The following is a 113,570-nucleotide window of genomic DNA, read 5'->3' as shown; positions in this document are numbered from 1 at the left end:
GGCGGTGTCGGCGAACCGGGCCACCGCGGCGCCCATCGGGACGCGCTTGGTGCGGTCCCGGTCGCCGCCGCAGCCGAGGACGACGTGCAGCCGGCCCTTGGTGACCTTGCGCAGCGCCTTCAGGACCGACTCGACGGCGTCCGTCTTGTGGGCGTAGTCGACGACCGCGAGGTAGGGCTGCCCGGCGTCCACGCGCTCCAGCCGGCCCGGCACGCCCGGTACCGCGGCGACACCGTCGGCGGCGGTCCGCGGGTCGATGCCGGCGACGGCGAGGGCGACGATCGCGGCGAGGGTGTTCGCCACGTTGAAGGAACCCGGCAGCGGCGCCCTGGCGGCGACCCGCACCCCGTCCGGGCCGACGACGGTGAACGTCGAGTCCAGCGGACCGATCTCGACGTCGACCGCGCGCCAGTCGGCGTCCGGGTCGCCCTCGGCGGAGAAGCTGACGACCGGGACCTCCGCCTCCCGGATCAGCCGACGGCCGTACTCGTCGTCGAAGTTGACCACGCCGAGTTTGCTGCGTTTCCGGGTGAACAGCTGCGCCTTGGCCTGGAAGTAGTCCTCCATGCCGGAGTGGAACTCCATGTGCTCCGGGCTGAGGTTGTTGAAGACGGCGACGTCGAAGACACAGCCGTCGACCCGGCCGAGGACCAGGGCGTGGCTGGAAACCTCCATGGCGACCGCCTCGACACCGCGCTCGCGCATGACCGCGAACAGCGCCTGCAGGTCGGTGGCTTCGGGGGTGGTGCGCTCGGACTTGATCCGCTCGTCGCCGATGCGCATCTCGACGGTACCGATCAGTCCGGTCGACCTGACCGGCCTCAGGCCGCCCTCCATGAGGTACGCGGTGGTGGTCTTGCCGGAGGTGCCGGTGATGCCGATCTGAAGCAGGTCGCGGCCCGGGGCTCCGTAGATCGTGGCCGCCAGTGCGCCCATCCGTCCGCGCGGGTCGTCGACCACCAGGACCGGCAGGCCGGTCGCGGCGGCGCGTTCCGCGCCGGTGGGGTCGGTCAGGACGGCGACCGCGCCCAGGCCCGCGGCCTGGGTGACGAAGTCGGCGCCGTGCAGGCGGGCGCCCGGCAGAGCGGCGTACAGGTCGCCGGGGCGGACGGCGCGCGAGTCGTGGGTGATGCCCGTGACGTCGACGGCGGCGCTTCCCGGCTGCTCGGCACCCAGCTGATCGGCCAGCTCCGCGAGGGGTGTCGCGGAGACCTGGGCCGGTCGCGGCGGTCCCGGATATGTCACGGAAGCGCCCTTCTGGGGGGTTTGGGACTGATCAGCGTGTGGCACGGCGGTGAGCGTACCGGGCGTACCCGCCTGCGGGCGAAGCGAGGGCGGGGCCGCGGACGACGATGCGGGCGGCGCGGGGGTCCCGGGGTCGGGAGTGATCATGGTCACGGGCTGGTTCCTGGCTTGTTCGGCGCTGAACAGTGACGGGCGAGGGTCGGAGCGGGCGGTGCGGGACGGTCAGGGAGTGAAGGAGACCGGCAGGCTCGCGGCCTTGGCGCCGGTCGGTGGGATCTGGAGGGTCTTCAGGGCGAACTCCATGACCTTCTTGAAGACGGGACCGCAGATCTGGCCGCCGAAGTAGCTGCCCTTGGTGGCGTTCTGGATGGCGCAGTACACGGTGACCCGGGGGTTGTCGGCGGGCGCGAACCCGGCGAAGGAGGAGGTGTAGCCCTTGTAGGTGCCGGTGGCCGGATCGACCCGGTTGGCGGTACCGGTCTTGCCCGCGACGCGGTAGCCGGGGATCCGCGCCTTGGCGCCCGTGCCCTCCTCGTCGTCCACGACCGACTCCAGCATCTGGGCGAGGGTCTTCGCCGTCTTCTGGCTGACGACCCTGGTCTTCGCGGGCGCCTCGGCGGGGGTGAAGCGTCCGTCCGGACCCTTGGTGCCGCGCACCAGGGTGGGCTCCACACGGACCCCGCCGTTGGCGATCGTCGAGTACACGGAGGCCGCTTGGAGCGCGTTGAGCGACATGCCCTGGCCGAAGGGGATCGTGTACTGCTGCGAGGTCGACCACTTGCCGGGCTGGGCCAGGATGCCCTTCGTCTCGCCGGGGAAGCCGAGTCCGGTCTGGCTGCCGATGCCGAACTTGCGCAGATACGAGTAGAGCACCTGGTTGGCCTGGGCCTGCGTCTTGCCGAGCTGGCCGGTGGCCAGGATGGTGCCGATGTTGCTGGACTTGGCGAGCACGCCGTTGAGCGTGAGGTACCAGGTGGCGTGGTCGATGTCGTCCTGGAAGAGCCGGTCGCCGCGATGCAGCCGGTTGGGCACGGTGACGTGCGTCAGCGGTGTGGCGGCGTTCTCCTCCAGCACGGCGGCCATCGACATGACCTTGGCCGTGGAGCCGGGTTCGTAGGCGTCCTGGACGGAGGCGTTGCCCAGGTCCGCGGACTTGGCCTGCGAGAGGTCGCCCGGATCGAAGCCGGGCGAGTTGGCCATGGCGAGGATCTCGCCGGTGCGGTTGTCCTGGACGATGACGTAACCGCGGTCCGCCCGGGACTCCTCCACCTGCTCCGTGATGGCGTTCTGCGCGGCCCACTGGATGTCGCGGTCGATCGTCAGCTCGACGTCGGAGCCGGGCACCGCGGGGGTCTCGGTGGAGCCCACGGTGGGCACCTGGCGGCCGCCGGACTGGGCGTAGCGGATCTTCCCGTCCTTGCCGGTCAGGGTCGCGTTCAGCTGCTGCTCGACACCGCCGCCACCCTTGCCGTCGGCGTTGACCCAGCCCAGTATCCCGGCGGCGAGGTTCCCGTTGGGGTACACGCGCTTGCTGCTGGGAACGGAGAAGACGCCGGCGAGGACGTTGACGGTGGACTTGTCCGTCTCCGCCTTGGTGGACAGGGCGGACCTCAGGTCCTTGATCTGCTTCCAGACCTGCGGGGTCTGCCGGCCGGCCAGCTTGACGTAGCGCAGGCTCGCGTCCTTCGGCCGCAGCTTCCTGACGAGCGCGGACTGGTCCTGGCCGAGGATCGGCGCGAGGAGGGCGGCCGCCTGCTCGGGGGCGTCGTCGACCTTCAGCTGCGCGCGCGTGAACATCGTGGGGTCGGCCGTGATGTCGTAGGCGTCCACGCTGGTCGCGAAGGCCACGCCGGCGCGGTCGGTGATCTCGCCCCGCTCGGCGGCCAGTACCTGGCCGACGTACCGGTTCTGCTCGGCCTTGGCGGCATAGGCGCTCGCGTCGACGGCCTGCACCTGGAGCAGACGGACGACGAAGGCGATCAGCACCAGGGCCAGCGCGAGGCCGACCATCCGCAGACGCGGGCGGGGGCTGCCGAGCCGGATGGCACGCTGCGCCGCGGGGCGTGGAGCGGGTGCGGTCGGGCGGCGGGCGGGACGGGCGCCGGGGCCCGGCCGCCGCTGGGCGGACGCGGGGCGGGAGGGCCGTGCGGGGCCGGGCACGCGCCGGCGCGGCGGTTCCCTGTCGGACACTTCCGTCACCTGCCGGGGGTCTCGGGGATGGCTTCGGTCGGGGCGGCGCTCGGGGCCGGGGGCTCGGTCGGCTCGGAAAGGGTGCTCGGCGGGGGTGTCGCCGGGGACGGCGGCGCCTCGATCGTCTGGGAGAGCAGGAGGGCCTCCGGCGGCCGTACGGCGGCGGGAGCCTCCTCCGAGGACTGCTGGGCGGCGGGCGAGGGGACGCCCTTCACGGTGCCGTCGGGGTTCAGGAAGGCCGGGTCTCCGCCGGGGACCATGCCGAGTTCGCGCGCGCGGCGCTGGAGGGCGTCGGGGGCGGAGTAGGAGTCGATGTCCCGCTGGAGCGCCTGCTCCTCGTCGGTGAGGCTCTTGGTGTCCTTCTGGAGGTCGTCCATCTTGAACGAGCCCTCGCTGAGCGCGGAGTTCAGCACGAGCAGTCCGATGAGACCGCCGCCCAGGAGAAGGACGACGAGGAGGACGAACGGGGTGCGGGCCGCCTGCCGCGGGCCGGCCGGGAAAAGCCGCGCGAGCCGGGCGGCCCTCCCTTTCAGTTCGGGTTTCCTACTCACTCGGCCTCCCCCGGGTCGGAATTCCGAACCCTCGGCTCACGCCCGTCATTCGATGGACTCCCTGATTCGCTCGGCCCCGCGCAGGCGCGCCGGGGTGGCACGCCGGTTCTCGGCGATCTCTTCCTCGGTGGGAAGTTCGGCACCGCGGGTGAGCAGCTTGAGCCGGGGCTGGTAGCGCTCGGGGACGACCGGCAGCCCGGGGGGCGCGGTGTTGGCGGCACCGGCCGCGAACACCTGCTTCACGAGCCGGTCTTCGAGCGACTGGTACGACAGGACGGCGATCCGCCCGCCCACGTCGATCGCCTCCACCGCCGCCGGGATGGCCCGCTCCAGGACGGAGAGTTCCCCGTTGACCTCGATGCGCAGCGCCTGGAAGGTGCGCTTGGCGGGGTTGCCGCCGGTGCGCTTGGCGGCCTGGGGAAGGGCGTTGCGGATCAGCTCCACGAGCCGCGCGCTGTTGGTGAACGGCTCCTTGTCGCGCTCGCGCACCACCGCGGAGACGATCCGCTTGGCCTGCTTCTCCTCGCCGTACGCCCGCAGGATCCGCACCAGTTCACCGGGCGGGTACGTGTTGAGGACCTCGGCCGCGCTGACGCCGGTCGTCTGGTCCATCCGCATGTCGAGCGGGGCGTCCTGGGCGTAGGCGAAGCCGCGGTCGGCCTCGTCGAGTTGCATGGAGGAGACGCCGAGGTCGAACAGGACGCCCTGCACGCGCGCGATGCCGAGCCGGTCCAGTACGTCGGGCAGTTCGTCGTAGACGGCGTGCACGAGGGTGGCGCGGTCGCCGAACGGGGCGAGGCGCTCACCGGACAGGCGCAGCGCCTCCTTGTCGCGGTCCAGGGCGACGAGCCGGACCTCGGGGAACTGCGTCAGCAGGGCCTCGCTGTGGCCGCCGAGGCCGAGCGTGCAGTCGACCACCACCGATCCCGGCCGCCGGAGGGCGGGGGCCAACAGGTCCAGGCACCGCTGGAGCATCACCGGGACGTGTCGACTGTGACTCAAGGGGCCCTCTCAGATCCGGCGGGTGTACGCATCGCCGGGTCCCCGCCCCCTGAGGAAGGGAAGGCCTGCCGGCGCCGCGGGGAGATCTCCGGCGGCCGGGCCGGGGTCTCACGGGGTTCAGTCCAGCAGGGAGATCGTCGCCTCCCGCTTCGCGTCACTTTAGTCCACGGTGTCTCGCGGTCAATCAACCGGCCTGCGCGGCGCGGCCCGACGGGATCCCCCTCCCCGCCTCCTCTGTGGCTTACCTCACAAAGAGCACGTGATGACACTCTTTTTCCGTTCTCACAGCAGGCCCGGAACGCGCGTGACCAGTACCGTCATCGGTATGACGACTTCTGCATCGGTTCCCGCACGGCCCGAAGACGCCATAACGGACGACACCGTCACCGACCGCCTCGTCGAGGCGAACGAGCGGTACGCGGGCGCCTTCTCCGACCCCGGCATGGACGCCCGCCCCGTTCTGCACGTCGCGGTCGTGGCCTGCATGGACGCCCGCCTCGACCTGCACGCGGCGCTCGGCCTCGAACTCGGCGACTGCCACACGATCCGCAACGCCGGCGGTGTGGTCACCGACGACGTGATCCGCTCGCTCACCATCAGCCAACGCAAGCTGGGCACGCGCAGCGTCGTCCTCATCCACCACACCGGCTGCGGCCTCGAGGCGATCACCGAGGACTTCCGCACCGAGCTGGAGATGGAGGTCGGCCAGCGTCCGGCCTGGGCGGTGGAGGCCTTCCGGGACGTCGACCAGGACGTACGGCAGTCGATGCAGCGGGTGCGCACCTCCCCGTTCCTGCTGCACACCGACGACGTGCGCGGCTTCGTGTTCGACGTGAAGACGGGCCTGCTGCGCGAGATCGACCCCGCCTGATCGCTACCGCCGGCCTGTGCGACCGTTCACGGACGCCGTCGTTCGCTGTCGTTTCGCTGTTGATTTCGGCACCTCGGACGCCCAAATAGTCATAACACCGACATAACGCGGACAGTTGTCCACAGGCGAGTGACACGAATCGGTAACGGCAGCAAGAATGCGGGTGTGACGTCACGCTGAGCAGTTCGTGCACGGCGTCCGTGATTCGGGGTGGGCCGGTTTGCCGCACAGAGCGTCGGCCCGGAGAAAGTTTGGGCCGAGGAGGGCCGGGTGACGACCTATGACGAGCGAGCGAGCCTCACAGATCTGACCGCCACTGTGGAGCGTGTCCGCAGTTCGGTGGAAGGAGTGATCGAGGGCAAGCCCGAGGTCGTACGGCTTTCGCTGACCGTGCTCCTCGCCGAGGGGCATCTGCTGATCGAGGACGTGCCGGGCGTCGGCAAGACGATGCTGGCCAAGGCGCTGGCGAAGTCCATCGACTGCTCGGTCCGCCGTATCCAGTTCACGCCCGACCTGCTGCCCTCGGACATCACCGGGGTGTCCATCTGGGACCAGCAGCGCCGGGAATTCGAGTTCAAGCCGGGAGCGATCTTCTCGCAGATCGTGATCGGCGACGAGATCAACCGCGCCTCGCCCAAGACGCAGTCGGCGCTCCTGGAGTCGCTGGAGGAGCGCCAGGTCACCATCGACGGGACGACGTACGAGCTGCCCAGTCCCTTCATGGTGGTGGCGACCCAGAACCCGGTCGAGATGGAGGGCACCTACCCGCTGCCCGAGGCCCAGCGCGACCGTTTCATGGCCCGTGTCTCCATCGGCTACCCGAGCCCGGAGGCCGAGCTCCAGATGCTCGACGTCCACGGCGGGGTCAGCCCGCTGGACGACCTGCAGCCGGTCGCGCACGCCCACGAGATCGTGAAGCTGATCGACGCCGTCCGCGGTGTCCACGTCGCCGACTCGGTCCGCCGCTACGCGGTCGACCTGGTCTCCGCCACGCGCACCCACCCGGACCTCAGACTCGGCGCCTCGCCGCGCGCGACGCTGCACCTGGTGCGCGCGGCCAAGGCGACCGCCGCCCTCAGCGGCCGGGACTACGCGCTCCCGGACGACGTGCAGAACCTCGCCGTGGCCGTCCTGGCCCACCGTCTGCTGCCCACCGCGCAGGCGCAGCTGAACCGCCGCACGGCGGAGCAGGTCGTCGAGGAGATCATCCAGCGCACCTCGGTGCCCGCGGGCCCCCAGCAGCACGGGTACGGACTCGGCCACGGCACACAGGCGTACGGCCAGCAGTCGCGGAGGCTGTGATGACCGCCGGGGGCACCGGGCAGCCGTCCACGGGCCACGGGGAGAAGGGCGGCGCACGCACGGCCCTGGCCGGTCTGACCACCCGCGGCCGCTCCTTCCTCGCCGCCGGTATCGCGGCCGCCATCTGCGCCTATGTGCTCGGACAGCCCGACCTGCTGCGGGTCGGGCTGCTGCTGGCCGCGCTGCCGCTGATCTGCGCGGCCGTCGTCTACCGCACCCGCTACCGGGTCGCCGGCAGCCGTCGGCTCTCTCCCGCGCGGGTGCCCGCCGGCAGCGAGGCACGGGTCCACCTGCGGATGGACAACGTCTCGCGGCTGCCCACCGGCCTGCTGATGCTCCAGGATCGGGTGCCGTACGTGCTCGGTCCGCGTCCACGGTTCGTCCTGGACCGGGTCGAGGCGGGCGGCCGCCGCGAGGTGTCCTACCGGGTCCGCTCCGACCTGCGCGGCCGCTACCCGCTGGGCCCGCTGCAGCTGCGCCTGAGTGATCCCTTCGGCATGTGCGAACTGACCAGGGCCTTCTCCACCTACGACACGCTGACCGTGATCCCGCGCGTGGAGCCACTGTCCCCGGTCCGCCTGAGCGGCGAGGCCAAGGGGTACGGCGACGGACGGCTGCGCGCGCTGGCGCTGGCCGGCGAGGACGACGTGATCCCGCGCGGCTACCGCTACGGCGACGACCTGCGCCGGGTGCACTGGCGTCTGACCGCCCGCTACGGCGAGCTGATGGTGCGCCGCGAGGAGCAGCCGCAACGCTCCCGCTGCACGGTGCTGCTGGACACTCGGGGCCTCTCCTACCAGGGCGCGGGCCCGGACTCCGCCTTCGAATGGGCGGTCTCGGGCGCCGCGTCCGTGCTGGTTCACATGCTGGAGCGGGGCTTCTCGGTGCGGCTGCTGACGGACACGGGCAACTCGGTGCCCGGTGAGGGCTCCGACGGGTTCGCCGGAGCGAGCCAGGAGTCGGCGGACGCTGCCGGGCTGATGATGGACACCCTGGCGGTGGTCGACCACTCCGACGGCACGGGCCTGTCCCGGGCCTACGACGTGCTGCGCGGCGGCAACGAGGGACTGCTGGTGGCCTTCCTCGGCGATCTCGACGAGGAGCAGGCGGCGGTGGCCGCGAAGATGCGCCAGCGCAGCGGAGGCGCGGTCGCCTTCCTGCTGGACGGCGACAGCTGGGCGCGTGAACCGAACGGCGCCTCCGATCCCATGAACAGGCAGGAGGAGCGGCTGCGGATGCTGCGCGAGGCGGGCTGGACGGCCCTCGGCGTGCCGCGGGGCGCTCCGCTGAACGAGCTGTGGCGCCAGGCGGACCGCGAGCGGGCGGGCGTGATGACGACGAGCGGCGGGGAGGGATGGTCATGAGCGGGCGGGCCCGACTGACGCTGTGCTCGGCGGCGGCGACGCTGATGGCCTCGTGCGCCCTGCTGCCCCTTGTCACCCCGGCGACCTGGCTCCTCCAGGCGGCGTTCCTGCTGGCCGTCCAGTCCGGGGTGGGCGCGGCGACCCGACGGGTGCCGCTGGCCCGGCCGCTGACCGTGGCCGCCCAGACCCTGGTCACGCTGGTACTGCTGACCCTGCTCTTCGCCCGGGAGCACGCCCTCGCCGGCCTGATCCCCGGCCCGGAGGCCTTCCGCCATTTCGGTGACCTGCTCCAGACGGGCACCGACGACGTGGGGCGGTACGCGATCCCGGCCCCGCTGTCCGACGGCATCCGGCTGATGGTGATCGGCGGGGTGCTGGTGATCGGCCTGGCGGTGGACACCCTCGCGGTGACCTACCGCAACGCCGCCCCGGCCGGCCTGCCGCTGCTGGCGCTGTACTCGGTCGCCGCGGGCCTGTCCGACGGGGTGACCGACTGGCTGTGGTTCCTGGTCGCCGCGGCCGGCTATCTGATGCTGCTGCTCGCCGAGGGCCGGGAACGGCTCTCGCAGTGGGGCCGGGTCTTCGGCGGGGCACCGCGCGGTCCGGGCGCACCGTCCGGCCCGGTGGCCCCGGTGCGCACCGGCCGCCGCATCGGCATGGCCGCGCTGGGTGTCGCCCTCGTGGTGCCGCTCCTGCCGCTGCCGGCGATACAGGGCGGCCTGCTGGACGGGGCGGGCACCGGCGTCGGCGCGGGCAACGGCAGCGGGGGCACGATCTCCGCGGTCAACCCGCTGGTGTCGCTGCGCGACAGCCTGAACGTGGACGAGGACCGCACGGTCCTGACCCTGCGCACCACCACCAGCAACATCTCGGACATGTACCTGCGGATCGTGTCGCTGGACGACTTCGACGGCACGACGTGGAAGCCGGCGAAGCGTCACATCATCGCCGTGCCGGACGAGTTCCCCTCTCCCACCGGTCTGGGTCAGGACGTCAAGCGCACGGAGGTCACGACCCGGATCGCGGCCGCCGCCGGTTACGGCCAGGACTGGCTGCCGATGCCGTACCCGCCGAGCAGCGTGCAGATCAAGGGCAACTGGCGGTACGAGCCGGTCGGCATGACCCTGGTCGGCGACCACGGCCAGAAGACCAGCGGCAAGACGTACCAGGTCACGAGCCTCGATGTGCAGCCGACGGCGGAGCAGCTGGCCTCGGCGCCCGAGGCGCCCGGCTCCGTGAAGAGCACCTACACCAAGGTCCCGGACTCCCTGCCCGCGGTGGTGGCGCGGCAGGCCCGGGAGATCACCAAGGGCGCCACCAGCGACTACGAGAAGGCGGTCGCGCTCCAGGACTACTTCGCTGTGACGGGGGGCTTCGAGTACGACACCGAGGTCGAGGTCGGCAGCGGCCCCAACGCGATCGCCCGCTTCCTGAAGGACAAGCAGGGCTTCTGCGTCCACTTCTCGTTCGCGATGGCCGCGATGGCCCGCACGCTGGGCATACCGGCGCGGGTCGCGGTGGGCTTCGCGCCGGGGTCCCCGCAGGCGGACGGCTCGTTGGCGGTGGGCCTGAAGGACGCGCACGCCTGGCCGGAGCTGTACTTCGAGGGCGTCGGCTGGACCCGTTTCGAGCCCACCCCGACCCGGGGCACGACGCCCACGTACACGCTGCCGGACAGTTCGGGCGAGGCCGTCCCCGACCTGCCGCAGGCCTCCCGTTCGGCGGACGCGGCGCCTTCGACCGAGCCGTCGGCGAGCACCACCTGCTCGGCCCAGGACAAGAAGATCGAGGGCTGCGCCGCCGCGCTGCCGCTGGACCCGACGGAGCAGGACGGCGGCGGTACCCCCTGGTACGAGGTCGCCGGCTGGACGCTGCTGGGAGCGGCGGCGCTCGCCCTGCCGCTGCTGCCGATGCTGTGGCGGCTGAGACGACGTGCGGTGCGGCTGGCGTCCGCCCAGCACTCCGCCCCCTCGCCCGCCGGGGCACCTCCGGGCGGGCGCAAGGACGGCGGTGCGGGCGGGGACGGCCGGCAGCCGGGCGACCCCGGTCCGGCGGTGCTGCTGGACGTGCCGCCGCAGGAGGCCGGTGAGGCGGCCGTCGGGCATGTGCTGGCGGTGTGGCGCGAGCTCACCGACTCGGCCTGGGACTACGGCATCGAGCCGGACGACGCGCTGACCCCGCGGCGAGCGGCCGCGCGGATCGTCCGGATCGGGGAGCTGGACGAGTCGGTGGGCCGTTCGGTGCACCGGGTCGCCGGCGCCGTGGAGCAGGTGCTGTTCGCTCCGGAGCCCAGGGCCGAGGGCGGCCTGGCCGACGAGGTGCGCAAGGTGCGGGGGGCCCTGCGCGAGCGGGTCGGCTGGACCACGCGGGTGCGTGCCGTCGTGGCACCGCGTTCGGCCATCCGTGCGGTCTGGGACCTCAACGACCGCTGGACGGCCCTCAAGGCGTCCTGGGCGGCCCGTCTGACGACTCTCGTGCGCCGCTCGTCCGGGCCGCAGAGCCAGGAGCAGAGCGGCTGAGAAAGGGCCGAGCCGGCGTCCGGATGGGCCCGTGCTCGGCCCGAGCTCCGCGTAAGCCAGGCCCGAGCCCGACCTGAACACCGTTCGGCCCGTGCCGAGCACCGCCACCTGTGCCGAGCACCGGCCGAGCAGGGCCCGCACGGCTTGCACGGGCTCTGCAAGAGCCGCGGACGCGGCGGCCGGGACGGCGGAACCGAAACGTTGAGGGGGCGACCACCCGGCCGGGTGGTCGCCCCCTCAACGTTTCTTCGCATGGGGGTGGTGCTGCGGTCAGTGACCGCCCTGCTCGTCACGGCGGCGCTGCCAGCGCTGCTCGATCCGGTCCATCATGGAGCGCTTCTGCCGGCCCTGACCACGACTGTGCGGGGTACCCGGGGCTCCTGCGGCACCTGCCGCGGGTTGCTCGCCCGGCTTGGGCGCCTTGCGCCAGCCGGTCACGGCGAGAACCGCGCAGCCCAGCATGACGAGGAAGCCCACCACGCTCAGCCAGACCTGCTTGGCGACCATGCCGGCCATGAGGAGCGCGATACCCACGAGGAAGCCTGCGACCGCCTGGTAGACCCGCCGCCGGGTGTACGTACGCAGCCCGCTTCCCTCGAGCGCCGACGCGAACTTGGGATCTTCGGCGTACAGCGCTCGCTCCATCTGCTCGAGCATGCGCTGCTCGTGCTCCGAGAGCGGCACGGAGTCCTCCTCATCGTGCAGTCGCCGGGGCGACCCGGGGGGTCCCTTCAGGATAGGCAGGGAATCGCCCCCGTGAAACCCGCCCCTCTACGCCAATTGGCCAACCGGAGCCCGTCATGGACGTCCCGGCCCGCTGAGGATTCCATTCCCCAGGAGCCGACCCGTCATGCCGGGCGGTCTCCCTCGATCATACGGCGCACTGCGCCCGAACGGGGGGCCTGTGGCGTACTCCATGCGCTGCCAAGGCCCTGATCAGCGGTGCGCCCCAGGAGGCGCTCAGCTCCCGTCGGCCCCTTGCGTCTCCCCCAGCACATGAAGCTGGGTCGCCACGGAGTGGAAGGCGGCGAGTTCGGCGGCGGCCTCCTCGAGCTTCAGCAGGGCTTCCATGGCGCCGGGCTCGGTGTCCACGAGCACACCGGGGACGAGGTCGGCGAAGACCCGCACGCCGTGCACCGACCCGACCCGCAGGCCCGCGCCCTCGACCAGGGCGGTGAGCTGCTCGGCCGTGAAGCGGCGCGGCACCGGGTCGCCCTCGCCCCAGCGGCCGTCCGGGCCGGTGAGGGCCTGCCGGGCCTCCTTGAAGCGGCCGGCGAGGGCGCGCGCGAGCACGGCTCCGCCGAGGCCGGCGGCGAGCAGGCTGAGGACGCCGCCGGAACGCAGCGCGGCCACCACGTTGCGGACGCCCTCGGCCGGGTCGTCCACGTACTCCAGGACGCCGTGGCACAGGACCGCGTCGTAGCCGCCCCGCTCGACCACGTCGAAGAGCCCGTGGGCGTCGCCCTGGACGCCCTTCACGCGGTCGGCGACGCCGGCCTCGGCGGTGCGGCGCTCCAGGGCGAACAGCGCGTTGGGGCTGGGGTCGACGACGGTGACCCGGTGCCCGAGGAGGGCGACGGGCACCGCGAAGTTCCCACTGCCGCCGCCGGTGTCGAGGACGTCGAGCGACTCACGCCCGGTCGTCTTGACCCGGCGCTCGAGGGCGTCCTGAAGGACCTCCCAGACCACGGCCGTACGGAGGGCGGCGCGGGGCCGAGGGGGGTCGGAGCGTAGCGGCGTCGGGTGCGGGCTGGGGTGGGAGACGGGCGGGCGCATCGGGTCCGACACGGCAGTTGACTCCTCGGCGCGGCACCGCCTCTTGCGCGGCGGAGCGAACGGGCTGCCTTCCCGGCCCGATCCGACCCGGCCCGGTGAGCGGGCGGGGCGGGGTGGGCCGAGGGAAGGCTTCAGGCGTCTTCCACCCTATTGCCTCCGGCGCCATCGCCCGGTCACGGTGGTGCGCCCCGGCGGAGGGCATGTCAGCCCGCGTCCGGCAGGTCGCGCCCCGCACCGGAGCCGTTCGGGTCGTCCCCCTCCTGGCGCGGCTGCGGGAGGACCGGCTGGAGCACCAGCATGCGTTCGACGAGGCGGAGGAACATCGCCACGTCGCGTATCAGGTCGTCGGCGTCCCGGCGGGTGGCCGCGCCCTGGATGCCCGCCTCGGCCCGGGCACGGCGCCGGGCCCCGGAGGCGAAGAGCGCGCTCCACTCGGTGAGTTCGGGCGCTATCTCGGGGAGCACTTCCCAGGCGCTCCGGATGCGGGCCCGGCGGCGCGGGGCGGGATCCGGGCGGCCCCGGGCGGCGAGCACGGCCGCCGCGGTGCGCAGGGCCGCCAGATGCGCCGTGGCGTAACGCTCGTTGGGGGTTTCGAGGACGGCCGCCTCGTCCAGCCCGGCGCGGGCCTGGGCGAGCAGGTCGAGGGCGGCGGGCGGGGCCGTGGTGCGGCGCAGCACGGGGTGCACATCGCTCGCCGGGCCGTTCAGTGAGGGGGCAGGGCCGGCGGCGCGGCGCCGGTTTGCGGCGGCTGCGTGGTAGGTGGCCATGACGAACCTCCTGTCGTCTGTGTGACGGCACGCCCTGATACGGGTTGCCGTATGTGCCCATCGTGGGGTATGGCACTGACAATCCGTTCTGACCTGGGCTTTTGCTTCGATCGAAGGTTCGGGCTAGTTTTTGCACTGACCAGTCAGTTCAAATAGTCGTCAATCAGGGGGACCTGTGGACGGAGTCGGTGTCACCGCCGACGGCTTCGGGCTCCGAGGCCCTCGCGGATGGGCGTTCCGGGGCGTCGGCCTCGACGCGGAGCCGGGCTCGTTGATCGCCGTCGAGGGGCCGTCCGGCTCCGGGCGGACCAGTCTGCTGCTCGCCCTCACCGGGCGGATGAAGGCCAACGAGGGGACGGCGACCGTGGGCGGGGCACGGCTGCCGAAGCAACTGGCCGCCGTGCGGCGCGTCAGCGCGCTCGCACACGTCGCCGGGGTCACCGACCTCGACCCGGCCCTGACCGTCGGGGAGCACCTGCGCGAACGGGCGCTGCTGGAGCGGCGGTTCGGCGGCCCCGTACGGGAGTTGCTGCGACCGCGCGCGGAGCGGGCGGCCGAGGTGGGGTTGCGGATCGACACCGCGCTCGCCGCCGCCGGTCTCGACCGGGAGGCCCTGCCCAAGGGTTCACGGACCGCCGTCCGCGATCTGGAGCGCATCGAAGCTCTGCGGCTGTCCGTGGCGCTGGCGCTCATCGGACGCCCCGGGCTGCTCGGTGTCGACGACATCGACCTGAAGCTGACGGACGCCGAGCGGGGGGAGGTCTGGGCGCTGCTCGGATCCCTCACCGAGGCGGGGACGACCGTCCTCGCCGTGTGCGGCGAGGCCCCCGAGGGCACGGTCACGGTCTCCACCGACCCGCAGGCCGCCCCGCTCGACCGGGAGGACGCCGACGAGGCCCGTGCCCGGGAGGACGCCGACGAGGCCTCTGACCGGGAGGACGCCGACGAGGCCTCTGACCGGGAGGACGCCGACGAGGCCCGTGGCCAAGGGGCCGGCATCGAGTCCTGCGACGAACCCGCCGCCGAATCCGCCCGAACGACAGCCGAGTCCACCGAGTCCGGTGGGTCCACCAGGTCCACCGAGCCCACCGGGTCCGAGCAGGAAGAGGAGAAGACGGATGCGATCGCCGAGACTGGCCGCGCTTGAGCTGCGGCGCTTCGGCCGGGGCAAACTTCCCCGGGCCGCCCTCGTCGCGCTCCTGCTGCTGCCCCTGCTGTACGGCGCGCTCTACCTGTGGTCCTTCTGGGACCCGTACGGGCGCCTGGACCGCATTCCCGTGGCGCTCGTGAACGACGACAAGGGCGCCACCGCCGACGGCAAGAGGATCACCGCCGGGGACGACATCACCAAGGGCCTGCGCGACAGCGAGGTCTTCGACTGGCACGAGGTGAGTGCCGCCGAGGCGAGCGCGGGCGTGGAGGACGGCAGGTACTACCTGTCGCTGACCATGCCGGCCGACTTCAGCGGGCGGATCGCCTCCAGCGCGGGCGACTCGCCCGAGACGAGCGCCCTCCAGGTGCGCACCAACGACGCGAACAACTACATCGTCGGACAGATCTCGCGGACGGTCTTCAGCGAGGTGCGCACGGCCGCGTCCACGAAGACCTCGCGGTCCTTCCTGGACAAGATCTTCGTCTCCTTCTCCGACATCCACGGGGCGACGGCGAAGGCCGCCGACGGGGCCGACGACCTCACCGGCGGCATCGGGAAGGCCGAGAAGGGCTCCAAGGACCTCGCCGACGGGCTGAGCGACGCCAAGGACGGCAGCGGCAAGCTGGCGAAGGGCCTGAAGAAGCTCGACAAGGGCGCCGACGACCTGGAGGACGGTTCACAGAAGGTCGCGGACGGCACCCAGACGCTCGCCGACAAGGTGAACGGGGTCGCCGACACGCTGGGGCCCTTCGTCAAGGACAACGAGAAGACCATCGGGGACACCGCCCAACTGGTCGCCGACTCGGCCAAGGTGATCCGCGACAACCTCGCCACCCTGGTGAAGCTGGCGCCGACCGCCGCCGAGGGCGCCCACACGGCCTCGGACACCCTCGCCGCCGTCCACAAAGCGCGCTGCGAGACGCCGGTACTGCCCGACCCGGCGTGCGCCGACCTGAAGAAGGCCAAGGACGCGGCCGCCGACGTGGCGAAGGTCGCCGACGACCTCAACACGCTGATCGCCGACCAGGACGGCGACCTGAAGACGCTCCGGACGAACCTCGCCGCCCTCCAGAAGCAGGCGCAGTCGCTCGCCGACAGCGCCCCGCACCTCTCCGAGGACCTCGACGACGCCGTGACCAAGGTCAACGCACTCAACACGGGCGCCGCGAAGGTCGCCAAGGGTGCCAAGAAGCTGCACACCGGGCTCGGCACGGCCAAGACGGGGTCGGTCGACCTCGACGAGGGCGTCACCAAGCTCGAAACGGGCGCCCAGGACCTCAACGGCGGCATCTTCAAGCTCTCCGACGGCTCCGGAAAGCTCGCCGACGGCCTGCACGACGGCGCCGAACAGATTCCCGACTACGACACGCAGCAGCGCGACGCGCGCACCGCCGTCATGGCCGACCCGGTGCAGCTCGCCTCCAAGGACCTGCACAAAGCGCCCAACTACGGCACCGGCTTCGCCCCGTACTTCATCCCGCTGTCGCTGTGGGTGGGCGCGATGGTGGCGTACATGCTGATCGCGCCGATGAACCGGCGCGCGCTCGCCTCGGGCGCCCCGGCGTGGCGGATCGCGCTGGCGGGCTGGCTGCCGGTGGTCGCGATCGGGGTGCTCCAGACGACGGCCCTGATGGCCGTGCTGCACTGGGCGATCGGCCTGGAGATGGCGCGGGCGGCCGGCACGGTGGGCTTCCTGTTCCTGGTGACGGCGTGCTTCGCGGCCCTCGTGCAGTGGCTCAACGCGCGCTTCGGGGCGGCGGGCCGGATCCTCGTACTCGCCCTGCTCATGCTGCAGTTGACGTCGGCGGGCGGCACCTATCCGGTGCAGACCAGCCCCGGCTTCTTCAACGCGATCCACCCCTACCTGCCGATGAGTCACGTCGTCGACGCGCTCAGGAGGCTCATCACGGGCGGCGGCCTGACACCGGTGTGGCACGCGTGCGTGGTGCTCGTCGCCTTCACCGCGGGCGCCCTCGCGCTGACCGCCCTGTCGGCGCGCCGCCGCCAGGTGTGGACGCTGGACCGACTGCACCCGGAGCTGAGCCTGTGACGATCCGGCGTCCGGCGGGCCGGGTTCCTGTGACAATCAGGACCATGGAAAGCAGCACCACCCCGGGCGGCAGCACCCGTCGCGAGGCCACCCGGCAGAAGCTCTACGAGGCAGCCGTCACGCTCATCGCCGAGCAGGGCTTCTCCGCGACGACCGTGGACGAGATCGCCGAACGGGCCGGCGTCGCGAAGGGCACGGTCTACTACAACTTCGCGAGCAAGTCGGTCCTCTTCGAGGAACTGCTGAGGCACGGCGTGGGCCTCCTCACCGCCTCGCTTCGGGAGGCGGCCGAGCGCACCGCGCGGGACGGCGGCAGCAAGGTCGACGCCCTGGACGCGATGGTCCGCGCGGGCCTCGTCTTCATCGACCGCTACCCGTCCTTCACCCAGCTCTACGTGGCCGAGCTGTGGCGCACCAACCGTGCCTGGCAGTCCACCCTCATGGTGGTCCGGCAGGAGGCGGTGGCCGTCGTCGAGGGGGTGCTGCGCGAGGGCGTCGAGAACGGCGAGTTCAGCGACGAGATCGATGTCCCGCTGACGGCGGCCGCCCTGGTGGGCATGGTGCTGGTGGCCGCCCTGGACTGGCAGGCCTTCCAGCCGGAGCGCTCCCTGGACGACGTCCACTCGGCGCTGTCCCGGCTGCTCCAGGGACGGGTGAGCGGTCACCGGTAGCCCACGCGCGCGTGGTGCGGGTCCGAACCGCGCCACGCGCGCGTGGGCACACGAAAGCGCCGGTCCGCGGTGGCCCCGTCCCCCGTGGGCCGCCTCGAACCGGCGCTTCCTCGTGCTCCCCCGTTCCCCCGTTCCCCCGTTCCCCCGTTCCCTCCCCCGTCGTTCCCCCGTGCGGTCGTTCCCCCGGGGTGCCCCCCGCGCCTCACTCCCGCCGAACCGGCCGGCGGAAGGAGCGGATCGAGGGCCGCTCCGTTCCGGCGCCCCGTGTCGCCGGTGCCGGAGCCGCGCCTCTTTCCGTGCCACCACTCTCTCGTTCGCGCAGGTCCGCCCCCATCCGCGCGCGTACTCAACTCACTCACTAGGTACGCGTACTCAGCTCTGCGCACTCATCCCCAGGACGCCGCGCGGCCGACTGGTTACGATCGCGTCCGTGTCCGTACTCCCCCTTGTGTTCACCAGCGGCTGGGCCAGCGGCATCAACGCCTACGCGGTCGTGCTGCTGCTCGGCGTGTTCGGCGCGACCGGGCTGAGCGAGGACGTCCCCGAGACGCTCCAGCGGCCCGAGGTGCTCATAGCCGCCGGCCTCCTGTTCCTGTGCGAGGCGGTCGCCGACAAGATCCCCTACGTGGACTCCGCGTGGGACACCGTGCACACGGTCGTCCGGCCGGCGGCGGGAGCCTGGGTCGGGGCGGTGCTCGCCGGGCAGAGCGGTTCGCTCTCCGACGCGGCGGCCGGCCTGCTCGGCGGTTCGACGGCGCTGGCCAGCCACGCCGTCAAGGCCGGCACCCGGATGGCGGTGAACTCCTCGCCGGAGCCGTTCAGCAACGTGATCGTGAGCCTGGCCGAGGATCTCGGGGTCGCCGGGATCGTGACGTTCGCGATGTTCCACCCGGAAGCGGCCGCGATCATCGCGGGGGCGCTGCTGCTGGCAGGTCTGGCGGTGCTCTTCCTGCTGGTCTCGCGGATCCGCCGGTTCCTGCGGCGCCGGGCGCAGCGGCGGGAGGAACGTCGGCTCGCCCGGCTCCCGTGGCCGCCGCCACCGGGCTGACGGCGTGACTGTCGGTGGCGGCCGATAAAGTCGCGGGCATGGCAGGGATTGCGGTGATCGGCGCCGGGATGGGCGCGCTGACGGCGGCCGCCCGGCTGGCCGTCGCGGGCCACCGGGTGACGGTGTACGAGCGTACGCAGACGTACGGCGGAGCGGTGGGCCGCTTCGAGCGGGACGGGTTCGGTTTCGACACCGGTCCCGGTCTGCTGCCCCTTCCCGCCGTCTACCGCGACCTCTTCGTCAAGACCGGCAAGGAGCCGCTGGAGGACTGCGTCGAGCTGGTCCAGGTCGATCCGTCCGCACGGCACGTCTTCGCGGACGGCACGGAGGTGGCGCTGCCGAACGCCTCGCGCGCGGGGGTCGTCGCGGCGCTGGACGCGGCGCTCGGGGCACCGGCCGGGCAGCGCTGGGGTGACTTCCTGGTCCGGGCCCGCGAGGCCTGGGACCGCACCCGCCGTCCGCTCCTGGAGGAGCCCCTGTGGGACGACTGGTCGGTGCTGGCCGCCCGCGAGCCCTACCCGGCGGTCCCGCACAAGCGCCTGCTGCGCACCCGTCGGGCGGGCACCCTCGCCGAGGTCGGCGCCTGGGAGCTGCGTGACCCCCGGCTCACCGCGCTGCTGGAGGGCCACGCGCTCGCGTACGGCCTGGACCCGCGGGTCACCCCGGCGAGCGCGGCCGTGCTGCCGTACATGGAGCACGCCTTCGGCACCTGGTACGTGCGCGGGGGAATGCGCGAGCTGGCCCGCGCGGTCCACGAGCGGTGCCTGGCCCGCCGGGTGGAGTTCGTCTTCGGCGCCGAGGTCACCCGGATCCTGGAGAAGGACGGCCGGGCGGTGGGCGTGGAACTCGCCGACGGCGAGGTGCGGGAGGCGGACTTCGTGGTCGCCCCCGGCAGCGCCGGCGGTCTGCCCGCCCGCGCGGACGGCGAGGTCGCGCCCCAGCAGGGCCTGCCGAGCCGGCTGACCGTACTGCTCGCGCTGCGCGGCGCCCGGCCGGAGGGGACCGCGCACCGGACGGTGGTGCACTCGGTGGACCGTGACGGCGAGTTGGAGAGCCTCTTCGGTACGGCGCCGTCAGTGCCCGCGCGGCCGACGGTGACGGTTCTGCGGCCCGACGACCCTGCCCTGGTCCCGGACGGCGCCCACGAGGCGGTCACGCTCGGTGCGGTGGTGCCCGCGGGCGCGGAGATTCACGAGGCGCACGTGGACGCGCTGGTCGCGGCCGCCGAGCGAGCCGTCCCCGGTCTGCGCGACCGCGTCCTGTGGCGCGAGGTGCGCACCCCCGCCGACATCGCGCGGGAGACCGGCGCGGCGGGCGGGGCGGTCCCGGCGCCGGCACTGGCCGCGGCCGGGGGGAGGCTGCTGCATCCCGCCAACTCCACAGGCCTGCAAGGGCTGTTCACGGTCGGCGGCTGGTCGCACCCGGGCGGCGGACTGCCGCACGCGGGCATGTCGGGCGCGCTGGTGTCCGGACTGATCGTGGAGGGCCCGCAGTTCCGGGGCTCGCAGTGAGCCACCGGGCCTCCCGGCGGCCGCCCCGACAGCAGGCGCTCCCGAGAAGACGCGGCCGTCAGAACCGATACTGCTCGTCGTAGCCGTTGCCCTGGCCGTGCTGCTGCTGGCCGTCGCCCTGGTACGGGTACTGCTGCTCGGGCGGGAGTTCGCCGCCCAGCGGGTCGTCGGTGCTGCGCTGCTGCGGGACCCAGACGCCGCCGGCCGGGGTCTCCCCGTAGCCGCCGGTGCCGTACTGCTCCTGGCCGTAGGCCTGCTGCCCGTACTGCTGCTGGCCGTAGCCGGCGTCGTAGGAACCGCCGCCGTAGGTCTGGGTGCCGATGTACGGGTCGGAGTAGGCGGCGTACTGCTGCTCACCGGTGGCGTCGTAGCCGTACTGCTGCTGGTGGTACCCGGAGTACGTGTCGTACCCGTAGTTCTGGTCCGTGCCCTGGGCGGCCGTCGCGTACTGGTCCTGGGGCTGGCCCTGCGGCTGGCCCTGGCCGCCCGCGGCCGCGTACGCGGTGTCGCTGTATATGCCGTAGGAGCCGGTGTCGTCGGGCAGGGGCTGCGGCTCGTACACGGACGTGGTCTCGGCGGCCGAGGGGTCGGCGCCACGGGCCGCGGGCGTGAAGACGTCGTCCCGGTCGTAGTCGTCGTCGCCGAAGACGCTCTTGTCACCGAAGGCGTTCCTGTCCTGGCCGAACGCCACGTCGTCGGTGCCGTACTGCGCATCGGAGCCGCTACCGGGCTCGCCCGCCTCCAGACCGGAGACCTCGAGCGTCGGGTCCTTGCGCTCGGCCTTGCCGCGGCGCCGCTTGGTGACGGCCCCGCCCTCACCGTCCGCATCCGCGTCCCCGCGCCGGAAGGCCCAGCCCTCGGCGAAGCCGCGCCGGAACGACAGCGTGACGTAGGTCTGGCCGACCGCGAAGGCGGCGGCGCCCAGTGCGATGACGACGACCGACGGGATCAGGACACCGAGGACCACGCCGAGGAAGCCGACGAAAGCCAGCAACCGCCAGCGCAGCCGCGCCTTGTACTGCAGCAGGACCTCGCCGAGCAGCCACAGCGCGACAAAGCCAAACGCGATGTAGAGGACCGTCCAGCCCATGTACGCCCCTCTCCCAGTGGCCGCTACGCAGTGTGTCGTACGTGGATGCGACCGGTCTAGGCCTGCGGCGGATGGTGCAGGCCCAGGTTCTCGTAGATTTCCAGCGTCGCCGTGGAGTTGTTGAGCGTGATGAAGTGCAGTCCGGGCACTCCCTCGGCCAGCAGCCGTGCGCAGAACTCCGTGGCGAAGTCGATGCCAATGGAGCGTACAGCGGCCGGATCGTCTTTGGCTGTGAGGATCCGCTCTTTCAGGGCGGCCGGGAAGTGGGCGTTGCTGAGCTTGGGCAGGCTCTCCAGCATCTTCACACTCGTCACCGGCAGGACCTCGGGGATGACCGGAGTCACACAGCCGGCCGCCTCGACGCGGTCGCGCAGCCGCAGATAGGACTCGGGCTCGAAGAACATCTGGGTGATGGCGTAGTCGGCGCCGGCCCGGCACTTGTCGACGAAGTGCGTGACGTCCGTGTCCCAGTCGCCGGAGCGCGGGTGCATCTCGGGGAAGGCCGCGACACCCACGCAGAAGTCGCCCGACTCCTTGATGAGCCGGACGAGTTCGGCGGCGTACGTCAGGCCCTGGGGGTGCGGTACCCACGCGCCCATGGGGTCGCCGGGCGGGTCGCCGCGCACGGCGAGCATGTTGCGGATCCCGGCGTCGGCGTACTGGCCGATGATGTTGCGCAGCTCGGCGATGGAGTGGTCCACGGCGGTGAGGTGCGCGACCGGCGTGAGGGTGGTGTCGACGACGATCTGCTGGGTCTCCCTGACCGTGGTCGCCCGGGTGGAGCCGCCGGCACCGTACGTCACCGAGACGAAGTCGGGGGCGGCCGCCTCGACCCGGCGCAGCGCGTTCCACAGGCTCCGCTCACCCTTGGGCGTCTTCGGCGCGTAGAACTCGAACGAGTACGTCGTCTTGCCGGTCGCCAGGATGTCGCGCACGGTGCGCGCGCGGTCCGTCCTGGTGGATGCGGTTCCTAGGGCCATACCCGCAGGTTAGTCAGGGGTGGGCGGTCCCCCAACCCGATGCGGGAAATTTGCCCGGTTTGTCGACTTGTTTGTCCACCCCTTGGGACAGCCGTACCAGACGTGCCGGCCGGCCGGCCGGCCGGATCACGCCTCGCGCAGCCGCTTCGCGAACTCCGCCGCCGCGGCACCGGGGTCGTCCGCGTCCGTGATCGCCCGTACGACGACGACCCGGCGGGCGCCCGCCGCCAGTACCTCGTCCAGGTTGCCGAGGTCGATGCCGCCGATGGCGAACCAGGGGCGGTCGGTGCCGAGGGCGGCCGTGTGCCGGACCAGGTCGAGGCCCGGGGCGGGCCGGCCGGGCTTGGTGGGGGTGGGCCAGCACGGGCCGGTGCAGAAGTAGTCGACACCCTCCTGGACGGCGGCGGCCCCGGCCTCCGCCTCCGAGTGCGTGGAGCGGCCGACGAGGACCTCCTCGCCGAGGATCGCGCGGGCCGCGGGGACCGGCAGGTCGCCCTGGCCGAGGTGGAGCACGTCGGCGGCGGCCGCGTGCGCGACGTCCGCGCGGTCGTTGACCGCGAGCAGCTTGCCGTGCCGGGCGCAGGCGTCGGCGAACACCTCGAGGTGCTCCAGCTCCTCGGCCGCCTCGATGCCCTTGTCACGCAGCTGGACGATGTCGACACCGCCCGCGAGCACCGCGTCCAGGAACTCCGGGAGGTCCCCCTGGCGGGTGCGGGCGTCCGTGCAGAGGTACAGCAGGGCGTCGGCCAGGCCGGTGCGGGCGGTGTCGGGCATACGAAGGTCCCCCCAGTGCGATGGCGTACGGGAGCGAGCGCCCCCGTACGCCGCGTGTGTCGGTCCGGATACGCGGGTCAGACGGCGAGCGCCTGGGCGCGGCGCTTCACCTCCGTGCCGCGATTCTCACTCAGGGCCTGCGCGGGGGTGCCGGGCAGGCTCGGGTCGGGGGTGAAGAGCCACTCGATCATCTCTTCGTCCTTGAAGCCGTCGTCCCGCAGCAGGGTCAGGGTCCCGACCAGGCCCTTCACCACCTTGTCCCCGTCGATGAAGGCGGCGGGGACGTGCAGCGCGCGGTTCTCACCACGGCGCACGGCGATGAGCTGGCCGTCCTTGATCAGCTGCCGGACGCGGATCACGTCGACATCGAGCATCTCCGCGATGTCCGGCACGGTGAGCCAGGCGGGGACGAGAGCATCGGTCTTTGCGTCAATCTCGGTCACGGGAACAAGCCTGCCATCTGCCGCTGACAGTCGGAAACCGAGCCGGTCCGACCAGGCGCTCAGGCCGCCGCCGTCGCCGCCTTCAAAGGCCTCGCAGGGTCCGCGAGGAGCCGGGGGTTCATGGGCGTGCCCGCCTGGATCAGCCGCTTGCCCTGGGCGAGGTCGCGCGCCCGGCCCACCGCAAGCAGGGCGACCAGCCGGTCCCCGCGCAGCCAGCACACCGACCAGGCGGGTCCCGACGGGTCGCCGCGCCACAGCACGCGGTCGGCGCCGGCGTGGTGTCCGGCGTACTGGACGAAGCGGCCGAACTGCTCGGACCAGAAGTACGGGACGGGGTCGTAGACGGCCAGGGGTTCGTCGGTGGCGGCACCGACGATGTTCGTCGCGACCGTGCGCGGTCCCTGGAGGGCGTTGTCCCAGTGATGCACGAGGAGCCGCTCGCCGTACCGCCCCGAAGGGAAGGAGGCGCAGTCGCCGACCGCGTACACATCGGGCACGGAGGTCCGCAGATGGACGTCCGCCACGACCTCGCGGTCAGCGCCGAGCGCGACGCCGGAGCCCGCCAGCCATGCGGTGGCGGGGCGGGCGCCGATGCCCACCACGACGGCTCCTGCGGGCAGCCGGGAGCCGTCGTCCAGGACGACCGCACCGGGCTCGACGCGCTCCACGCGCGCGTGGGTGCGCAGCTCGATGCCGCTGTCGGCGTACCAGGCGGCCATCGGGGCGGCGACCTCGGCGGGCAGGGCCCCGGCCAGCGGCCGCCCGGCGGCCTCGACGACGGTGACCGCGCAGCCGGCCTCCCGCGCGGCCGTGGCGAACTCGGCGCCGATCCAGCCGGCGCCGACGACCACGATGTCGTGCTGCCGGGCGAGTACGGGCCGCAGCCGTTCGGCGTCGTCCAGGGTGCGCAGCAGGTGCACGCCGGGCACGCCCTCGGCGCCGGGCAGCCGGATCGGTTCGGCGCCGGTGGCGAGGACGAGGACGTCGTAGGGGACGGGCCCGGCCTCGGTGTCCAGTTCGTGGTCGGCGGGACGAAGGCCGCTGACCTCGCGGCCGAGCACCAGCTCGATGCCGAGGCCCTCGAAGTCCACGTCGAAGGCGGAGCCCTCGGCGTTGCCGAGCAGGACGGCCTTGGACAGCGGGGGCCGGTCGTAGGGCTGGTGGGGCTCCGCGCCGATCAGCGTCACCGTGCCGTCGAAGCCCTGTTCACGCAGGGCCACGGCGGTCTGCACCCCGGCCATGCCCGCGCCGACGACCACCACGCGCCGCCCGGACGGACCGCCTTCTTCCTGCCTCTGCTCGCTCACCTGATCACCTTAGACGGCTGACAAATCGTCAGTCAGCCGTCGTGCGCCGTGACCTGCTCCACAACGCTGGTGCCGCTGCCCTCCTGCGACTCCCACGCCCAGCTCTCCTCGAGCCGCACCCGTCCGTCGCCCAGCTCCACGACCGTCGAGACGCAGTGCCCCGAGGACGTCGTCCCGTCGTGCTTGAGCTGTACGTACCGGAAGTCGAGCCGGTCCCCTTCCCGGGTACCCACCAGATGCCCGCGTACGACATCACCGCCCGCGTACTCCGCCCAGATCTCGCCACCGCGCTCGTGGTACGTGAAGCGGGTGCGGGTGCCGACCTGGCCCGGGGCCTGGTCGGCGACGGGCGCGAGGACGAGGCCGTCCAACGAGCGGGGCATGACGAAAGGCTCCCTTACAGAGGCGCCGGACCACGGGCTAGGGTGGCCAACCTAGAGCACACGCGGGAGTCCGGACGCACCGGGCTGAGAGGGAGGCTGGCGGCCTCCGACCGTCGAACCTGATCCGGGTCATGCCGGCGAAGGGAGGGGCTGGACGCCCATGTCGTCTCCACGTACGTCAGACGTCCTCGTCATCGGGGGCGGGATCATCGGGCTGGTCACGGCCTGGCGGGCCGCGCAGCGCGGCTTCGCCACGGCGGTGGTCGACCCGGCACCGGGCGGCGGGGCCGCCCAGGTGGCGGCCGGGATGCTGGCCGCCGTCACGGAACTGCACCACGGCGAGCAGACCCTGCTCGCCCTCAACCTGGCCTCCGCCCGCCGTTATCCGGAGTTCGCGGCCGAGCTGACGGAGCTGACCGGGCACGACCTCGGCTACCGGCGCTGCGGCACGCTCGCGGTCGCGCTGGACTCCGACGACCGCGCCCATCTGCGCGAACTGCACGCACTCCAGCAGCAGTCGGGGCTGGAGTCGGAGTGGCTGTCCGGACGGGAGTGCCGGCGCCTGGAGCCGCTGCTGGCGCCCGGGGTGCGGGGCGGGCTGCGGGTCGACGGCGACCACCAGATCGACCCGCGGAGGCTGACCGCGGCGCTGGTGGCAGCGTGCGAGCGGGCCGGGGTGGCCTTCCACCGCGTACGGGCCGAGCGACTGTCCGTCGTGGGCGAGCGCGCCACGGGAGTCGTCACGCCGGACGGTACGGCCCTGGAGGCGGGGCAGGTGGTGCTCGCCGGCGGCAGCCTGAGCGGACGGCTCGCGGGGGTGCCGCAGGACGTGCTGCCCCCCGTACGGCCGGTGAAGGGCCAGGTGCTGCGGCTGACCGTGCCGCCGCGGTACGCGCCGTTCCTGAGCCGGACCGTGCGGGCCGTGGTGCGCGGCAGCCAGGTCTATCTGGTCCCCCGGGAGAACGGCGAGCTGGTCGTGGGCGCCACCAGCGAGGAGCTGGGCTGGGACACCACGGTGACGGCGGGGGGCGTGTACGAGTTGCTGCGCGACGCCCATGAACTGGTCCCCGGGATCACCGAGCTGCCGCTCACGGAGACGCGCGCGGGGCTGCGGCCCGGGTCCCCGGACAACGCGCCGCTGCTCGGACCGACGGAGCTGGCGGGGTTGCTGCTGGCCACCGGCCACTACCGCAACGGCGTGCTGCTGACGCCGGTGACGGGTGACGCGATGGCGCACGCCCTGGCCACCGGGGAGCTCCCGGACGAGGCCCGTCCCTTCACGCCCCGGCGCTTCGGCGCCGCCGCACTCTCGGAGCAGCCCGCATGAACGCCCAGGACAACGCCCGGGGGAACGCCCGGGAGAACGCACCCGTGCATGTCTCGGTGAACGGAGAGCGGCGCGAGTTCGCTGCCGGTACGGCCCTCGACAGCGTCGTACGGTCCCTGACCCCGGCGCCCTCCGGGGTGGCCGCCGCGCTCAACGAGACCGTCGTCCCGCGCGCGCAGTGGCCGTCCACGGCGCTGCGCGACGGTGACCGGGTGGAAGTCCTCACCGCGGTCCAGGGGGGCTGAGCCATGGCCGACGATCCCTTCGTCCTCGCAGGCAGGTCCTTCTCGTCCCGTCTGATCATGGGCACGGGGGGTGCGCCCAGCCTGGAGGTGCTGGAGCGGGCGCTGGTGGCGTCCGGGACCGAGCTGACGACGGTCGCGATGCGCCGGGTGGACCCCTCGGTGCACGGTTCCGTGCTGTCGGTGCTGGAGCGCCTCGGTATCCGGGTGCTGCCGAACACGGCGGGCTGTTTCACCGCCGGGGAGGCCGTGCTGACGGCCCGGCTCGCGCGGGAGGCGCTGGGCACCGATCTGATCAAGCTGGAGGTCGTCGCCGACGAGCGCACGCTGCTGCCGGACCCGATCGAGCTGCTGGAGGCCGCGGAGACGCTGGTGGACGACGGGTTCACGGTTCTGCCGTACACGAACGACGATCCGGTGCTGGCCAGGAAGCTGGAGGACGTCGGATGCGCGGCGGTGATGCCGCTGGGCTCGCCGATCGGCTCCGGGCTGGGCATTCGCAATCCGCACAACTTCCGGCTGATCGTCGAGCACGCGCGCGTGCCGGTGATCCTGGACGCGGGGGCGGGCACCGCGTCGGACGTGGCGCTGGCGATGGAGCTGGGGTGCGCCGGGGTGATGCTGGCGTCGGCGGTGACGCGGGCGCGCGACCCCGAGCGGATGGCGTCGGCCATGCGGGCCGGCGTCGAGGCGGGAAGGCTGGCCCGGCTCGCCGGACGGATCCCGCCCCGCTACTTCGCGGAGGCGTCCTCGCCCGTGGAGGGCCGGGCCGTGCTGGACCCGGAGCGCCCCGCGTTCTGACCTCCGCCGAGCTACCGTCCGGTCTCCGGATACGGGAGTCGCGGGACCCGTGGGTTGCGTCACAGGTCGGCTCCAGTCGCGCTGCGATCGCGGTGGAACCGGCGGAGGTGTCAGCGGCGGCTCGTACACTCACCTGCGTGGACACGACCCTTCAGGACCCTCTGGTCGGGCAACTGCTCGACGGCCGGTATCGCGTAGAGGCGCGGATCGCGGTCGGCGGGATGGCCACGGTCTACCGGGCCGTGGACACCCGCCTGGACCGCGTGCTCGCGCTCAAGGTGATGCACCCGGCGCTCGCCGCCGACGGGGCGTTCGTCGAGCGGTTCATCCGGGAGGCGAAGTCGGTCGCCCGGCTCGCCCACCCGAATGTCGTTCAGGTGTTCGATCAGGGTGCCGACGGGTCGTACGTCTACCTCGCCATGGAGTACATCGCCGGATGCACGCTGCGCGACGTGCTGCGGGAGCGCGGGGCGCTCCAGCCGCGGGCCGCGCTCGACATCCTGGAGCCCGTGCTGGCCGCGCTCGGCGCCGCGCACCGGGCCGGGTTCGTGCACCGGGACATGAAGCCCGAGAACGTCCTCATAGGGGACGACGGGCGGGTCAAGGTCGCGGACTTCGGGCTGGTGCGGTCCGTCGACACCGTGACCAGCACCACGGGAGCCGTGCTCGGCACCGTCGCCTATCTCGCCCCCGAGCAGATCGAGCAGCCCGGCGCCGCCGACCCCCGCGTCGACGTGTACGCGTGCGGGGTGGTGCTCTACGAGATGCTCACCGGTGAGAAACCTCACGACGGCGACTCTCCCGCGATCGTGCTCTACAAGCACCTCCACGAGGACGTTCCGCCGCCGTCGGCCCTCGTCCCCGGGATGGCCTTCGAGCTGGACGAGCTCGTGGCGTCGGCCACCGCCCGCACCCCCGACGTCCGGCCGTACGACGCCGTCGCGCTGCTCGGGCTGGTGCGGGAGGCGCGTGCTCCGCTGAGCGTGGACCAGCTGGACGCGATGCCGCCGCAGGCCGTCTCCGCGGGACACGACAACGCCGAGGACCGGACGAGCGTGATCCCGCGCTCGCTCACCGTGCCCCGCCCGCTGCCCGTCAACGACGACGACCCCGCCGACGGCGAGGACCCGCTCAACCACACCTCCCGCTTCCAGAGCGGGCCGCCCCTGCCGCCCCGGCGCCGGACCGCGCGGCCCCGGCGCGGGGTGCTCGCGCTCGTCGCCGCCGTCCTGCTGGTGTTCGGCGTGGGCGCCGGTGTCTGGTACATCAACTCCGGCCAGTTCACCAAGGTCCCCGCGGTGCTGACGCAGAAGGAGGCGGAGGCCAGGACACGGCTGGAGGCCGCCGGCCTCGAGGTCGGCAAGGTGCGGCACCAGCACAGCGACACCGTGAAGCGCGGCACCGTCATGGACACCGACCCCGATCCGGGCGCCCGGATCCGTAAGCACGACTCCGTGACGCTCACCGTCTCCGACGGCCCGGAGATCGTGAAGGTGCCGGATGTGACGGGCTCCCGCCAGGACAAGGCCGAGGAGCTGCTGAAGGCGGACGGCCTGGAGCCGGGTCTGGTCACCCAGGAGTTCAGCGAGGACGTCATCAAGGGCTTCGTGATCAGCACCGACCCGGAGGCGGGGACGAAGCGCCGCGCGGGCACGGCGGTGTCGATCGTGGTCAGCAAGGGTGCTCCGGTCGCCATCCCGGACGTCACCGGCGATGCCGTGGACGACGCCAGGGCCGAGCTGGAGGAGGCCGGTCTGAAGGTGAAGGTCGCCACCGAGCAGGTCAACTCCGAGTTCGACAAGGGCCGGGTCGCGACGCAGACCCCGGAGGAGGGCAGCGAGGCCGCCGAGGGCGACACGGTGACACTGACGCTGTCCAAGGGACCGGAGATGGTCGAGGTCCCGGACGTGGTCGGCGCGAGCGTCGACGACGCCAAGTCACTCCTGGAGCAGTCCGGGTTCGAGGTCGAGGAGGACCGGGGGCTGCTCGGGATCTTCGGCGACACCGTGAAGAGCCAGTCCGTGGACGGCGGCGACACGGCGCCCAAGGGATCGACGATCACGATCACCATCCGGTGACGGGGCGGTGCGCGGGGCATGACACCCTGAACGGGTGAGTTCTCCGGCACCCCTCCCCTCCCGCAACCCCATCGGCGGTCATGTCCCCGTGGCCGGCGGTCTGCACGACGTGGGCATGTCGTACGCGCACGACCTCGACGCCGAGACGGTCCAGGTCTTCGTCGCCAACCCGCGCGGCTGGGCCACTCCGGTCGGCAATCCGCGACAGGACGAGGCCTTCCGGGAGGCGTGCGCGGCGCAGTCGGTCCCGGCCTACGTACACGCGCCGTACCTGATCAACTTCGGCTCGCACACCGAGGCGACGGCCGAGAGGTCGGTGGAGTCGATGCGGCACTCGCTGCGCCGCGGTCGGGAGATCGGCGCCCTGGGCGTGGTCGTGCACACGGGGAGCGCGACGGGCGGGCGGGACCGGTCGGTGGCGCTGAAGCAGGTGCGGGAGTACCTGTTGCCGCTGCTGGACGAGCTGACCCACGACGACGACCCGTTCCTGCTGCTCGAGTCCACCGCCGGCCAGGGCGCCTCGCTCTGCTCCCGGACCTGGGACTTCGGGCCGTACTTCGAGGCGCTGGACGCCCATCCCAAACTGGGCGTCTGTCTCGACACCTGCCACATCTTCGCGGCCGGGCACGATCTGACCGGCCCGGCCGGTATGCACCGGACCCTCGACCTGCTGGTGGACACGGTCGGCGAGGGCCGGCTGAAGCTGATCCACGCCAATGACTCCAAGGACGTGGTCGGCGCCCACAAGGACCGGCACGAGAACATCGGCGCTGGTCACATCGGCGAGGACCCGTTCCGGGCACTGATGACCCACCCGGCCACCGCGGGCGTACCTCTGATCATCGAGACGCCCGGCGGCAAGGAGGGGCACGCGGCGGACGTGGCCCGGCTGAAGAAGCTCCGGGACGGCTGACGCCGCGCCGGGGAGATCGGAGTTCCGGAGGAAACAGAGTTCCGGGGAAGGTCAGAGCTCCGGGCCGTCGCCCGGCCCCTCCTGGTACGAGTAGCGCTGTTCCTTCCACGGGTCGCCGAGGTTGTGGTAGCCGCGCTCCTCCCAGAAGCCACGGCGGTCGGCGGTCATGTACTCGACTCCGCGGACCCACTTGGGGCCCTTCCAGGCGTAGAGGTGCGGAACGACCAGCCGCAGCGGGAAGCCGTGCTCGGCGGTGAGCAGCTCGCCGTCCTTGTGGGTGGCGAAGATCGTGCGCTCGGCGGCGAAGTCGGCCAGGCGCAGATTCGAGCTGAAGCCGTACTCGGCCCACACCATCACATGGGTGACGTTCGGGGCGGGCGGAGCGCTCTCCAGGATGGTGCGGGCCGGGATCCCGCCCCACTCGGCGCCGAGCATGCTGAACTTCGTCACGCAGTGCAGATCGGCCACGACGGACGCGTACGGAAGGGCCGTGAACTCCTCGTGGTTCCAGCAGCGCTTCTCACCGTCGGCGGTGGCGCCGAACACCCTGAACTCCCAGCGCTCGGGGCGGAACTTGGGCACCGGGCCGTAGTGCGTGACGGGCCATCCACGCTGAAGTCGCTGTCCCGGCGGAAGCTCGGACACTGCTTCTTCTCCAGATTCGCGCTCCACCGGCTGACCCATGACTCCATCCTGACAGACCCCGGACGGTGCACATGACCAGCCATGACCGGGCATATCCCGAATCGGGCAACTACTACTAAGCACGCACTAACTTACTAAGTACGCACTTACTGGACGATCTTCGGCACCGGTGCAATCATGCGGCGGCAGCCTCCCCGATTCCCACCACCCCGATTCCCCACGTGGAAGGAGCCTCTGCGATGCAGGGCGACCCCGAGGTCATCGAGTTCCTCAACGAGCAGCTCACCGGCGAGCTCACCGCGATCAACCAGTACTTCCTCCACGCCAAGATGCAGGAGAACTTCGGCTGGACGAAGCTCGCCAAGTACACCCGGCACGAGTCGTTCGACGAGATGAAGCACGCCGAGGTGCTCACCGACCGGATCCTGTTCCTGGACGGGCTGCCGAACTACCAGCGGCTCTTCCATGTGCGGGTCGGGCAGACGGTCAAGGAGATGTTCGAGGCCGACCGTCAGGTCGAGGTCGAGGCGATCGACCGGCTGAAGCGCGGAATCAAGGTGATGCGCGAAAAGGGTGACATCACGTCCGCGAACATCTTCGAGTCGATCCTCGAGGACGAGGAGCACCACATCGACTACCTCGACACGCAGCTCGACCTGGTGGAGAAGCTCGGTGAGGCGCTGTACCTCGCGCAGCTGATCGAGCAGCCGGAGAGCTGAGCCCCTGACTAGGCGGCTTCCTCGAGGTCTTCGTACTCCTCGGGTCCGGCGACGACCGGCCTGCCCTGGTCGGCGAGGTCGCGGCGCGGAAAGGCGCCCCGGCCGAGGATCGCCTGGATACGACGGACGCACGAGCCGCAGTCCGTGCCCGCCTTGCAGGCGGAGGCAATCTGGCGGGGGGTGCAGGCTCCGTTGTCCGCGTGCTGCTGGACCTGCGCCTCGGTCACACCGAAGCAGCTGCATACGAACACGCGGATTCACCTCCCGCCGAGATCAATAAGGCTAACCTAACCTTACCCGGCGGTCGACGGACGCAAAAGTGGAGTGGGGCGCGGATCGTATGTGATCCGCGCCCCACTCCCATGACCGAAGGTCACTGGTCCCGGTACATCTCCGCCACGAGGAAGGCCAGGTCCAGGGACTGGCTGCGGTTCAGGCGGGGGTCACAGGCCGTCTCGTAGCGCTGGTGCAGGTCGTCGACGAAGATCTCGTCGCCGCCGCCCACGCACTCGGTGACATCGTCTCCGGTCAGCTCCACGTGGATGCCGCCCGGGTGCGTGCCGAGCGCCTTGTGGACCTCGAAGAAGCCCTTGACCTCGTCGAGCACGTCGTCGAACCGGCGGGTCTTGTGACCCGAGGCCGCCTCGTAGGTGTTGCCGTGCATCGGGTCGGTGATCCAGGCGACGGTCGCACCCGAGGCGCTGACCTTCTCGACCAGCTCGGGCAGCTTGTCGCGGACCTTGTCGGCGCCCATGCGGACGATGAAGGTCAGCCGGCCCGGCTCGCGGTCGGGGTCGAGGCGCTCGATGTACTGCAGCGCCTCCTCGGCCGTGGTCGTCGGGCCGAGCTTGATGCCGATCGGGTTGCGGATCTTCGAGGCGAACTCGATGTGCGCGTGGTCCAGCTGCCGGGTGCGCTCACCGATCCACACCATGTGCGCCGAGACGTCGTACAGCCGCCCGGTGCGGGAGTCGACCCTGGTCAGGGCGGACTCGTAGTCGAGCAGCAGCGCCTCGTGCGAGGAGAAGAACTCGACGGTCTTGAACTCCTCCGGGTCGGCCCCGCAGGCGTGCATGAAGTTCAGCGCGTTGTCGATCTCGCGGGCGAGCTGCTCGTAGCGCTGACCGGACGGGGACTGCTTCACGAAGTCCTGGTTCCAGGCGTGCACCTGGCGCAGGTCGGCGTAGCCGCCGGTGGTGAAGGCACGCACCAGGTTGAGCGTGGAGGCGGAGGCGTTGTACATCCGCTTCAGGCGCTCGGGGTCCGGGACACGGGACGCCTCGTCGAAGGCGAAGCCGTTGACCGAGTCGCCGCGGTACGTCGGCAGGGTCACGCCGTCGCGGGTCTCGGTGCCCTTGGAGCGCGGCTTGGAGTACTGGCCGGCGATCCGGCCGACCTTGACGACCGGCACCGAGGCCGCGTACGTGAGCACGGCGCCCATCTGGAGCAGCGTCTTGAGCTTGTTGCGGATCTGATCGGCGGACACCCCGTCGAACGCCTCGGCGCAGTCGCCGCCCTGGAGAAGGAACGCCTCTCCCTTGGCGACGGCCGCCATCCGGGCGCGCAGCTGGTCGCACTCGCCCGCGAAGACGAGCGGCGGATACGACTCGAGTTCCGCGATCACTGCGCGCAGAGCCTCGGTGTCGGGGTACTCGGGCTGCTGCGCCGCGGGCAGGTCTCGCCAGGTGTTGCCAGCGCTGGCGCTGGTCTTAGCGTTCACGGTCACGCCCTCAACATTACGGGGTCGTGTCGAGTCGTTTTCGCCCGGCTCGACAGGTGAGACGCCCCTGTGCTCAGGTGCGCGTGGGGTAAGGTGCGTCGCATGTTCGCGCTTTCGACCCAGAACTGGTGGTGGACCGCTCATCCGGCGGCCCACTGAACTGCGCGTACGCAAGACTTCGCGAAGGCCGCCCGAGGGGCGGCCTTCGGCGTGTCCGGGGCTGTTCCTCACCCATACCGACATCGATCGAGATCGAGATCGACGGAAGAGGAACCCATGGACCTGGCACAGCTGCTCCACGACGACCGCCCGTTCGCCCTGCTCCGCCGCCGCACTCCCGGCCATGACGCGGACACGGTGGAGGTACTGCTCGGCCCGGTCGCCACGTACGACCGGCTCGCCGAGCTGCCCGAGGAGTGTCTGGCGCTCGTCCCCTTCCGGCAGATCCGCGAGCGCGGCTTCGACGTCCGCGACGACGGCACCCCGCTGGCGGTGCTGGTTCCCGAGGAGCGTCACGTCCTGCCTCTGGCGGAGGCCCTGGACCGGTTGCCGGCGCGGGACGTGCGGGTCGAGGACGGCGGCTTCGACGTGGCCGACGAGGAGTACGCGGAGATCGTCGGGCGGGTGCTGCGGGACGAGATCGGCCGGGGCGAGGGTGCCAACTTCGTGATCCGGCGGACCTACCGGGGGCGGATCCCGGGGTTCGGCCGGGCCGACGCGCTGGCCCTCTTCCGGCGGCTCCTCGAAGGCGAGCGGGGTGCCTACTGGACGTTCGTCGTGCACACCGGGGACCGGACGCTGGTGGGAGCCAGCCCCGAGGTACATGTGCGGATGTCGGGCGGCACGGTCGTGATGAACCCGATCAGCGGGACCTACCGGTATCCGGCGGAGGGTCCGACGCCCGAGCGGCTGCTGGACTTCCTCGCCGACGGCAAGGAGATCGAGGAGCTGTCGATGGTCGTCGACGAGGAGCTCAAGATGATGTGCACCGTCGGTGACATGGGCGGGGTGGTGATCGGACCCCGGCTGAAGGAGATGGCGCATCTCGCGCACACGGAGTACGAGCTGCGCGGCAGGTCCTCGCTGGATGTGCGGGAGGTGCTGAAGGAGACCATGTTCGCGGCGACCGTCACCGGCTCGCCCGTGCAGAACGCCTGCCGGGTCATCGAGCGGTACGAGCCCCTCGGGCCGGACGGTGTCGGGCGGGGTTACTACGCCGGCGCGCTGGCGCTGCTGGGCCGGGACCCGGGCGGGGCGCAGACCCTCGACTCCCCCATTCTCATCCGCACCGCCGACATCGACGCGGCCGGGCGGCTGCGGGTGCCGGTGGGCGCCACGCTCGTGCGTGGGTCGGATCCGGCGGGCGAGGTCGCGGAGACGCATGCGAAGGCGGCGGGCGTGCTGGCCGCGCTCGGTGTCCGGCCGGGCAGGCCGCGGACGGACGGCGCGCGGCCCCGGCCGGCCGACGACCCCCGGGTGCAGGCGGCGCTGGACGGGCGCCGGGCCTCGCTGGCGCCGTTCTGGCTGCGGATGCAGGAGCGGACGCAGGAGCTGACCGGCCACGCTCTCGTCGTCGACGGCGAGGACACCTTCACCGCGATGCTCGCGCACGTGCTGCGGTCGAGCGGTCTCGAGGTGAGCGTCCGGCGCTACGACGAACCCGGGCTGACGGAGTCGGTGCTCGCGCACCAGGGGCCGGTCGTGCTGGGCCCCGGCCCCGGCGACCCGTCCGACCTGACCGACCCGAAGATGCGGTTGCTGCGGGGACTGACCGCGCGGGTGCTCCGGGAGCACCGGCACGGCGTCCTCGGGGTCTGCCTCGGGCACGAGCTGATCGCGGCGGAGCTGGGGCTGGACATCGTACGGAAACAGGTGCCGTACCAGGGGGCGCAGACGACCGTGGACCTGTTCGGACGGGCGGAGACCGTCGGGTTCTACAACAGCTTCGTGGCGCTGTGCGACGACGAGACGCTGCAGGAGCTGGCCGCGCACGGGGTGGAGGTGAGCCGGGCCGCGAACGGCGAGGTGCACGCGCTGCGCGGGCCGGGGCGCGCCGAAGGCGCTCCCCTGAACGCGGTCGCCGGGGTCCAGTTCCATCCGGAGTCGGTGCTGACGCTGAACGGGGCTGCCGTGGTGCGGGAGTTGATGGCCGGGGTGTGCGCCGAACCGCGGCCGGCCCGGTAGCGGCCGGCCAGCGGCACCTCAGCCGAAGAACACGCCGACCTCCGTGTACAGCTCCGGGTCCACCGTCTTCAGTTTCGCGGTGGCCTCGGCGATCGGTACGCGGACGATGTCCGTGCCGCGCAGGGCGACCATCGTGCCGAAGTCGCCCTCGTGGACGGCGTCGATGGCGTGCAGGCCGAAGCGGGTGGCGAGCCAGCGGTCGAAGGCGCTCGGCGTGCCCCCGCGCTGGACGTGGCCGAGGACCGTGGTGCGGGCCTCCTTCCCCGTCCGCCGTTCGATCTCCTTGGCGAGCCACTCGCCGACGCCGGACAGCCGGACATGCCCGAAGGAGTCCAGCGACCCGTCCTTCAGCACCACGTCGCCGTCCCTGGGCATCGCGCCCTCGGCGACGACCACGATCGGGGCGTACGACGCCCGGAAGCGGGAGGTCACCCAGGCGCAGACCTGCTCGATGTCGAAGCGCTGCTCGGGGATGAGGATGACGTTGGCGCCGCCGGCCAGGCCGGAGTGCAGGGCGATCCAGCCTGCGTGACGGCCCATCACCTCGACGACGAGGACGCGCATATGGGACTCGGCGGTGGTGTGCAGCCGGTCGATGGCCTCGGTCGCGATGCCCACGGCGGTGTCGAAGCCGAAGGTGTAGTCGGTGGCGGACAGGTCGTTGTCTATGGTCTTCGGGACGCCCACGCAGGGCACCCCGTACTCGTCGGAGAGCCGGGCCGCCACCCCGAGGGTGTCCTCGCCGCCGATGGTGATGAGGGCCCCGACCCGCTGCCGGGCGAGGGTGTCCTTGATCCGGCGGATGCCGTCCTCCTCCTTGAGGGGGTTGGTCCGCGAGGAGCCGAGGATCGTGCCGCCGCGGGGCAGGATGCCGCGCACGGCGGGGATGTCGAGACGGATCGACCTCCCTTCCAGGGGGCCCCGCCAGCCGTCGCGGAATCCGACGAACTCATGGCCGTACTCCTGGACGCCCTTGCGGACGACCGCCCGGATGACGGCGTTGAGGCCGGGGCAGTCCCCGCCCCCGGTCAGTATTCCGACGCGCATGGAAGTGTCCCTTCGCCGCGGTTGGCCGACGAAGGTCACGGTAATGGTGATCCAGGTCACACAGATATGGCTAGGCAGATTCAATTCCGTTGAATCGCCGGGGAATTGGCCGCCGCCGTGAGCGGCCGTCGTCACTCGTCGTCGAGGCCGCGCTCTATCGCGTACCGGACCAGTTCCACCCGGTTGTGGAGCTGGAGCTTGCCGAGGGTGTTCTGGACGTGGTTCTGGACCGTGCGGTGCGAGATGACGAGGCGTTCGGCGATCTGCTTGTAGCTCAGGCCCTTGGCCACCAGCCGCAGCACCTCGGTCTCCCGGTCGGTCAGCCGGGGCGCGTTCGGTTCTTCACCGCCGCCCGCGGCGGGGCCGGGGTCCGAGGCCAGCCTGCGGTACTCGCCGAGGACCAGCCCGGCCAGGCCCGGGGTGAACACCGGGTCGCCGACGGCCGTGCGGCGCACCGCGTCCAACAGCTCCTCCGTGGAAGCCGACTTCAGCAGGTAGCCGGTCGCACCGGACTTCACCGCCTCCAGCACGTCGGCGTGCTCACCGCTCGCCGACAGCACGAGGACCCGCAGGGCCGGGTTCGCGGCGACGACCTCCTTGCAGACCTGGACGCCGGGCTTGGCCGGCAGGTTCAGGTCCAGCACCAGCACATCGGGCGTGGTGGCCTTGGCCCGGCGCACGGCCTGCTCTCCGTCGCCCGCGGTGGCGACCACGTCGAGACCGGCCTCGGCGAGGTCCCGGGCGACGGCGTCGCGCCACATGGGGTGGTCGTCGACCACCATGACCCTGATCGGATCCTGCTGACCGCTCATCGCTGTTCCGCCTTCCCCCGCCGCACGTTCTTCTCCTTCGGCACCGTCAGTTCGACCTCCGTGCCCTGCCCCGGGGTGGAGATCAGCTCGGCGCTGCCGCCGAGGTCACGCAGCCGGCCCCGGATCGACTGGGCGACCCCGAGCCGTCCCTCGCCCTCGGCCTGCGCGAGCCGCCCCTCGGGGATGCCCGGCCCGTCGTCCCGCACGGTGATGATCACCTCGTCGGGCTCGTCCTCCACCAGGATCCAGGCCCGGGCGTCCTCCCCGGCGTGTCTGCGTACATTGTCCAGGGCGGCCCCGACCGCCGCGGCCAGCTCCTTCGCGGCGGGCGCGGGCAGCATCACCGGGGCGCCCGGCTCGGCGAGGTTGACGCGGGCGGCGGCGAAGGGGGCGAGCAGCGAGCGCAGGTCGACCGGACCGGTCTGCTCCGCCGGCTCCTCCACCACTTGCACGACGGCGCCCTCGGCCGCGTCCTGCGACACCCGCGAGACGGGCACCAGGCCGCCGGCGACCAGGGTGCGCAGCGCGACCTCCTGCTCCCCGGCCATCCGGCCCAGTTCGGCCGCCTCACCGCCGAGCACCGCGCCGCGCCGCTGCACCATGGCCAGTACCTGGAGCACGCCGTCGTGGATGTCCCGGGCGAGCCGCTCCCGCTCCCGGGTCGCGGCCTCGATCTCCAGCGCGCGGGCCAGGGTGCGTTCGGAGGCGCGGGCGACCTCGACGACGTAGCCGATGGCGATGGAGGCGACCCAGACGAGGATCACGTTGTGGATGGTGTCGCGGGCCGGGGTACCGCGCTCGACCAGGTTGGCGACCGCGACAGCCGTGGACGCGAACGCCGCCCAGCGCCAGCCGCCCTTGATGGCGAACGCCAGGACGGAGCCGGCGGTCCATATCGACGGCAGTGTCGGACCGCCCGACTGGATGCGCTCGTGGGTGTCGGCCACGGTGGTGAGCAGGATGCCGGTGAGCGCGATGGTGAGGTCGGCGGCGAGGAAGCGCTTGGTGCAGCTCGCCGCGCTCGCGACCTTGGGCAGGGTGGCCACGGTCCAGACGAACAGGACGCAGTAGTAGCCGACGGCGACCCAGGGCCGGGCGAACCCGTCGTAGGCGGTGGCGAAGAAACCCACCGCGTACAGCATGGTGAGCACCCGATAGCCGGCGAGCGCACGCCACAGCGGCAGCTCCACCGACATCCTGATGACTCTCTCGCGCCTGGCCATCCGTCCCCCGCCCCCGGGCCCCGACTACCGACTGCCGCCCACCGGCCGCCGGACTACTGCTCTTTGTCCTTCTTGGCCTGGTCCTTCTCGGCCTGCGCGAGCGCCGCCTTCGCGGCCCTCTCCGCCTCCTTCTCGGCCTTCGCCGCCTCCGTGATCTGCCGCTTGGCGGCGGTCGCGTAGATGTCGACGTACTCCTGGCCGGACAGCTTCATGATCTCGTACATGACCTCGTCGGTCACGGCGCGCAGCACGAAGCGGTCGTGATCCATGCCCTGATACCGGGCGAAGTCCAGCGGCTTGCCGATGCGTATGCCGGGCCGCATGACCTTCGGCAGCACCTTCCCGGGTGGCTGGATCTTCTCGGTGTCGATCATCGCGACCGGGATCACGGGCGCGCCGGTGGCGAGCGCCACGCGCGCGAGGCCGCCCGGCTTGCCGCGGTAGAGCCGGCCGTCGGGCGACCGCGTGCCCTCCGGGTAGATGCCGAACAGCTCGCCCCGCTCGAGCACCTCCACGCCGCTGCGGATCGCCGCCTCGCCGGCCCCGCGGCCGCCGGAGCGGTCCACCGGGAGCTGTCCGACGCCCTTGAAGAAGGCCGCCGTCAGCCGGCCCTTCACACCGGGCGTGGTGAAGTACTCGGCCTTCGCGATGAAGGTCACCTTGCGGTCGAGGACCGCGGGCAGGAAGAACGAGTCCGAGAAGGACAGGTGGTTGCTCGCCAGGATCGCGGGGCCCTCGGCGGGAATGTTCTCGCGGCCTTCCACCCAGGGCCTGAAGGTGACCTTCAGCGGTCCCCCGATAGCGACCTTCATCGCGCCGTACAACAAGCGAGTGCCTCCTGTTTGTGTCGCTCAGACCTTAACCCGGAGTGGCCGCAAAGGCTCCGACGACCCTGGTCGGTGTCAGTGCGGTCGCGTACGGTGAAGGACACGTCCCTCCCACGAAGAACAGACGAAGACAGGAGACCGAGGTGCCGGTCCTTCCTGGAGCCGAGCCGTACCGCCATGAGGGCGGAGAGGTCGGGGTGCTCCTCTGTCACGGCTTCACCGGTTCCCCGCAGTCGCTGCGCCCCTGGGCGCGCTACCTGGCCGGGCAGGGCCTGACCGTCTCGCTGCCGCTGCTGCCGGGACACGGCACGCGCTGGGAGGACATGGCGCCGACCGGCTGGCCGGACTGGTACGCGGAGGTGGACCGCGAGCTGCGCGCCCTGCGCGACCGCTGCTCCCAGGTGTTCGTGGCCGGCCTGTCGATGGGCGGCGCGCTGGCCCTGCGGCTCGCCGCGAAGCACGGGGAGGGGGTGGAGGGCGTCATCGTCGTCAACCCGGCGAACAGGGTGCACGGCCTGTCCGCGTACGCCCTTCCGGTGGCCCGCCATCTCGTCCGGACGACGAAGGGGATCACCAGCGACATCGCGAAGGAGGGCGTGCTGGAGAGCGGGTACGACCGGGTGCCGCTGCACTCGGCGCACTCGCTGCGCATCTTCCTGCGGATGATCGACGGCGAACTGCCGCAGGTCACCCAGCCGCTGCTGCTTCTGCACAGCGTCCAGGACCATGTCGTACCGGCCGCCGACTCGGCCCGGGTGCTCGGCCGGGTGTCGTCGACCGACGTGACCGAGATCCTGCTGGAACAGAGCTACCACGTGGCAACGTTGGACCACGATGCGGACCGGATCTTCGAGGAGAGCTACGCGTTCATCGCCCGGATCGCGCCCAGTGTCGGCAAGGAAGGGACGGCCGTAGGTGGCTGAGCACGACTCCGACCGTGAGGACCGGGAGAACCGGGACGAGCGGGACGGCCCGGAGGGCCGGGAGGGCCGCGCGTCGGAGGAGCAGAGCGTGCCCTTCGACGAGGCCGCCGCATGGGCGGCGATCGTCGCGGGATACGGCGAGGAGCCGGCGGACCCGCCGGGCTCCAAGCCGTTCAAGTCGGTCGAGGACCTGGCGCTGCTCGAGGTCGAGACGAACGACGAGGAGTCCGGGGCGGAATCCGACCAGGAACCCGCTGAGGAACCCGCGAACGGCTCCGCGAAGGACCCCGCGAAGGAGCCCGGCGAGGAGAAGGAACCGGCCAAGCCGCTGGGCGGATCGATCGCCTTCGCGCCCGGTGTCGGCCCGCGCGACTACACGGCGCCCGAGGCCGCGGAGGAGGACTTCGACGGGGACGACGAGGGTCACTTCGTCCCACCGGAACCGCCGCCGCTGCCCGCCGCCGACACCACGGCCAAGTTCGCCTGGCTCGGGGTGATCGGCGGGCCGTTGCTGCTCCTGCTCGCGGTGCTGCTGGGCTGGGAGATGACGTGGTGGCTGTCGACCGTCGGCATCGGCGGCTTCCTCGGCGGCTTCGCCACACTGGTGATGCGGATGCGCACGGACGACGAGGAGGACGGGGACCCGGGGCGGGGAGCGGTCGTCTAGGGCCTGTCCGCGGGGACCCGGAGGGCGGCGAGGACCGGAAGGTGGTCCGTGGCCGCCCTCAAGTCGCTCCCGGTGACTCCGGGAAGCCCGATGGGCACCCCGCAGCCCAGCACCTCCACGCCCTTGGTCACGAAGATCCCGTCGATGCGGCGGTTCGGCCCGGTGGACGGGAAGCTGTCCTCGGCGCCCCACGGGGCGGCGGCGCGGCAGTCCTGGAGCGCGGTGGCCAGGCGGCCGAAGGTGCGGCCGCCCGGGCTCTCGTTGATGTCGCCGCCCGCGACCGCGTGCTCCACGCCCATCCCGGCGAGACGGTCGAGCAGCATGCCCGCCTGCTCGTAGCGCTCGGCGGCCGTCAGACCGAGGTGGCAGCCGACCACGCCGAGCCGGGCACCGGCGAAGCGGACCACGGCGGTCGCGAGGCCCCGGCGGTGCTCGCCGGGGGTGAGCGGCAGCAGGACGTCCTCCGTGCGTTCGACGGTCGCCCGCAGCGAGCACAGGACGGCCGGGCCGGCCGCCGTGCCGCCGCCGGTGAGGATCACCTGGCCGGACGCGGCCGCGAGTCGGGCGAGCTTCTTGCGCCAGCGGAAGAAGCGGGGTGCCTCCTGGACCAGGGTCAGGTCGGGGGCGCAGGCCGTGATGACCCGGGCCAGGGCCCCGGTGTCGTCCCGCAGGGAGCGGATGTTGTAGCTGAGGACCCGGATGACGGCCGAACCGTCGGGCTCGGTGCGGGAGTTGGGTAGCGGCGAGGTCGTCGGCATAGCGATCAAGATACGCCGCCGCGTCCCCTACGTCCGGAAAAGCGAACGGGGGCCGCGAGCGGCCCCCGTGTTGACGCGATATGCAGCAATGCCCAGTACGACTACATGATCGGGTCGGGTTCTCTTGCCAGGTCCGCCGCCCCCACCAGGCCCGCCTTGTTGCCCAGCTGGGCCGCGATGACATCGGCCACCGGGCGCCAGTTGCCGCCGACCAGCCAGCGCTTGTACGACTTACGGATCGGGTCGAGGACCAGCTCACCCTCGTCGGAGAGGCCGCCGCCGACGATGAAGGCGGACGGGTCGAAGAGGGACGCGAGGTCGGCGAGACCGGCGCCGGCCCAGCGGGCGAGCTCGCGGTAGGAGTCGACCGCGACCGGGTCGCCCTGGCGCGCGGCCATCGAGATGTGCTTGCCCTCGATGCCGTCGGGGTTGCCGTCGCCCAGCGACAGCAGGATCTCGGCGTTCTCGGGGGTCGCGTTGGCGCGCTGCTTGGCGTAGCGCACGAGGGCGCGGCCGGAGGCGTACTGCTCCCAGCAGCCCTGCGAGCCGCAGCCGCACAGCAGGCCGTCCGGCACCATGCGGATGTGGCCGAACTCGGCCGCGACGCCGAAGTGACCGCGGCGCAGCTTGTTGCCGATGATGATGCCGCCGCCGAGGCCGGTGCCGAGGGTGATGCAGATGACGTTGCGGTGGCCCTTGCCCGCGCCGAACTTGTACTCGCCCCACGCCGCGGCGTTGGCGTCGTTCTCCACCACGACGGGGAGACCGACGCGGGCCTCGACCTCGTCCTTGAGCGGCTCCTGGCGCCAGTCGATGTTGGGCGCGAAGTAGACCGTCGAGCGCTGGCGGTTGACATAGCCGGCGGCGCCGATGCCGACACCGACGATGTCGTGCCCGGCACGCGCGCCCTCCACGGCGGAGGCGATGGCGTCCACGATGCCCTCGGGCGTGCCCGGGGTCGGCACCTTGTGGGTCGAGAGGATGTTGCCTTCCTCGTCGACCACGCCGGCCGCGATCTTCGTGCCGCCGATGTCGACGCCGATGGTGAGTCCCATGAATCCCTCAGTTTCGGTCGAGCCCCGCTACGGCCAACCGTACCCGAGGCCCTGCCCCCGGAGGGCTTCAGTCCAAGTCGATGCGCTGGCCGGGACCGGTGTCGTCGCCGTCGCGACCTTGATCGCGCGGGGTGTTCCGCGGGTCCTTCGACCCCGTCGTCCAGCGTTGTTCCTGGGTCTGGACGGCGGAGCGGTAGGCGGCGAGGAGTTCGGTGCCGGCGGCCGCGAGGTGGTCGAAGACGTCCGGGTTGCGCTCGATGACGGGCTCCACGGCGGCCTTGGCCTGCTCGACGACCTGGCGGACCACCTGCTGGGCGGCAGGTCCGGCGACCGCCCCGAGCAGCGGGGACTGGAGCGAGGACAGCTTGTCGCCGACGGCGTCGACGAGCTTGCGCAGTTCCTCGGCGGCCGAGCCCGGGGGCCGGTCGTCCTGGGCACGGCGGCGGGCCTTCTCCGCCGCCAGGTCCTCGGCGGCGGCGGTGGCCCAGGCGTCGGCGTCGGTCGCGCGGGGCTGCTCGTCGAACCCTGATGTCCCGGCGGGCTCCCCGGCGGCGTCGGGCGTGGGGCGCTCTTCGCTCATGGCGGACTCCTGATGACTCCTGGTCGACGACGCCTGATGACGGCTCGTCCCTACGACGTTACCCGAACGGCGGAACGCCGTTCAGTGGGTGCGCGGCCACAGCCCGGGATCCGGCGCGAACCGCACGCACAGCTCGCCGTCGCGCAGCGCGGCGCCGTCGACGGTGCAGCGGCGCAGCACGGAGGGCAGCGCGACGATACGACGGAACGGCCCGGCGGTGACGACGAGTTCGTCGCCGCGCCGGATGAGGTCGAGCTCGTCGCGTATGGCACCGGGCAGCGGGAGGTGCCAGACGAGCACGCCGTCCTCGGCGAGCCGGTCGGCCACGGGCCACTCGACCGGGGAGGTCGCCGGGTTGACGGCGGGCACGGCGAGCGCGGCGAGGTCGTCGGCGCCGCGGGGGTCGTACCCGAGGTGGGCGACGGGACGGGCCGCCTCGCCCCACTCCCCCAGGGTCTTGCGCTGCTGGGCGACGAGCCGGCCGAGCAGGCCGTCGTCACCCGCCGCCTCCGGCAGGACGCGGTTGGCGACGAGCGACTCGACGGGCAGGGCGCGCAGGGCGAGGCCGAGGCGGGCGTCGCGGACGGCGTCGGCGCCGGCCGGTCCCGGCTCGGCGACCAGGCGTACGGCGGTGCCGGGGTCGGCGAGGACGGCCGCGACGGCGGCCAGCTCCATGTCCCAGCGGGCGGTCGTCTCGTACAGCCACTCGGCGGGCATCGGCACCCCGGCGAGGCGGCCGAGCATCGGGCGCAGGGCGCGGGCGGCCTGTCGTTCCGGCGGGAGCAGCCGCCGCAGATAGCGGCGCAGCTCCTCCGGAAGGGCCAGCAGGGCGAGGGCCTGCGAGACCGGCGGCAGGTCGACGACGAGGAGTTCGTGCAGGTCACCGCCGTCCGCGAGGGCGGCGTCCCGCAGCGCGCGCAGCAGGGTCAGCTCCTCGGCGCCGGGGAGGGGGGTGACCTCTTCCGGGTCGAGCCGGGAGGCGCCGAGCAGGTCGAGGACGGTGGAGGCACGGTCCTGGAAACCGGCGAGGTCGTCCCGGAAGCCGGCCGTGGCGTCGGGGCGCCAGGCGGTGAGGCGTGGGGCGACCGGGACGGGGCTCGCCCCGGTGCGCACTCCGAGCGCCACGCCGAGGGTGTCGGTGCGGTCGGCGCTGAGGACGAGGGTGCGGGTGCCTTCCGCTGCCGCGCGCCGTGCGGTGGCGGCCGCCACGGTGGTACGTCCGCTGCCGCCGGGGCCGGTGATCAGGATGGTGCGCATGAGGGTGAACCGTAACGGAGGTCGGGGCAGCCCCCCGACCTCCTCGCCCCGCCCCCGCACCCGCCGACTCCCGGGTCTTGGGGCCGGCGCTACTTCCCGGGCGCCTCGAAGCCGGCCTCTCCCGACTCCACGCGCTTCTTCAGGCCGGCCAGTGCGCGGTCGATGATGACCTTCTCGGCCTTGCGCTTGATCATGCCCAGCATGGGGATCTTGACGTCCACGGTCAGCTGGTAGGTGACCTCGGTCGCGCCCGCGCCGGCCGGCTTGAGGAGGTAGGAGCCGTCGAGCTGGCGCAGCATCTGGGACTTCACCAGCGTCCAGGACACCTCGTGCTCGCCGGTCCAGGTGTAGCCGAGGACCTGGTCGTCCTTGATGGCGCCGGCGTCCATGACCAGGCGGACCTGCTCGGCGCGGCCCTGCCCGTCGGTCTCGAGGACCTCCGCCTGCTTCACCTCTCCGGTCCAGTCCGGGTAGCGGGCGAAGTCGGCGATCACCGCCATGACCTCAGCCGGTGCCGCCTCGATCGTGATGCTCGAGCTGGTGTGTTCCGCCATCGCTGTGGCTCCTCCAGATGCGGGCCGGTAAAGGTAGAGAAGAGGACACCGTGCGCCAGCCGCCGCGCACGTGTGTGCAGCGTGAAGGCTACCGCGCGCCCGACCTGCCGCCGTCACCCGGAGTCAGGACGGCGTCGGGTCGTCGCTCGGTCACCACTCCAGCGCCCACGGCTTCCCGCTGCCCGCGAAGTGCCCCACGTTCACGCACTCGGTCGCGCCGACCCGCATCCGGCGGGCGAGCGGCTGGTGGACGTGCCCGAAGAGCGCGTAGCGGGGCCGGGTGCGGTGGATGGCGTCCAGCAGCGCCCGGCTGCCCCGCTCGAAGCGGCGGGCCACGGTGTCGTAGACGAGTTCCGGCACCTCCGGCGGGATGTGGGTGCACAGCACGTCCACCTCGCCCACGGCCTCGATCTTCGCCGCGTACTCCTCGTCGCTGATCTCGTACGGCGTGCGCATGGGTGTCCTCAGGCCACCGCCCACGAAGCCGAAGACCCGGCCGCCGATCTCCACCCGCTCCCCGTCCAGGACGGTCGTGCCGGGCCCGGCGAACTCGGGCCACAGCCGCGGCATGTCGACGTTGCCGTAGGTGGCGTACGTCGGGCTCGGGAACGCCGGGAAGAGCTCGGCGTACTGCTTGCGGACCGCCTGCTCGATCAGCGCCGCCCGGTCGCCGCCGATGCCGCCCCACAACCGGGCGCCGAGCTCACGGGCCTCCTCGAAGCGGCGGGCGGTGCGCAGTTCGACGATGAGGTCGGCGTTCTCCACCCCGAAGAGGTCGGGGAAGATCCCGCGGGAGTGGTCGGCGTAGTCCAGGAACAGGACCAGGTCGCCCAGACAGATCAGGGCGTCCGCGCCCTCTCCGGCCCGGGCCAGGTCGCGCGCGTTGCCGTGCACGTCGCTGACCACGTGGATGCGTGTCCGGCGGTTTCCGGGCGGTGTGGATGCCATGGCGATCAAGGGTAGGCGTGTGCGGCATACGTGAACAGAGTCGATCGGGATACCGGTTACTGGCCAGTCAGTAAAGCGGTGGACTACTGTCGGCCGGGAAACACCAATCTGTGTGACGCAGCGAACATCTCGCCGGACCCCCCTGTCGAAGACGCCATACCGACGGGTAACGTCCGGGCAGTCCAGTCGTGCTCAGGATTTCAACCATCGAGATCCACCGAGGTCCCGAGCACAGTCCCGAGCCTTGGACCGCATCGTCGCAGCACACAACGTCGTGGCGCCGGCGCCCTATGAGGAGCAGCAGTCTTGCGCGAGTTCAGCCTTCCGGCTTTGTACGAGGTCCCTGCGGACGGCAATCTGACCGACATCGTCCGCAGAAACGCCGCGCAGCATCCCGACGTCGCCGTCATCGCCCGCAAGGTGGGCGGCGCCTGGCAGGACGTGACGGCCACGGCCTTCCTGGCCGAGGTGCACGCCGCCGCCAAGGGCCTCATCGCCTCCGGCGTCCAGCCCGGCGACCGGGTCGGCCTGATGTCGCGCACCCGCTACGAGTGGACGCTGCTCGACTTCGCGATCTGGTGCGCCGGCGCGGTCACCGTGCCGGTGTACGAGACCAGCTCCCCGGAGCAGGTGCAGTGGATCCTCTCCGACTCGGGCGCGACCGCCGTCGTCGTCGAGCTGGACAGCCACGCGGCGGCCGTGGAGTCGGTGCGCGAGTCACTGCCGGCGCTGAAGCACGTCTGGCAGATCGAGGCCGGGGGTGTCGAGGAGCTCGGGCAGCTCGGCAAGGACGTCTCCGACGAGGTCGTCGAGGAGCGCAGCTCGCAGGCCAAGGCCGACGACCCGGCGACCATCGTCTACACCTCCGGTACGACCGGCCGCCCCAAGGGCTGTGTGCTGACCCACCGCAGCTTCTTCGCCGAGTGCGGGAACGTCGTGGAGCGGCTGCGGCCGCTGTTCCGCACGGGCGAGTGCAGCGTGCTGCTCTTCCTCCCGCTCGCGCACGTCTTCGGTCGGCTGGTGCAGATCGCCCCGATGATGGCGCCGATCAAGCTGGGCACCGTCCCGGACATCAAGAACCTCACCGACGAGCTGGCCGCCTTCCGACCGACGCTCATCCTGGGCGTGCCGCGGGTCTTCGAGAAGGTCTACAACTCGGCGCGCGCCAAGGCGCAGGCGGACGGCAAGGGCGCGATCTTCGACAAGGCGGCCGACACCGCGATCGCCTACAGCAAGGCGCTGGAGCTCCCGGCGGGCCCGCCGCTGAAGCTGAAGATCAAGCACAAGGTCTTCGACCGGCTCGTCTACGGCAAGCTGCGCGCGGTCCTCGGCGGCAAGGGCGAGTACGCGATCTCCGGCGGCGCCCCGCTGGGCGAGCGCCTCGGTCACTTCTTCCGCGGCATCGGCTTCACCGTGCTGGAGGGCTACGGCCTGACGGAGTCCTGCGCCGCCACCGCCTTCAATCCCTGGGACCGGCAGAAGATCGGCACGGTCGGTCAGCCGCTGCCCGGCTCGGTCGTGCGGATCGCGGACGACGGGGAGGTGCTGCTGCACGGCGAGCACCTCTTCAAGGAGTACTGGAACAACCCGGCCGCGACCGCCGAGGCGCTGGCCGACGGCTGGTTCCACACCGGTGACATCGGCACCCTCGACGAGGACGGCTACCTCCGGATCACCGGGCGCAAGAAGGAGATCATCGTCACCGCGGGCGGCAAGAACGTCGCGCCGGCCGTGATCGAGGACCGGATCCGGGCGCACGCGCTGGTGGCGGAGTGCATGGTGGTGGGCGACGGGCGGCCGTTCGTGGGCGCGCTGGTCACCATCGACGAGGAGTTCCTGGGCCGCTGGGCTTCCGACCACGGCAAGCCGGCGGGTTCGACCGCCGCGTCGCTGCACGGGGACGCCGACCTCCAGGCCGCCATCCAGTCGGCGATCGACGACGGCAACGCCGCGGTCTCGAAGGCGGAATCGGTGCGGAAGTTCCGCATTCTCTCCGCCCAGTTCACGGAGGACTCGGGCCACCTCACGCCGTCGCTGAAGCTCAAGCGCAATGTCGTGGCGAAGGACTACGCGGGCGAGATCGAGGCGATCTACGCCAAGTAGCGGCTGTTCAGCATCTCCTGACGGAGCGTCTGGCGCGGTGTCCTCGATGGGGACCCGCGCCGTCGTGCGTTCGGCGAGGGCGGTGGCGGTGGCGAACGGGTTCACCGCGACGGCGCCCGGCACCAGCGAGCCGTCGGGTGACGTACGGCTTCGAATACCCCTTCACCCGGCCGCAGTTGTCGGTCGCCAGAGCTAGAGCAACGTCTTCAACTTCTCCGCCAGCAGGTCCCACCGCCACTTCTCCTCCACCCAGGCGCGCCCGCGCTCCCCCATCCGGCGGCGCAGCTCCGCGTCCCCGAGCAGGGCGACGATGCGCTCGGCCGCGTCGGCCGGGGAACCGCCCCGCACAACCCAGCCCGTCTCCCCGTCGAGCACGGCGTCGGGCGCCCCGCCCGAGTCCCCGGCGACGACGGGCAGCCCGGTCGCCGACGCCTCCAGGTAGACGATCCCGAGCCCCTCGACGTCCAGTCCGCCCCGTCGCGTCCGGCACGGCATCGCGAAGACGTCCCCGGCGCCGTAGTGGGCGGGCAGCTCCGACCAGGGCACCGCCCCGGTGAAGCGCACCGCGTCCGCCACCCCGCGCTCGTGGGCGAGCCTGCGCAGATCCTTCTCGTACGGCCCGCCCCCGACGATCAGCAGGACCGCCTCCGGCTCGGCGGCCAGGATCCGCGGCATGGCGAGGATCAGCGTGTCCTGGCCCTTGCGCGGCACGAGCCGCGACACGCACACCACCACCGGCCGGTCGGTCAGCCCGAGCCGCGCCCGCACCTCCTCGCCGCCCGACCCCGGGTGGAAGGTCTTCTCGTCGACGCCCGGCGGCAGCTGCGCCATCCGCCCGGCCGCCCCGGCGCTCAGCGCGGTCGCGATCCGCGAGCGGGTGTACTCGCCGAGGTAGGTGATCGTGTCCGTGCTCTCGCCGATCCGTCCGAGCAGCTGCCGGGCGGCGGGCAGCTGCGCCCAGCCGGCCTCGTGCCCGTGGGTGGTGGCCACCAACCGCTCGGCGCCCGCCCTGCGCAGCGCCGGCGCCATCAGCCCGAGCGGCGCCGCCGCCCCGAACCACACCGACGTGCACCCGTGCTCCCGCAGCAGCCCGACGGCCCTGCGGGTCGCCCCGGGCGTCGGCAGCAGCATCGTCGTGGAGTCCCGTACGACGGTGAAGGGCTGCTCGGCGTCGAAGGCGGCCGTCGCCTCGACACCCTCGCGGGAACGCTTCCAGGTGGACGCGTAGACGACGAGTCGGTCGGGGTCGAGCCGGAGCGCCATGTTGTGCAGGAACGCCTGGATGCCGCCCGGGCGGGGCGGGAAGTCGTTCGTCACGATCAGGGTCTTGTGCATCGCAGCCGACCTTATCCAAACGCCATTCACAGCCGCGCCCGACCGCGCTTCACAGCCCCGCGGGAGATCATGTGGGCCATGGAGACGACGGCCGTGGGACGGCCCCTGACGTGCCTGCTGACGACCTGGGGCGTGACCCGGCTCGCGCTGCTGCTCTTCGTCTTCAAGGTGTTCCTCTTCCCCGGACCGGACGTCACCAGCGACATCTCCGTCACCTACCAGGGCTGGTACGAGGTGCTGAGCGGCGGCACGTTCCCGGCCGCCGACGTCACCTGGCAGTACCCGCCCGCCGCCGCCCTCGCGATCCTCTCCCCCGGCCTGCTGCCCTTCCTCGACTACGCGTCGGCCTTCTTCGTCCTGGCCTTCCTCGCCGACCTGGCCGTCCTCATGCTGCTGCTGAACACGGGGCTGCGCGCCGGCCGGTCGCTGCGCGGCGCCTGGATGTGGGTGGCGGGCGTGCCCCTGCTCGGCCCCACCGTCTACTCCCGCTACGACGTGATGGTGACGGCGGTGGCGGTCGCCGCGCTGGTGGCCGGCGTCCGGCGGCCCCGGGTGATGGGCGCGCTGACGGGTCTCGCGATGCTGCTGAAGGTGTGGCCGGTGCTGCTGCTGGCGGGCGCCGTGCGCAGGCGGGCCTGGGGCGCGGCCGTGGTGACCGTCGGCGCGCTGGCCGCGCTGTTCGCCCTGATCATGCCCGGCGCCTTCGCCTTCGTGACCTTCCAGCGCGACCGGGGCACCGAGGTGGAGTCGCTGGGCGCGCTCGCCCTGCATGTGGCCCGGCAGTTCGGCTGGCAGGGCCGGGTGCTGCTCAACTACGGCTCGCTGGAGTTCCTCGGCCCGTACGTCGGCGTGGTGAGCGACGTGGCCCTGGGGCTGACCGCGGTCGCGTTCGGCTGGCTGCTGCTGTGGCGGCTGACGGCCAGGCGCTTCGCGCCGCAGACCCTCGCGGAGGCGGCGTTCACGGCGGTCCTGCTGTTCACCGTCACCAGCCGGGTGATCAGCCCGCAGTACCTGGTGTGGCTGATCGGCCTCGCGGCGGTCTGCCTGTGCTTCCGCGCCGGCTGTATGGCCCTGCCCGCCGTCCTGGTTCTGGCCGCGTCCTTCGTGACGGTGCTGGAGTTCCCCGTCTTCTTCGCGGACGTCGTCGCGAGCAGCCCGCTCGGCGTCACCCTCCTGTTCCTGCGCAACGGCCTGCTGGTGGCCGCCACGATCGTCGCGGCCGTCCGGCTGTGGCGCTCGACGGTGCCGGGCGCCGTCCCCGCTCCCCCGGCCGGTCAGGCCGCCCGCACCAGCGAGCCCGCGGTCTCGCCCTGACGCCCGGGCCACGCCCGCCGCAGCACCACCCCCACCACCAGGCACTGCACCGCCATGCCGAGCGCCAGCGCCAGACACACCCCCGGCAGCCCGAGCCCCGACAGCGCGTACGCCGACGGCAGCTGGACGGCCGTGCCGAGCACGGTCACCCGCAGCAGCACGGGCGCGCCCCCGCTTCCCTCGAAGACCCCGCCCAGGGCGATGAACCCGGCCATGAGGAGCAGATACGGGCCGACACAGCGCAGGAACAGCACGCCCGCACGGGCCACGGCGGGCCCGGCGCCGAAGGCGGCCATGATCCAGGGGGCCGTCGCGTACAGCAGCACGGCCGCCGCGAGGCCGACGGTCCCGGAGACGAGCACGGCCTGCCGCCCGATCGCCCGGCGCTCCTCCCGGCCCTCGCCCCGGGTGTGCGCGGTGTGGATGGAGGCGGCCTGGCGGACGGCGTAGAAGGCCATGGTCGCCACGTACATGACCTTGTACGCGATCGAGTAGGCGGCCACCGCCGTCACCCCGAGCCGGGCCACCACGGCGACCAGGGCGAGCGCGCCGCCCTGGCGCAGGGTGAAGTCGGCCGACATCGGCAGCCCGGTCGTCAGGGTGCGCCGCAGCGAGGCACGGGTGGAGAGCGCGGGCGCCACCCGGGCGGCGGTCCGCAGCACGGCGTCGCGCCGCAGGGCCGACAGTCCGGCCCCGAGCGCCACGCACCGGCAGAGCACCGTGGAGAGGGCGGCGCCCCGGACGCCGTAATGGTGGATGAACAGCGGGTCGCTGACCAGGATGAGACCGTTCGCGAGAAGCGCCAGCCGCATCGGGGTCCCGGTGTCCCCGGCCCCCTTGAGGATGCCGTCCACGAGCTGCTGGCCGAAGAAGACGGCGATGCCCGGCATCGAGATCGCGAAGTAGGAGACGGCGAGGGGCAGGGCGGGGCCGTCGTGCCCGCCGAGGACCAGCCGGGCCAGCGGTTCACGCAGCAGGAAGCCCCCGCCCGCGACGACCGGCGTGACCACCGCGCACAGCGCCCAGCCGCCCCGCACGGCCGCGCGCAGGGCCCCCGGGTCCCGTGCCCCTCGGGCCTGCGCGACCAGCACCGTCGTCCCGGAGGCGAAGACCAGCGCGACCCCGAGCAGCACGTTCTCGGCGTTGGTGGCGACCGCGACGGCGGCCACCGCGGGCCCGCCGAGCCGGGACACCCAGACCGTGTTGATGATCCCGGTGGCGACCGAGGCGAGCAGCGAGAAGTAGACGGGGCGGGCGAGCGAGACGAGCTGCGTGCGATGACCGGTCATGACGGATCCCCCTCGAACGAAGCAGCTCCGAACGCGCAGCCTCTGAACGGATTGCCTCTGACAGATTGCCTCTTATCGAGTTACCTCTAAACGAGGTAGCTCGATAAGAGGTAGCATGACGTCATCGCGTCCGCAAGGGAGGGTCATGCTCGAGCTGTCCATCCTCGGTTTCCTGGCCGAAGAGCCGTTGCACGGCTATCAGCTGAAGGAGCGGATCAAGGCGCTGACCGGCCATGTCCGCCCGGTCAGCGACGGCGCGCTGTATCCGGCGATCACCCGTCTCGTCACCGCGGGCAAGCTCGACCAGCACCGGGAGGACGGCGCGGGCGCGGCCCCCCGCCGGGTGCTCTCCCTCACCGACGAGGGCCGGGCGGACCTGCTGGAACGCCTGCGTCACCCCCGGCAGCCGGAGATCACCGACCATGTCCGCTTCAACACGGTCCTCGCGTTCCTGCGGCACCTGCCCGACCGCGGGGAGCAGGCAGCCGTCCTACGGCGCCGGCTGGACTTCCTCGAGACGCCCGCGAGCTTCTTCTACGCCGACGGCAAGCCCGTACGGGCGGAGGAGACCGGGGACCTGTTCCGGCAGGGCATGCTGCGGGTCGCCCGGGCGACGGGCGAGGCGGAGCGGGCCTGGCTGCGCGAGGCGATCGAGCAGCTGACTCAGGCGAGCTGAGTCTTCAGGTAGCCCTGCCAGTCCGCGGTGAACTCCGCGAGGGAGGTGCCCAGCACGCTCTTCAGCGCGCCCTCCACCGCCCCCGACCGCTCCCGGTGCTCCCCCACGGCCCGGTAGAACGCGTCCAGCCTCACCTCGTCCCACCGCTCGGCGATCATCCGGCAGGCCAGCCAGCCGCCCTCGTACGCCCGGGCCAGCCGGTCGGCGTCGCCGGAGAAGCCGAAGTCGCCGTCGGTGGGCAGCGCCGCCGGGACGGCGCCGTCCGTGACGGCGTGCTGGAGCTCCGGGGCGACCTCGGCGGGGGTACGGCCGGTACCGCGGTAGCCCACCCAGTCGGCGTACCCCTCGGACAGCCACAGCGGGGTGGCCGCGTTGGTGTGCGCGCGCGTCGCGACATGGGTGGCCTCGTGGGTGAGGACCACCTGCCGGCCGACCCGGCCGAGCATGCCGTACGCGTCCGGGTTGACGATGATCCGGTCCGCGGGCGTCCTGGCCCCGCCGCCCGTCTCGCCCGTGGTGACCGCGGCGATCCCCCGGTAGGAGGAGGCGGGCGAGCCGAGCAACCCCGCCATGCCCTCCAGCGACTTCGGTACGAGGACGACGAGGTGCCCCGCCCAGCCGGTGCCCCAGGCCGCCGAGACCTCCGGGACGGCGTCGTCGGCCAGGTCGGCGAAGGACCGCAGCCGCGCCCCGGACTGCCCGACCCCCAGCACCAGACTGTGCGCGCCCCGTACGACACTCACCGTGCCCTGGTCCCACAGCTGCTGGCCGGCCTTCGTCGCCGGCCTGTCCGAGGCCACCGACCACCGGCCGGCCCCGTCACGGGTCAGACGCAGCACGCGGGCCGTGGTCACCGGGGCCTTGTCGTAGCCGTCGACGCGGTAGCTCAGTTCGGCGTCGGCGGTGGCGGTGTCCCCGCTGCGGTGGAGCGCCGTCACGCGGTACGACCAGGCCGCCAGCGGAACGGCCCGTACCGCGGCGTACCCGGCGGCGGCACCGGTGGCCGCGTAGGCGCCCTGGTCATGGTCCAGGACCGCGGCGGCCCGCCGGTCGAGGACCCGCTGCACATCGGCCTTCGCGTGGTCCGACGTGGGCCGCCCGCCGCAGCCGACCAGACAGACGAGGAGCGAGACGAGCAGCAGACAGAGCCCCAGGACCCCAGGTCCGCGCGCCCGCCCTCGACCAGCCATCCTCCCGATCGTACGGCGGCGGCCCCGCGCGGGCTCCGCTCAGGGCCGGGTGACGGACGAGACCGGCATCATCCCGACCGGGTCGTAACGCACCGGCGCCCCCGGATAGGGGGCGTGGATGACCTGACCGTTGCCGACGTACATGCCGACATGGCTGGCGTCGGAGCGGTAGGTGACGATGTCGCCGGGCCGGGCCTGGGAGAGCGGCACCCGCCGGCCCGCGTGCGCCTGGGCCTGCGAGGTGCGCGGCAGCGAGATCCCGGCCTGCGCGTACGACCACTGCATGAGGCCCGAACAGTCGAACCCGGTGGGCCCGTTGGCGCCCCAGACGTACGGCTTGCCGAGCGCGGAGCGCACGGCGGCCACGGCGGCGCCCGCGCGGCCGGAGGCCGGGACGGCGCCCGACAGGTCGGACATGGTGTCCCGGCCGGAGCGGGAGGCCCGGTCGAAGGCGGCGCGTTCGGCGGACGGCAAGGCGTTGAGCAGCTCCCGCGCCTTGGCGAGCTTCTGTTCCACGGTCCGCTTGTGCCGCACCACGGCCTTGCGGCTCTTCTCCAGTTCGGCGAGCTTGCCCGCGGCCTCGGCGCGCTCCTGGGTGAGTTCCCGCATGGCGCCCTGGAGTTCCCTCAGCTCCCCCGCCTGGTGGGCGGTGATCCGGTCGAGGACGGACGCCTTGGCCAGGTACTCCTCCGGGTCGTCGGAGAACAGCAGCGCCAGGGAGGGGTCGAGGCCGCCGGAGCGGTACTGGGCGCCGGCCAGCGAACCGAGCTGCTCGCGCAGGCCGTTGATGCGCTCCTGCTGCCGGGCGATGTGGTCCTGGGCCACGCCGACCTGCCCCCGCAGGGTGTCGGCGCGCTCGTCGGCCGTGTTGTAGGCCTCGGTGGCCTTCTCGGCCTCCTCGTAGAGACGGTCCACCTCGGCGCGGGTGTCGTCGTGCGGAGCGGCCGTGGCCGGTACGGCGGACACGGCGCCGAACGCGGCGGCCGCGACGGACAGCACGCTCAGGGCGCTGGTGGCGCCCCGGTCGAACCCGGACTGTGCAAGGCGGCGATGGGACCCCACGGGATGCCGCGCTCCTTCCGCTGGCGGACAGGGAAACGCGGCAGACAGTAGCCCCGCGGTGGGGGGTCGGCCAAAGACCTCGGCGGCGACGCACAGTGACGCCCCGCCGCTGACGCAGGTCACCGGCGGGGCGTGGGGTCACTTCTCGTTGCCGTAATTCGCCCGTTCGGGCGGCATGGTGTCCCGGTCCGGGGACCGATCAGATCCGGACGCCGAACTGGAAGGGCATGTTGTTGATCGACTCGTAGCGCACGACGGTGCCGGTGCGCGGGGCGTGCAGCACCTGGCCGTTGCCCGCGTAGAAGCCGACGTGGTGCTGGTCGCCGTAGAAGATGACCAGGTCGCCGACCTTGAGGGCGCTCTGGGAGTAGATGCGCGTACCGGCGTTGGCCTGCGCCTGCGAAGTGCGCGGGATGGAGACGCCCGCCTGGGCGTAGGCCCAGGAGGTCAGACCCGAGCAGTCGTACGTGGCGGTGCCGGTGGCGCCGTACTGGTACGGCTTGCCGAGCTGGCTCTGGGCGGCCTGGAAGGCGGCCATGGCCCGGCCGGAGCCCGTCGGGGAGTCGCCGAGGTCCACCCGGTCGCCGGCGTCGCGGCTGGCGCGGGCGTCGGCGGCCGCGAGGGACGCCTGCTCCTTGGCCGTCAGCGTGTTGAGGAGCTTGCGCGCCTCGGTGAGCTTGGCCTGGACTTCCTTCTTCTTCTTGCCCAGTTCGGTGCGGGTGGTGGCGAGGTCCTTGAGCTTGGTGGAGGCCTCGCTGCGCTCCTGCGCGAGCTCGCGCTGCTTCTCCTGGATCTTCTTCAGCGCCTCGACCTGCTGGGCGCTGAGCTGGTCGGCGGCGGACGCCTTGTCCAGGTAGTCGTCCGGGTCCGAGGAGAGGAGCAGCTGCAAGGAGGGGTCTATGGACCCGGTGCGGTACTGGGCCGCGGCCGCCAGACCCATGGAGTCGCGCAGCTCGTTGAGGTCGGCCTGACCGCGAGCGACGTTGTCCTGGATGGTGGAGATCTCCTTCTGGAGCTTCTCCTGCTTCTCCTTGGCACCGTTGTACTTCTCGGTGGCCTGCTCCGCGTCCTCGTAGAGCTTGTCGACCTTGGTCTTGACCTCGTCCTTGGTGAGCTTCTCGCTGGGCGCCGCGTTGGCGGCCTGCGAGCTCAGTACGACGGCAGCGGCGGCTGCGGTGGTCAGCACGGTCACGCGTGCGCGACTCGGCTGCTTCGGTCGACGGTGGGACGCCACGGAGACGGGCTCCTTCTTTTGAGTGATCACCCGTTTGGAGATGCGAGCCCTGACCTTAGTGACCTCGCCGTGATCAGTTCAAATCCTCAGGAGAAAAAAACCCATCACGCAACGCAGTTTTTTCAATCAACTCACGTGTAGTCATGCTCGATTGACGCTACGTTGCGTGACGATCCAGCCAATTCGGTCAATAAACCTGGAACTTCGACGTTTAGGACAGCCGCTTCAGAAGTACCGCGGAAGCCACCGGTCGGGCACCCGCCTTGGCGATCCCGTCGGCCACCTCACGGTCGGTCGAGGCCACGATGACCGGCCGGCCCGGCGGCTCGGCCCGCACCAGCTGACGGATCAGCTCGTCGGCCGTGACACCCGGCTTGGAGAACAGCACCCGCACCCCGCGCGGCGGCGCGAGCAGCACCGGAGCGGCCAGTTCGGCCCCGTCGAAGACACAGGTGACCTCGGCGCCGGTCTGCGCGGCGAGCTGCGAGAGCTGCCCGAGCAGCCGGAGCCGCTGCTTCTCCAACGGCATCTGCGGATAGCCGGTCTTGGTGACGTTGTAGCCGTCGACGACGAGATGGGCCTGGGGCAGCGCGAGCAACTGGTCGAGAATGGCCGGATCGTTCTCCGACAGAGCACGCGTGGCGATGTCCTTCGGGGTCATTCGCCCCGGTTCGACCGCGTCGACGGTTGCCGCCGGACGCACCGACACCGGCGGCAACGCCAGTTCCCGCCGCAGCCCTTGGGCCGCGTCGAGCACCGTGTCCAGCAGCAGCCGCACCCGCATGTCCTCGACGCTGCGCCCTTCGCGCGCCGCCCGCCGGGTGGCCTCCAGCGCCGCCTCCACCTCTCCGAGCCGCGCCTTGAGCCGCCGGGTCTCGCTCTCCGCGGCCGACACCTGGGCCTGCCCCTCGGCACGCACGGTGTCCAGCTCGCCGCGCACCTTGCGCAGCGCGGCCTCGCCCCGCTTCACGTCACTGAGGGCCGAACGCAGCTTGCGATGGAGCGATTCCGCTTCCTTCTTCGCGGCGTCGAGTTCGGCGCGCAGCCCCTCGGTGCCCGCCCGGGACTGCTCACGGGCCCGGTCGAGCTCCTCGCGCAGCCGCTCCAGTTCGGCCCGGCTCTCCTCGCCGGCCCGCTCGGCGTCCGCCCGCTGGGCCTCCTCACCGGCCGCGGTGACCAGCTTCACCCAGCCGGGGGGCCGCAGCACATAGGCCGCGGCCGCCACTTCGTGCGGGTCCGCGGCCGGGGTCGGCGAGCCGGAGTCGAGAGCGCCGGCGAGTTCCGGCTGGGCCTCTCTGAACTTCTCGGCGATGCGCTGCCGGAAGAGCGGATCGGTCTCCAGCGCGGCGGCCATCGCGTTGCCCGCGAACTTCGCCCGCCGGTTCGGCGCGAACCGGGCGTACTGCCGCAACTGGACGGGCAGTTCACCAACGGTCAGCCCGCCGAAGCCGTCGGAGACGATCTGTACGACCCTGCGCCGCACGCCGTCCGGCAGCGGACGGTCGAGCATCTCGGCGGCGCCGTCGCCCGGCCCCCCGCCTGCGCTCTCCACCATCCGTCACACCCCAATACTGTGCGGGCCTCCCCCACTCTCGGCTTCGCTCGAGCGGGGGGACCCCCATCGTCAGGAACCGGCGCCCGGCCGATCCACGAGTTCCACCTGGTCCACGGCGTTGCACCAGCGGCACCGCACCGACTCGATGGTCTCACTGACCACCTCGCGCTCCTCGACCTTCGGCTCACCGGCGAGGTCGAGGTGCACGTACTCGACGACCTTCGACGAGCGCGTCACGTCGAACCGCGTGAGGTTGCCGCAGAGCGTGCAGCGCCACCGCGTCGCGGCGGTCGGCAGGGGAACCGTCATCGTGGCTATCCGCTTCCTTCTAGTGTCGTGCTTCCGGTTGCCGGGGACGGGCCGGAGGCTCCCCCGCGCGTATGGCTCGTAACCCTACGGCCTGGCGGGTACTCGCCGCCCATCCGTCCGCGGCGGCGAGGCGGTCCGGACGAGTGCGTCCGATTACGTCATGCTTTGTTCTCATGATCGGCGACTGGAACGGGACGGTCGGCAGGGTGGTCCGCAACCGCCCGGCGCCGGTGACCTACGCACTGATCGCCCTGTGCTGCCTGATCTTCCTGATCGGGCCCGCCTCGGGCTTCAATCCGGCGTACGGCTCCGGCGACGAGCTGCTGGCGGCACAGCGCGCCTATTTCCGGCGCTGGGGCGTGGTGCCAGGCGAGCTCTTCGAGGGCGCGCCACGGGCCGCCCTGACCCCGGCCACGGCCCTCTTCGTCCACGGCAGCTGGGTGCACCTGCTGGGCAACATGCTCTTCCTCTACGTCTTCGGGACGATGACCGAGGACCGGATGGGCCGCGTCGAGTTCACGCTCTTCTACCTCGGCTGCGGCTACCTGGCCCTGCTGGGCTACGCCGCCGCCAACGCCGAGTCGTCGCAGTCCCTGGTCGGCGCCTCCGGAGCGATCTCCGCGGTCCTCGGCGCGTTCTTGTACCTGTTCCCCCGGGCGCGGGTGACCAGTCTCCTGCCGTTCCTGTTCTTCCTGCCGCTGCGCTTCCCCGCATGGGTCGTGCTGCCCTTCTGGGCGGCCCTGCAGTGGGTGGCGGCGGGGCAGGCCGCCCAGGGGCCGGGGGTGGCCTATCTGGCGCACCTGGTGGGCTTCGGCCTGGGGCTCCTCTACGCGTGGGCCCGTTTCGGGAAGAAGCCGGGCCCGAAGGGCGGCCTCGAAGGGGCGGCGGCGGGTGACGGGCGGGCGACTAGAGTGAAGCCCGCCCCAGCTCCGGCCCCCGAGGGAGAGAACCAGCCGTGATCACCGCGATCGTCCTCATCAAGACCAGCGTGGACCGGATTCCCGAGATCGCGGAGCGGATCGCTTCGCTGGACTCCGTCAGCGAGGTCTTCTCCGTCACCGGGACGTACGACCTGATCGCCATGGTGCGGGTGAAGGAGCACGAGGACCTGGCGGAGGTCATCCCGGGCAGCATCAGCAAGATCCCCGGGGTGGAGGGCACGGACACGCACGTCGCCTTCCGCACCTACTCGCAGCACGACCTGGAGGCGGCGTTCGCGATCGGGCTGGACTCCTGACCGGCTGACCACCGCCTCCGGCGGACCGTCGCTCAGAGCGCGGGCACGCAGCGGCCGTCCTCCGTCCGGTACTGCCACCGCGCGCCCTCGCTCACCAGTTCGCGCACCGCGTTCACGAAGCGCTCCACGTGCTCGTCCGGGGTTCCCGCGCCGAAGCTCACCCGGATCGCGTTGAGGGACTTCTCGCCGGGAGCCGCCTCGGGGGCGCCGCACTCGCCCTGGGTCTGGGGGTCGCTGCCCAGCAGGGTGCGGACCAGGGGGTGGGCGCAGAAGAGGCCGTCGCGGACCCCGATGCCGTACTCGGCGGAGAGGGCGGCGGCGAAGTGGGAGCTGTTCCAGCCCTCGACGACGAAGGAGATCACGCCGACCCGCGGGGCGTCGTCGCCGAACAGGGACAGCACCTTGACCTGCGGGACCTCGGCCAGACCGGCCCGCACCTTCGCGATCAGGTACTCCTCCCGGGCGACCAGGCCGTCGAAGCCCGCCTCGGCGAGGGCCTTGCACGCCGAGGCGATGGAGTAGGCGCCGATCACGTTCGGGGAGCCGGCCTCGTGGCGGGCGGCGCTCTCGTGCCACTCCACGTCCACTCCCCCGTCCTCGCGCCGCGTGACCTTGCGGCTGGCGCCGCCGCCGGCGAGGTACGGGTCGGCCGCCACCAGCCAGTCGGCGCGGCCGGCCAGCACGCCGGCGCCGAAGGGCGCGTACAGCTTGTGACCGGAGAAGGCGACCCAGTCGACGTCGAGCTCCCGCACGGAGACCGGGTGGTGCGGGGCCAGCTGGGCCGCGTCCAGGACGATCCGGGCGCCGTGGGCGTGCGCGGCGGCCGCCAGCTCGCGTACCGGCCACAGCTCGCCGGTGACGTTCGAGGCGCCGGTGACACAGACCAGGGCCGGGCCGTGCGGGTCACGGTCGGCGAGGGCCCGCTCCAGCGTCTCGACGGCCTGGCGCGGGGTGCGCGGGGCGTCCAGGTAGGTGACCCGGGCGTCCTGCCAGGGCAGCAGCGAGGCGTGGTGCTCGGTCTCGAAGACGAAGACCTGGCAGCCGGCCGGGAGGGCGCGCGCCAGCAGGTTGAGGGAGTCCGTCGTCGAGCGGGTGAAGACCAGCTGGTCGTCGGGGCGGCAGTCCAGGAACTCGGTCACCGTCCTGCGGGCGTTCTCGAAGAGGTCCGTGGACAGCTGCGAGAGGTAGCCGGCCCCCCGGTGGACGCTGCCGTAGTAAGGGGCGTAGGCCGCCACGTCGTCCCAGACGCGCTGGAGGGCGGGGGCGCTGGCCGCGTAGTCGAGCGCCGCGTAGGTGACCTCGCCGCCCGTGACGAGCGGGACCGTGACATCCCGGCCGAGAACGGGCAGCGGCGCACAAACGGTACGGGCGGCGGCAGCGGTGGGGACAGACATGGCGAACTCCCGTGAGAGGCAAGGGGGGACCGCCGTGCGAGCGGACATGGCTCGAGCACGGAGGAAGGTGAAAGGGGTGTGCGGAGGCGGGGCTCTACGCCCTATCGCATTCGCTTGCTCACGGAAGGCTCCCTCGAACGACCAGGACCCCTGGCGGTACTCACTCAGAAGAGTGCGAGGGGTCCGCGCTTGCCGTAGACCTCGCTGCCTACGACCTGGTCCTCACCCGGGGCACCCCGCCACGGACGGAGGGTTGCCGGACAGTCGGCCGGGGCCTCATGACTGTCACTCATGACCTGATACAGGAAACTACGTGAAGTGATCGCCGTCCCGCAACCCGTGTCCGGATCGCGGGACGGCCGTCAGCGGTGGGGCGTCACGCCCGGGTGGCGGCGACCCAGCGGTCCAGCGCCCGCTTGGCCGCACCCGAGTCGATCGACTCGGCCGCCTTGTCCATGCCGTCGCGCAGTTGCCCGGCGAGGGTCCCGGAGCCCGGCTCCAGGGCCACCAGCGCCGCCGCCGAGTTCAGTAGCACGGCGTCCCGCACCGGGCCCTTCTCGCCCTCCAGAAGTCGGCGGGCGACCTCCGCGTTGTACGACGGGTCCCCGCCCCGCAGAGCCTCGACCGGGACCAGTTCGAGCCCGACGTCACGCGGGTCGAAGGTCTCCTCGGTGACCTTGCCGTCGCGGACGACCCACACATGGGAGGTGGCCGTCGTGGTCAGCTCGTCGAGGCCGTCGTCGCCCCGGAAGACCAGGGACGAGTTGCCGCGCTCGGCGAAGACGCCCGCGACGACCGGCGCCATCCGCGGGTCCGCGACCCCGACCGCCTGGGCCCGCACCTTGGCGGGGTTGGTCAGCGGGCCGAGCACGTTGAACACCGTGCGGATGCCCAGCTGGCCGCGCGCGGCGCCCACATGACGCAGCGCCGGGTGGAACTTGATCGCGAAGCAGAAGGTGATCCCGGCCTCCTGGGCCACCTCGGCCACCCGCCGCGGGGTCAGCTCCAGATTGACGCCGAGCTTCTCCAGGACGTCGGAGGCGCCGGACGCGGAGGACGCCGCCCGGTTGCCGTGCTTGACGACCGTGGCGCCCGAGCCGGCCACGACGATCGCCGACATCGTGGAGATGTTGACCGTCTTCGCGCCGTCGCCGCCGGTGCCGACGATGTCGACGGTCCGGCCGGGCACCTCGATCAGGTTGGCGTGCTCGTACATCGCCCGGACGAGCCCGTTGATCTCCGCGACGGTCTCGCCCTTGGCCCGCAGTGCCACCACGAACCCGGCGATCTGCGCGTCGGTCGCCTCGCCCCGCATGATCCGGTCCAGCGCCCAGAACGTGGCGTCGGCGTCCTGGTCGCGACCGTACAGCAGACCGTTCAGCACCTCGGGCCAGGAACGGCCCGCCGCGGTGTCGCCTCCAGCGGGGGTCACAGCGCTCATAGCCGCTCCTGCGTGTGTCGTCGTGTTCGTCTGGTACGTCGTGTGCCGTCGTGCACCTCGTGACAAGGTGCACCCCACCCTATCCAGCCCGTGGGCACGGCAAAGGGCCCCGTCCGAAGACCGGACGGGGCCCTTTCCCGTGGCGTGGCGACGCCTCAGCGATCAGTGGTGGCCGTGGCCGCTCGTGATCTCCTTGTACTCCTCCGCGGTGGGCTTCGGAATCTGCTGGTCCTCACCGAAGTACGCCCCGCTGATCTTGGCGCGGAGCTTCTCCTTGCCCTTCACCTTGCGCTCGACGCCGTTGTCGTCGACGGCGGCGCCGATCGCGGCCGGCTGGTACTGCTCGTGCGCCGTGAGGGTGTGCAGCTGCTCCTGGCTGAGCGGCTCGTGGATCTCGATGAACTCACCGTGCGGCAGGCGCTTGATGGTGCCGGTCTCTCGACCGTGCAGCACCTTGTCCCGGTCCCGGCGCTGGAGGCCGAGGCAGATCCGCTTGGTGACGATGTACGCGATGACCGGTCCGGCGATGAAGAAGATCCGGACGAACCAGGTGATCGAGTTGATCGACAGGTGGAGGTGGGTGGCCCACAGGTCGTTGCCACCACCGACCAGCATGATCATGTACATCGTGACCCAGGCGACGCCCAGCGCGGTGCGCGTCGGGGCGTTGCGCGGCCGGTCCAGGATGTGGTGCTCGCGCTTGTCGCCCGTGACCCACGACTCGATGAAGGGGTAGAGCGCGAGAATCGCGAGCAGGACACCGAACAGGAGCAGCGGGATGAACACGCCCAGGACCAGGGTGTGGCCCCAGATGTTGATCTCCCAGCCCGGCATGAAGCGGATCAGACCCTCGGCGAAGCCCATGTACCAGTCGGGCTGGGCGCCGGTGGACACCTGGTCCGGACGGTAGGGGCCCATGGCCCAGATCGGGTTGATCTGCGCGATGCCCGCGATGACCCCGATGACACCGAAGACCAGGAAGAAGAAGCCTCCGGCCTTGGCCATGTACACCGGCAGCAGCGGCATGCCGACGACGTTCTTGTTGCTCTTGCCGGGGCCCGCGAACTGCGTGTGCTTGTGGTAGAAGACCAGGATCAGGTGGCCGACCACCAGCCCGAGCATGATGCCCGGCAGCAGCAGGATGTGGATCGAGTAGAACCGCGCCACGAAGTCGTGGCCCGGGAACTCCCCGCCGAACAGGAACATCGAGATGTACGTGCCGACGATCGGCGTCGACAGGATCGCGCCCTGCGTGAAGCGGACACCGGTGCCGGAGAGCAGGTCGTCCGGGAGCGAGTAACCGGTGAAACCGGTGAACATGCCGAGGACGAACAGCAGGAAGCCGAACAGCCAGTTGACCTCACGCGGCTTGCGGAACGCGCCCGTGAAGAACACGCGCATCATGTGCACGAACATGCCGGCGAGGAAGATCAGCGCCGCCCAGTGGTGGATCTGCCGGATGAGCAGACCGCCGCGCACGTCGAAGGAGATGTGCAGGGTCGAGCTGAACGCCTCGGACATCAGCTGTCCCTGGAGCGGGACGTAGCTGCCGTGGTACTCCACCTCGTTCATCGACGGGTGGAAGAACAGCGTCAGGTACACACCCGTGAGGATGATGATGATGAAGCTGTAGAGGCAGATCTCACCCAGCATGAACGACCAGTGGTCGGGGAAGATCTTGCGCATGTTGGCCTTGGCCAGGGAGTAGATCCCCAGCCGACCGTCGGCCCAGTCGGCGATCCGCTCGCCCGCCGGAGCCTTCCCGCGTTCGCGGGACTCGTTGCTCTCGGTGTTCTCGTTCGTGCTCATCCGCGCTCCCAGAAAGCAGGACCGACGGGCTCTTCGAAGTCGCCGAGCGCCTCGAGATAGCCCTCGTCGTTCACACCGATGCGCAGCTGCGGCAGGGCGTGGCCGGCGGGGCCGAAGATCACTCGGGCACCGTCGGAGAGGTCGAAGGTGGACTGGTGGCAGGGGCACAGCACGTGGTGCGTCTGCTGCTCGTACAGCGAGATCGGGCAACCGACGTGGGTGCAGATCTTCGAGTACGCCACGATGCCCTGGTAGGACCAGTCGAGTTCCTGCTTGTCCTTGATGTTGTCCGGCTGGAGCCGGACGATCATCAGGGCCGCCTTGGCGATCTCGTTCTGGAACTCCTCGTCGTGCTCCTCCAGGCCCTCGGGCTTGGCGAAGGTGAGCGAACCGACGGCGACGTCCGAGGGACGCAGCGGCTCGTTCGTGTTCATGTTGACGAGCAGCTTGCCCTTGGCCCACAGCGTGTGACGCAGCTTGTCCTCGGGCAGCGGGCCGAGGTCGCGCAGCAGCACGACACCGGACAGCGGCACCAGGGTGAGCGCGCCGAACATCGTGTTGCGGATCAGCTTGCGACGGCCGAGCGCGGACTCCTTGGCACCCTGCTTGAAGTCCGCGTGGACCTTCGCACGGACCTCGGGGGGCGCGGCGATCGCGTGCCGCTCGTCGGCGACCTCCACGTCGGACATCAGGGTGCGGGCCCAGTGGACCGCGCCGGCGCCGATGGTGAACAGCGCCGTGCCCAGCGTCAGACCCAGCGCGAAGTTCAGCGCGCTGAGGTGGCCGATCGGGAACACGAAGATCGACTTGTCGGCGGGGATCGCCACGTACGAGGCGATGAAGCCGACCGTGGCGAGCATCGACAGCGTGAACAGGAAGGCGACCGCACGCTCGGACCGCTTGGCGGCCCGCTCGTCGATGTCCTGGATGCGATGCTCGTGAGGGGGCAGCCCCGGGTCCGCGAACGGGTTCTGCTCGTCCGCGACGCCTACGGCGCTGCCGTGTGCGTGGCCCTGCTCAGCGGGCAGGTTCTCTTCTGGAATGTCTTGGCTACTCATGACTTCTTGGCCTTTGCGGTCCGAGCGGCGACCCAGACGGCTACCGCGATCAGGGCACCGAGACCGAAGATCCACGCGAACAGGCCCTCACTGACCGGCCCGAGGCCGCCCAGCTCCAGACCACCGGGGTTGTTCGTCTCGTCGCTGTTGACCGCGTGCAGGTACGCGATGATGTCCTTCTTGTTCTGCTCCGACAGGGTGGTGTCGGGGAAGGAAGGCATGTTCTGCGGGCCGGTCTGCATGGCCTCGTAGATGTGCTTCGGGTCCACGCCCTCGAGGGTCGGAGCGTACTTGCCCTTGGTGAGGGCACCGCCCTTGCCGGTGAAGTTGTGGCACTGCGCGCAGTTGGTGCGGAACAGCTCGCCACCCTTGGCGATGTCCGCACCCTCCGGGCCGTACTCGGCGTCGGTCGGGACGGACGGGCCGGCGCCCAGGGAGGAGATGAACGCGGCGAGCTGGTCGATCTCGGCCTGCGTGTAGATGACCTTCTTCGAGGGCACCTGGGCGCCCTGGGAGGTAGCCGCGGGCATGCGCCCGGTGCCGACCTGGAAGTCGACGGCCGCGGCGCCCACGCCGACCAGGCTCGGGCCGTCGGAGGTCCCCTGACCGCCGGTGCCGTGGCAGCTTGCGCAGCCAACGGCGTAGAGCTTCTTGCCCTCGTCGATGGCGAGGGACTGGGCGGTGTCGTCTGCCTGCGCCTTGCTCGCGGGCGCAAACGCGGCGTACAGCCCCCCGGTAGCCGCCAGCGCGAGGAGTAGGACGACGAGCGCCGCCAGCGGATGGCGTCGTCGTGCGGAGAGCTTTTTCACGGATTACCCCGGTGTCAGGATCTTCTGCGTCGATGCTTGGGATGTGCGGGAGCGAGCGTGCCCGGCTACTTGATCATGTAGATCGTGGCGAAGAGGCCGATCCAGACGACGTCGACGAAGTGCCAGTAGTAGGACACGACGATGGCCGCGGTCGCCTGCTCGTGGGTGAACCTCTTGGCCGCGTAGGTGCGCCCGAGGACGAACAGGAAGGCGATGAGGCCGCCCGTCACGTGCATGCCATGGAAGCCGGTGGTCAGGTAGAACACCGAGCCGTACGGGTCGGAGGAGAGCGAGAGCCCGTCCTTCTTCACCAGCTCCGTGTACTCGAAGATCTGACCGCCGATGAAGATCGCACCCATGATGAAGGTGACGATGAACCACATCCTGAGCTTCTTCACGTCACCGCGCTCGGCGGCGAAGACGCCGAGCTGGCAGGTGAGCGAGGAGAGCACCAGGATCGTGGTGTTGGTGGCCGAGAACGGGAAGTTCAGGGCCTCGGCCATTTCCTTCCAGTGATCAGGACCCGTCACCGATCGCAGGGTGAAGTACATCGCGAAGAGGGCCGCGAAGAACATCAGCTCGGAACTCAGCCAGATGATGGTTCCGACACTGGTGAGGTTCGGCCGATTGACCGACGGGTGCGCGTGCCCGGTTTCTACTGTCGTTGCTGTCGCCACGACCGACATTATGTCGGTCCCTTATCCCGCCCTCACTCCGGGGGGTGCCGTTCGGAGTGTTCGCACCGTGTGTACTGCCCGTATGGCCCATCGAAGTGGTGTTCCAAGCGGTGTTGACGACGTGTTCAAGGGAGTAGCATCCGCGGCATCGGTTCTGTCCGTACGACGCTGATGTCACGGAGGAAGCATGCAGGCGACCGCCACGGTGCTGGTCTACAGCGACGACGCCAACACCCGCGAGCAGGTCCGGCTCGCGACCGGGCGCAGGCCCGCGCCGGACGTCCCCGTGGTGGAGTTCCTGGAGTGCGCGACGCCCGCGGCGGTGGTGCGAGAGCTGGACAGGGGCGGCGTCGACGTCGTCGTCCTGGACGGCGAGGCCGTGCCCATGGGCGGCATGGGGCTGTGCCGGCAGATCAAGGACGAGGTCTTCCGGTGCCCGCCGGTGCTCCTGCTCATCGGGCGGCCCCAGGACGCCTGGCTCGCCACCTGGAGCCGCGCTGACGCGGCTGTGACGCTGCCTGTGGAGCCCGTGGAGTTCGCTTCGGCCCTGGCGTCCCTGATGCGGCGCAAGAGCCTTACACAGAGCGCCTAGCGGGGGCACAGGGGCGTGGGTTCCCCGCGCCCCCGGCAGCCGTGCCCCCGGCAGTGCCTACACCGCGGCGGGCCGCAGTCTCGACGTGTCCTGCTCCGCCTTCTGCTTGCCGCCCGTCAGCGCGCTGCCCTTGGTCCACTTCTTCCAGTCCAGGTTCCAGTCGCCGAAGCCGTTGCCGAAGGTCTCCATCGTGTCGCCGTAGCTGTTGACGACCTGGACGACGTCGCCCTGGCGGATGTTGTCGAAGAACCACTCGGCGTTGCCCGTGCTCATGCCGGTGCAGCCGTGGCTGACGTTCGCGTACCCCTGGGAGCCCACGGACCAGGGGGCGGCGTGGACGTACTCGCCGCTCCAGGTGACGCGGGTGGCGTAGTACACGGGCAGGTCGTAGGACTCCGAGGAGCCCTCCGCGATACCGACGGAGGTGCCGCGCATCCGTACGAAGTACTCCTTGCCCAGGACGACCTTGACGCCGTTGCGGGTCTCGAAGCCGGGCTTGCCGGTGGTCACCGGGATCTGGTTGATCTCCTCGTTGTTCTTGAAGACCGTCATGGAGTGCGACGACGCGTCCGTGACGGCGATGACCCGGTCGCCGATCGTGAGCTTGAGGTCCTTCGTGGGACCGCCCCACAGCCGGTCGCTGATCTTGATGCCGTCCAGGTTGCTGTGCACCCGGAGGCTGGCGTGGGCCGGCCAGTACTCCTGCGGCCGGTAGTGGAGTTCCTTGTCGTCCACCCAGTGCCAGCCGCCCTGCACGGACGGCGTCGAGTCGACCTTGAGGGCGCGTTCGACGACGGCCCGCTGGGCGGGGTCCTTGATGGGCTGGTCCAGCTTGGCGGTGACGGGCTGGCCGACGCCGTACTCGCCCGCGTCGGGGCCGAACGCGACGCCCAGGCGCTTCTTGGAGGTGGGCTTGCCGGTGTCGAAGGTGAGCACCCGGCGGCCGGGGGCGCCGTCGTCGTCCTCGGTGCTCACGCGGACCGTGTAGTGGGCGTTCGCGGCCAGCGGCTCGGTGCTGTGCCAGCGGCTGCCGTCGGCGGCGAGTTCGCCCGCCACGTAACGGCCTGTGCCGTCCACGGCGGTGACGTCCGTGATGCGGTCGTCGTCCTCCGCGGTGACCTCCAGGGGCTTGTCCGGGTCGGACTTCTTCCCGTCGCCACCGAGGTTGTTGAAGGAGATCTGGTCCGTCGCGTCGTAGGGGCGCGCGGAGAGCGGGTTGCCGTCCGAGCCGCAGGCGCTTGCAACCGCGCCCAGGGCGATCACCAGCAGGGTGCAGCCCACGACGGTGCGAGGGCGGGGTTCGTGGCTCATGGCTTCACGCTAGGGAGCCGGGTCGGCCGCGGCGCGCTGAGTGACACGGACGGAGGAGCACCGTTGCGGCAAAAGCGTGAGCCCGGACCCTCCTGACGGAGTGTCCGGGCTCAGCCCGCGTTCAGTGCGTGCTACTGGGTGCGGCTCTCACCGCGGTAGTACTCGAAGACCCAGCCCCACAGACCGATGAGGATCAGCGGCAGCGAGAAGTACAGCAGCCACCAGCCGACAGCGACCCCCAGGAAGGCCAGGGCGCCGCCGATGCCCAGCGACAGCGGCTGCCAGCTGTGCGGGCTGAAGAAGCCCAGCTCGCCGGCGTCGTCCGCGACGTCCGCCTCCTTGTTGTCCTGCGCGCCCGCGTCGACCCGCCGGGCGGTGAAGCCCAGGTAGAAGCCGATCATGATGCACAGGCCGAAGGCCAGGAAGAGGGCCGTGGTACCGGCCGGCTCCTTCGACCACACGCCATAGACGATCGCCATGACGAGGACGAAGACGCTCAGCCAGACGAACATCTTGCCCTGGATCTTCACTTGCCGGCCTCCTTGCTGCCCGAGATGGCACTGGCACCGTGGCCGGCGTGCTCCAGCTGCTCGAGCGCGGCGATCTCGGGGTGGTGCAGGTCGAACGCCGGGGATTCGCTGCGGATCCGCGGCAGGGTGAGGAAGTTGTGGCGCGGCGGCGGGCAGGAGGTGGCCCACTCCAGGGAGCGGCCGTAGCCCCACGGGTCGTCGACGCCGACCGGCTTGCCGTACTTGGCGGTCTTCCACACGTTGTAGAAGAACGGCAGGACGGACAGACCGAGGACGAACGAGCTGATCGTCGAGATCGTGTTCAGGGCGGTGAAGCCGTCGGCCGCCAGGTAGTCGGCGTACCGACGCGGCATGCCCTCGGCGCCCAGCCAGTGCTGGACCAGGAAGGTGCCGTGGAAGCCGACGAACAGCGTCCAGAAGGTGATCTTGCCGAGGCGCTCGTCGAGCATCTTGCCGGTGAACTTCGGCCACCAGAAGTGGAAGCCGGAGAACATCGCGAAGACGACCGTGCCGAAGACGACGTAGTGGAAGTGCGCCACCACGAAGTACGAGTCGGACACGTGGAAGTCCATCGGCGGCGAGGCCAGGATGACGCCGGTCAGACCACCGAAGGTGAAGGTGATGAGGAAGCCCGTCGCCCACAGCATCGGTGTCTCGAAGGACAGTGAGCCCTTCCACATCGTTCCGATCCAGTTGAAGAACTTCACGCCCGTCGGCACGGCGATGAGGAACGTCATGAAGGAGAAGAACGGCAGCAGCACGCCACCCGTGACGTACATGTGGTGCGCCCACACCGTCACCGAGAGACCGGCGATCGAGATGGTGGCCGCGATCAGGCCCATGTAACCGAACATCGGCTTGCGGGAGAACACCGGGATCACTTCGGAGATGATCCCGAAGAACGGCAAGGCGATGATGTACACCTCTGGATGGCCGAAGAACCAGAAGAGGTGTTGCCACAGCAACGCGCCGCCGTTGGCCGCGTCGAAGACATGGGCACCGAACTTGCGGTCCGCCTCCAGGGCGAACAGCGCGGCCGCCAGGACCGGGAAGGCCAGCAGGACCAGGACACCGGTCAGCAGGACGTTCCAGGTGAAGATCGGCATCCGGAACATCGTCATGCCGGGCGCGCGCATGCAGATGATCGTGGTGATGAAGTTGACCGAGCCGAGGATGGTGCCGAAGCCGGAGAAGGCCAGACCCATGATCCACATGTCGGCGCCGATGCCCGGGCTGCGGACCGCGTCCGACAGTGGGGCGTAGGCGAACCAGCCGAAGTCGGCCGCACCCTGCGGGGTGAGGAAACCGGCGACGGCGATCAGCGAGCCGAACAGGTAGAGCCAGTAGGCGAACATGTTCAGCCGCGGGAAGGCGACGTCCGGCGCGCCGATCTGGAGCGGCATGATCCAGTTCGTGAAGCCGGCGAACAGCGGCGTCGCGAACATCAGCAGCATGATCGTGCCGTGCATCGTGAACGCTTGGTTGAACTGCTCGTTCGACATGATCTGCAAGCCCGGTCGGGCGAGCTCGGCGCGCATGAGGAGCGCCATGACGCCACCGATGCAGAAGAACGCGAACGACGTGACCAGGTACAACGTACCGATGGTCTTGTGGTCGGTGGTCGTCAGCCACTTCACCACGACGTTGCCGGGCTGCTTGCGCCTGACCGGCAGCTCGTTCTCGTACGAGTCCTCAGCTGCGGAGGCACCCTGGGGTTCGTTGAGGATGCTCACAGGTTGTTCGTCTCCCGGTTCTTCTCGTGGCTCGTCTGCTCGATGCCCGCGGGAACGTAACCGGTCTGCCCCTTCTTCACGAGGTCCTTGAGGTGCTGCTCGTAGCGCTCCTGGGAGACGACCTTCACGTTGAAGAGCATCCGGGAGTGGTCGACGCCGCAGAGTTCGGCGCACTTGCCCAGGTAGGTGCCCTCCTTGTTGGGGGTCACCTGGAAGGAGTTGGTGTGGCCCGGGATGACGTCCTGCTTCATCAGGAACGGCACCACCCAGAAGGAGTGGATGACGTCACGCGAGGTGAGGACGAAGCGGACCGTCTTGCCCTCAGGGAGCCAGAGGGTCGGGCCGGGGTTGTTGGTCTGCGGGTTCCGCTCACCGGGAGTACCGCAGGTGTAGACGCCGCCGGCGTTGTCGGGGAAGTCCGCCTTGAACCGGTCCGGGATCGCGGCCAGGTTCTTGTCGGTCTTCGCGTTCCCGTCGGAACCGTCGACGTTCTCGATGTAGTTGAAGCACCAGCTCCACTGGAAGCCGACCACGTTCACCGTGACATCGGGCTTCTTGTCGAGGCTCAGCAGCTTCGACTCGTCACGGGCCGTGAAATAGAACAGCACCGAGACGATGATGATCGGAACCACCGTGTACAGCGCCTCGATGGGCATGTTGTACCGGGTCTGCGGAGGAACTTCGACCTTGGTGCGGCTGCGCCGGTGGAAGAAAGCACTCCACAGGATCAGGCCCCACACCAGCACGCCGGTGGCCAGCGCGGCTGCCCATGATCCCTGCCACAGGGAGAGGATCCGCGGAGCCTCTTCTGTGACCGGGGTGGGCATACCAAGGCGGGGGAAGTCCTTGTATGTGCAACCGGTGGCGGTCGCCAGGACCAGGCCCGCGGTCATTGCCTGGAGCAGCTTCCGCCGCATCGGGCGCCGCGGCGAGCGGTCGGAGCCGTTGGGACTCACGTAGCGCCTTCCCGAGAGTCTCGCCCGCGCGGTTGGCTGCGGCCTGCCTTCTCGCGGGTCGGTCGCCGCCCTGCGTCGGGCAGGGGTTTGGATGTTTATGCGGACCAAACCCTAGCCGACGCCTTCCGGGGGTTCGCGGGGAGGGTGGCATACGCGCCGCGGGTCACCCCGAAGGGGTGGGATGAGCGTCTGATAGCGCCTAATAGCTCGTCAATGCGGCATGTATGGCGGCTGCGGGCCTGCTGTGGTCTGTCGCGCGGTTCCCCGCGCCCCTGGGGTGCCGGCCTCACCGGCGCTTTACCGTTGCGGTGTGTCCTACTTCGACGCCGCTTCCGCCGCTCCCCTGCATCCCGTGGCCCGCCAGGCCCTGTTGGCCTCGCTCGACGAGGGGTGGGCCGATCCCGCCCGGCTGTACCGAGAGGGGAGGCGGGCGCGGATGCTGCTGGACGCCGCCCGGGAGGCGGCCGCCGAGGCGGTGGGCTGCCGGCCCGACGAACTGGTCTTCACCGCTTCCGGAACGCGGGCCGTGCACACCGGGATCGCGGGCGCGCTGGCCGGGCGCCGACGGGTCGGACGTCACCTGATCGTGTCAGCCGTCGAACACTCCTCGGTACTCCATTCGGCAGAGGCGTTCGAGGCGGGGGGCGGGGCGGTGACCCGGGTCCCGGTGGTCAGGACCGGTGCCGTCTCCGTCGAGTCGTACGGCGACGCCCTGCGGTCCGACACCGCGCTGGCCTGTCTGCAGTCGGCCAACCACGAGGTGGGGACCGAGCAGCCGGTGGCGGCCGTGGCCGGGCTGTGCCGGGAGGCGGGGGTGCCGCTGCTGGTGGACGCGGCGCAGTCGCTCGGCTGGGGGCCGGTGGAGGGGCCCTGGTCGCTGCTGGCGGCGAGCGCGCACAAGTGGGGCGGGCCGTCCGGGGTGGGGCTTCTCGCGGTGCGCAAGGGGGTGCGGTTCGCCGTCCAAGGGCCGGTGGACGAGCGCGAGTCGGGGCGAGCGGCCGGGTTCGAGGACATTCCGGCGATCGTGGCCGCGGCGGCCTCGCTGCGGGCGGTGCGGGCGGAGGCGGCCGCCGAGGCGGTACGGCTGCGGGAGCTGACGGCGCGGATCCGGGCGCGGGTGGCGGCTGCCGTACCGGACGTGGAGGTCGTCGGGGACCCGCTGCGGCGGTTGCCGGGGATCGTCACCTTCTCCTGCCTGTACGTCGACGGGGAGGCGCTGCTGCACGAGTTGGACCGGGAGGGGTTCTCCGTCTCCTCCGGGTCGTCCTGCACCAGCAGCACGCTGACGCCCAGCCATGTGCTGAAGGCGATGGGGGTGCTGAGTGAGGGAAACGTGCGGGTTTCGTTGCCGACGGGAGTCGCCGAGGAGGACGTCGAGCGGTTCCTCGCCGTGCTGCCGGGGGCGGTGGCGGGGGTGCGGGAGAAGCTCGGGGCGCCCGTTGCGCCGACCGGTGCCGCCGTACGGGGCGAGGAGCTCGTCGTGGACGCCCTGGGCAAGCGGTGTCCGATTCCCGTCATCGAGCTGGCGAAGGTCATCGGGGAGGTGCCGGTCGGCGGCACGGTGCGGGTGCTGTCCGACGACGAGGCGGCCCGTCTGGACATCCCCGCCTGGTGCGAGATGCGGGAGCAGGAGTACGTCGGTGAGGAGCCGGCGGACCGTGGCTCGGCCTATGTGGTCCGCCGGCTGTCCTGAGTCAGGCCAGGTGCTTGCGGACCTCGGTGGCGGCCTCGTCGCCGTAGGCCTTGGTGAAGCGGTCCATGAAGTGGGCGCGGCGCAGCTGGTACTCCTGGGTGCCGACCGTCTCGATCACGAGGGTGGCGAGCATGCAGCCGATCTGCGCGGCGCGCTCGTGGGAGACGCCCCAGGCCAGGCCGGAGAGGAAGCCGGCACGGAAGGCGTCACCGACGCCCGTGGGCTCGACCTTGGCCTCCTCCTCCGGGCAGCCGACCTCGATCGGGTCCTCGCCGGCCCGCTCGATACGGACGCCGCGCGAGCCGAGGGTGGTGACGCGGTGGCCGACCTTCGAGAGGATCTCGGCGTCCGTCCAGCCCGTCTTGGACTCGATGAGGCCCTTCTCGTACTCGTTGGAGAACAGGTACGTCGCGCCCTCCAGCAGTATCCGGATCTCGTCGCCGTTCATACGGGCGATCTGCTGGGAGAAGTCGGCCGCGAAGGGGATCGAGCGGGTGCGGCACTCCTCGGTGTGCCGCAGCATCGCCTCCGGGTCGTCGGCGCCGATCAGGACCAGATCCAGGCCGCCCACCCGGTCGGCGACGGTCTGCAGCTCGATGAGGCGGGCCTCGCTCATCGCGCCGGTGTAGAAGGAGCCGATCTGGTTGTGGTCGGCGTCGGTGGTGCACACGAAGCGGGCGGTGTGCAGGGTCTCGGAGATACGGACCGACCCGGTGTCGACGCCGTGCCGGTCGAGCCAGGCCCGGTACTCGTCGAAGTCCGCGCCCGCGGCGCCGACCAGGATCGGGTCGGTCCCCAGCTGCCCCATGCCGAAGGCGATGTTCGCGCCCACGCCGCCCCGGCGCACGTCCAGGTTGTCGACCAGGAAGGAGAGCGAGACCGTGTGCAGCTGGTCCGCGACGAGCTGGTCGGCGAAGCGGCCGGGGAACGTCATGAGGTGGTCGGTGGCGATGGAGCCGGTGACTGCGATGCGCACGGCGTGGACTCTCCTGAGGGGAGGGGGATTGACAGTTCACGCTACCCGGTCGACCCGCGCCACTGAAGCATCCGAAACTACCCGATAGTAGATCTTTCTTCGCGGCCTCCGGCGTGCATACGGTTCGGCTATGACGAACCTCAAGGTCCACGCCCCCGCTCCGGCCGATCTCGACGGCGACCTGGCGTCGCTGCGCGGTGACGGCGCCCGGATGGCTCGGCACTGGGCCGCCCCGGAGAAGATCACTTCCCGTCCGGTCTCCCCGTCACTCATCCTCGGCGTGATCGTTCCGGCGACGTCGGCGCGGCTCCTGGAGGCGATGCCGGACTACGGCAACTAGGGGCAAACCCTCGATTTCCTTCGGAACGGAGCTCGGGAGGGAACCGTGCGCTCCCCCGTCGCGTCCCATCGCCGTCCCACGTAAAGGGGATGTGGGGTACGCCAGCAGGGCAGCCGAAGGAGCGATGCGGTGAACACCGAGCGACCCGAGAACGACGACGCCGCGCGCGAGCCGGAGGAGACGGGTTCGGAGACGGCCGAGGCCGAGGTCCGGGAGACCGAGGTCGAGGAGGCGCGGGCCGAGGACGCGCCGAGCACGGAGGCCGGCGTTCCGGACGAGGAGGCAGGCCCTGCCGACGCTCCCGTCGGCTCCGATGCCGGGGCTCCCGCCGTCGCCGAGGCCGACACCACCGCGGACACCGACACCGCGGACGCCGGTGAGCGGGCCGCCGCGTCCGGGGTCGGCGCCGGGGTCGGGGCCGAGATCGGTGAGGTGCCGGGCGATTGCGGTTCCGGCGCGGACGAGGGGCCGGACGAGCACGTCGTCGGGCCGGTGGCCGACGACGCGCCCCCGGCCGGCCCGCGCCGCCGCTCCCCCGTTCTCATCGCCTCCGTCGCGGCCGCCGTGCTGCTGGTGGGCGGGGGCGGGGCCTATCTGACCTCCAGTACGGTCGGCGGCTCCGGTGGGAGTGCCGGCGCCGGTTCACCGTCCGGTGACGGCACGCCGGCGGCGCTCCTCCTGGACGGCTACTCCACGGGTACGGGTACCCCCGAGGGCGGTACGAGCGGCATCGCGCCCGGTGAGCCGAACCCCTACGGGGTGACCTACAAGGCCGCCGGCACCCTTCCCGACGGCCCCGGCTCCGCGCCCGTGTACTGGGCGAAGGGCGAGGTCACGAAGGACGAGGTGGCCCGGCTGGCGAAGGCGCTGGGGGCCGAGGGGACGCCGGTCGTCGACGGCGAGGCGTGGAAGGTCGGCGCCGGGAACGACGGCTCCGGTCCGGTGCTGCGGGTGAACCGGCAGGCGCCGGGGATGTGGACGTTCACCCGGTACGCGCCCGGCACCGACAACTGCACGGTCGGCAGCGACAAGTGCACGGTGACCCCCCTGGCCGGATCCGGCGCCCCGGTGAGCGAGGCGGCCGCGAAGAAGGCGGCGGCACCGGTTCTCGAGGCGGTCGGGCAGGACGGCGCCCGGGTGGACGCGAGTCAGGTCATGGGGAGCCAGCGGGTGGTGAACGCCGACCCGGTGTTCGGCGAGCTGCCCACCTACGGCTGGACGACCGGGATCAGCGTCGACGCCCAGGGCGCGGTGGTCGCCGGGAACGGGCAGCTGGAACCGCCCGTGAAGGGCGACACGTACCCCGTGCTGAGCGCGCGGGAGGCGCTGGACGCGTTGAACGCGGCACCGGGGACGGACCACCGGATGGGCATCGGCGGCTGCGCCAGTCCGGTGCCGCTGAAGGACCGGCTGGAGAGTCCGTGCGGTGCGTCCACGGCGGCCCCCCGGGCGCAGACGGCGACGGTCGAGGACGCGGTGCTCGGGCTGGCCCCGCACGCCTCGGGCGGACGGCAGGTGCTCGTACCGTCCTGGCTGTTCGACGTGCAGGCCGCGGGGGTCGCGGGCGGCTACACGGTGACGCAGCCGGCCGTGGAGCCGGCGTATCTGAAGTCCGCCGCGACGCCGGCGCCGTCGCCGACCGCATCGTCGGGGACGCGGGACGTGCAGGTGGACGGCTACACCGCCGAGGGCGACGATCTGGTCGTGAGCTTCACCGGCGGGGTCTGCGGCGACTACAAGGCCACGGCGACCGAGAGCGGTGACGAGGTGAAGGTCACCGTGACCGAGACGCCGTGGAAGGACAAGGTCTGCATCCTGATCGCCAAGGAGTACCACCAGATCGTGCACCTGGACGAGTCGCTGGGCAGCCGGAAGGTCGTCGGGTCGGACGGCGCGGCGATCCCGCTGGAGAAGCCGGGCGCCCGGCTGCCGCAGGTCCGGTAACGCCCGGCAGCGGTTCGCGCGGCGCGAACGCGAAGGCGACGGCCCCGTTGGAGGGGGCCGCCGCCTTCATGCCGTTCAGTGAGGCGAACGGGCGACCTAGCTGAAGGAGTCGCCGCAGGCGCAGGAGCCCGTCGCGTTCGGGTTGTCGATCGTGAAGCCCTGCTTCTCGATGGTGTCGACGAAGTCGATGGAGGCGCCGCCCAGGTACGGGGCGCTCATCCGGTCGGTGACGACCTTGACGCCGTCGAAGTCCTTCACCACGTCACCGTCGAGCGAGCGCTCGTCGAAGAAGAGCTGGTAGCGCAGGCCGGAGCAGCCGCCGGGCTGAACGGCGACGCGCAGTGCCAGGTCCTCGCGGCCTTCCTGGTCGAGCAGGGCCTTGACCTTCGCCGCGGCGGCGTCGGACAGGAGGATGCCGTCGCTGACAGTGGTCTTCTCGTCCGATACGGACATCTACATCTCTCCCGGGTTGTACGGAGACTGCTTGCCGACGTTTCCAACCGTCGGGGCCGCGGATTCATTCCGCGCCGAGGAGTCGTGTTTCCACTTCTTTCCTCTTCTTGCCTTTCATGCTCGCACACGTGCGATGCGGCGGACAGCGCCCTTCGGAGCGGCGCCGGCCGGGGCGCGGGATTCACGTCACATCGACGCGATGACCATCGTCAAAGTGACGTGAAGCGGGTTATGATAGATAACGTCAGATCGACGAAAAGTAGAAAGGGTGCGTGCCGTGACCACCGCCCAGACCACGGAGCTCGACGTACAGCCGACTCCGCTCGCCCTGTTGCTGCTCGGCCGTGAGGCGGACCCGAAGAGCGAGCGGGGCGTCGAGTGCCCCGGCGACCTGCCCTCGCCCTCGGACCCGGACCTGGTCGAGCGGGCCCGCGCCGCCAAGGAGAAGCTCGGTGACAAGGTCTTCGTGCTCGGCCACCACTACCAGCGCGACGAGGTCATCCAGTTCGCCGACGTCACGGGCGACTCCTTCAAGCTGGCCAAGGACGCGGCCGCCCGCCCGGAGGCCGAGTACATCGTGTTCTGCGGTGTGCACTTCATGGCCGAGTCCGCGGACATTCTGACGTCCGACGACCAGAAGGTGGTCCTCCCCGACCTCGCCGCCGGGTGCTCGATGGCCGACATGGCCACCGCCGAGCAGGTCGCCGAGTGCTGGGACGTGCTGACCGAAGCCGGCATAGCCGAGCAGGTCGTGCCCGTCTCGTACATGAACTCGTCCGCGGACATCAAGGCGTTCACGGGCAAGCACGGCGGCACGATCTGCACCTCCTCCAACGCCCAGCGGGCTCTGGAGTGGGCCTTCGAGCAGGGCGAGAAGATCCTCTTCCTGCCGGACCAGCACCTGGGCCGCAACACCGCCGTACGTGACCTGGGCCTGTCCCTCGAGGACTGCGTCCTGTACAACCCGCACAAGCCCAACGGCGGGCTGACCGCCGAGCAGCTGCGCGACGCGAAGATGATCCTGTGGCGGGGCCACTGCTCGGTGCACGGCCGCTTCAGCCTGGAGTCGGTCGAGGACGTCCGCGCCCGGATCCCCGGCGTGAACGTGCTCGTGCACCCCGAGTGCCGGCACGAGGTCGTGGCCGCGGCGGACTACGTCGGCTCGACCGAGTACATCATCAAGGCGCTGGAGGCGGCCCCGGCCGGCTCGAAGTGGGCCATCGGCACGGAACTGAACCTGGTGCGCCGGCTGGCGAACCGCTTCGCGCCCGAGGGCAAGGAGATCGTCTTCCTCGACAAGACGGTCTGCTTCTGCTCGACGATGAACCGGATCGACCTCCCCCACCTGGTCTGGACCCTGGAGTCCCTCGCCGAGGGCAAGCTGGTCAACCGGATCCAGGTCGACCAGGAGACCGAGGCGTTCGCGAAGCTGGCGCTGGAGCGGATGCTGGCACTGCCGTAGCGGGGCCGACGTCGGCCCGGATCACCCCGACACCGGCTTCCGGTCGGGGTGGGCCGGGTCCAGCGTGAAGACCGTCCCGTCGGGGGCGAGCACCACCAGGGCGCCCTCGTCGCGGAACACCCGCGCCGTGTGGAAACTCGTCGGGAAGACCTGCTCGGCCCGCGCCGGGGACTCCCACAGCAGCCGGCCCGTCGCCGTGTCGAGCGCGGCCACCCGCCCGGAGGCGCTGGCCGCGAACAGGGTGCGGCCCCGCGCGTCGGGAACGGGCCTGCCGGGCTGCTGAAGAGTGGTCGAGGTGGCCCACAGCCGCTTGCCCGTCCCGGGCTCGTGCGCGGTCACCAGGCCGCTGGAGGCGGCGAAGCAGAGCACGCCGCCGATCAGCGCGGCCTGGCCCCGTGGGCTGCTCGGCAGCTTCTTCCGCCGTACGGCCCCCGTGTCCGGGTCGATCAACAGGACGTCGGTGTACGTCGAGTCCCCGGACATCGGCTCGCCCCGTCCGCCGAACGCCAGGAAGACCAGATCGCCGTCGAGGTCACCGACATGCTCGAGGTCGCCGTCCGGCACGCTCACCTCCCGGGTCGTGCCGTCGGCCGGGTCCACGGCGTAGAACACGGTGCGCGACGGTGAGCCCGCGTCGCCGCAGCCCGCGTACGGGAGGCCGCCGATGTCGTGGAACTCACAGGAATAGGTCGGCCCTGCGGGCAGGTCCGTGGTCCAGCGCGCGGTTCCGTCGCGCGGGTCGCGGGCCGTCACGCGCTTGCCGTCCGGGGTCAGCAGCAGATCACCGACTACGGCGGGCTGGACGGCCCGGCTGTCCATGGGGCGCGACCAGAGCCGCTCACCGGTGCCGGAGTCGAGGGCCACGACCTTGATCACCGTGTCGTCGCCGGTGCTGCTCACGACCGACTGTCTGACCAGCAGCACACCGTCGTGCTCCCCGAGGACCGTGCTGTCGTACTCCTCCCGTGGCACTCCCGAGGGCACGGAATCCGCGCGCCAGGCGAGCCGGCCGGTGGTCCCGTCGACGCGGACGGGGAGGACACCGTTGCCCCCGCAGTACAGGGCGCCCTCGCCCGTCGCGCAGGACAGCGTGGTGCCGTAGGAACTTCCGTCGCCGTTCATCGGCTGGGTCACGCCGGAGAGCGCGGACCCGTAGACCGAGGTCCGCCACGGCTTCCAGTCGGCGGGCAGCGGATCCCAGCGGGAGGTCCTCGGGGCAGTGCCGTCGGACGCCGCGCTCGCGTCCCCGCGCCGGAACGGGTCGAACAGGAAGTAGCCGGTGACCGCCACGGCCAGGACACCCGCCACTCCCGCCAGGACCGGCCACCGGCGCAGCCGGGAGCGCCGGCCCGTGACGGGCGCGGCGACGGCGGGTTCCGGCTCCTCGTCCGCCGCGGTCGGGGGCGGCACACGCAGGGTCACCGTCTCCCTGTCACCCGCCGCCGGTTCGGGCAGCGCCTGCGCGAACTCCCCGGCCAGCTCGTCGAGTCCGGGCCGGTCACCGGCGTCCTTGGCCAGGCAGCGGGTCATGATCGCGCGCAGCGGTTCGGCGACCGCGTCCACCTTCGGTTCCTCGTGCATCACCCGCCACGCCGTCAGATAGGGGCTGTCGGCGTCGAAGGGGCCGCAGCCGGTCGCGGCGAAGACCAGCAGCGCGCCGAGGGAGAAGACGTCCGAGGCGGGGCCGACCGACCGGGCGTCCTTGAACTGCTCCGGGGACATGAACGGCGGGGTGCCGATGGCGTGGCCGGTCTCGGTGAGGGTCTGGTTCTCGGTGGCCCGGGAGATGCCGAAGTCGATGACCCGGGGGCCGTCCTGCGCCATCAGGACGTTGGAGGGCTTGAGGTCGCGGTGGACCACCCCGGCCCGGTGGATGTCCCGCAGCGCCTCCACCAGGCCCAGGGCCAGCCGTCGCAGCTCCGCGCCCTTCAGCGGGCCGGCGCCCCGGATCCGGGCGGAGAGCGTCGGTCCGGGCACGTACTGGGTGGCCATCCAGGGCCGCTCGGCCTCCGGGTCGGCGTCCACGACCGGCGCGGTGAAGGCACCGCTCACCTTGCGGACGGCGTCGATCTCCTGCCGGAAGCGGGCCCGGAAGACCTTGTCCTCCGCGTACTGGGCGTGCACCACCTTGACGGCGACCTCACGCCCCGAACGGGACCGGCCCAGGTAGACGACGCCCATGCCACCGGATCCGATCCGGTCCACGATCCGGTACCCGCCGAGCGCCTTCGGGTCGTCCTTGTGCAGCGCCAACGCCCCGGTCCCCTTCCCCCGCCGAGCAGTTCGAGTTCACAGGATAGGGAACCCGTACGGGGGAAGGGCACCGGCGCCGCGGTGTCAGACCCCGGCAGGTTCCGGGGTCTTCTCGGGCTGCGCCGGCTGTCGCTTCGCGGCACGCTTCTTCGCCCGGCGCTCCTTGCGGAGTTCGAGCATCGCGTACAGCGTCGGGACGAGCGGCAGGGTGAGCAGGGTCGAGGTGATCAGACCGCCGATCACGACGTGGCCTCTTCACCCTGGGCCATACCGGTACGGCGATCCGTACGCTCCAGGTCCATTTGCTTATCCCGCGCCCACTCCGGGCGCAGTACGCAAAGGCCGGGCTCACTCCGCCCTCGGACGTACCAGCCCCGACTCGTACGCGATCACCACGAGCTGGGCCCGGTCGCGCGCGCCCAGCTTGGCCATGGCCCGGTTGACGTGCGTCTTCACGGTGAGCGGGCTGACCTCGAGGCGCTCGGCGATCTCGTCGTTGGAGTGGCCTCCGGCGACCTGCACGAGGACCTCACGCTCGCGCACGGTGAGTGCGTCCAGCCGGGCGGAGCGGGCCGGGTCGTGGTCGTCGTCCAGCGCGCCGCCCTGGGCCAGGAAGCGGGCGATCAGGCCCTTGGTGGCGGTCGGCGAGAGCAGGGCCTCCCCGCCGGCGGCGACCCGTATCGCGCTCAGCAGTTCCTCCGGCTCACTGCCCTTGCCGAGGAACCCGGAGGCGCCGGCCCGCAGCGACTGCACCACGTAGTCGTCGACCTCGAACGTCGTCAGGATGACCACCCTGACGTGCGCGAGGGACGGATCGGCGCTGATCAGCCGGGTCGCGGCGAGTCCGTCCGTCCCGGGCATGCGGATGTCCATCAGGACGACGTCGGCGCGCTGCTCCCTGGCCAGCCGGACGGCCTCGGCGCCGTCGGACGCCTCGCCGACCACCTCCATGTCGGACTCCGAGTCGACGAGCACGCGGAACGCGCTGCGCAGCAGCGCCTGATCGTCGGCGAGCAGGACACGGATGGTCATGCGTTCTCCCCCGTGGTGGCCGTGCGGGTCTTGACCGGCAGGATCGCATGGACGCGGAAGCCGCCTCCGTAGCGGGGACCGGTGGTGAGGGTGCCGCGCAGGGCGGTGACGCGCTCGCGCATGCCGAGCAGGCCGTGGCCGCCGCCGGCCGCCGGGGGTCCGCCGTCCGCGGGACGCCCGTCGTCGAGGACCGTGACCTCGATGTTCGGTCCCACGCGTACGACGCTGACCTCGGCCTTCGCCTCGGATCCCGCGTGCTTCTGGACGTTGGTGAGGGCTTCCTGGATGACCCGGTAGGCGGCCAGATCGACGGCGGCCGGGAGCTTGGTCCCGTGGTCGGTGCGGGCCACCTCGACCTGGAGGCCGGCGCTGCGGAAGGTGCCGGCCAGTTCGTCGAGCCGGTCCAGGCCGGGTGCGGGCTCGGTGGGGGCCTCGGGGTCGCCGGACTGGCGCAGCAGCCCGACGGTGGCCCGCAGTTCGTTGAGCGCGGAGCGGCTGGCCTCGCGGACGTGGGCGAGGGCCTCCTTGGCCTGGTCGGGCCGCTTGTCCATGACATGTGCGGCGACTCCGGCCTGGACGTTGACCAGGGCGATGTGGTGGGCGACGACGTCGTGCAGGTCGCGGGCGATGCGCAGGCGCTCCTCGGCGACCCGGCGGCGGGCCTCCTCCTCCCGAGTGCGCTCCGCGCGCTCGGCGCGGTCCCGGATGGCCTGGACGACGGCCCGGCGGCTGCGGACCGCGTCACCCGCGGTGGCGCCGATGCCGGTCCAGGCGAGGATCCCCAGGTTCTCCTGGGCGTACCAGGGCAGCGGTCCGGCGAGCATGGCCGCGCCGGTGAGGATCGTCATGGTGAGCAGACCGGCGCGCACCGTGGTGGCTCGGTCGGTGGAGGCGGCGACGGTGAACAGGGCGATCACGGCGGACATGGCGACGGGGGCCCGGGGATCGCCGGTGACGGACTCGATCACGGAGGCGGCGCCGGTGAGGGCGAGGACCGTCATGGGGGCGCTGCGGCGGAAGACCAGGGCGACGGCGGAGAGGGTCATCAGCAGCAGGCTGAGCGGGTCCGGGCTGCGGATGCGCCAGCTGACGCCGTGCCCTCCGTGCGGGTCGACGAAGGAGCCGGCCAGCATGCAGAGCAGCACGCCTGCGGCCAGGCCCGCGTCCAGGGCGAGGGGGTGTGCCTTGAGCCGGCACTCGGCCCGGGAAAGGAGGGTCACTTTTTAGTTGCCGTCGCTTTCCTCGCCGTAGCTGGGGGCTGCCGCCCCCAGACCCCGTTGTCGGCCCCGCACGGGCCTCGTCCTCGATCGCCGGACGGGCTGGAAGCCGTGACCGGCGCTGAGAGGTCGCCGCCCTCAGCCCGGGATCAGGCCGTCGTCGCTGAGCATCTCGCGGACCTCTTCCAGGCTCGCGTCCGGGGCCGGGAGGATCAGTTCCGAGGGTTCCAGGGCGTCGTCCGGGAGGGGGTCGCCGAGGCGGCGGACGGCGTCCAGGAGGGCGCCGAGGGTGCGGTGGAAGCCGTCCTCGTCGCCGCTCTCCATCTCCGCGAGCAGTTCGTCGTCCAGCGTGTTCAGTTCGACGAGATGGGAGTCGGCCAGTCGCCACTGGCCCTCCCCCATGATCCGTACGATCATGTCGCCCTCCTCGGCTCCGGTCCCCGGCGCAGGGCTACTGCTTGTCGAAGCGCGGGGTGTCCTGCGGCTGCTGCTGGGACTGCGGCTGGCTCGTGCCACCTTCGATGGCCTGCTGGCCGGCCGAGCTGCCCCCGGCGAGCTCGGCCTTCATGCGCTGCAGTTCCAGCTCTACATCCGTACCACCGGAGAGCCGGTCCAGCTCGGCCTGGAGGTCGTCCTTCGCGATGCCCGTCGGGTCGTCCAGGGCGCCGGACGCCATGAGCTCGTCGAGGGCGCCCGCACGGGCCTGGAGCTGGGCGGTCTTGTCCTCGGCGCGCTGGATGGCCAGGCCGACGTCGCCCATCTCCTCGGAGATGCCGGAGAATGCCTCGCCGATGCGGGTCTGGGCCTGGGCTGCGGTGTAGGTGGCCTTGATGGTCTCCTTCTTCGTACGGAAGGCGTCCACCTTGGCCTGCAGGCGCTGGGCCGCGAGGGTGAGCTTCTCCTCCTCGCCCTGGAGCGTGGAGTGCTGCGTCTCGAGGTCGGTGACCTGCTGCTGGAGCGCCGCACGGCGGGAGAGCGCCTCGCGTGCGAGGTCCTCACGGCCGAGCGCGAGGGCCTTGCGGCCCTGGTCCTCCAGCTTGGAGGACTGCGACTGCAACTGGTTCAGCTGGAGTTCCAGGCGCTTGCGCGAGGTCGCGACGTCGGCGACACCGCGGCGGACCTTCTGGAGAAGCTCCAGCTGCTTCTGATACGAGTAGTCGAGGGTTTCGCGCGGGTCCTCGGCCCGGTCAAGGGCCTTGTTCGCCTTCGCGCGGAAGATCATCCCCATACGCTTCATGACACCGCTCATGGGCTTCGCGCGCCCCCTTCTGACGTCCAGCTCCAGCTCTGCGACAGAACCCACAGTACGGGCCCTGCATCCATTGACGCACTGTTCGGGGACGGATGCGCTCATCCCCAAGGACGACTGACCAAGACCTTGCTCCGGCGTAGGGAGTAGGTGACCTTCAGGGTGAGCGATCGGTCACCCTGCGCCCCCTCTTTCCCGCTCCTGTCCCGGTCTGTCCCCTCTACAGACGACTGGTGTTGCCGGATCGTTCCCCTCCGGGCTGGGGTCCATGCTCGCGAGCGCTTACCCTTGGGTTTTGTGTTCCGTAGCCGTGCCAAGGAAGAGAAGGCCCCCGCCGACAAGGCCGTGGTGACCGACTCCATGCAGCCCCGTGACCCGCAGGCCAAGAAGGGCAGGCCCACGCCCAAGCGCAGTGAGGCCCAGTCCCAGCGCCGCAGCGTCGCCAACACCTCGACGTCCCGCAAGGACGCCGCCAAGCGGCAGCGCAGCGAGCGCCGCGCCCAGCTGGACAGGCAGCGCCAGGCGCTGGCCGGCGGGGACGAGCGGTATCTGCCGGTCCGCGACAAGGGTCCCGTGCGCAAGTTCGCGCGCGAGTTCATCGACTCCCGGTTCAACGTGGCGGAGTTCTTCCTGCCGATGGCCGTGGTCATCCTCGTGCTGAGCATGGTGCGGGTGGGCTCGCTCCAGACCATCGCACTGCTGCTGTGGCTGGTCGTGATCGTGCTGATCGTGCTGGACTCGTTCGTCACGAGCTTCCGGCTGCGCAAGCAGCTCGCCGAGCGCTTCCCCGACCAGAACCGGCGGGGCGCGGTGGCGTACGCGCTGATGCGCTCCCTCCAGATGCGTCGGCTCCGGCTGCCCAAGCCGCAGATCAAGCGCGGAGCACGGCCCTGAGCACTGCGGCTTTCTCCGGGGGGGCGGCCGAGGCCTGGTTGAACAGGCTGGGTGGGCTGCGTGATGTCGTACGACAGGAGCTGGTGGCCCGGCAGCTCGACGAGCAGATAACGGGGCGCTACCCGGTCGGGCAGCGGCTGCGGGTGCTGGACGTGGGGATGGGCCAGGGCACGCAGGCGCTGCGGCTGGCCCGGCTCGGGCACCAGGTGACCGGGCTCGAACGGGACGCGACGATGATCGCCGCGGCCCGGGAGGCCCTGTGCGGCGAGCCCGAGGGCATCCGGGAGCGGATGCGGATCATCGAGGGCGACGGCCGGGACACCGGTGTGCACTTCCTGCCCGGCAGTTTCGACGTGGTGCTCTGCCACGGCGTGCTGATGTACGTCGAGGAGCCGGACGCGCTGCTCGCGGGGCTCGCGCGGATGCTGGCCCCGGGCGGGCTGCTGTCGCTGCTCGTGCGCAACGCGGACGCGCTGGCCATGCGGCCCGGCATGTCGGGCGACTGGACGGGCGCGCTCGGTGCCTTCGACACCGTCGCCTACCGCAACCGGCTGGGGCTCGACGTACGGGCGGACCGGCTGGTGACGCTGACCGACGCGCTGGCCGGGATCGGGGCGCCGCTGCAGGCCTGGTACGGCGTGCGCGTCTTCACGGACACGGCGGCGGACGGGACGGAGATCCCGCAGGACCCGCAGCAGTGGGAGAGCCTGCTGTCCGCCGAGGAGCGGGCCGGGCGGACCGACCCCTACCGGCAGGTGGCGGCGCTGCTGCATCTGTGCGGGGTGCGTGGCTGAGCCGGACCGGCGTTCTTCACTCGTCCGGGTGAGCGGTGGCCGGGGTGGCCGTGCGGCGACCACCCCGACGCAGGGCTACGCCTCGTTCGCGTGCAGGCTCATCGGGCCGTAGATCTCCGCGGAGTCCTCGAAGAGCCGCACCTGGTCCGCGCCGCCTTCGAGGAGGTCCTTCCACACTTCCCCGATCCAGGACTCGGCGTCCCCCTGCGTGGTGAACTCCTCGGGCTGTACCGCTGGTTGGACCTCCGTCCCGTCGGCCTTCTCGAACCGCCACGTCCATGCCGCCATGTACGCCTCCCAGCTGTGACCACGTGCAGAGCAGAAGCCGGATCTTGGTCCGGCTTCTGCTGTGCAGCCTAGTCGGATGCGCAAGAGCTGGTCAGACGCGCGAAAATCAGCTCCGTGGAAGTCACTCTGCTCGGTACCGGTGCCCCCGCGGGCCTGCCCCGCCCCGACTGCTCCTGCGCCGTGTGCGCGACCTCGCTCGGGGCTGACGCGCGCGCGGCGACCGCGCTGCTCGTCGACGGGGCCCTGTTGCTCGATCTGACGCCGGGTGCGGCGTTCGCGGCCGCGCGGGCCGGGCATTCGCTGGGCGGGGTGCGGCAGGTGCTGCTGACGCATCCGCACGACGGGCCCCCGGTGGAGGTGCCGGCCGGGCTGCCGCAGCCCGGCCGGGTGCCGGACTGGCGTGAGTCGCCGCTGGTGACGGGTCATCGGGTGCGGGCGGTGGCGATGGACGCGCCCGGCACCGGGTACGCGGTGGCCGGCCCGGACGGGCAGCGGCTGCTGTATCTGCCGCCCGGCGGCGCGCCGGCCGGCCTGGAGGAGGGGTCGGAGGCCGCCGAGCCGTACGACATGGTCCTGGCGGATCTGGTGGGGCGCCCGGACGCGCTGGCGAAGCTGCGGGCGGTGGGCGCGGTGGGGCCGGCCACCGACGTGGTCGCCGTCCACCTCGACCATGACGTGCCGCCGGGCGCGGAGTTGCGGCGGCGGCTCGCGGCGGCCGGGGCGCGGGCGGTGCCGGACGGCTCGACGTTGACCGTGGGGGTGTACGAGGACGTGCCGGACGTGTCGCGGCGGACGCTGGTGCTGGGCGGGGCCCGGTCGGGGAAGTCGGTGGAGGCGGAACGGCGGCTGGAGTCCTTCCCGGACGTCCTGTACGTCGCCACCGGCGGGACCCGGGGCGGCGACACCGAGTGGGCGTCCCGGGTCGCCACGCACCGCGACCGGCGGCCGGGGTCGTGGCGGACGGTGGAGACCTGCGACCTCGTGCCGCTGCTGGCACAGGACGGCGCCCCGCTGCTGATCGACTGTCTGTCGCTGTGGCTGACGGACGTCATGGACTCCGTCGGGGCGTGGGACGACGCGCAGTGGGCGGACGGCGGCGAACGGGCGCTGCGCGCGCGGGTGGTGGAACTCGCGCAGGCGGTGCGCTCGGCCCGGCGGACCGTCGTCCTGGTCTCCAACGAGGTGGGGTCGGGGATCGTGCCGGCCACGGCGTCGGGCCGGCGGTACCGGGACGAGCTGGGGCGGCTGAACGCGGCCGTCGCCGCCGAGTGCGAGGAGGTGGTCCTGGTGGTGGCGGGCCAGGCACTGGTGTTGCGGGGACCGGTGCCCGGCGCCTGACGGTCAGTTCCTGCGCGCGATGACCTGGTAGGCGTTCGAGAAGCGCGTGCGCCGCAGGGCCGGGGCCAGCAGGTGGTCGAGTACGGCGGCCAGGGCGGTCAGCGGCCCGGCCGTCCGGCGCAGCCGGCTCCTGTTCAGGTAGAGCGAGGCGGCCGTCGACAGGTCGTGCGGGGTGTGCGGGGTGCGGTGGTCCGTCACGACGATCTCGCAGCCCTGGGCCTCGAGTTCGGCCCGGAGGTTGGCGGGCGGGATCAGGTGGAGGTGGCGGGGCTGGTCGTAGGAGTGCCACCACTTGCCCAGCACGGCCGCGGACGCGCTGGCCGGGTCCGGGAGCTGGACGAGGAGGTGGCCGCCCGGCCGCAGGGCCGTCAGCGCCGCCGCGAGCTCCCGCCTCGGGTCCCGGGTGTGTTCCAGGTGGTGGAGCATGCTGACCACGTCGTAGCGGCCGCGCAGGCGGGACAGGACCTCCGGTGCCGTCAGCGGGCCCCGGTGTGCCTCGTCGATCCGGCCCGCGGCTCTCGCCCGCTCCACCCTCGGGGTCGGGTCCACCCCGTCGAACGCCGTGTAGGTGAACAGCTCCCTCGCCGCCGCCGGGAAGAACGCGTCCCCCGTGCCCACGTCCAGCCAGCTCTCCGGCTCGGGGAAGGGAAGCATCGCCCGTGCCGTCGCCCTGAGGTGCCCGCGGTCGGACCGTTGCTCACCCTCGGCGCCGTACAGCGCCAGCCCCTCGGGCGTCAGGCGGGGGTTCTGGAAGGCGTGCGCGCAGTCCCGGCACTCGTCGACCACGAAGGTGCCCGGCCGGCGGTGGCGCAGGTCGGGTGCGCGCAGCCGGGTGCGCAGGCGCTTCGAGCCGCACCAGGGGCAGTCGTCGCGGCGCGGCTCGTGGACGGGCCTGGGGGGCATGAGCGGCTCCGGGGATGACATCGAGAGCGAACGACAATTAGCGGCAAAACGGAACGTATGGGATACCGATCTTGGGCGCAATGACGTCACGCGGGTGTGGTGGCGATGTGGCGCGGAACTGTTCGATCGGTGCCGGTACTGTTCGGCGAATGAGCTCGCTTAATCTCGACGACTTCACCGATCTGATCGAGCGCCCCGACGGTGGGGTGCGCCGCGACGCGGAGGCGCGCCGGGAACGTCAGATCGTGCCGCCCGGATCGCTGGGGCGCCTGGACGACCTGGGTGAGTGGCTGGCGGCGGCGCAGGGCTCGTCGCCGGTGCGGCCGGTCGAGCGGCCGCGGGTGGTGCTGTTCGCCGGCGACCACGGCATCGCCGAGCTCGGCGTCTCCGCCCGACCGGCGGGCAGCGCCTCGGAGTTGGTGCGCGAGGTCATCGAGGGCGGCCGTCCGGTCTCCGTGCTCGCCCGCCGGCTCGGCGTGCCCGTGCGCGTCGTGGACATGGCACTGGACTGCGATCCGGACCTGTTCCCCGAGGACGTCGTACGGCACCGGGTGCGGCGCGGCAGCGGCCGTATCGACATCGAGGACGCGCTCACGCCGGAGGAGGCCGAGGCGGCCTTCCGGGCGGGCGTGGCCGTCGCGGACGAGGAGGCCGACTCCGGTACGGACCTGGTCGTGCTCGGCGACATCAGCGTCGGCGGGACGACGGCCGCGGGTGCGCTGGTGGCCGCGCTGTGCGGGACCGACGCCTCCGTGGTGACCGGGCGCGGCGGCGAGGCGATCGACGACCTGGCGTGGATGCGCAAGTGTGCGGCGGTCCGGGACGCGCTCAGGCGGGCGCGGCCGGTGCTCGGGGAGCAGTTGCAGCTGCTGGCGACGGTGGGCGGGGCCGATCTCGCCGCCATGACGGGTTTTCTGCTCCAGTGCGCGGTACGGAAGTTGCCCGTCGTGCTGGACGGCGTGGTGGCGGCCGCCTGCGCGCTCGTGGGCCAGCGGGTCGCGTTCCGGGCGCCGGACTGGTGGCTGGCCGCACACAAGAGCGGTGAACCGGGACAGGCGAAGGCACTCGACCGGATGGCCCTGGAACCGCTGCTGGACCAGGGCGTGAAGGTCGGCGAGGGCGCCGGGGCCCTGCTCGCGCTCCCGCTGGTGCAGGCCGCCGCCGCACTGGCGGCCGAACTCCCCGAGAAGCCCGCGGAGTCGCAGGAGCCGGAGAAGTCGGAGAAGTCGGAGGAGCCGGAGAAGTCGCAGGAGCCGGTGGAGCCGGAAGCGGCAGAGGCGTCCGCGACTTCCGTGGCATCCCAGGCACCGGAGGCATCCGGGACTTCCGTGGCATCCGTGGCACCCGAGACGTCCGCGGTCTCCGGCGAGCAGCACGGGGAGAAGAAGCGGGAAACGGAGTAGCGAAGCGGCATAAAGGGACAGGCGGCGCCAAAAGAGCGGATTCCCCGAAGTGCACCCATATGATCACCACTCATGGGCAACACCCGGGGCGCCGCCGCCTTCGCCGTCTGGTACCTGCGTGCCGTCGCGTTCGTCAACTTCCTCAGTGCGGTGTGGGTCTCCCTGGGGCAGGACGTCCGGCGGCACAACCAGGAGAACCTCTTCACGCCGTATCTGCTGACGGCCGGCTTCGCCTCCGGGGTGTTCACCGCGTTCCTGGCCGTCACGATGCGGCGGCGCAAACGGGCCGCGTGGATCCTCAACCTCGGCCTGAGCGGGGCGTTTCTGGCACTGTTCGCGCTGGCCATGGCGTTCCCGGAGGTCCGGCGGCACCCGCAGAACTGGGTCTCGCTCGCGCTGACCGCCGTCTTCGTCGTGGCATTGCTGGCCGGGCGCCGGGAGTTCTACGCGAAGGGCGACCGGTCCAATCCGAAGCTCGCCGCGGCCGTCGGCGCCGGCGGACTGCTGGGCGCCTCGCTGCTGGCCGCGCTGCTGGTGACGGTCACCAACCGGGCGTCCGCCCCCTCCACCTTCCTCGAACGCTGGCGCTACGGCACGCTGCGGCTGGTCTCCGTGGCCGCGGACGAGTACCGGGTCCCCGGGATCGCCCCGCCCACCTGGGTCGACGTCGCCGTCAACGTGCTGAGCACGGCGCTCGTCCTCGCCGTCCTGTACGCCGCCTTCCGCTCCCGGCGGGCCGTCGACCCGCTCACCGAGGACGACGAGAAACGGCTGCGGGAGCTCCTCGACCGGCACGGCGAGCGGGACTCGCTCGGCTACTTCGCGCTGCGGCGGGAGAAGAGCGTGTGCTGGTCGCCGACCGGGAAGGCGGCCGTCGCCTATCGCGTCCTCGGCGGGGTGTCGCTGGCCTCCGGGGACCCGCTCGGGGATCCGGAGGCCTGGCCGGGGGCGATCGGGCCCTGGCTCGCCGAGGCGCGGGCGCACGGGTGGATCCCGGCGGTGATGGGCGCGAGCGAGGAGGCCGGGACCGTGTACGCCCGGCACGGACTGGACGCGCTGGAGCTCGGGGACGAGGCCCTGGTCGAGGTCGCGGAGTTCACCCTCGAAGGGCGGGCCATGCGGACCGTCCGGCAGGCCTGCAACCGGATTCGCCGGGCCGGGTACACGGTGCGGGTACGACGGCACGAGGACATCCCGGCCGACGAGATGGCCACCCTGCTGCGGCGCGCCGACGACTGGCGCGACGGGGCCACCGAGCGCGGGTTCAGCATGGCGCTGGGGCGGCTCGGGGACCCGCGGGACGGCCGCTGCGTGATGCTGGAGTGCGCCGACGCCGGCGGTGAACTGCGGGCCCTGCTCTCCTTCGTGCCCTGGGGACCGCACGGGCTCTCCCTCGACCTGATGCGGCGGGACCGCGACTGCGACAACGGGCTGATGGAGTTCATGGTCATCGAGCTGCTCCGGCACGCCCGCGAGGAGCGGGACGACCGGGCGGCCCGGATCACGCAGGTCTCGCTGAACTTCGCCGTGTTCCGTTCGGTGTTCGAAAGGGGCGCGCGCCTGGGCGCCGGACCGGTGCTGCGGCTGTGGCGGTCGCTGCTCTGCTTCTTCTCCCGCTGGTGGCAGATCGAGTCGCTGTACCGCGCCAACGCCAAGTACCGGCCCATCTGGGAGCCCCGTTTCCTGCTCTTCGAGAAGAGCGCGGACCTGCCCCGCATCGGCGTGGCGTCGGCGCGCGCGGAGGGGTTCCTGGAGGCGCCGGGGCTGCCGAAGTGGCTGCGCCGGGGGCGTCTGGAGACCCACCGGTGAACGCGGTCGCCCGCTGGGCCCGCGCCGAGTGGGGACCTCTGTACGAGGCCGCGAGCATCCCCCTGGTGCGGCGCCGGTGGCGGGCGGTCCCGATGACCCTCGGGGCGGTGTGCCTGACGTCGGTGACCCAGATCGTGCAGAACCAGGCGTGGGGCTACGGTCCGGTCCAGTCCCTCGGAGCGGTGCGGGCCGAGGACCCGCTCGGGCTCGCCCTGCTGCGCACCCCGCTGTCCCTGTTCGTGCCGGCGCTGGACCTGCCGGTCTGGGGCGCCCTCGCGCAGATCCTGCTGGTGTTCGGGATCGCGGAACTCTGCCTGGGCTGGTGGCGGACCCTCGTCATCGCCTACGCCGCCACGCTCGCGGGCACCCTGTACGCGCGCGTGGGCATCGCTCTCGGCCCCGGCAGCCCGTTCGGCCTGCCCGCCGCCGACGCCCGGATCGTGGACACTGGCCCGTCGGCCGCCGTGGTCGGCCTCGCGGTGTTCCTGGGCTGGCGCTACCGCGCGTACGTGACGGCGGGGGCGGTGATCGTCGCGATGGTGGTGGAGGTACTGCTGAAGGACAACCTGGCGGGCAAGGAGCATCTGGCGGCGATCGCGGCGGTGCTGGTGCTGTGCGCGGTCGCGGAGACCCGCGGGCGCACCCGGGGGCCCGGGCGGCCCACCGGGGGGCCGCGGGGCGGTGCCGGCGCACGGCTGCGCCGGGGCGCGCGGGGCGGTGGCGGTCCGCGGCCGCGCCACGGGGCGCGGCCGGCCACGAAGCCCCGCGGCCGCCGTACGGCCCACGTACCCGGTCCGGACCGCGTTCCTCAGTTCCGCTCCTCGGACTGAGCGAGCTCCGCGGTCGTCTTCCCGCCCAGCCAGTCCCCCACCACCCGGCGCGGCCCCGCCCAGCGGCGGTCGTGGCGATAGGCCCGCAGCACCGCCTTCGCCCGGGCCTTCGGCCGCCGCCGGTAGAGCCGGCGGGCCCACGGCGAACCGGGCCGCGCCACCCGTACCAGGCCCACCAGGCCCAGGAACGGGATGAAGACGCTGAACACGGCCATCTTGGCCTTGCCCTTGCTCAGCACGGCCAGGGAGAAAAGGAAGTTGAGGACGACGGTCGAGATGACGCCCCCCCGGTCCTGGAGCTCGTCCTGGCTCATGTCGTTGACGCCGAACGGCGAGAAGCCCACCAGCAGCAGTCCGCCCAGCGCCGCCGTCAGGACCACGGCCTCCACGCTCTTGCGGCCCGCCTCCGTCCAGTACACGTCGTCGAGATGCAGGATCAGCGCGAACTCGTCGAGGACCAGGCCGGTGCCGATGCCGAAGACCACCGCGAAGGCTCCCGCCCCGAAGCCGTGCCGGCCGCTCGCCACCGCGCCGAAGCCGCCCGCGACGGTCAGGACGACCCCGGGGACCACGTGGTGGATGTGCACCCCGCCGGAGCTGATGTTGCCGAAGGGGCCCTTGCCCGCCCGGATGAGGCGCGTGATGATCCGGGTGATCAGGAAGGTGAGGACGAACGCGGTCAGGGCGATGAGCAGCGGGACCTTGCCCGGTTCGACGATGTTGCGCTGCACCCACTGGACCATGTCACCAGTCTCCCGGGGCCGGGGGCCGACTGCCTCGTGGGCGGGGCGTCCGGGCTAGTCTGCCGCCGTGTCCACGACCTCGCCCCTCGACGGCCTCCGCTTCGCCTTCGGCACCCTCACCGCGCTCCCGGTCAGGGTGACCCGCTGGGACCGGGAGGCCGCGTGCGGGGGCATGCTGAGCGCTCCCGTGGTCGGGCTGGTCGTCGGCGGCTGCGCGGCCGGGCTCGGCCTGCTGCTGCTGTACCTGGGCGCGAGTCCGCTGCTCGCCGCCGTCGCCTCGGCCGCCGTGCCCGCCGTCCTCACCCGCGGTCTGCACCTGGACGGGCTGGCCGACACCGCGGACGGACTCGGCAGCGGCAAGCCCGCCGAGGACGCGCTGCGGATCATGAAGCAGTCCGACATCGGCCCGTTCGGCGTGCTGACGCTCGTCCTCGTGCTGCTCGCCCAGGTGGCCGCACTGACGCAGCTCTACGACACCTCGTGGGCGCTGGGCGCGGTGGCCGCCGTCGTCTCGGCGGTCACCGCCCGGCTCGCACTGACCCTGGCGGCACGCGCCGGGGTGCCGGCCGCGCGGCCGGAGGGGCTGGGGGCGGCGGTCGCCGGAGTGGTCCCGGTGCGGGGTGCGGTGCTCACCGTGGTCGCCGTGACGCTGGCGGCGGCGGCCGTGGGAGCGTGGTGCGGACCGTACGAGGGCGGCGTCGTCGTCCTGATCGGGCACGTCGAGCCGGGCGCCCCGTTCGAGCCGTACGACGCCGTCCGGCCGGCGCTCGCGGTCCTCGCCGCCCTCGCCGTCGCCGAACTGCTGCTGCGGCACTGCACGCGCCGCTTCGGCGGGGTCACCGGGGACGTCTTCGGCGGTCTGGCGGAGGCGGCGGCGACCACCGCGCTCGTGGTGTTCTGCCTGGGCCGTTGACCGGCTAACAGGCTTCCCGCCACACCCCCAGCTCGTACTTCTTCAGCAGCGAACTCAGGCGCAGCCGACGGGAGTCGGCGCAGAACTCGCTCGTGGGGAGTTCGTACTCGACGTGGAAGACGGCCTTGCCCGCCTCGATGAAGGGGGTCAGGTCCGCGCACTCGTCGTACTGGGCGCACTGTTCGTTGACCGCGAAGTCGAAGTCGTCGACGAGTTCGGGGATCTGGTCGAGGTCGTTCTTCAGTCCGACCGACATGCCCCGGTCGTGGGCGAGTTCGGCGATGAGGCGGTTGTAGCGGAGCTGGTCGGCGGCCTCGACCGGGAAGCCCGTGGTGTTCTTGTAGCCGTCCATGTTGTCCGGCTCGACAGCGTCGAAACCCTTTTCGCGGCACATGTCGAGACGGGCCGCCATGAGGGGCTCCAGGACGTCCAACGCGCGGATGTCGAGCCAGCGTTCGCCCTCCCAGCCGTTGCCCTTGCCGATCACGGCCCGGGGGAAATCCGCCGCGTCCGGCCGCCAGTCCTCCCAGGCACCGGTGGAGAGGTAGCAGATGACCTTGCGGCCGTCGTCGTGCAGGCCGGCGACCGTGGCCGCGGTGTGGTCGAAGCCGTCGATGTCGTAGACCGGCACGTCGACGCCGGTGTCCAGTCGGCCGCTCAACTGCCACTGCCAGTCGATGCCGGGGGCCGGCCGCCAGATCCTGCCGTCCGCCGTCCCGACGCCCGTCTCGTCGTCCGGCCGGTCGTCCCGGCCGCCGTCCGGCGTGGAGGCGCAACCCGCCAGCAGCAGGGCGAGCAGGGGCAGCAGCGGGATCGGGCGTCTCACCGGGCGGGCTCCAGGATGTGCGGCGACGTGTCCGACGATGATCGCCCATGTCGGCCGCGTGCCGTCGGCCCACCCCGACCCGAAGGGTGTGGCCCGGTGCACGGGGTGCGAGGATCGAGAAGTGGCTACGACGCCACCGACAGGTGAACACGCGCGTGCGTGAGCGACCGCACACGCACGCGTACGCTCATTCCGGGATCCGCCACGCCGGTTCGCCGCGCCGGTGAGGCACACCCCCGGATACGACCGCACCCACGACCCGGATCTAGGGTCGGCTGTCGGGCCCGGTCGACCCACACACTCCGGCCACCGCAACTCCACATCGGAAGCGAGAATTCACCACCGTGACTGCTCTCACTCTCAGCACCGCCGCGGCGCCCGGCCTCCGGGCCGACGCGATCGTGATCGGTGTCGCCAAGGGCGCGAAAGGCCCGATCGTTGCCCCAGGCGCCGAAGCCGTCGACAAGGCCTACGACGGCCGGCTCGCCGGCATCCTGGAAACCCTCGGTGCCTCCGGGGCCGAGGGCGAGCTGACCAAGCTGCCCGCGCCGGCCGGTTTCAAGGCACCGCTCGTGCTCGCGGTGGGGCTCGGCCAGGAGCCCGAGAAGGACGCCGGCTTCGACCCCGAGGCGCTGCGCAAGGCGGCCGGCTCGGCCGCCCGCAGCCTCACCGGCGCCAAGAAGGCCGTCTTCGCCCTGCCGGTGACCGACGCCGCCGACATCGGCGCGATCGGCGAGGGCGTGGTGCTCGGCGCGTACTCCTTCGACGCGTACAAGCACAACGGCGACGACGCCAAGGCCAAGAACGGCAAGGCGCCGCTCGCCGAGGCCGCCCTGCTCGGCGGGAAGCCGCGCGACGCCGCCAACAAGGCCGCGCTGCTGCGTGCCGCCGCCGTCGGCGAGGAGCTCAACCGCGCCCGCGACCTGATCAACATGCCGCCGAACGACCTCGACCCCGAGGCGTTCGCCGCTCTCGCCCAGACGGCGGCCAAGGAGCACGGCATCAAGGTGCAGGTGCTCGACGAGAAGGCGCTCGCCAAGGGCGGCTACGGCGGCATCCTCGGCGTCGGCTCCGGCTCGGCCTCGGCCCCGCGCCTGGTGAAGCTGTCCTACACGTCCTCCAAGGCCAAGAAGAACCTGGCCTTCGTCGGCAAGGGCATCACGTACGACTCCGGCGGCATCTCGCTGAAGCCGGCCGGGCACAACGAGACGATGAAGTGCGACATGAGCGGTGCGGCGGCGGTCTTCGCCGCGGTCGTCGCCGCCGCGCGGCTCGGGCTCGAGGTGAACGTCACCGGGTGGCTGGCGCTGGCCGAGAACATGCCGTCCGGCTCCGCCACCCGCCCGGGTGACGTGCTGCGCATGTACAGCGGCAAGACCGTCGAGGTCCTCAACACGGACGCCGAGGGCCGGCTGGTCCTCGCGGACGCGCTGTGGGCGGCCTCCGCGGAGAAGCCGGACGCGATCGTCGACGTCGCGACCCTGACCGGCGCGATGATGCTGGCGCTGGGCAGCCGGACCTTCGGGATCATGGCGAACGACGACGCGTTCCGCTCCGCGCTGCACGAGGCCGCCGAGGAGGTCGGTGAGCCGGCCTGGCCGATGCCGCTGCCGGAGCACCTGCGCAAGGGCATGGACTCCAGCGTCGCGGACATCGCCAACATGGGTGAGCGGATGGGCGGCGGGCTGGTGGCCGGCCTCTTCCTGCGCGAGTTCGTGGGCGAGGGGATCACCTGGGCGCACCTGGACATCGCCGGACCGGCGTTCAACGAGGGCGGCCCCTTCGGGTACACGCCCAAGGGTGGTACCGGGACCGCCGTGCGGACGCTGGTGCGGCTGGCCGAGCTGACCGCCTCCGGCGATCTCGGATGACGTTCGCCTGACAAGTCGGTCCATTTCGTCGCATGGCGGCTCCGCCGCGTGGGGGCTGGTCGCGCCCACGCGGCGGAGCCGCATATCGGGACAGCCCCACACCCCTTCGGGGCGCTCATCTGAACGTGGGACGTCTCACACCCCGGCCCCGTGTCTCGTCGGGCTCCGACAAGTGCGAGGATGGGGCTCGGCAGGACAGGGCCCCCACCACAGGGCCGAGACAGAGCGGCCGGACACCAGCCGCCGACCGGTCACTGGAGACCGGCGTGGCGCACATGCATGGAGGACGTGACGTGGCGAACGACGCCAGCACCGTTTTCGACCTAGTGATCCTCGGCGGTGGTAGTGGCGGTTACGCCGCGGCCCTGCGCGGGGCGCAACTGGGCCTGGACGTCGCCCTGATCGAGAAGGACAAGGTCGGCGGCACCTGCCTGCACCGGGGTTGCATCCCCACCAAGGCCCTGCTGCACGCGGGCGAGATCGCCGACCAGGCCCGCGAGAGCGAGCAGTTCGGCGTCAAGGCCACCTTCGAGGGCATCGACGTCCCCGCCGTCCACAAGTACAAGGACGGTGTCGTCTCCGGGCTGTACAAGGGCCTTCAGGGGCTGATCGCCTCCCGCAAGGTGACGTACATCGAGGGTGAGGGCCGCCTGTCCTCCCCGACCTCCGTCGACGTGGGCGGACAGCGCGTCCAGGGCCGCCACGTGCTGCTCGCGACCGGCTCCGTGCCGAAGTCGCTGCCGGGCCTGGAGATCGACGGCGACCGGATCATCTCCTCGGACCACGCCCTCGTCCTGGACCGTGTGCCGAAGTCCGCCATCATCCTGGGCGGCGGCGTCATCGGCGTCGAGTTCGCCTCGGCGTGGAAGTCCTTCGGCTCCGACGTGACGGTGATCGAGGGCCTGAAGCACCTCGTCCCGGTCGAGGACGAGAACTCCTCCAAGCTTCTTGAGCGCGCGTTCCGCAAGCGCGGCATCAAGTTCAACCTGGGCACCTTCTTCTCCAAGGCCGAGTACACCGCGGACGGCGTCAAGGTCACGCTGGCCGACGGCAAGGAGTTCGAGGCCGAGGTCCTGCTGGTCGCGGTGGGCCGCGGGCCCGTCTCCGCCGGTCTCGGCTACGAGGAGCAGGGCGTCGCCACGGACCGCGGTTACGTCCTGGTCGACGAGTACATGCGCACCAACGTCCCGACCATCTCCGCCGTCGGCGACCTGGTCCCGACCCTCCAGCTCGCGCACGTCGGCTTCGCCGAGGGCATGCTGGTGGCGGAGCGTCTGGCCGGTCAGAAGGTCGTCCCGATCGACTACGACGGTGTCCCCCGGGTGACGTACTGCCACCCCGAGGTCGCCTCCGTGGGCATCACCGAGGCCAAGGCCAAGGAGATCTACGGCGCGGACAAGGTCGTCGCTCTGAAGTACAACCTCGCGGGCAACGGCAAGAGCAAGATCCTCAACACCGCGGGCGAGATCAAGCTCGTCCAGGTGAAGGACGGTGCCGTGGTCGGCGTCCACATGGTCGGCGACCGCATGGGCGAGCAGGTCGGCGAAGCCCAGCTGATCTACAACTGGGAGGCGCTGCCCGCCGAGGTCGCGCAGCTCATCCACGCTCACCCGACGCAGAACGAGGCGCTCGGCGAGGCCCACCTCGCCCTGGCGGGCAAGCCGCTGCACTCGCACGACTGACCCTCGGTCGAAGAAGCGACTCCGCGACGACACAGACTTCCGCAATTCGTAAGGAGCAACCGAAACCATGGCGGTTTCCGTAACCCTTCCGGCGCTCGGCGAGAGCGTCACCGAGGGCACTGTCACCCGCTGGCTGAAGGCCGAGGGTGAGCGCGTCGAGGCCGACGAGCCCCTGCTCGAGGTCTCGACCGACAAGGTCGACACCGAGATCCCCTCCCCCGCCGCCGGCATCCTGGCCTCCATCAAGGTCGCCGAGGACGAGACGGTCGAGGTCGGCGCCGAGCTGGCCGTCATCGACGACGGCACCGGCGCCCCGGCCGCCGCTCCGGCCCCGGCCGCCGAGCCGGTCGCCGAGCCCGCACCGGAGCCGGCCGCTGCCGCGCCGTCCACCGAGCAGGCGGCCCCGGCCCCCGCTCCCACCGCCGAGGCCGCCACCGGCGGCGGTTCCGCCGAGGGCACGGACGTCGTCCTGCCCGCGCTCGGCGAGTCCGTCACCGAGGGCACCGTCACCCGCTGGCTGAAGCAGGTCGGGGAGGAGGTCACGGAGGACGAGCCGCTGCTCGAGGTCTCGACCGACAAGGTCGACACCGAGATCCCGGCGCCCGTCTCCGGCGTGCTGCTCGAGATCACCGTGGCCGAGGACGAGACCGCCGAGGTCGGCGCCAAGCTGGCCGTCATCGGCGCCCCGGGCGCGGCTCCGGCCGCTGCCCCGGCCCCCGCCGCCCCGGCCCCGGCGCCCGCCGCCGCTGCCCCGGCTCCCGCCCCGGCCGCCCCCGCCCCGGCGGCTCCGGCCCCGGCCGCCCCGGCCGCCGCCGCTCCGGCGCCCGCCGCCCCGGCCCCCGCGCCGGTCGCTCCGGCGCCCGCGCCGGCCGCTCCGGCTCCGGTCGCCCCGGCCGCCCCCGCGCCCGCCGCTCCCGCGGGTGACGACGGCGCCTACGTGACCCCGCTGGTGCGCAAGCTCGCCGCCGAGAACGGCGTCGACCTGGCCGCCGTCAAGGGCACCGGCGTCGGCGGTCGTATCCGCAAGCAGGACGTCCTCGCCGCCGCCGAGGCCGCGAAGGCCGCTGCCGCCGCTCCGGCTCCGGCCGCCGCCGCGCCTGCCGCGGGCGCCGCGAAGAAGACCCCGGCGCTCGAGGTCTCCCCGCTGCGTGGCCAGACCGTCAAGATGCCCCGCATCCGCAAGGTCATCGGCGACAACATGGTCAAGGCGCTGCACGAGCAGGCGCAGCTGTCCTCGGTCGTCGAGGTGGACATCACCCGGCTGATGAAGCTCCGCGCGCAGGCGAAGGACTCCTTCGCGGCCCGCGAGGGCGTCAAGCTCTCCCCGATGCCGTTCTTCGTGAAGGCGGCGGCCCAGGCGCTGAAGGCCCACCCGGCCGTCAACGCCCGGATCAACGTGGACGAGGGCACCATCACCTACTTCGACACCGAGAGCATCGGTATCGCGGTGGACTCCGAGAAGGGCCTGATGACCCCGGTCATCAAGCACGCGGGCGACCTGAACATCGCCGGCATCGCCAAGGCCACGGCCGACCTGGCGGGCAAGGTCCGCGCGAACAAGATCACCCCGGACGAGCTGTCCGGCGCGACCTTCACCATCAGCAACACCGGCTCGCGCGGCGCGCTGTTCGACACGATCATCGTGCCGCCGAACCAGGTCGCGATCCTCGGCATCGGTGCCACGGTCAAGCGTCCGGCCGTCATCGAGACGGAGGAGGGCACGGTCATCGGCGTCCGCGACATGACGTACCTGACCCTGTCCTACGACCACCGTCTGGTCGACGGCGCCGACGCGGCCCGTTACCTGACCGCGGTCAAGGCGATCCTGGAGGCCGGCGAGTTCGAGGTCGAACTCGGCCTCTGACCTCCCAGGGCTCGACAGCGGGTGCCCCCGTCCGGAACTCTCCGGGCGGGGGCTTCCGTCTGCCGGTTGCAGGGACGGCGCGAGCAGGACTGCAAGCACGGCGGGGAGCACGACCGGGAGCACGGCCGGCGGCGGGACCTGTCCGGTAGTGGTCTTTACAGCCGAGCCCCCGTATGGGTGTGTAAGTCTCGTCTCACCTGCTTGAAAGCGCCCCCGTGCGCCTCTCCTCCGCGGGCCCCCGGCCGTATTGTCTAAACGTCAAACGCCCCCGGGGGCCCGTGCGGCCCCTCCTCAAAGGAGCCCTCATGACCGCGCCCGTCGTCCACTCGCTGCGCGAACAGATCCGCGAGCACATCGTGGAGGGGATCGTCAGCGGGCGCTGGAAGCCGGGCGAGCGGATCGTGGAGCGCAGGATCGCGACCGAGCTGGAGGTCAGCCAGACGCCGGTGCGGGAGGCGCTGCGCGAGCTGGAGTCGCTGCGGTTGATCGAGTCCGCGCCGAACAAGGGCGTGCGGGTGCGCAACCTCACGGCCGCGGACCTGGAGGAGAGCTACCCCGTCCGGGCCGGCCTGGAGGCGATCGCGGCGGAGCTGGCCGCACAGCGGCTCGCGGAGGACTGCTCGGCCCTCGAACCGCATGTCGCCGCGCTGTACGAGGCGGACCGCGACGCGGACGGCACGGGCCAGGTGCGGCACACGGTCGGCTTCCATCGGGAACTGGTCCGGGCGGCCGGCAACTCGGTGCTGCTGCACACCTGGGAGGGCCTCGGCATCGAGGTGTTCACGGCGCTGTCGATCCGCTGGCTGGGGACCGTGCAGCAGTCGTACGCGGAGGAGCACGAGGAGCTCGTCCAGGCGTTCCGGCGGCGGGACCCGAGGATCGCCGAGCTGGTGAAGGCACACGTCCTCGGGTGTGCTCCCCGGGCTTAGCAGGGCAGCTCCGGTTTCAGCGGAGTTTCAGTGGAGCGTACACGCGCTCATACGTGGCCCCCGACCTGCGAAAACCCCGAATTGCCGCGGCACGGGGTGCCTGCCCGAAAGGCACCCCGTGCCTACTTTCTCGCAATCGAGAGGTTTTACCCTTCAACCCTTTGATCGATCATCGATCAGGGGGTTACAGTCGCCGACGGGCCGCGGCCGAAGCCACCCATGGCATCGCGCCGGAGCCCGCGCCCTGTCCTGCCAAAGACCAAGGGCACCCCCAGGAACACCCTCACAGGGAACCCCCTTCGACTGAGGAAGGCGGCGACATGACCGACCCCCAGGCCATCCAGCCGAGCGCGCTCGACCAGCTCCCCGACCGGGACCCGGAGGAGACCGCCGAATGGCAGGCCTCCCTGGACGCGGTCGCCAAGGCGGCCGGGCCGCACCGTGCCGCATACCTGATGCGCCGCACGCTGGAGCGTGCCGAGGGCAACGGCATCGCGCTGCCCAAGCTGCTCGAGACGGACTACGTCAACACCATCCCCACCGCCGCCGAGCCGTCCGCGCCCGGTGACGAGGAGATGGAGCGCAGGATCACCGCGTGGAACCGCTGGAACGCGGCCGCGATGGTGACCCGGGGCAGCAAACACGGCGTCGGCGGCCACATCGCCACCTTCGCCTCCGCCGCCTGGCTCTACGAGACCGGCTTCAACCACTTCTTCAAGGGCAAGGAGGCGGACGGCTCGGGCGACCAGCTCTACATCCAGGGCCACGCCTCCCCCGGTATCTACGCCCGCGCCTTCCTCGACGGCCGGCTGACCGAGCAGCACCTCGACAACTTCCGCCAGGAGGCGGGCGGCGACGGCCTCCCGTCGTACCCGCACCCGCGGCGCCTGCCCTGGCTGTGGGAGTTCCCGACGGTGTCGATGGGCCTCGGCCCGCTCTCCGCCATCTACCAGGCGCGCTTCAACCGCTATCTCACCAACCGCGGCATCAAGGACGTCTCCGCGTCCCACGTGTGGGCCTTCCTCGGTGACGGCGAGATGGACGAGCCCGAGTCGACGGCGGCACTCGCACTCGCCTCCCGCGAGGGCCTGGACAACCTGACCTTCGTCATCAACTGCAACCTCCAGCGCCTCGACGGCCCGGTCCGCGCGAACTTCAAGATCGTGCAGGAGCTGGAGGCCCAGTTCCGCGGCGCGGGCTGGAACGTCGTCAAGTCGCTGTGGGGCTCCGCCTGGGACGAGCTGTTCCAGCTCGACACCACGGGTGCGCTCGTCCGCCGGCTGCGCGAGGTACCCGACGCCCAGGTGCAGACGTACCAGACGCGTGGCGCCGCCTACATCCGCGAGGACTTCTTCGGCAAGGACCCGGCGCTCGCCGAAATGGCGAAGCTGCTGAGCGACGACAAGATCCTCGAGTGTTTCCACCTCTCCCGCGGTGGTCACGAGGCGCGCAAGGTGTTCGCGGCCTACAAGGCGGCGGTGGAGTTCAAGGGTGCCCCGACGGTCATCCTGGCCCAGACGGTCAAGGGCCACACCCTCGGCGAGGGCTTCGCGTCGAAGAACGCCAACCACCAGATGAAGAAGCTCTCGGTGGACGAGTTCAAGGCGATGCGCGACCTGCTGGAGCTGCCGATCTCGGACAGTCTGTTCGTCGACGGCGTGGTCCCCTACGGCCACCCGGGCGCCGACTCCCCCGAGGTCCGCTACCTCCAGGAGCGCCGCGCGGCCCTCGGCGGCCCGGCCCCGGCCCGCCGTACGCACGCCCTGGCCCCGCTGCCGGCCCCCGCCGACAAGACGTTCACCTCCTTCGACAAGGGCTCCGGCACCCAGAACGTGGCCACCACCATGGCCTTCGTCCGGCTGGTCAAGGACCTGGTCCGCGACAAGGAGACCGGCAGGCGCTGGGTGCCGATCGTTCCGGACGAGGCGCGCACCTTCGGCATGGAGAGCCTGTTCCCCTCGCTCGGGATCTACTCCCCCAAGGGCCAGACGTACGAGCCGGTCGACCGCGACCAGCTGATGTACTACAAGGAGGCCAAGAACGGCCAGATCCTCAACGAGGGGATCACCGAGGCCGGTTCGATGGCCGACTTCATCGCCGCGTCCACCGCGTACTCCACGCACGGTGAGGCGATGATCCCGTTCTACATCTTCTACTCGATGTTCGGCTGGCAGCGCACGGCCGACCAGATGTGGCAGCTCGGCGACCAGCTCGGCCGCGGCTTCCTCGTCGGTGCCACGGCCGGCCGCACGACCCTGACGGGCGAGGGCCTCCAGCACGCCGACGGCCACTCCCCGGTCATCGCCGCGACCAACCCGGCCGCCCTCAGCTACGACCCGGCGTTCGCCTACGAGATCGCGGCGATCGTCAAGGACGGCCTGCGCCGGATGTACGGCGAGGCGACCCCGGGCGAGGACCAGAACGTCTTCTACTACCTGACGGTCTACAACGAGCCGATGCCGCAGCCGGCCAAGCCGTCCGCCCCCGGTGTCGACGAGGGCATCCTCAAGGGCCTGTACCGCTTCAACACGGCGGAGTCGGCGGGCGTGGAGGTGGCTGCGGCCAACGCCCCGCGCATCCAGCTCCTGGGCTCCGGCACGGCGATCCACTGGGTCCTGAAGGCGCAGCGGATGCTCGCCGAGGAGTGGGGCGTGGCCTGCGACGTGTGGTCCGCGACCTCCTGGACCGAGCTGCGCCGCGACGCGCTGGAGGCCGACGCGGCCCTCCTGCGCGGCGAGGAGCGCCAGCCGTACGTCCGGCGGGCCCTCCAGGGCGCCGAGGGCCCGGTCCTCGCGGTCTCCGACTACATGCGCCAGGTCCCGGACCAGATCGCGCAGTGGGTCGAGCAGGACTGGTCCTCGCTGGGCGCGGACGGTTTCGGCCTCTCCGACACCCGTGAGGCGGCCCGCCGCCACTTCGGCGTCGACGCCGAGTCGATCGTCGTCGCGGCCCTGGCCCAGCTCGCCCGGCGCGGCGAGGTCAAGGCGACCGCGGTGAAGGAAGCGCGCGAGCGGTACGGGCTGTAAGCCCGCTCGGGTTCAACGGTGAAGGGGGCCGGTGGCTGATGCCACCGGCCCCCTTCACCGTTCGGCGGGCGTGTCCGATCCGGCGCCGGCCCGAGCCGGGTTTTCCGCACCCGGGCCGCCCCGCCGGCGATGCGCCCCGCATCATGTCCCCATGCGTGCTGCCCGCCTCATCAAGATGGTGCTCCTTCTCCAGTCCCGGCCCACCCTGACCGCGTCCGAGCTGGCCCGCGAACTGGAGGTGTCGGAGCGGACCGTCACACGCGACGCGCAGGCGCTGTCCGAGGCGGGCGTGCCGGTGTACGCGGAGCGCGGGCGGGCGGGGGGCTACCGGCTCGTCGGGGGCTACCGGACGCGGCTGACGGGGCTGGGGCGCGACGAGGCCGAGGCGCTGTTCCTGAGCGGGGTGCCGGGGGCGCTGCGGGAGATGGGGCTCGAGGACATCGCGTCGGCCGCACGGCTGAAGGTGTCGGCGGCTCTGCTGCCCTCCTTGCGGGACGCCCCGCGTACGGCGGCGCAGCGGTTCCATCTGGACGCGCCCGCCTGGTTCCGGGAGCCGGCGGCGCCGGCCCTGCTGCCGGCGGTCGCGGACGCGGTGTGGGACGACCGGTGCCTCAGTGCCCGCTACCGGCGCGGGGAGAGCGAGGTGGTGCGGGAGCTGGAGCCGTACGGGCTCGTCCTCAAGGCAGGGGTCTGGTACCTGTGCGCCCGGGTCCGCATGGCGGAGACGGAGGCGAAGGGGGCGAAGGCGGGAACGGGAGCGTTCCGGACCTATCGCATCGACCGGTTCGTCGGTGTCGACGTCATGGAGGATCGTTTCAGCAGGGACGAGGGCTTCGATCTGCCCGGGTTCTGGGGCGAGCAGGCCGAGCGGTTCGCGCGGTCGATCCTGCGGGCCGAGGTGGTCCTGCGGCTCTCCGCGACGGGGGTGCGCAACCTGCCGCACGCCGTGGATCCGGTGGCCGCCAGAGACGCGCTGGCGGGTGTCCCGGGGCCGGACGCGACGGGCTGGGCGACGGTCACCCTGCGGGTCGAGTCGGAGGAGGTGGCGCACACGCAGCTCGCGGCGCTGGGACCGGAGGCCGAGGTGCTCTTCCCGGCCACACTGCGGGAGCGGTTCGCCGCGGACGCGAGACGGCTGACCGAGCTCTACGGGCGTCGGGAAGGGTGAGAATCCCGCCGGAATCCCCCGCACTCCGGGTGCGTGGCGCACTTCGAGGCACGATGCTGGACGCGTGATGGACGAGACGGAGTTCTGGGAGCTGGTGGACGCCTCCCGCGAGGCCGCCGAGGGCGATCCCGAGGAGCAGGCCGACCAGCTCGTGGAGCGGCTGCTCCGGCTGGATCCGGATTCCGTGCTCGACTTCGCCCGGCACTTCGAGTCCCGCTACAACCGCGCCTACCGCTGGGACCTGTGGGGCGCTGCCTGGCTGCTGCTGGACGGGGCGAGCGACGACGCCTTCGACTTCTTCCGGTGTTGGCTGATCGGGCAGGGACGCGAGGTCTTCGAGGGCGCCCTGCACGGCGACCCGGACGCGCTCGCCGATCTGCTGGACGACTTCGACGAGGAGATCGACGGCGACGCCGAGGAACTCGGCTACGCGGCCGACGAGGCCTACGAGCAGCTCACCGGCACCGTCGCCCCGGACCTGGGCATTCCGCCCGCGCCCGCCGAACCCGAGGGGACACCGGTCGTCTTCGAGAACGAGGGGGCGCTGGCCGAGCGGTATCCCCGGCTGTGGCAGCGCTTCAAGGAGTGACGGGAGTGACCCGCGCCGGCGGTCACACCGCGAGCTTGCGGCGGGTGCTGTCCGTCGGGATGTAGGCCTGCGCCTGATCGACCCGCACCGCGTGGTGCATCGGTGCCTTGTTGGCCTGCTCCAGGGCGGAGGCGGTGGTCGCGGCCGGGCCCAGGACGACCGCGGCGACGGCGCAGAGCACGGTCCAGGGGCTGCGGGCGGCCTTGGCCCAGGCCGGGCCCCGCTCCGTGGTGGCGGCGCCGCCCGTGGCTCCCGTCCTTTCCGCGTACGCCGGATCTCCCCCGTACACGGAGCTTCCCGTGCTCCCCGCGTTCCCCGCCGCCCTCCCCGGGTCTCCCTTCCTGCCGGAGTCTCCCGTGTTCCCCGCGGACCGGTTACGACTGCTGTTCATGATCCCCGCCTCCAGTCGGTTTGTGTTGTGCATGACCGTAGGACGCGGGAATGGGAGAACCCTGAACGCCGCCTAAGGCGTTCCTGTGAGACTCCCGGCGGCCCGGGCGGACGCTCTGCCCTGGAGCCGGGCCGCCGATTCCCGGATCTCCGGCAGACGCGCGGCGAGGGCGGCGCCGGGGCAGCTGGTCATGTACCCGTCCTTGTGGCCGGCCAGCGCCGGGAGGGTGGCGGTGGTGCCCGCGGCGTACCGGCTGCGGCTGTTGCTGGAGGTGAGCCGGACGTCCGCGCGCGGGTCGATGTCGGACAGCCCGAGCTTCCAGGCGGTCAGGGCGGCGATCGCGTCGACCATCGCCTGCGGCACCGGCACCCCGGCGGTGAACGTGCCGAGCGCGGCGATACCGGCCGTCCGGTGGTTGAAGCCCTGGGTGTGGGCGCCGGTGACGGGCCGGTCGACGCCGCCCGCGCGGCCCTCGTAGATCGTGCCGCAGCGGTCGACGAGGAAGTTGTAGCCGATGTCGTCCCAGTCCCGGGCGCCGATCTGACCCGCGTACAGGTAGCGGATGATCCGGGGCGCGTCGGCGCACGCGTAGCCGTTGGGCGAGTCGGTGTGGTGCACGAAGACGGCGACGACCTTGTCGTCGTAGCGCGGGGGAGGCTGCGCGTGCCGGGCGAGGTCGTCCAGCCAGGCGGCGCGGGGCACGACGGGCGGCCGGGCCGCCGGGTGGACGGCGGCGGGCCGGGCGGCGGGCGAGCGGGGGCCCGACGCCGCCGTGGTGGCGTCGTCGACGCCACCCGCGCACAGCCCCAGGGCAGCCATGGCGGCGAACCCGGGCAGGCAGCCCAGGAGCACGAGGAGCGGGCCCGGTATCCGCGCCGGGCGCCGTCCTCGCGTTCCCCGCGCGCCGCGGGCGGCCGGTCGGAGGGCACACATGAACCCACTGTCGACCGGTTCCGGTCCGTCCGCGATGTGTGCTGTGCCACCTGGTGGAACCATCGTCCCGGTCCACGACGTTTTCCGGGGTGGCACGCACGCGTGGCCGGTTCGGCCGGTCACGCGCGGGTGATCGATGTAGCTGATCACTGGGCCCTTCCCGCACGTACTCACCGACCAGGGGTTCCAAGAGAAAGGCGGCCGTGTGGACCTGCTCGACATCCTGCTGGTGCTGGTGATCCTGGCCTACGCCGGCTCCGGCTACCGGCGTGGACTGGTGGCCGGCTGTGTCTCGCTCGCCGGGTTCGTGGGCGGCGCGGTGATCGGCGTGTGGGTCCTGCCGTGGCTGATGGACCTGGTCACACCGGGGACCACGGCGGCGACGGTCACGGCGGTGGTCACGGTGCTCCTGCCCGCGGTGGCCGGACACGAATTGGCGGGGCGGCTGGCGCTGCGGCTGCGGCGGGAACTGGACCGCGGGCCGCTCAGAGTGGCCGACGGGGTCGGCGGGGCGGCGGCGAACGCGGTGGCGGTGCTCATCGTGGCGTGGGTGGCGGCGAGCGTGCTGGGCGCGTCCTCGTCCCCCGTGGTCACGTCGTCCATACGGGACTCCCGGCTGCTGGGCGCCGTGCAGGACGCCATGCCGGACACCACGCCCACCTGGTTCTCGCGGGCCACCTCGGCGCTGACCCAGGCGGGTTTCCCGCAGGTCTTCAACCCGTTCGAGAACGAGTCGACGGCCGAGGTCGCCAAGCCCACCGGCGACAGCGTCACGCCGAGCGCGACCGAGGCGGCCAAGCTGAGCACGGTGAAGATCGAGGGCGTCTCGGGCGACCAGGGCCGCGAGGGCAGCGGTTTCGTGTACGCGAGCGAGCATGTGATGACCAACGCGCACGTGGTGGCGGGCATCGACGACCCGACCGTACGGATCGGCGGCGTCGGCCGGTCGTACGACGCGCGCGTGGTGCTCTTCGACCCGGACAAGGACGTGGCCGTGCTGTACGTGCCGGACCTGAAAGCGCCGGTGCTGAGCTTCGACGACGACGCCTCGCGCGGGGACTCGGCGGTCGTCGCCGGCTATCCGCAGGACGGCGACCTGAACCTCCAGGCGGCGACGGTCGCGAACCGGGTGAAGGCCACCGGCCGGAACATCTACAACGACGAGATCGTCACCCGGGAGATCTACTCGATCCGCTCCACCGTCCGGCCGGGCAACTCCGGCGGCCCGCTGCTGACCACCGCGGGCCGGGTCTACGGCGTCGTCTTCGCCCGCTCCACCTCCGACGACGAGACGGGGTACGTGCTCACGGCGGCCGAGGTGGCGGGCGACGCCGAGCGGGCCGCGAAGGCGACGCAAGCGGTGGACACCGGAAAGCTGGCGACCTCGTGAGCCCAGAGCGCCGCTGCGCCGCGGCGGCGCTCTACAGCGGGCGCCCCATGAACACGTCGTCCACGTACTCCCCGGCCAGCAGGAACTCCTCCGGCAGCACGCCCTCCACGACGAACCCCTCGGACGCGTAGAGCCCCCGGGCCGGGGCGTTGTGGGCGAGGACGCGCAGGGTGATCCGGCGGGCTCCCTGTCTGCGGGCCTCCTCGATGGCGGCGCGGATCAGCGCCCGTCCGACGCCCCGACCGCGTCCCTCGTCGAGGACGGCGAGGCCCTGTATCTGCCGCACGTGCGCGTTGCAGGCGAGCGGGGTGGGCAGGGCGAGACGGACGTAGCCGATGACATGGTCGTCCAGTTCGGCGACCAGATAGTCCTCGGGGACGTGGCGCTCGTCGAAGAAGGGGGCGTACGGCGGCTCCGGCTCGGGCATGACCGCGTGCAGCGGGGACCAGGTCAGACGGTCGACGAGGGCCAGCGCCTCGGCGTCGGCGGACCGTGCGGTGCGGATGCGGGGTACGGAAGGCTCGGGCATGGCCGTCACCCTATGGCGGACGAACGGCGCCCGGACCGGGATTTTACCGGGTCAGCGGGCAGGATGGCCGCATGGAACGTGAGCGAATCGCGGTGGCCGGTGCCTCCGGCCTGATCGGCAGCGCCCTGGTGCGGTCCCTGACCGCGGACGGGCATCGGGTGGTACGCCTCGTGCGCCATGCGCCCCGGGGCGCGGACGAGGTGCGCTGGGACCCCGAACGGGGACAGGTGGACACGGCAGGGCTCGCCGGGTGCGACGCCGTGGTCAATCTGGCCGGGGCGGGGGTCGGCGACCGGCGCTGGAGCGAGGCGTACAAGAAGCGGATCCATGACAGCCGGGTGCACGGTACGACGGCGCTCGCGAAGGCCGTCGCCTCGCTCGACGAACGGCCGCGGGTGTTCGTGAACGGCAGCGCGATGGGTCTGTACGGCGAGACGGGCGACCGGATCGTGGACGAGGACTCGCCCGCCGGAAGCGGCTTCCTGCCGGAGCTGTGCGTGGAGTGGGAGGCCGCCGCGGGCCCCGCCCGGGAGGCGGGCGTCCGTACCGTCTTCACCCGGACCGGGCTGGTCGTGGCCCGCGGCGGCGGCGCCTGGGGCAAGCTGTTCCCGCTCTTCACGGCCGGGCTCGGGGGGCGGATGGGCGACGGCCGGCAGTACTGGTCGTACATCGCGCTGCACGACGAGGTGGCGGCGATCCGGCATCTGCTCGACCGGGACGACCTGTCGGGGCCGTTCAACCTGACCGCGCCCGAGCCGCTGACCAACCGGGAGATCACCGAGGCGATGGGACGGGTGCTGCACCGGCCGACGCTGTTCGCGGTGCCGGCTCCCGTGCTGCGCTCGGTACTGGGCGAGATGGCCGGGGACGTGCTGGGCAGCGCACGGGTGGTGCCGAAGCGACTGCTGGAATCCGGGTTCACCTTCGCGTTCCCCGGGATCGAGGACGCCATCCGGGCAGCCTGATCCTTCACGTGACCGTATGCGACCGCCGTGCGACCGTGCCCTGTCCATGCGCGACTGTTCCTGACCGATCACGGCCCTAACCTCGACCCGAACTCGGGTATCCGGGACGGCTGTTGGGGGCATGACGTCTCCACCGGCCGCGCAACCTCGAGGAGGGGCACGTGCTTGAGCCCGCGTACCAGGCAGACGTCGTCGTGGTGGGAGCCGGTGTCGCCGGACTCTCCGCCGCGCACCGGCTGGCCAGCGCAGGAGTAACGACCGTAGTCCTGGAGGCCGCTCCTTACGTGGGCGGCCGCATGTCGACGGAGAAGGTCGACGGGTTCCGACTCGACCGCATCGGGCAGCTGCTGTCCACGGCGTATCCGGAACTGGACCTGACACCGGGGCTGGACGCCCTCGTCCTGCGTCCGTTCGCGCCGGGGGTCCTGCTGCACAGCGACGGGCGCCATCACCGCGCGGGCGCGCAGGCGGGCACGGGGAGCGCAAGGGGCGCACTGCACGCCGTACGCGCCCTGGCGAGCGTTCCCCGGCCGGGCGGGGTGCCCAGGCCGCGCGCCGGCGGCTCCCCGGCCGCGCGGGTACGGCCGGCGCCGCCACCCAGGGTCCGGGCGGGGGCGCCGCTGGGCACCGCCGTGGACCAGGCCCGGCTGGGCGCCGCGCTCACCCGGCTCGCGGTCACCCCCGCCGAACGACTGATGCGTCGTCCGGAGTCGCCGGCCGCCCAGGCCCTCGCGACCCGTGGTCTGCCCGCCCGCACGATCGACGGCTTCCTGCGTCCGCTGCTCGCCGCGCTGCTCTGCGACCCCGACCTCACCACCTCCAGCCGGTGCGCGGACCTCGCGCTGCGCGCCTTCGCGGCCGGCCGGCTGTCACTGCCGGAGGGCGGGGCCGAGGTACTGCCCGAGCTGCTCGCCCGGACGCTGCCGCCGGGCACCGTGCACACCGGGGTAAGGGTCACCTCGGTCTCCACGACCTCGGTGACCACCGCCGAGCACGGTGAGTTCCGCTGCCGCGCCGTACTGGTGGCCACCGACGCGCGCACCGCGGCGGAGCTGCTGCCCGGGCTGCGGGTGCCCGACTTCCATCCGGTGACGGTCGTCCACCACACGACGGACGACCCGCCCGGGACCGGTGCGTCGCTGCTCCTCGACGCCGACCGGGGCGGGCCGGTCGCGCACACGGCCGTGGTCAGCCGGGTCGACCCCGGCCGCGCCCCCGCGGGACGTGCGCTGATCTCGTCCACGGTCCTCGGCACACCGCCGCCGGGCGTCGACACCGCCGTACGCATGCATCTGTCCCGGCTGTACGGCACCTCGACCGCGCGCTGGGAGACGCTGGCCGTGCACCACACCGCCGAGGCCGTGCCGGCGATGCGGGCGCCGCACGACCTGCGGCGGGCCGTGCGGTTGCTGGCGGGCCTGTACGTGTGCGGCGACCATCGGGACACCAGCACCGTGCAGGGCGCGCTGCACTCGGCGCACCGGGCCGCGTCGGCGATCGTCTCCGATCTGGGCGCCGCCGGTTCCCTGCACGCCGCCGAACCGTTGCCGACGGCCCACGAGGAGCAGGCAGCGGCGTGAGAGGTGGGCCGGGGGCGGGTGCCCCTGGGGGTTCCGCCCCCCGGCCTGTACCGAAGAACCAGTTCAGCACCTGTCAGCCCGTCCGGCGTTCGAGGACGAGGCCCGTTCAGGGCCGCTACGGGGGTCTGGGGGCGGCATCCCCCGGCGGCCGAGGTCAGCCCAGGGCCGAGACCTTGTCGCGGTAGGTGCGGGCCGGGGCCGCGTCCTTGTACGGCTCCAGTCGGCGCTCGAAGTCCCGGACGTACTCCAGTGCGCGCACGGACCTCATCTCCGCCGCCTGCCCGGCGGCCTCCGCGGCCAGCTGGCAGGCCTGGTCGAGTTCGCCCAGGCCGAGCCGGGCGGAGGCGAGGACGACCCGGCAGAACAGCCGGCTGCGGGCGTGCGCGGCGGGACGCAGCTGGAGGGAGCGTTCGGCGTGCTGGGCGGCCGCCCGGAACTGCTGGAGGTCTCGGTGGCAGTGCCCGAACTCGTCGGCGAGCTGCGCCTCGTCGAAGAAGCGCGCCCAGTGCGGCACCTCGTCGCCGGACTTGGCCGCCTCCAGCGCGCGTTCGGCGCGGACGAGGGCGGCGGTCGAGGCACGCACCTCGCCGAGCACCCCGTGCCCACGCGCCTCCGCCGAGTGCAGCAGCGCCTGCACGACGGCCGGGGCGCCCGTGCCGACCCCCTGCTGGGCCACCCGCGCGAGCTGCACGGCCTCGCGCCCGTGGCCGAGATAGACGGCCTGACGGCTCATCGTGACGAGGACGAAGGAGCCGTACGCCCGGTCCCCGGCCGCCTGGGAGAGGCGCAGGGCCTGGACGAAGTAGCGCTGGGCCAGGCCGTGCGCGGCGATGTCGAAGGAGGTCCAGCCCGCGAGGCGGGTCAGGTCGGCGGCCGCGCCGAAGAGCCGACGGCCGGTCTGCTCACCGTAGGCGCCGCGCAGCATCGGCTCGCACTCGTGCTCCAGGTAGCGCACGAGGGCCTGGCGGGCGTGACCGCCGCCGTACCGGTCGTCGAGGGTGCGGAAGAGCTCGCCGACCGAGCGGAGCGCGGAGATGTCGCCGCCGGTGACCCGCTGGCCGAGGCCCCGCTCACTGCCCTGGCCGCGCTGCCGGGGGACGGCCGCAGGACCCGGCAGTACCTGGGCCTGCGCCATCACGGGCGGCGCGGACGCGCGCTGCTGGGGTGCGGCGGGCCGGGGCCCCGAACGGCTCTGGACGGGCACCCGGGCGGGCGGCTCGCTGCGGGCGACCTTCTCGTCGGCCCGCCCGATCAGCCAGTCGCGGCTCGGCACGACGAGCCCCGCCGGGGTGAAGGCGATCTTGCGGAGCTCGGCATGGCTGCCGGAGTCCTTGCGCCAGAGCCCTCCGACGATGTCGATGGCCTCCTCGGGGGTACCGGCGAACTCCAGGCCCGCGTAGAC

The 113,570-nt window shown here is 71.9% G+C and carries 105 protein-coding genes and 2 riboswitches (2 of these 107 only partly in view); of the genes, 46 read left to right on the top strand and 59 right to left on the bottom strand.

Going from position 1 to position 113,570, the window contains the following annotated elements:
• The 4 genes from OHU34_RS31025 to rsmH all read right to left on the bottom strand — a co-directional run.
• Positions 1–1,398: the 5' portion of a UDP-N-acetylmuramoyl-L-alanyl-D-glutamate--2,6-diaminopimelate ligase gene (locus tag OHU34_RS31025; RefSeq protein WP_372481771.1), read on the bottom strand. The gene continues 279 nt to the left of window position 1, outside the view; 1,398 of the gene's 1,677 nt are visible here — the first part of the coding sequence; its start codon is at positions 1,396–1,398; its stop codon lies off the left edge, out of view.
• Between the two features lie 69 nt (positions 1,399–1,467).
• Entirely contained in the window at positions 1,468–3,435 is a 1,968-nt protein-coding gene (locus tag OHU34_RS31020; protein ID WP_405769424.1) for a peptidoglycan D,D-transpeptidase FtsI family protein, read from the bottom strand.
• Positions 3,436–3,440: 5 nt separating this feature from the next.
• Positions 3,441–3,986: a septum formation initiator family protein gene (locus tag OHU34_RS31015; RefSeq protein WP_142263787.1), complete on the bottom strand. Its 546-nt coding sequence runs from the start codon at positions 3,984–3,986 to the stop codon at positions 3,441–3,443.
• Positions 3,987–4,031: 45 nt separating this feature from the next.
• Positions 4,032–4,988, bottom strand: a complete 957-nt coding sequence (gene rsmH, locus OHU34_RS31010; protein WP_142263788.1) for a 16S rRNA (cytosine(1402)-N(4))-methyltransferase RsmH — start codon at positions 4,986–4,988, stop codon at positions 4,032–4,034.
• A gap of 262 nt (positions 4,989–5,250) precedes the next feature.
• Between rsmH and OHU34_RS31005 the strand changes: the two genes are divergently transcribed.
• The 4 genes from OHU34_RS31005 (at position 5,251) to OHU34_RS30990 (ending at position 11,044) form a co-directional block, all read left to right on the top strand.
• Complete coding sequence (locus OHU34_RS31005) at positions 5,251–5,859, top strand: carbonic anhydrase (RefSeq protein ID WP_200839654.1); 609 nt, start codon at positions 5,251–5,253, stop codon at positions 5,857–5,859.
• 270 nt (positions 5,860–6,129) lie between these two features.
• Entirely contained in the window at positions 6,130–7,161 is a 1,032-nt protein-coding gene (locus OHU34_RS31000) for a MoxR family ATPase (RefSeq protein WP_142263790.1), read from the top strand.
• Positions 7,161–8,525 (top strand): DUF58 domain-containing protein, encoded by a 1,365-nt coding sequence (locus tag OHU34_RS30995; protein WP_142263791.1) that lies wholly within the window; start codon positions 7,161–7,163, stop codon positions 8,523–8,525. Before OHU34_RS31000 ends, OHU34_RS30995 begins: the two co-directional genes overlap by 1 nt.
• On the top strand, positions 8,522–11,044 hold the full coding sequence (locus tag OHU34_RS30990; protein ID WP_142263792.1) for a DUF3488 and transglutaminase-like domain-containing protein: 2,523 nt from the start codon (positions 8,522–8,524) through the stop codon (positions 11,042–11,044). Before OHU34_RS30995 ends, OHU34_RS30990 begins: the two co-directional genes overlap by 4 nt.
• A 270-nt stretch (positions 11,045–11,314) precedes the next feature.
• Here the strand turns inward: OHU34_RS30990 and OHU34_RS30985 are convergent, their stop codons facing one another.
• The 3 genes from OHU34_RS30985 to OHU34_RS30975 all read right to left on the bottom strand — a co-directional run bounded on the left by OHU34_RS30985 (position 11,315) and on the right by OHU34_RS30975 (position 13,587).
• Complete coding sequence (locus OHU34_RS30985; RefSeq protein ID WP_020129944.1) at positions 11,315–11,728, bottom strand: DUF3040 domain-containing protein; 414 nt, start codon at positions 11,726–11,728, stop codon at positions 11,315–11,317.
• A gap of 276 nt (positions 11,729–12,004) precedes the next feature.
• Positions 12,005–12,832, bottom strand: a complete 828-nt coding sequence (locus OHU34_RS30980) for a methyltransferase (RefSeq protein ID WP_054242857.1) — start codon at positions 12,830–12,832, stop codon at positions 12,005–12,007.
• A 191-nt stretch (positions 12,833–13,023) separates the two neighbouring features.
• Positions 13,024–13,587 (bottom strand): SAV_6107 family HEPN domain-containing protein, encoded by a 564-nt coding sequence (locus OHU34_RS30975; RefSeq protein ID WP_142263793.1) that lies wholly within the window; start codon positions 13,585–13,587, stop codon positions 13,024–13,026.
• Between the two features lie 175 nt (positions 13,588–13,762).
• Here OHU34_RS30975 and OHU34_RS30970 point away from each other — a divergent pair, with 175 nt between their 5' ends.
• From OHU34_RS30970 to OHU34_RS30950, 5 genes are all read left to right on the top strand, one after another.
• Complete coding sequence (locus OHU34_RS30970; RefSeq protein ID WP_405769419.1) at positions 13,763–14,734, top strand: ATP-binding cassette domain-containing protein; 972 nt, start codon at positions 13,763–13,765, stop codon at positions 14,732–14,734.
• Entirely contained in the window at positions 14,706–16,790 is a 2,085-nt protein-coding gene (locus tag OHU34_RS30965; RefSeq protein WP_405769417.1) for a YhgE/Pip family protein, read from the top strand. The genes OHU34_RS30970 and OHU34_RS30965 overlap by 29 nt, the downstream gene beginning before the upstream one ends.
• Before the next feature lie 44 nt (positions 16,791–16,834).
• Positions 16,835–17,461, top strand: coding sequence for a TetR/AcrR family transcriptional regulator (locus tag OHU34_RS30960; RefSeq protein ID WP_020129949.1), 627 nt, complete (start codon positions 16,835–16,837; stop codon positions 17,459–17,461).
• Positions 17,462–17,891: 430 nt separating this feature from the next.
• Complete coding sequence (locus OHU34_RS30955; protein ID WP_142263796.1) at positions 17,892–18,509, top strand: DUF4126 domain-containing protein; 618 nt, start codon at positions 17,892–17,894, stop codon at positions 18,507–18,509.
• A 38-nt stretch (positions 18,510–18,547) separates the two neighbouring features.
• Positions 18,548–20,020, top strand: a complete 1,473-nt coding sequence (locus tag OHU34_RS30950; RefSeq protein ID WP_405769414.1) for a phytoene desaturase family protein — start codon at positions 18,548–18,550, stop codon at positions 20,018–20,020.
• Between the two features lie 58 nt (positions 20,021–20,078).
• Here the strand turns inward: OHU34_RS30950 and OHU34_RS30945 are convergent, their stop codons facing one another.
• The 6 genes from OHU34_RS30945 to OHU34_RS30920 all read right to left on the bottom strand — a co-directional run bounded on the left by OHU34_RS30945 (position 20,079) and on the right by OHU34_RS30920 (position 24,997).
• Positions 20,079–21,110 carry a hypothetical protein gene (locus OHU34_RS30945; RefSeq protein WP_405769411.1) on the bottom strand — a complete coding sequence of 344 codons (1,032 nt, stop codon included), beginning with the start codon at positions 21,108–21,110 and terminating at the stop codon, positions 20,079–20,081.
• Between the two features lie 56 nt (positions 21,111–21,166).
• Positions 21,167–22,090 carry a methylenetetrahydrofolate reductase [NAD(P)H] gene (gene metF / locus OHU34_RS30940; RefSeq protein WP_142263799.1) on the bottom strand — a complete coding sequence of 308 codons (924 nt, stop codon included), beginning with the start codon at positions 22,088–22,090 and terminating at the stop codon, positions 21,167–21,169.
• A gap of 126 nt (positions 22,091–22,216) precedes the next feature.
• The gene (gene thiE, locus OHU34_RS30935) at positions 22,217–22,864 is read right to left on the bottom strand and encodes a thiamine phosphate synthase (protein ID WP_142263800.1); all 648 of its coding nucleotides are present in this window, start codon (positions 22,862–22,864) and stop codon (positions 22,217–22,219) included.
• 77 nt (positions 22,865–22,941) lie between these two features.
• Positions 22,942–23,307 carry an Rv2175c family DNA-binding protein gene (locus OHU34_RS30930; RefSeq protein ID WP_142263801.1) on the bottom strand — a complete coding sequence of 122 codons (366 nt, stop codon included), beginning with the start codon at positions 23,305–23,307 and terminating at the stop codon, positions 22,942–22,944.
• A gap of 59 nt (positions 23,308–23,366) precedes the next feature.
• Positions 23,367–24,614 (bottom strand): FAD-dependent oxidoreductase, encoded by a 1,248-nt coding sequence (locus OHU34_RS30925; RefSeq protein ID WP_268267507.1) that lies wholly within the window; start codon positions 24,612–24,614, stop codon positions 23,367–23,369.
• Positions 24,615–24,646: 32 nt separating this feature from the next.
• A complete protein-coding gene (locus OHU34_RS30920; RefSeq protein WP_020129957.1) occupies positions 24,647–24,997 on the bottom strand; it encodes a hypothetical protein in 351 nt (116 codons plus the stop codon).
• A gap of 52 nt (positions 24,998–25,049) precedes the next feature.
• Positions 25,050–25,160, top strand: a riboswitch (TPP riboswitch).
• On the opposite strand from OHU34_RS30920, the gene thiO reads away from it, so the two are divergent.
• The 5 genes from thiO (at position 25,158) to OHU34_RS30895 (ending at position 30,358) form a co-directional block, all read left to right on the top strand.
• On the top strand, positions 25,158–26,324 hold the full coding sequence (thiO, locus tag OHU34_RS30915) for a glycine oxidase ThiO (protein ID WP_405769406.1): 1,167 nt from the start codon (positions 25,158–25,160) through the stop codon (positions 26,322–26,324). Its footprint overlaps the riboswitch before it by 3 nt.
• 44 nt (positions 26,325–26,368) lie before the next feature.
• Positions 26,369–26,569 carry a sulfur carrier protein ThiS gene (thiS, locus tag OHU34_RS30910; protein ID WP_054243057.1) on the top strand — a complete coding sequence of 67 codons (201 nt, stop codon included), beginning with the start codon at positions 26,369–26,371 and terminating at the stop codon, positions 26,567–26,569.
• A gap of 3 nt (positions 26,570–26,572) precedes the next feature.
• Entirely contained in the window at positions 26,573–27,367 is a 795-nt protein-coding gene (locus OHU34_RS30905; protein ID WP_020129960.1) for a thiazole synthase, read from the top strand.
• A 137-nt stretch (positions 27,368–27,504) separates the two neighbouring features.
• On the top strand, positions 27,505–29,445 hold the full coding sequence (gene pknB, locus OHU34_RS30900) for a Stk1 family PASTA domain-containing Ser/Thr kinase (protein WP_200839655.1): 1,941 nt from the start codon (positions 27,505–27,507) through the stop codon (positions 29,443–29,445).
• A 34-nt stretch (positions 29,446–29,479) separates the two neighbouring features.
• Positions 29,480–30,358 carry a deoxyribonuclease IV gene (locus OHU34_RS30895; RefSeq protein ID WP_230196192.1) on the top strand — a complete coding sequence of 293 codons (879 nt, stop codon included), beginning with the start codon at positions 29,480–29,482 and terminating at the stop codon, positions 30,356–30,358.
• 51 nt (positions 30,359–30,409) lie between these two features.
• Here the strand turns inward: OHU34_RS30895 and OHU34_RS30890 are convergent, their stop codons facing one another.
• Positions 30,410–31,042 carry a sulfite oxidase-like oxidoreductase gene (locus tag OHU34_RS30890; RefSeq protein WP_028806864.1) on the bottom strand — a complete coding sequence of 211 codons (633 nt, stop codon included), beginning with the start codon at positions 31,040–31,042 and terminating at the stop codon, positions 30,410–30,412.
• Positions 31,043–31,242: 200 nt separating this feature from the next.
• Between OHU34_RS30890 and bfr the strand changes: the two genes are divergently transcribed.
• Positions 31,243–31,722, top strand: a complete 480-nt coding sequence (gene bfr, locus OHU34_RS30885; RefSeq protein ID WP_020129964.1) for a bacterioferritin — start codon at positions 31,243–31,245, stop codon at positions 31,720–31,722.
• A gap of 8 nt (positions 31,723–31,730) precedes the next feature.
• Here the strand turns inward: bfr and OHU34_RS30880 are convergent, their stop codons facing one another.
• Together OHU34_RS30880 and OHU34_RS30875 are read right to left on the bottom strand one after the other, a co-directional pair.
• A complete protein-coding gene (locus OHU34_RS30880) occupies positions 31,731–31,973 on the bottom strand; it encodes a bacterioferritin-associated ferredoxin (protein ID WP_200839656.1) in 243 nt (80 codons plus the stop codon).
• Positions 31,974–32,095: 122 nt separating this feature from the next.
• On the bottom strand, positions 32,096–33,448 hold the full coding sequence (locus OHU34_RS30875; RefSeq protein WP_020129966.1) for a class II 3-deoxy-7-phosphoheptulonate synthase: 1,353 nt from the start codon (positions 33,446–33,448) through the stop codon (positions 32,096–32,098).
• A 96-nt stretch (positions 33,449–33,544) separates the two neighbouring features.
• Between OHU34_RS30875 and OHU34_RS30870 the strand changes: the two genes are divergently transcribed.
• Together OHU34_RS30870 and OHU34_RS30865 are read left to right on the top strand one after the other, a co-directional pair.
• Entirely contained in the window at positions 33,545–33,601 is a 57-nt protein-coding gene (locus OHU34_RS30870) for a trp operon leader peptide (RefSeq protein WP_078912442.1), read from the top strand.
• 117 nt (positions 33,602–33,718) lie between these two features.
• Positions 33,719–35,626, top strand: a complete 1,908-nt coding sequence (locus tag OHU34_RS30865; RefSeq protein WP_230196190.1) for an anthranilate synthase family protein — start codon at positions 33,719–33,721, stop codon at positions 35,624–35,626.
• Between the two features lie 18 nt (positions 35,627–35,644).
• On the opposite strand, the gene OHU34_RS30860 is transcribed toward OHU34_RS30865, so the two are convergent.
• From OHU34_RS30860 to OHU34_RS30845, 4 genes are all read right to left on the bottom strand, one after another.
• On the bottom strand, positions 35,645–36,673 hold the full coding sequence (locus OHU34_RS30860) for a 6-phosphofructokinase (RefSeq protein WP_142263809.1): 1,029 nt from the start codon (positions 36,671–36,673) through the stop codon (positions 35,645–35,647).
• Positions 36,674–36,804: 131 nt separating this feature from the next.
• On the bottom strand, positions 36,805–37,485 hold the full coding sequence (locus OHU34_RS30855) for a response regulator transcription factor (RefSeq protein ID WP_142263810.1): 681 nt from the start codon (positions 37,483–37,485) through the stop codon (positions 36,805–36,807).
• The gene (gene macS, locus OHU34_RS30850) at positions 37,482–38,708 is read right to left on the bottom strand and encodes a MacS family sensor histidine kinase (RefSeq protein WP_142263811.1); all 1,227 of its coding nucleotides are present in this window, start codon (positions 38,706–38,708) and stop codon (positions 37,482–37,484) included. Before macS ends, OHU34_RS30855 begins: the two co-directional genes overlap by 4 nt.
• Positions 38,709–38,761: 53 nt before the next feature.
• Positions 38,762–39,520 (bottom strand): 1-acyl-sn-glycerol-3-phosphate acyltransferase, encoded by a 759-nt coding sequence (locus tag OHU34_RS30845; RefSeq protein WP_142263812.1) that lies wholly within the window; start codon positions 39,518–39,520, stop codon positions 38,762–38,764.
• 158 nt (positions 39,521–39,678) lie between these two features.
• Between OHU34_RS30845 and OHU34_RS30840 the strand changes: the two genes are divergently transcribed.
• Entirely contained in the window at positions 39,679–40,458 is a 780-nt protein-coding gene (locus OHU34_RS30840) for a carboxylesterase (RefSeq protein WP_142263813.1), read from the top strand.
• Positions 40,451–41,125: a hypothetical protein gene (locus OHU34_RS30835; protein ID WP_230196188.1), complete on the top strand. Its 675-nt coding sequence runs from the start codon at positions 40,451–40,453 to the stop codon at positions 41,123–41,125. Before OHU34_RS30840 ends, OHU34_RS30835 begins: the two co-directional genes overlap by 8 nt.
• On the opposite strand, the gene OHU34_RS30830 is transcribed toward OHU34_RS30835, so the two are convergent.
• From OHU34_RS30830 to OHU34_RS30805, 6 genes are all read right to left on the bottom strand, one after another.
• Positions 41,122–41,883: an endonuclease/exonuclease/phosphatase family protein gene (locus OHU34_RS30830; protein WP_142263815.1), complete on the bottom strand. Its 762-nt coding sequence runs from the start codon at positions 41,881–41,883 to the stop codon at positions 41,122–41,124. The genes OHU34_RS30835 and OHU34_RS30830 overlap by 4 nt on opposite strands.
• Positions 41,884–41,984: 101 nt before the next feature.
• Positions 41,985–42,938 (bottom strand): ROK family glucokinase, encoded by a 954-nt coding sequence (locus tag OHU34_RS30825; protein WP_020129975.1) that lies wholly within the window; start codon positions 42,936–42,938, stop codon positions 41,985–41,987.
• A 67-nt stretch (positions 42,939–43,005) separates the two neighbouring features.
• The gene (locus OHU34_RS30820) at positions 43,006–43,518 is read right to left on the bottom strand and encodes a DUF5304 domain-containing protein (protein WP_142263816.1); all 513 of its coding nucleotides are present in this window, start codon (positions 43,516–43,518) and stop codon (positions 43,006–43,008) included.
• Between the two features lie 81 nt (positions 43,519–43,599).
• The gene (locus tag OHU34_RS30815) at positions 43,600–44,775 is read right to left on the bottom strand and encodes an ArsA family ATPase (RefSeq protein ID WP_142263817.1); all 1,176 of its coding nucleotides are present in this window, start codon (positions 44,773–44,775) and stop codon (positions 43,600–43,602) included.
• 89 nt (positions 44,776–44,864) lie between these two features.
• Positions 44,865–45,329, bottom strand: a complete 465-nt coding sequence (locus OHU34_RS30810) for an SRPBCC family protein (protein WP_054242832.1) — start codon at positions 45,327–45,329, stop codon at positions 44,865–44,867.
• Between the two features lie 150 nt (positions 45,330–45,479).
• The gene (locus tag OHU34_RS30805; protein ID WP_200839903.1) at positions 45,480–46,235 is read right to left on the bottom strand and encodes a metallophosphoesterase; all 756 of its coding nucleotides are present in this window, start codon (positions 46,233–46,235) and stop codon (positions 45,480–45,482) included.
• A 348-nt stretch (positions 46,236–46,583) separates the two neighbouring features.
• Here OHU34_RS30805 and OHU34_RS30800 point away from each other — a divergent pair, with 348 nt between their 5' ends.
• Positions 46,584–48,380, top strand: a complete 1,797-nt coding sequence (locus OHU34_RS30800) for a long-chain fatty acid--CoA ligase (RefSeq protein WP_142263819.1) — start codon at positions 46,584–46,586, stop codon at positions 48,378–48,380.
• Positions 48,381–48,572: 192 nt separating this feature from the next.
• On the opposite strand, the gene OHU34_RS30795 is transcribed toward OHU34_RS30800, so the two are convergent.
• Entirely contained in the window at positions 48,573–49,715 is a 1,143-nt protein-coding gene (locus OHU34_RS30795; RefSeq protein WP_142263820.1) for a glycosyltransferase family 4 protein, read from the bottom strand.
• Positions 49,716–49,793: 78 nt separating this feature from the next.
• Between OHU34_RS30795 and OHU34_RS30790 the strand changes: the two genes are divergently transcribed.
• A complete protein-coding gene (locus tag OHU34_RS30790) occupies positions 49,794–51,029 on the top strand; it encodes a glycosyltransferase family 87 protein (RefSeq protein ID WP_142263821.1) in 1,236 nt (411 codons plus the stop codon).
• On the opposite strand, the gene OHU34_RS30785 is transcribed toward OHU34_RS30790, so the two are convergent.
• Positions 50,990–52,318, bottom strand: coding sequence for an MATE family efflux transporter (locus tag OHU34_RS30785; protein WP_142263822.1), 1,329 nt, complete (start codon positions 52,316–52,318; stop codon positions 50,990–50,992). The two genes, OHU34_RS30790 and OHU34_RS30785, sit on opposite strands and share 40 nt — an antisense overlap.
• Positions 52,319–52,463: 145 nt before the next feature.
• On the opposite strand from OHU34_RS30785, the gene OHU34_RS30780 reads away from it, so the two are divergent.
• Complete coding sequence (locus OHU34_RS30780; protein ID WP_142263823.1) at positions 52,464–52,994, top strand: PadR family transcriptional regulator; 531 nt, start codon at positions 52,464–52,466, stop codon at positions 52,992–52,994.
• Here OHU34_RS30780 and OHU34_RS30775 read toward each other — a convergent pair.
• The 5 genes from OHU34_RS30775 to OHU34_RS30755 form a co-directional block, all read right to left on the bottom strand.
• A complete protein-coding gene (locus OHU34_RS30775; RefSeq protein WP_405769397.1) occupies positions 52,982–54,184 on the bottom strand; it encodes a hypothetical protein in 1,203 nt (400 codons plus the stop codon). The two genes, OHU34_RS30780 and OHU34_RS30775, sit on opposite strands and share 13 nt — an antisense overlap.
• 39 nt (positions 54,185–54,223) lie before the next feature.
• Positions 54,224–55,246, bottom strand: coding sequence for an NlpC/P60 family protein (locus tag OHU34_RS30770; protein WP_142263825.1), 1,023 nt, complete (start codon positions 55,244–55,246; stop codon positions 54,224–54,226).
• Between the two features lie 199 nt (positions 55,247–55,445).
• Entirely contained in the window at positions 55,446–56,480 is a 1,035-nt protein-coding gene (locus tag OHU34_RS30765) for a C40 family peptidase (protein WP_028806868.1), read from the bottom strand.
• A 211-nt stretch (positions 56,481–56,691) separates the two neighbouring features.
• A complete protein-coding gene (locus OHU34_RS30760; RefSeq protein WP_142263826.1) occupies positions 56,692–58,035 on the bottom strand; it encodes an NYN domain-containing protein in 1,344 nt (447 codons plus the stop codon).
• 69 nt (positions 58,036–58,104) lie between these two features.
• Complete coding sequence (locus tag OHU34_RS30755; protein WP_020129990.1) at positions 58,105–58,344, bottom strand: hypothetical protein; 240 nt, start codon at positions 58,342–58,344, stop codon at positions 58,105–58,107.
• Positions 58,345–58,517: 173 nt separating this feature from the next.
• Here OHU34_RS30755 and OHU34_RS30750 point away from each other — a divergent pair, with 173 nt between their 5' ends.
• Positions 58,518–59,303, top strand: a complete 786-nt coding sequence (locus OHU34_RS30750) for a rhomboid family intramembrane serine protease (RefSeq protein ID WP_142263827.1) — start codon at positions 58,518–58,520, stop codon at positions 59,301–59,303.
• Entirely contained in the window at positions 59,300–59,581 is a 282-nt protein-coding gene (locus OHU34_RS30745; protein WP_020129992.1) for an Lrp/AsnC family transcriptional regulator, read from the top strand. Before OHU34_RS30750 ends, OHU34_RS30745 begins: the two co-directional genes overlap by 4 nt.
• 32 nt (positions 59,582–59,613) lie before the next feature.
• Here the strand turns inward: OHU34_RS30745 and OHU34_RS30740 are convergent, their stop codons facing one another.
• The 6 genes from OHU34_RS30740 to OHU34_RS30715 form a co-directional block, all read right to left on the bottom strand.
• Positions 59,614–60,975 (bottom strand): aminotransferase class V-fold PLP-dependent enzyme, encoded by a 1,362-nt coding sequence (locus OHU34_RS30740; RefSeq protein WP_142263828.1) that lies wholly within the window; start codon positions 60,973–60,975, stop codon positions 59,614–59,616.
• A 180-nt stretch (positions 60,976–61,155) separates the two neighbouring features.
• Positions 61,156–61,272, bottom strand: a riboswitch (SAM riboswitch).
• Positions 61,273–61,351: 79 nt separating this feature from the next.
• Positions 61,352–62,416 (bottom strand): anthranilate phosphoribosyltransferase, encoded by a 1,065-nt coding sequence (gene trpD, locus OHU34_RS30735; protein WP_142263829.1) that lies wholly within the window; start codon positions 62,414–62,416, stop codon positions 61,352–61,354.
• Positions 62,417–62,578: 162 nt separating this feature from the next.
• Positions 62,579–64,225, bottom strand: coding sequence for a cytochrome bc complex cytochrome b subunit (locus OHU34_RS30730; protein WP_142263830.1), 1,647 nt, complete (start codon positions 64,223–64,225; stop codon positions 62,579–62,581).
• A complete protein-coding gene (locus OHU34_RS30725) occupies positions 64,222–65,283 on the bottom strand; it encodes a ubiquinol-cytochrome c reductase iron-sulfur subunit (protein ID WP_020129996.1) in 1,062 nt (353 codons plus the stop codon). The genes OHU34_RS30730 and OHU34_RS30725 overlap by 4 nt, the downstream gene beginning before the upstream one ends.
• Positions 65,280–66,092, bottom strand: coding sequence for a c-type cytochrome (locus tag OHU34_RS30720; RefSeq protein WP_020129997.1), 813 nt, complete (start codon positions 66,090–66,092; stop codon positions 65,280–65,282). The genes OHU34_RS30725 and OHU34_RS30720 overlap by 4 nt, the downstream gene beginning before the upstream one ends.
• Positions 66,093–66,157: 65 nt before the next feature.
• Positions 66,158–66,778: a heme-copper oxidase subunit III gene (locus tag OHU34_RS30715; protein ID WP_020129998.1), complete on the bottom strand. Its 621-nt coding sequence runs from the start codon at positions 66,776–66,778 to the stop codon at positions 66,158–66,160.
• 178 nt (positions 66,779–66,956) lie between these two features.
• Here OHU34_RS30715 and OHU34_RS30710 point away from each other — a divergent pair, with 178 nt between their 5' ends.
• A complete protein-coding gene (locus OHU34_RS30710) occupies positions 66,957–67,361 on the top strand; it encodes a response regulator transcription factor (RefSeq protein WP_020129999.1) in 405 nt (134 codons plus the stop codon).
• A gap of 57 nt (positions 67,362–67,418) precedes the next feature.
• Here the strand turns inward: OHU34_RS30710 and OHU34_RS30705 are convergent, their stop codons facing one another.
• The 4 genes from OHU34_RS30705 to coxB form a co-directional block, all read right to left on the bottom strand.
• Positions 67,419–68,672, bottom strand: coding sequence for an Ig-like domain-containing protein (locus OHU34_RS30705; protein ID WP_142263831.1), 1,254 nt, complete (start codon positions 68,670–68,672; stop codon positions 67,419–67,421).
• Positions 68,673–68,803: 131 nt separating this feature from the next.
• On the bottom strand, positions 68,804–69,202 hold the full coding sequence (locus OHU34_RS30700) for a cytochrome c oxidase subunit 4 (protein WP_020130001.1): 399 nt from the start codon (positions 69,200–69,202) through the stop codon (positions 68,804–68,806).
• On the bottom strand, positions 69,199–70,935 hold the full coding sequence (gene ctaD, locus OHU34_RS30695) for a cytochrome c oxidase subunit I (protein WP_054242816.1): 1,737 nt from the start codon (positions 70,933–70,935) through the stop codon (positions 69,199–69,201). The genes OHU34_RS30700 and ctaD overlap by 4 nt, the downstream gene beginning before the upstream one ends.
• Positions 70,932–71,891, bottom strand: a complete 960-nt coding sequence (coxB, locus tag OHU34_RS30690) for a cytochrome c oxidase subunit II (RefSeq protein WP_020130003.1) — start codon at positions 71,889–71,891, stop codon at positions 70,932–70,934. Before coxB ends, ctaD begins: the two co-directional genes overlap by 4 nt.
• A 310-nt stretch (positions 71,892–72,201) precedes the next feature.
• Between coxB and OHU34_RS30685 the strand changes: the two genes are divergently transcribed.
• Entirely contained in the window at positions 72,202–73,584 is a 1,383-nt protein-coding gene (locus OHU34_RS30685) for a cysteine desulfurase/sulfurtransferase TusA family protein (protein WP_142263832.1), read from the top strand.
• A gap of 1 nt (position 73,585) precedes the next feature.
• Here OHU34_RS30685 and OHU34_RS30680 read toward each other — a convergent pair whose 3' ends face one another.
• On the bottom strand, positions 73,586–74,560 hold the full coding sequence (locus OHU34_RS30680) for a carbohydrate kinase family protein (protein ID WP_142263833.1): 975 nt from the start codon (positions 74,558–74,560) through the stop codon (positions 73,586–73,588).
• A 130-nt stretch (positions 74,561–74,690) separates the two neighbouring features.
• On the opposite strand from OHU34_RS30680, the gene OHU34_RS30675 reads away from it, so the two are divergent.
• Both OHU34_RS30675 and OHU34_RS30670 read left to right on the top strand, forming a co-directional pair.
• A complete protein-coding gene (locus OHU34_RS30675; RefSeq protein ID WP_020130006.1) occupies positions 74,691–74,900 on the top strand; it encodes a hypothetical protein in 210 nt (69 codons plus the stop codon).
• A gap of 129 nt (positions 74,901–75,029) precedes the next feature.
• Positions 75,030–76,844: a hypothetical protein gene (locus OHU34_RS30670; protein WP_405769389.1), complete on the top strand. Its 1,815-nt coding sequence runs from the start codon at positions 75,030–75,032 to the stop codon at positions 76,842–76,844.
• 96 nt (positions 76,845–76,940) lie between these two features.
• On the opposite strand, the gene OHU34_RS30665 is transcribed toward OHU34_RS30670, so the two are convergent.
• The gene (locus OHU34_RS30665) at positions 76,941–77,297 is read right to left on the bottom strand and encodes an iron-sulfur cluster assembly accessory protein (protein ID WP_015033024.1); all 357 of its coding nucleotides are present in this window, start codon (positions 77,295–77,297) and stop codon (positions 76,941–76,943) included.
• A 277-nt stretch (positions 77,298–77,574) separates the two neighbouring features.
• Here OHU34_RS30665 and nadA point away from each other — a divergent pair, with 277 nt between their 5' ends.
• Positions 77,575–78,759 (top strand): quinolinate synthase NadA, encoded by a 1,185-nt coding sequence (gene nadA, locus OHU34_RS30660; RefSeq protein WP_054243055.1) that lies wholly within the window; start codon positions 77,575–77,577, stop codon positions 78,757–78,759.
• Positions 78,760–78,780: 21 nt separating this feature from the next.
• Here nadA and OHU34_RS30655 read toward each other — a convergent pair whose 3' ends face one another.
• From OHU34_RS30655 to OHU34_RS30630, 6 genes are all read right to left on the bottom strand, one after another.
• Entirely contained in the window at positions 78,781–81,012 is a 2,232-nt protein-coding gene (locus OHU34_RS30655; RefSeq protein WP_142263836.1) for a protein kinase domain-containing protein, read from the bottom strand.
• 84 nt (positions 81,013–81,096) lie between these two features.
• Positions 81,097–81,255, bottom strand: a complete 159-nt coding sequence (locus tag OHU34_RS30650) for a hypothetical protein (RefSeq protein WP_160159971.1) — start codon at positions 81,253–81,255, stop codon at positions 81,097–81,099.
• Positions 81,256–81,360: 105 nt separating this feature from the next.
• Positions 81,361–82,044: a response regulator transcription factor gene (locus OHU34_RS30645; RefSeq protein ID WP_142263837.1), complete on the bottom strand. Its 684-nt coding sequence runs from the start codon at positions 82,042–82,044 to the stop codon at positions 81,361–81,363.
• Entirely contained in the window at positions 82,041–83,264 is a 1,224-nt protein-coding gene (locus tag OHU34_RS30640) for a sensor histidine kinase (RefSeq protein WP_142263838.1), read from the bottom strand. Before OHU34_RS30640 ends, OHU34_RS30645 begins: the two co-directional genes overlap by 4 nt.
• Positions 83,265–83,399: 135 nt before the next feature.
• A complete protein-coding gene (locus OHU34_RS30635) occupies positions 83,400–83,678 on the bottom strand; it encodes a PspA-associated protein PspAA (RefSeq protein ID WP_020130014.1) in 279 nt (92 codons plus the stop codon).
• 34 nt (positions 83,679–83,712) lie between these two features.
• Positions 83,713–84,489 (bottom strand): PspA/IM30 family protein, encoded by a 777-nt coding sequence (locus OHU34_RS30630; protein WP_230196186.1) that lies wholly within the window; start codon positions 84,487–84,489, stop codon positions 83,713–83,715.
• Between the two features lie 318 nt (positions 84,490–84,807).
• Between OHU34_RS30630 and OHU34_RS30625 the strand changes: the two genes are divergently transcribed.
• Both OHU34_RS30625 and OHU34_RS30620 read left to right on the top strand, forming a co-directional pair.
• Positions 84,808–85,404, top strand: coding sequence for a DUF3043 domain-containing protein (locus OHU34_RS30625; protein WP_028806871.1), 597 nt, complete (start codon positions 84,808–84,810; stop codon positions 85,402–85,404).
• An 83-nt stretch (positions 85,405–85,487) separates the two neighbouring features.
• The gene (locus tag OHU34_RS30620; protein ID WP_142267776.1) at positions 85,488–86,198 is read left to right on the top strand and encodes a bifunctional 2-polyprenyl-6-hydroxyphenol methylase/3-demethylubiquinol 3-O-methyltransferase UbiG; all 711 of its coding nucleotides are present in this window, start codon (positions 85,488–85,490) and stop codon (positions 86,196–86,198) included.
• A 75-nt stretch (positions 86,199–86,273) separates the two neighbouring features.
• Here OHU34_RS30620 and OHU34_RS30615 read toward each other — a convergent pair whose 3' ends face one another.
• Entirely contained in the window at positions 86,274–86,486 is a 213-nt protein-coding gene (locus OHU34_RS30615) for a hypothetical protein (protein WP_020130018.1), read from the bottom strand.
• Between the two features lie 114 nt (positions 86,487–86,600).
• On the opposite strand from OHU34_RS30615, the gene OHU34_RS30610 reads away from it, so the two are divergent.
• On the top strand, positions 86,601–87,824 hold the full coding sequence (locus tag OHU34_RS30610) for a bifunctional adenosylcobinamide kinase/adenosylcobinamide-phosphate guanylyltransferase (protein WP_230196176.1): 1,224 nt from the start codon (positions 86,601–86,603) through the stop codon (positions 87,822–87,824).
• 3 nt (positions 87,825–87,827) lie between these two features.
• On the opposite strand, the gene OHU34_RS30605 is transcribed toward OHU34_RS30610, so the two are convergent.
• On the bottom strand, positions 87,828–88,727 hold the full coding sequence (locus OHU34_RS30605) for a class I SAM-dependent methyltransferase (protein WP_230196175.1): 900 nt from the start codon (positions 88,725–88,727) through the stop codon (positions 87,828–87,830).
• Between the two features lie 149 nt (positions 88,728–88,876).
• Between OHU34_RS30605 and cobT the strand changes: the two genes are divergently transcribed.
• The 3 genes from cobT (at position 88,877) to OHU34_RS30590 (ending at position 92,769) form a co-directional block, all read left to right on the top strand.
• On the top strand, positions 88,877–90,130 hold the full coding sequence (gene cobT, locus OHU34_RS30600) for a nicotinate-nucleotide--dimethylbenzimidazole phosphoribosyltransferase (RefSeq protein ID WP_405769383.1): 1,254 nt from the start codon (positions 88,877–88,879) through the stop codon (positions 90,128–90,130).
• 72 nt (positions 90,131–90,202) lie between these two features.
• Positions 90,203–91,939 carry a phosphatidylglycerol lysyltransferase domain-containing protein gene (locus OHU34_RS30595; RefSeq protein WP_230196173.1) on the top strand — a complete coding sequence of 579 codons (1,737 nt, stop codon included), beginning with the start codon at positions 90,203–90,205 and terminating at the stop codon, positions 91,937–91,939.
• The gene (locus tag OHU34_RS30590) at positions 91,936–92,769 is read left to right on the top strand and encodes a hypothetical protein (RefSeq protein WP_405769379.1); all 834 of its coding nucleotides are present in this window, start codon (positions 91,936–91,938) and stop codon (positions 92,767–92,769) included. Before OHU34_RS30595 ends, OHU34_RS30590 begins: the two co-directional genes overlap by 4 nt.
• On the opposite strand, the gene OHU34_RS30585 is transcribed toward OHU34_RS30590, so the two are convergent.
• Positions 92,748–93,512 carry a hypothetical protein gene (locus OHU34_RS30585; protein WP_142263846.1) on the bottom strand — a complete coding sequence of 255 codons (765 nt, stop codon included), beginning with the start codon at positions 93,510–93,512 and terminating at the stop codon, positions 92,748–92,750. The two genes, OHU34_RS30590 and OHU34_RS30585, sit on opposite strands and share 22 nt — an antisense overlap.
• 67 nt (positions 93,513–93,579) lie before the next feature.
• On the opposite strand from OHU34_RS30585, the gene OHU34_RS30580 reads away from it, so the two are divergent.
• Positions 93,580–94,425, top strand: coding sequence for an adenosylcobinamide-GDP ribazoletransferase (locus OHU34_RS30580; RefSeq protein WP_405769376.1), 846 nt, complete (start codon positions 93,580–93,582; stop codon positions 94,423–94,425).
• Between the two features lie 4 nt (positions 94,426–94,429).
• On the opposite strand, the gene OHU34_RS30575 is transcribed toward OHU34_RS30580, so the two are convergent.
• On the bottom strand, positions 94,430–95,251 hold the full coding sequence (locus OHU34_RS30575) for an endo alpha-1,4 polygalactosaminidase (RefSeq protein WP_142263848.1): 822 nt from the start codon (positions 95,249–95,251) through the stop codon (positions 94,430–94,432).
• A gap of 344 nt (positions 95,252–95,595) precedes the next feature.
• Between OHU34_RS30575 and OHU34_RS30570 the strand changes: the two genes are divergently transcribed.
• From OHU34_RS30570 to OHU34_RS30540, 7 genes are all read left to right on the top strand, one after another.
• Positions 95,596–97,122: a leucyl aminopeptidase gene (locus tag OHU34_RS30570; RefSeq protein WP_405769373.1), complete on the top strand. Its 1,527-nt coding sequence runs from the start codon at positions 95,596–95,598 to the stop codon at positions 97,120–97,122.
• A gap of 293 nt (positions 97,123–97,415) precedes the next feature.
• The gene (gene lpdA, locus OHU34_RS30565) at positions 97,416–98,804 is read left to right on the top strand and encodes a dihydrolipoyl dehydrogenase (RefSeq protein WP_142263849.1); all 1,389 of its coding nucleotides are present in this window, start codon (positions 97,416–97,418) and stop codon (positions 98,802–98,804) included.
• 67 nt (positions 98,805–98,871) lie between these two features.
• Complete coding sequence (gene sucB / locus OHU34_RS30560; protein ID WP_405769370.1) at positions 98,872–100,668, top strand: 2-oxoglutarate dehydrogenase, E2 component, dihydrolipoamide succinyltransferase; 1,797 nt, start codon at positions 98,872–98,874, stop codon at positions 100,666–100,668.
• Positions 100,669–100,973: 305 nt separating this feature from the next.
• Positions 100,974–101,597 (top strand): GntR family transcriptional regulator, encoded by a 624-nt coding sequence (locus tag OHU34_RS30555; protein WP_020130030.1) that lies wholly within the window; start codon positions 100,974–100,976, stop codon positions 101,595–101,597.
• Between the two features lie 320 nt (positions 101,598–101,917).
• Positions 101,918–104,623, top strand: a complete 2,706-nt coding sequence (aceE, locus tag OHU34_RS30550; RefSeq protein WP_142263851.1) for a pyruvate dehydrogenase (acetyl-transferring), homodimeric type — start codon at positions 101,918–101,920, stop codon at positions 104,621–104,623.
• Between the two features lie 151 nt (positions 104,624–104,774).
• Positions 104,775–105,791 carry a helix-turn-helix transcriptional regulator gene (locus OHU34_RS30545; protein WP_405769366.1) on the top strand — a complete coding sequence of 339 codons (1,017 nt, stop codon included), beginning with the start codon at positions 104,775–104,777 and terminating at the stop codon, positions 105,789–105,791.
• 67 nt (positions 105,792–105,858) lie between these two features.
• Positions 105,859–106,380: a DUF4240 domain-containing protein gene (locus OHU34_RS30540; protein ID WP_142267777.1), complete on the top strand. Its 522-nt coding sequence runs from the start codon at positions 105,859–105,861 to the stop codon at positions 106,378–106,380.
• A gap of 22 nt (positions 106,381–106,402) precedes the next feature.
• On the opposite strand, the gene OHU34_RS30535 is transcribed toward OHU34_RS30540, so the two are convergent.
• Together OHU34_RS30535 and OHU34_RS30530 are read right to left on the bottom strand one after the other, a co-directional pair.
• Positions 106,403–106,669 carry a hypothetical protein gene (locus tag OHU34_RS30535; RefSeq protein WP_142263853.1) on the bottom strand — a complete coding sequence of 89 codons (267 nt, stop codon included), beginning with the start codon at positions 106,667–106,669 and terminating at the stop codon, positions 106,403–106,405.
• A 174-nt stretch (positions 106,670–106,843) separates the two neighbouring features.
• Positions 106,844–107,704: a peptidoglycan recognition protein gene (locus tag OHU34_RS30530; RefSeq protein WP_405769363.1), complete on the bottom strand. Its 861-nt coding sequence runs from the start codon at positions 107,702–107,704 to the stop codon at positions 106,844–106,846.
• Between the two features lie 205 nt (positions 107,705–107,909).
• Between OHU34_RS30530 and OHU34_RS30525 the strand changes: the two genes are divergently transcribed.
• Positions 107,910–109,094 carry a MarP family serine protease gene (locus OHU34_RS30525; RefSeq protein ID WP_054237954.1) on the top strand — a complete coding sequence of 395 codons (1,185 nt, stop codon included), beginning with the start codon at positions 107,910–107,912 and terminating at the stop codon, positions 109,092–109,094.
• Positions 109,095–109,125: 31 nt separating this feature from the next.
• Here OHU34_RS30525 and OHU34_RS30520 read toward each other — a convergent pair whose 3' ends face one another.
• Positions 109,126–109,623: a GNAT family N-acetyltransferase gene (locus OHU34_RS30520; protein WP_200839657.1), complete on the bottom strand. Its 498-nt coding sequence runs from the start codon at positions 109,621–109,623 to the stop codon at positions 109,126–109,128.
• Between the two features lie 71 nt (positions 109,624–109,694).
• Here OHU34_RS30520 and OHU34_RS30515 point away from each other — a divergent pair, with 71 nt between their 5' ends.
• Positions 109,695–110,588 carry a TIGR01777 family oxidoreductase gene (locus OHU34_RS30515; protein ID WP_142263856.1) on the top strand — a complete coding sequence of 298 codons (894 nt, stop codon included), beginning with the start codon at positions 109,695–109,697 and terminating at the stop codon, positions 110,586–110,588.
• Positions 110,589–110,749: 161 nt separating this feature from the next.
• Positions 110,750–112,168, top strand: a complete 1,419-nt coding sequence (locus OHU34_RS30510; RefSeq protein WP_405769359.1) for an NAD(P)/FAD-dependent oxidoreductase — start codon at positions 110,750–110,752, stop codon at positions 112,166–112,168.
• Between the two features lie 154 nt (positions 112,169–112,322).
• Here OHU34_RS30510 and OHU34_RS30505 read toward each other — a convergent pair whose 3' ends face one another.
• Positions 112,323–113,570, bottom strand: partial view of a regulator gene (locus tag OHU34_RS30505; RefSeq protein WP_142263858.1) — the 3' portion only. Its footprint extends 273 nt past the window's final position; the window shows 1,248 of its 1,521 coding nt (coding positions 274–1,521); its start codon lies beyond the right edge, outside the window; its stop codon occupies positions 112,323–112,325.

Source organism: Streptomyces sp. NBC_00080 (assembly GCF_045041255.1).
Taxonomy (GTDB): Bacteria; Actinomycetota; Actinomycetes; order Streptomycetales; family Streptomycetaceae; genus Streptomyces; species Streptomyces coriariae.
The sequence above is the reverse complement of the archived record's forward strand: the minus strand, read 5'-3'. Positions and strand labels throughout refer to the sequence as shown.

What these genes read in the sequence shown, in the direction of transcription:
- OHU34_RS30845 (WP_142263812.1), bottom strand. Translation starts at nt 39,520, where the DNA reads ATGAAGGTCGCTATCGGGGGACCGCTGAAGGTCACCTTCAGGCCCTGG.
- OHU34_RS30675 (WP_020130006.1), top strand. Translation starts at nt 74,691, where the DNA reads ATGACGAACCTCAAGGTCCACGCCCCCGCTCCGGCCGATCTCGACGGC.
- OHU34_RS30945 (WP_405769411.1), bottom strand. Translation starts at nt 21,110, where the DNA reads ATGGGCTGGACGGTCCTCTACATCGCGTTTGGCTTTGTCGCGCTGTGG.
- OHU34_RS30520 (WP_200839657.1), bottom strand. Translation starts at nt 109,623, where the DNA reads ATGCCCGAGCCTTCCGTACCCCGCATCCGCACCGCACGGTCCGCCGAC.
- OHU34_RS30855 (WP_142263810.1), bottom strand. Translation starts at nt 37,485, where the DNA reads ATGAGCGGTCAGCAGGATCCGATCAGGGTCATGGTGGTCGACGACCAC.
- OHU34_RS30920 (WP_020129957.1), bottom strand. Translation starts at nt 24,997, where the DNA reads ATGCCCCGCTCGTTGGACGGCCTCGTCCTCGCGCCCGTCGCCGACCAG.
- OHU34_RS30605 (WP_230196175.1), bottom strand. Translation starts at nt 88,727, where the DNA reads ATGCCCCCCAGGCCCGTCCACGAGCCGCGCCGCGACGACTGCCCCTGG.
- OHU34_RS30645 (WP_142263837.1), bottom strand. Translation starts at nt 82,044, where the DNA reads ATGACCATCCGTGTCCTGCTCGCCGACGATCAGGCGCTGCTGCGCAGC.
- OHU34_RS30950 (WP_405769414.1), top strand. Translation starts at nt 18,548, where the DNA reads ATGGCAGGGATTGCGGTGATCGGCGCCGGGATGGGCGCGCTGACGGCG.
- OHU34_RS30760 (WP_142263826.1), bottom strand. Translation starts at nt 58,035, where the DNA reads ATGGTGGAGAGCGCAGGCGGGGGGCCGGGCGACGGCGCCGCCGAGATG.
- OHU34_RS30595 (WP_230196173.1), top strand. Translation starts at nt 90,203, where the DNA reads ATGGGCAACACCCGGGGCGCCGCCGCCTTCGCCGTCTGGTACCTGCGT.
- OHU34_RS30585 (WP_142263846.1), bottom strand. Translation starts at nt 93,512, where the DNA reads ATGGTCCAGTGGGTGCAGCGCAACATCGTCGAACCGGGCAAGGTCCCG.
- OHU34_RS30965 (WP_405769417.1), top strand. Translation starts at nt 14,706, where the DNA reads ATGCGATCGCCGAGACTGGCCGCGCTTGAGCTGCGGCGCTTCGGCCGG.
- OHU34_RS30815 (WP_142263817.1), bottom strand. Translation starts at nt 44,775, where the DNA reads ATGCGCACCATCCTGATCACCGGCCCCGGCGGCAGCGGACGTACCACC.
- OHU34_RS30990 (WP_142263792.1), top strand. Translation starts at nt 8,522, where the DNA reads ATGAGCGGGCGGGCCCGACTGACGCTGTGCTCGGCGGCGGCGACGCTG.
- thiO (WP_405769406.1), top strand. Translation starts at nt 25,158, where the DNA reads ATGTCGTCTCCACGTACGTCAGACGTCCTCGTCATCGGGGGCGGGATC.
- OHU34_RS30545 (WP_405769366.1), top strand. Translation starts at nt 104,775, where the DNA reads ATGCGTGCTGCCCGCCTCATCAAGATGGTGCTCCTTCTCCAGTCCCGG.
- metF (WP_142263799.1), bottom strand. Translation starts at nt 22,090, where the DNA reads ATGGCCCTAGGAACCGCATCCACCAGGACGGACCGCGCGCGCACCGTG.
- OHU34_RS30995 (WP_142263791.1), top strand. Translation starts at nt 7,161, where the DNA reads ATGACCGCCGGGGGCACCGGGCAGCCGTCCACGGGCCACGGGGAGAAG.
- OHU34_RS30890 (WP_028806864.1), bottom strand. Translation starts at nt 31,042, where the DNA reads ATGGGTCAGCCGGTGGAGCGCGAATCTGGAGAAGAAGCAGTGTCCGAG.
- bfr (WP_020129964.1), top strand. Translation starts at nt 31,243, where the DNA reads ATGCAGGGCGACCCCGAGGTCATCGAGTTCCTCAACGAGCAGCTCACC.
- OHU34_RS30555 (WP_020130030.1), top strand. Translation starts at nt 100,974, where the DNA reads ATGACCGCGCCCGTCGTCCACTCGCTGCGCGAACAGATCCGCGAGCAC.
- OHU34_RS30825 (WP_020129975.1), bottom strand. Translation starts at nt 42,938, where the DNA reads ATGGGACTCACCATCGGCGTCGACATCGGCGGCACGAAGATCGCGGCC.
- OHU34_RS30665 (WP_015033024.1), bottom strand. Translation starts at nt 77,297, where the DNA reads ATGTCCGTATCGGACGAGAAGACCACTGTCAGCGACGGCATCCTCCTG.
- OHU34_RS30530 (WP_405769363.1), bottom strand. Translation starts at nt 107,704, where the DNA reads ATGTGTGCCCTCCGACCGGCCGCCCGCGGCGCGCGGGGAACGCGAGGA.
- OHU34_RS30705 (WP_142263831.1), bottom strand. Translation starts at nt 68,672, where the DNA reads ATGAGCCACGAACCCCGCCCTCGCACCGTCGTGGGCTGCACCCTGCTG.
- OHU34_RS30830 (WP_142263815.1), bottom strand. Translation starts at nt 41,883, where the DNA reads ATGCCGACGACCTCGCCGCTACCCAACTCCCGCACCGAGCCCGACGGT.
- OHU34_RS30975 (WP_142263793.1), bottom strand. Translation starts at nt 13,587, where the DNA reads ATGGCCACCTACCACGCAGCCGCCGCAAACCGGCGCCGCGCCGCCGGC.
- OHU34_RS30730 (WP_142263830.1), bottom strand. Translation starts at nt 64,225, where the DNA reads ATGAGCACGAACGAGAACACCGAGAGCAACGAGTCCCGCGAACGCGGG.
- OHU34_RS30785 (WP_142263822.1), bottom strand. Translation starts at nt 52,318, where the DNA reads ATGACCGGTCATCGCACGCAGCTCGTCTCGCTCGCCCGCCCCGTCTAC.
- thiE (WP_142263800.1), bottom strand. Translation starts at nt 22,864, where the DNA reads ATGCCCGACACCGCCCGCACCGGCCTGGCCGACGCCCTGCTGTACCTC.
- OHU34_RS30795 (WP_142263820.1), bottom strand. Translation starts at nt 49,715, where the DNA reads ATGCACAAGACCCTGATCGTGACGAACGACTTCCCGCCCCGCCCGGGC.
- OHU34_RS30750 (WP_142263827.1), top strand. Translation starts at nt 58,518, where the DNA reads ATGATCGGCGACTGGAACGGGACGGTCGGCAGGGTGGTCCGCAACCGC.
- OHU34_RS30710 (WP_020129999.1), top strand. Translation starts at nt 66,957, where the DNA reads ATGCAGGCGACCGCCACGGTGCTGGTCTACAGCGACGACGCCAACACC.
- macS (WP_142263811.1), bottom strand. Translation starts at nt 38,708, where the DNA reads ATGGCCAGGCGCGAGAGAGTCATCAGGATGTCGGTGGAGCTGCCGCTG.
- OHU34_RS30515 (WP_142263856.1), top strand. Translation starts at nt 109,695, where the DNA reads ATGGAACGTGAGCGAATCGCGGTGGCCGGTGCCTCCGGCCTGATCGGC.
- OHU34_RS30905 (WP_020129960.1), top strand. Translation starts at nt 26,573, where the DNA reads ATGGCCGACGATCCCTTCGTCCTCGCAGGCAGGTCCTTCTCGTCCCGT.
- OHU34_RS30960 (WP_020129949.1), top strand. Translation starts at nt 16,835, where the DNA reads ATGGAAAGCAGCACCACCCCGGGCGGCAGCACCCGTCGCGAGGCCACC.
- OHU34_RS30810 (WP_054242832.1), bottom strand. Translation starts at nt 45,329, where the DNA reads ATGGCGGAACACACCAGCTCGAGCATCACGATCGAGGCGGCACCGGCT.
- OHU34_RS30635 (WP_020130014.1), bottom strand. Translation starts at nt 83,678, where the DNA reads ATGATCGTACGGATCATGGGGGAGGGCCAGTGGCGACTGGCCGACTCC.
- OHU34_RS30540 (WP_142267777.1), top strand. Translation starts at nt 105,859, where the DNA reads ATGGACGAGACGGAGTTCTGGGAGCTGGTGGACGCCTCCCGCGAGGCC.
- trpD (WP_142263829.1), bottom strand. Translation starts at nt 62,416, where the DNA reads ATGAGCGCTGTGACCCCCGCTGGAGGCGACACCGCGGCGGGCCGTTCC.
- OHU34_RS30715 (WP_020129998.1), bottom strand. Translation starts at nt 66,778, where the DNA reads ATGTCGGTCGTGGCGACAGCAACGACAGTAGAAACCGGGCACGCGCAC.
- OHU34_RS30740 (WP_142263828.1), bottom strand. Translation starts at nt 60,975, where the DNA reads ATGTCTGTCCCCACCGCTGCCGCCGCCCGTACCGTTTGTGCGCCGCTG.
- cobT (WP_405769383.1), top strand. Translation starts at nt 88,877, where the DNA reads ATGAGCTCGCTTAATCTCGACGACTTCACCGATCTGATCGAGCGCCCC.
- OHU34_RS30725 (WP_020129996.1), bottom strand. Translation starts at nt 65,283, where the DNA reads ATGAGTAGCCAAGACATTCCAGAAGAGAACCTGCCCGCTGAGCAGGGC.
- OHU34_RS30630 (WP_230196186.1), bottom strand. Translation starts at nt 84,489, where the DNA reads ATGGGGATGATCTTCCGCGCGAAGGCGAACAAGGCCCTTGACCGGGCC.
- OHU34_RS31005 (WP_200839654.1), top strand. Translation starts at nt 5,251, where the DNA reads ATGACACTCTTTTTCCGTTCTCACAGCAGGCCCGGAACGCGCGTGACC.
- OHU34_RS30790 (WP_142263821.1), top strand. Translation starts at nt 49,794, where the DNA reads ATGGAGACGACGGCCGTGGGACGGCCCCTGACGTGCCTGCTGACGACC.
- aceE (WP_142263851.1), top strand. Translation starts at nt 101,918, where the DNA reads ATGACCGACCCCCAGGCCATCCAGCCGAGCGCGCTCGACCAGCTCCCC.
- OHU34_RS30860 (WP_142263809.1), bottom strand. Translation starts at nt 36,673, where the DNA reads ATGCGCGTCGGAATACTGACCGGGGGCGGGGACTGCCCCGGCCTCAAC.
- OHU34_RS30775 (WP_405769397.1), bottom strand. Translation starts at nt 54,184, where the DNA reads ATGGCTGGTCGAGGGCGGGCGCGCGGACCTGGGGTCCTGGGGCTCTGT.
- OHU34_RS30820 (WP_142263816.1), bottom strand. Translation starts at nt 43,518, where the DNA reads ATGAGCGAAGAGCGCCCCACGCCCGACGCCGCCGGGGAGCCCGCCGGG.
- sucB (WP_405769370.1), top strand. Translation starts at nt 98,872, where the DNA reads ATGGCGGTTTCCGTAACCCTTCCGGCGCTCGGCGAGAGCGTCACCGAG.
- OHU34_RS30755 (WP_020129990.1), bottom strand. Translation starts at nt 58,344, where the DNA reads ATGACGGTTCCCCTGCCGACCGCCGCGACGCGGTGGCGCTGCACGCTC.
- OHU34_RS30780 (WP_142263823.1), top strand. Translation starts at nt 52,464, where the DNA reads ATGCTCGAGCTGTCCATCCTCGGTTTCCTGGCCGAAGAGCCGTTGCAC.
- OHU34_RS30865 (WP_230196190.1), top strand. Translation starts at nt 33,719, where the DNA reads ATGGACCTGGCACAGCTGCTCCACGACGACCGCCCGTTCGCCCTGCTC.
- OHU34_RS30615 (WP_020130018.1), bottom strand. Translation starts at nt 86,486, where the DNA reads ATGGCGGCATGGACGTGGCGGTTCGAGAAGGCCGACGGGACGGAGGTC.